Annotated in this window: 87 protein-coding genes (1 of these 87 running past the window's edge); 48 read left to right on the top strand and 39 right to left on the bottom strand. The window is 71.1% G+C overall.

Annotated features, from left to right (window positions below; all coding sequences use genetic code 11):
• Positions 1 to 170: 170 nt before the first annotated feature.
• Both AB0K35_RS27070 and AB0K35_RS27065 read right to left on the bottom strand, forming a co-directional pair.
• On the bottom strand, positions 171 to 359 hold the full coding sequence (locus AB0K35_RS27070) for a DUF397 domain-containing protein (RefSeq protein ID WP_238671539.1): 189 nt from the start codon (positions 357 to 359) through the stop codon (positions 171 to 173).
• The gene (locus AB0K35_RS27065) at positions 350 to 1,117 is read right to left on the bottom strand and encodes a DUF5753 domain-containing protein (RefSeq protein ID WP_238671538.1); all 768 of its coding nucleotides are present in this window, start codon (positions 1,115 to 1,117) and stop codon (positions 350 to 352) included. Before AB0K35_RS27065 ends, AB0K35_RS27070 begins: the two co-directional genes overlap by 10 nt.
• A gap of 114 nt (positions 1,118 to 1,231) precedes the next feature.
• On the opposite strand from AB0K35_RS27065, the gene AB0K35_RS27060 reads away from it, so the two are divergent.
• The gene (locus AB0K35_RS27060) at positions 1,232 to 1,675 is read left to right on the top strand and encodes a hypothetical protein (RefSeq protein WP_238671537.1); all 444 of its coding nucleotides are present in this window, start codon (positions 1,232 to 1,234) and stop codon (positions 1,673 to 1,675) included.
• A gap of 262 nt (positions 1,676 to 1,937) precedes the next feature.
• Here AB0K35_RS27060 and AB0K35_RS27055 read toward each other — a convergent pair whose 3' ends face one another.
• Positions 1,938 to 4,790: an aconitate hydratase gene (locus AB0K35_RS27055; RefSeq protein WP_238671536.1), complete on the bottom strand. Its 2,853-nt coding sequence runs from the start codon at positions 4,788 to 4,790 to the stop codon at positions 1,938 to 1,940.
• Between the two features lie 213 nt (positions 4,791 to 5,003).
• On the opposite strand from AB0K35_RS27055, the gene AB0K35_RS27050 reads away from it, so the two are divergent.
• Complete coding sequence (locus AB0K35_RS27050; RefSeq protein WP_363888619.1) at positions 5,004 to 5,813, top strand: VTT domain-containing protein; 810 nt, start codon at positions 5,004 to 5,006, stop codon at positions 5,811 to 5,813.
• Between the two features lie 75 nt (positions 5,814 to 5,888).
• Here the strand turns inward: AB0K35_RS27050 and AB0K35_RS27045 are convergent, their stop codons facing one another.
• Both AB0K35_RS27045 and AB0K35_RS27040 read right to left on the bottom strand, forming a co-directional pair.
• The gene (locus tag AB0K35_RS27045; RefSeq protein ID WP_363888617.1) at positions 5,889 to 6,548 is read right to left on the bottom strand and encodes a C39 family peptidase; all 660 of its coding nucleotides are present in this window, start codon (positions 6,546 to 6,548) and stop codon (positions 5,889 to 5,891) included.
• Between the two features lie 1,458 nt (positions 6,549 to 8,006).
• Entirely contained in the window at positions 8,007 to 8,195 is a 189-nt protein-coding gene (locus AB0K35_RS27040) for a hypothetical protein (RefSeq protein WP_238671532.1), read from the bottom strand.
• A gap of 19 nt (positions 8,196 to 8,214) precedes the next feature.
• Between AB0K35_RS27040 and AB0K35_RS27035 the strand changes: the two genes are divergently transcribed.
• From AB0K35_RS27035 to pulA, 5 genes are all read left to right on the top strand, one after another.
• Positions 8,215 to 8,985 carry a hypothetical protein gene (locus AB0K35_RS27035; RefSeq protein WP_363888614.1) on the top strand — a complete coding sequence of 257 codons (771 nt, stop codon included), beginning with the start codon at positions 8,215 to 8,217 and terminating at the stop codon, positions 8,983 to 8,985.
• Between the two features lie 37 nt (positions 8,986 to 9,022).
• Positions 9,023 to 9,412 (top strand): hypothetical protein, encoded by a 390-nt coding sequence (locus AB0K35_RS27030; protein ID WP_238672700.1) that lies wholly within the window; start codon positions 9,023 to 9,025, stop codon positions 9,410 to 9,412.
• Positions 9,413 to 9,510: 98 nt separating this feature from the next.
• Positions 9,511 to 10,185: a hypothetical protein gene (locus AB0K35_RS27025; RefSeq protein ID WP_363888612.1), complete on the top strand. Its 675-nt coding sequence runs from the start codon at positions 9,511 to 9,513 to the stop codon at positions 10,183 to 10,185.
• 186 nt (positions 10,186 to 10,371) lie between these two features.
• Positions 10,372 to 11,067: a cellulose binding domain-containing protein gene (locus AB0K35_RS27020; protein ID WP_363888610.1), complete on the top strand. Its 696-nt coding sequence runs from the start codon at positions 10,372 to 10,374 to the stop codon at positions 11,065 to 11,067.
• 110 nt (positions 11,068 to 11,177) lie between these two features.
• A complete protein-coding gene (pulA, locus tag AB0K35_RS27015) occupies positions 11,178 to 16,703 on the top strand; it encodes a pullulanase-type alpha-1,6-glucosidase (RefSeq protein WP_363888607.1) in 5,526 nt (1,841 codons plus the stop codon).
• Between the two features lie 107 nt (positions 16,704 to 16,810).
• On the opposite strand, the gene AB0K35_RS27010 is transcribed toward pulA, so the two are convergent.
• The 3 genes from AB0K35_RS27010 to AB0K35_RS27000 all read right to left on the bottom strand — a co-directional run bounded on the left by AB0K35_RS27010 (position 16,811) and on the right by AB0K35_RS27000 (position 22,629).
• Positions 16,811 to 18,469, bottom strand: coding sequence for a hypothetical protein (locus tag AB0K35_RS27010; RefSeq protein WP_238672696.1), 1,659 nt, complete (start codon positions 18,467 to 18,469; stop codon positions 16,811 to 16,813).
• A 291-nt stretch (positions 18,470 to 18,760) separates the two neighbouring features.
• Positions 18,761 to 20,656, bottom strand: a complete 1,896-nt coding sequence (locus AB0K35_RS27005; protein ID WP_363888604.1) for a hypothetical protein — start codon at positions 20,654 to 20,656, stop codon at positions 18,761 to 18,763.
• Positions 20,657 to 21,147: 491 nt separating this feature from the next.
• Positions 21,148 to 22,629: an aminopeptidase P family protein gene (locus AB0K35_RS27000; protein ID WP_238672694.1), complete on the bottom strand. Its 1,482-nt coding sequence runs from the start codon at positions 22,627 to 22,629 to the stop codon at positions 21,148 to 21,150.
• A 132-nt stretch (positions 22,630 to 22,761) separates the two neighbouring features.
• On the opposite strand from AB0K35_RS27000, the gene asnB reads away from it, so the two are divergent.
• A complete protein-coding gene (gene asnB, locus AB0K35_RS26995; protein ID WP_238672693.1) occupies positions 22,762 to 24,723 on the top strand; it encodes an asparagine synthase (glutamine-hydrolyzing) in 1,962 nt (653 codons plus the stop codon).
• 91 nt (positions 24,724 to 24,814) lie between these two features.
• Here asnB and AB0K35_RS26990 read toward each other — a convergent pair whose 3' ends face one another.
• Positions 24,815 to 25,912, bottom strand: a complete 1,098-nt coding sequence (locus tag AB0K35_RS26990; RefSeq protein ID WP_238672718.1) for a lytic polysaccharide monooxygenase — start codon at positions 25,910 to 25,912, stop codon at positions 24,815 to 24,817.
• A 351-nt stretch (positions 25,913 to 26,263) separates the two neighbouring features.
• Between AB0K35_RS26990 and AB0K35_RS26985 the strand changes: the two genes are divergently transcribed.
• The 3 genes from AB0K35_RS26985 to AB0K35_RS26975 all read left to right on the top strand — a co-directional run bounded on the left by AB0K35_RS26985 (position 26,264) and on the right by AB0K35_RS26975 (position 30,558).
• The gene (locus tag AB0K35_RS26985; RefSeq protein ID WP_363888601.1) at positions 26,264 to 27,433 is read left to right on the top strand and encodes an XdhC family protein; all 1,170 of its coding nucleotides are present in this window, start codon (positions 26,264 to 26,266) and stop codon (positions 27,431 to 27,433) included.
• A gap of 114 nt (positions 27,434 to 27,547) precedes the next feature.
• On the top strand, positions 27,548 to 28,483 hold the full coding sequence (locus AB0K35_RS26980; RefSeq protein WP_363888599.1) for a carbohydrate kinase: 936 nt from the start codon (positions 27,548 to 27,550) through the stop codon (positions 28,481 to 28,483).
• A 263-nt stretch (positions 28,484 to 28,746) separates the two neighbouring features.
• Positions 28,747 to 30,558 carry an RICIN domain-containing protein gene (locus AB0K35_RS26975; RefSeq protein ID WP_238672690.1) on the top strand — a complete coding sequence of 604 codons (1,812 nt, stop codon included), beginning with the start codon at positions 28,747 to 28,749 and terminating at the stop codon, positions 30,556 to 30,558.
• Between the two features lie 5 nt (positions 30,559 to 30,563).
• On the opposite strand, the gene AB0K35_RS26970 is transcribed toward AB0K35_RS26975, so the two are convergent.
• Both AB0K35_RS26970 and AB0K35_RS26965 read right to left on the bottom strand, forming a co-directional pair.
• Entirely contained in the window at positions 30,564 to 31,394 is an 831-nt protein-coding gene (locus AB0K35_RS26970) for an MBL fold metallo-hydrolase (RefSeq protein WP_238672689.1), read from the bottom strand.
• Positions 31,391 to 31,795 carry a hotdog domain-containing protein gene (locus tag AB0K35_RS26965; RefSeq protein WP_238672688.1) on the bottom strand — a complete coding sequence of 135 codons (405 nt, stop codon included), beginning with the start codon at positions 31,793 to 31,795 and terminating at the stop codon, positions 31,391 to 31,393. Before AB0K35_RS26965 ends, AB0K35_RS26970 begins: the two co-directional genes overlap by 4 nt.
• 126 nt (positions 31,796 to 31,921) lie before the next feature.
• On the opposite strand from AB0K35_RS26965, the gene AB0K35_RS26960 reads away from it, so the two are divergent.
• Positions 31,922 to 32,998: a phosphatase PAP2 family protein gene (locus tag AB0K35_RS26960; protein WP_238672687.1), complete on the top strand. Its 1,077-nt coding sequence runs from the start codon at positions 31,922 to 31,924 to the stop codon at positions 32,996 to 32,998.
• Positions 32,999 to 33,037: 39 nt separating this feature from the next.
• Here the strand turns inward: AB0K35_RS26960 and AB0K35_RS26955 are convergent, their stop codons facing one another.
• The 5 genes from AB0K35_RS26955 to AB0K35_RS26935 all read right to left on the bottom strand — a co-directional run bounded on the left by AB0K35_RS26955 (position 33,038) and on the right by AB0K35_RS26935 (position 36,958).
• On the bottom strand, positions 33,038 to 34,000 hold the full coding sequence (locus AB0K35_RS26955) for a hypothetical protein (RefSeq protein WP_363888594.1): 963 nt from the start codon (positions 33,998 to 34,000) through the stop codon (positions 33,038 to 33,040).
• Positions 34,001 to 34,008: 8 nt separating this feature from the next.
• Entirely contained in the window at positions 34,009 to 34,356 is a 348-nt protein-coding gene (locus tag AB0K35_RS26950) for a PadR family transcriptional regulator (RefSeq protein ID WP_357361447.1), read from the bottom strand.
• 55 nt (positions 34,357 to 34,411) lie between these two features.
• On the bottom strand, positions 34,412 to 35,908 hold the full coding sequence (locus tag AB0K35_RS26945; RefSeq protein ID WP_363888593.1) for a PH domain-containing protein: 1,497 nt from the start codon (positions 35,906 to 35,908) through the stop codon (positions 34,412 to 34,414).
• A gap of 43 nt (positions 35,909 to 35,951) precedes the next feature.
• Positions 35,952 to 36,485, bottom strand: a complete 534-nt coding sequence (locus tag AB0K35_RS26940) for a PH domain-containing protein (protein ID WP_238672716.1) — start codon at positions 36,483 to 36,485, stop codon at positions 35,952 to 35,954.
• 242 nt (positions 36,486 to 36,727) lie between these two features.
• The gene (locus AB0K35_RS26935) at positions 36,728 to 36,958 is read right to left on the bottom strand and encodes a hypothetical protein (RefSeq protein ID WP_363888591.1); all 231 of its coding nucleotides are present in this window, start codon (positions 36,956 to 36,958) and stop codon (positions 36,728 to 36,730) included.
• 241 nt (positions 36,959 to 37,199) lie between these two features.
• On the opposite strand from AB0K35_RS26935, the gene AB0K35_RS26930 reads away from it, so the two are divergent.
• Genes AB0K35_RS26930 through AB0K35_RS26920 form a run of 3 tightly spaced genes read left to right on the top strand, consistent with a single transcriptional unit; the run spans position 37,200 to position 40,224 of the window.
• The gene (locus AB0K35_RS26930) at positions 37,200 to 38,297 is read left to right on the top strand and encodes a MoxR family ATPase (protein ID WP_238672683.1); all 1,098 of its coding nucleotides are present in this window, start codon (positions 37,200 to 37,202) and stop codon (positions 38,295 to 38,297) included.
• Complete coding sequence (locus tag AB0K35_RS26925; protein ID WP_112603426.1) at positions 38,276 to 39,277, top strand: DUF58 domain-containing protein; 1,002 nt, start codon at positions 38,276 to 38,278, stop codon at positions 39,275 to 39,277. Before AB0K35_RS26930 ends, AB0K35_RS26925 begins: the two co-directional genes overlap by 22 nt.
• Entirely contained in the window at positions 39,274 to 40,224 is a 951-nt protein-coding gene (locus AB0K35_RS26920) for a VWA domain-containing protein (RefSeq protein WP_238672682.1), read from the top strand. Before AB0K35_RS26925 ends, AB0K35_RS26920 begins: the two co-directional genes overlap by 4 nt.
• 90 nt (positions 40,225 to 40,314) lie before the next feature.
• Here the strand turns inward: AB0K35_RS26920 and AB0K35_RS26915 are convergent, their stop codons facing one another.
• The 5 genes from AB0K35_RS26915 to AB0K35_RS26895 form a co-directional block, all read right to left on the bottom strand.
• Positions 40,315 to 40,524, bottom strand: coding sequence for a hypothetical protein (locus AB0K35_RS26915; protein WP_238672681.1), 210 nt, complete (start codon positions 40,522 to 40,524; stop codon positions 40,315 to 40,317).
• Between the two features lie 68 nt (positions 40,525 to 40,592).
• Positions 40,593 to 41,858, bottom strand: a complete 1,266-nt coding sequence (locus tag AB0K35_RS26910; RefSeq protein ID WP_363888589.1) for an acyltransferase — start codon at positions 41,856 to 41,858, stop codon at positions 40,593 to 40,595.
• On the bottom strand, positions 41,855 to 42,754 hold the full coding sequence (locus AB0K35_RS26905; protein ID WP_238672679.1) for an alpha/beta hydrolase: 900 nt from the start codon (positions 42,752 to 42,754) through the stop codon (positions 41,855 to 41,857). The genes AB0K35_RS26910 and AB0K35_RS26905 overlap by 4 nt, the downstream gene beginning before the upstream one ends.
• Before the next feature lie 99 nt (positions 42,755 to 42,853).
• Complete coding sequence (locus tag AB0K35_RS26900) at positions 42,854 to 43,516, bottom strand: response regulator transcription factor (protein ID WP_091403852.1); 663 nt, start codon at positions 43,514 to 43,516, stop codon at positions 42,854 to 42,856.
• A complete protein-coding gene (locus tag AB0K35_RS26895) occupies positions 43,513 to 44,742 on the bottom strand; it encodes a histidine kinase (protein ID WP_363888587.1) in 1,230 nt (409 codons plus the stop codon). Before AB0K35_RS26895 ends, AB0K35_RS26900 begins: the two co-directional genes overlap by 4 nt.
• Before the next feature lie 155 nt (positions 44,743 to 44,897).
• On the opposite strand from AB0K35_RS26895, the gene fabG reads away from it, so the two are divergent.
• The 4 genes from fabG to AB0K35_RS26875 all read left to right on the top strand — a co-directional run bounded on the left by fabG (position 44,898) and on the right by AB0K35_RS26875 (position 48,372).
• Positions 44,898 to 45,653, top strand: a complete 756-nt coding sequence (gene fabG / locus AB0K35_RS26890; protein WP_357361453.1) for a 3-oxoacyl-ACP reductase FabG — start codon at positions 44,898 to 44,900, stop codon at positions 45,651 to 45,653.
• A gap of 27 nt (positions 45,654 to 45,680) precedes the next feature.
• Entirely contained in the window at positions 45,681 to 46,448 is a 768-nt protein-coding gene (gene fabI / locus AB0K35_RS26885) for an enoyl-ACP reductase FabI (RefSeq protein WP_238672674.1), read from the top strand.
• A gap of 100 nt (positions 46,449 to 46,548) precedes the next feature.
• Positions 46,549 to 47,577, top strand: coding sequence for a ferrochelatase (locus tag AB0K35_RS26880; RefSeq protein ID WP_238672672.1), 1,029 nt, complete (start codon positions 46,549 to 46,551; stop codon positions 47,575 to 47,577).
• 15 nt (positions 47,578 to 47,592) lie between these two features.
• Complete coding sequence (locus AB0K35_RS26875; protein ID WP_091403868.1) at positions 47,593 to 48,372, top strand: HAD-IIA family hydrolase; 780 nt, start codon at positions 47,593 to 47,595, stop codon at positions 48,370 to 48,372.
• A gap of 205 nt (positions 48,373 to 48,577) precedes the next feature.
• Here AB0K35_RS26875 and AB0K35_RS26870 read toward each other — a convergent pair whose 3' ends face one another.
• Complete coding sequence (locus AB0K35_RS26870) at positions 48,578 to 49,372, bottom strand: hypothetical protein (protein ID WP_363888583.1); 795 nt, start codon at positions 49,370 to 49,372, stop codon at positions 48,578 to 48,580.
• A gap of 378 nt (positions 49,373 to 49,750) precedes the next feature.
• Between AB0K35_RS26870 and AB0K35_RS26865 the strand changes: the two genes are divergently transcribed.
• Positions 49,751 to 50,563 carry a DUF3097 domain-containing protein gene (locus AB0K35_RS26865; RefSeq protein WP_238672670.1) on the top strand — a complete coding sequence of 271 codons (813 nt, stop codon included), beginning with the start codon at positions 49,751 to 49,753 and terminating at the stop codon, positions 50,561 to 50,563.
• Positions 50,564 to 50,596: 33 nt separating this feature from the next.
• Here AB0K35_RS26865 and AB0K35_RS26860 read toward each other — a convergent pair whose 3' ends face one another.
• Positions 50,597 to 51,898 carry a serine hydrolase domain-containing protein gene (locus AB0K35_RS26860; protein WP_363888580.1) on the bottom strand — a complete coding sequence of 434 codons (1,302 nt, stop codon included), beginning with the start codon at positions 51,896 to 51,898 and terminating at the stop codon, positions 50,597 to 50,599.
• Between the two features lie 121 nt (positions 51,899 to 52,019).
• On the opposite strand from AB0K35_RS26860, the gene AB0K35_RS26855 reads away from it, so the two are divergent.
• The 4 genes from AB0K35_RS26855 to AB0K35_RS26840 all read left to right on the top strand — a co-directional run bounded on the left by AB0K35_RS26855 (position 52,020) and on the right by AB0K35_RS26840 (position 57,018).
• Positions 52,020 to 52,493: an NfeD family protein gene (locus AB0K35_RS26855; protein ID WP_363888578.1), complete on the top strand. Its 474-nt coding sequence runs from the start codon at positions 52,020 to 52,022 to the stop codon at positions 52,491 to 52,493.
• A gap of 5 nt (positions 52,494 to 52,498) precedes the next feature.
• Positions 52,499 to 53,605: an SPFH domain-containing protein gene (locus tag AB0K35_RS26850; RefSeq protein WP_238672666.1), complete on the top strand. Its 1,107-nt coding sequence runs from the start codon at positions 52,499 to 52,501 to the stop codon at positions 53,603 to 53,605.
• Between the two features lie 133 nt (positions 53,606 to 53,738).
• Positions 53,739 to 54,506, top strand: a complete 768-nt coding sequence (locus AB0K35_RS26845) for a hypothetical protein (protein WP_238672664.1) — start codon at positions 53,739 to 53,741, stop codon at positions 54,504 to 54,506.
• Positions 54,507 to 54,816: 310 nt separating this feature from the next.
• A complete protein-coding gene (locus AB0K35_RS26840) occupies positions 54,817 to 57,018 on the top strand; it encodes a transglycosylase domain-containing protein (RefSeq protein ID WP_363888574.1) in 2,202 nt (733 codons plus the stop codon).
• 127 nt (positions 57,019 to 57,145) lie between these two features.
• Here the strand turns inward: AB0K35_RS26840 and AB0K35_RS26835 are convergent, their stop codons facing one another.
• A complete protein-coding gene (locus tag AB0K35_RS26835; RefSeq protein WP_238672662.1) occupies positions 57,146 to 58,234 on the bottom strand; it encodes a HAMP domain-containing sensor histidine kinase in 1,089 nt (362 codons plus the stop codon).
• A complete protein-coding gene (locus AB0K35_RS26830; RefSeq protein ID WP_196925558.1) occupies positions 58,234 to 58,896 on the bottom strand; it encodes a response regulator transcription factor in 663 nt (220 codons plus the stop codon). The genes AB0K35_RS26835 and AB0K35_RS26830 overlap by 1 nt, the downstream gene beginning before the upstream one ends.
• A gap of 121 nt (positions 58,897 to 59,017) precedes the next feature.
• Between AB0K35_RS26830 and AB0K35_RS26825 the strand changes: the two genes are divergently transcribed.
• Genes AB0K35_RS26825 through AB0K35_RS26815 form a run of 3 tightly spaced genes read left to right on the top strand, consistent with a single transcriptional unit; the run spans position 59,018 to position 61,943 of the window.
• Positions 59,018 to 59,905 (top strand): ABC transporter ATP-binding protein, encoded by an 888-nt coding sequence (locus AB0K35_RS26825; RefSeq protein ID WP_363888571.1) that lies wholly within the window; start codon positions 59,018 to 59,020, stop codon positions 59,903 to 59,905.
• On the top strand, positions 59,902 to 60,891 hold the full coding sequence (locus AB0K35_RS26820; protein ID WP_196925560.1) for a transporter: 990 nt from the start codon (positions 59,902 to 59,904) through the stop codon (positions 60,889 to 60,891). The genes AB0K35_RS26825 and AB0K35_RS26820 overlap by 4 nt, the downstream gene beginning before the upstream one ends.
• A 26-nt stretch (positions 60,892 to 60,917) precedes the next feature.
• Complete coding sequence (locus AB0K35_RS26815) at positions 60,918 to 61,943, top strand: hypothetical protein (protein WP_238672660.1); 1,026 nt, start codon at positions 60,918 to 60,920, stop codon at positions 61,941 to 61,943.
• A gap of 103 nt (positions 61,944 to 62,046) precedes the next feature.
• On the opposite strand, the gene AB0K35_RS26810 is transcribed toward AB0K35_RS26815, so the two are convergent.
• Entirely contained in the window at positions 62,047 to 62,175 is a 129-nt protein-coding gene (locus tag AB0K35_RS26810; RefSeq protein ID WP_274526660.1) for a hypothetical protein, read from the bottom strand.
• 318 nt (positions 62,176 to 62,493) lie between these two features.
• The gene (locus AB0K35_RS26805; protein ID WP_363888567.1) at positions 62,494 to 63,720 is read right to left on the bottom strand and encodes a serine hydrolase domain-containing protein; all 1,227 of its coding nucleotides are present in this window, start codon (positions 63,718 to 63,720) and stop codon (positions 62,494 to 62,496) included.
• Between the two features lie 142 nt (positions 63,721 to 63,862).
• Between AB0K35_RS26805 and AB0K35_RS26800 the strand changes: the two genes are divergently transcribed.
• Together AB0K35_RS26800 and AB0K35_RS26795 are read left to right on the top strand one after the other, a co-directional pair.
• Positions 63,863 to 65,161 carry a histidine kinase gene (locus AB0K35_RS26800; protein ID WP_238672657.1) on the top strand — a complete coding sequence of 433 codons (1,299 nt, stop codon included), beginning with the start codon at positions 63,863 to 63,865 and terminating at the stop codon, positions 65,159 to 65,161.
• Complete coding sequence (locus AB0K35_RS26795) at positions 65,158 to 65,823, top strand: response regulator transcription factor (RefSeq protein WP_196925564.1); 666 nt, start codon at positions 65,158 to 65,160, stop codon at positions 65,821 to 65,823. Before AB0K35_RS26800 ends, AB0K35_RS26795 begins: the two co-directional genes overlap by 4 nt.
• A gap of 355 nt (positions 65,824 to 66,178) precedes the next feature.
• On the opposite strand, the gene AB0K35_RS26790 is transcribed toward AB0K35_RS26795, so the two are convergent.
• A complete protein-coding gene (locus tag AB0K35_RS26790) occupies positions 66,179 to 68,026 on the bottom strand; it encodes a thiamine pyrophosphate-requiring protein (RefSeq protein ID WP_363888564.1) in 1,848 nt (615 codons plus the stop codon).
• A 26-nt stretch (positions 68,027 to 68,052) separates the two neighbouring features.
• Between AB0K35_RS26790 and AB0K35_RS26785 the strand changes: the two genes are divergently transcribed.
• From AB0K35_RS26785 to AB0K35_RS26775, 3 genes are read left to right on the top strand one after another with little or no spacing between them, the layout of a single operon-like run.
• Entirely contained in the window at positions 68,053 to 68,967 is a 915-nt protein-coding gene (locus AB0K35_RS26785) for an RNA methyltransferase (RefSeq protein WP_363888562.1), read from the top strand.
• Between the two features lie 47 nt (positions 68,968 to 69,014).
• Positions 69,015 to 70,466, top strand: coding sequence for an argininosuccinate synthase (argG, locus tag AB0K35_RS26780; RefSeq protein ID WP_238672652.1), 1,452 nt, complete (start codon positions 69,015 to 69,017; stop codon positions 70,464 to 70,466).
• A gap of 47 nt (positions 70,467 to 70,513) precedes the next feature.
• The gene (locus AB0K35_RS26775; protein WP_238672650.1) at positions 70,514 to 72,394 is read left to right on the top strand and encodes a PucR family transcriptional regulator ligand-binding domain-containing protein; all 1,881 of its coding nucleotides are present in this window, start codon (positions 70,514 to 70,516) and stop codon (positions 72,392 to 72,394) included.
• Between the two features lie 411 nt (positions 72,395 to 72,805).
• Here AB0K35_RS26775 and AB0K35_RS26770 read toward each other — a convergent pair whose 3' ends face one another.
• The gene (locus AB0K35_RS26770; RefSeq protein WP_363888557.1) at positions 72,806 to 74,155 is read right to left on the bottom strand and encodes a hypothetical protein; all 1,350 of its coding nucleotides are present in this window, start codon (positions 74,153 to 74,155) and stop codon (positions 72,806 to 72,808) included.
• Positions 74,156 to 74,237: 82 nt separating this feature from the next.
• Here AB0K35_RS26770 and murD point away from each other — a divergent pair, with 82 nt between their 5' ends.
• Positions 74,238 to 75,584, top strand: a complete 1,347-nt coding sequence (gene murD, locus AB0K35_RS26765) for a UDP-N-acetylmuramoyl-L-alanine--D-glutamate ligase (RefSeq protein WP_363888554.1) — start codon at positions 74,238 to 74,240, stop codon at positions 75,582 to 75,584.
• Between the two features lie 4 nt (positions 75,585 to 75,588).
• On the opposite strand, the gene AB0K35_RS26760 is transcribed toward murD, so the two are convergent.
• Entirely contained in the window at positions 75,589 to 76,557 is a 969-nt protein-coding gene (locus tag AB0K35_RS26760) for a hypothetical protein (RefSeq protein WP_238672646.1), read from the bottom strand.
• A gap of 86 nt (positions 76,558 to 76,643) precedes the next feature.
• On the opposite strand from AB0K35_RS26760, the gene AB0K35_RS26755 reads away from it, so the two are divergent.
• Entirely contained in the window at positions 76,644 to 77,513 is an 870-nt protein-coding gene (locus AB0K35_RS26755; RefSeq protein WP_238672644.1) for a hypothetical protein, read from the top strand.
• A gap of 31 nt (positions 77,514 to 77,544) precedes the next feature.
• Positions 77,545 to 78,357 carry a hypothetical protein gene (locus AB0K35_RS26750; RefSeq protein WP_363888550.1) on the top strand — a complete coding sequence of 271 codons (813 nt, stop codon included), beginning with the start codon at positions 77,545 to 77,547 and terminating at the stop codon, positions 78,355 to 78,357.
• Here AB0K35_RS26750 and AB0K35_RS26745 read toward each other — a convergent pair.
• Positions 78,341 to 79,237, bottom strand: a complete 897-nt coding sequence (locus AB0K35_RS26745) for a glutamate cyclase domain-containing protein (RefSeq protein WP_363888548.1) — start codon at positions 79,235 to 79,237, stop codon at positions 78,341 to 78,343. The genes AB0K35_RS26750 and AB0K35_RS26745 overlap by 17 nt on opposite strands.
• A 239-nt stretch (positions 79,238 to 79,476) precedes the next feature.
• On the opposite strand from AB0K35_RS26745, the gene AB0K35_RS26740 reads away from it, so the two are divergent.
• From AB0K35_RS26740 to AB0K35_RS26720, 5 genes are all read left to right on the top strand, one after another.
• On the top strand, positions 79,477 to 80,775 hold the full coding sequence (locus AB0K35_RS26740; protein ID WP_357361465.1) for an aspartate aminotransferase family protein: 1,299 nt from the start codon (positions 79,477 to 79,479) through the stop codon (positions 80,773 to 80,775).
• Positions 80,772 to 82,259 (top strand): CoA-acylating methylmalonate-semialdehyde dehydrogenase, encoded by a 1,488-nt coding sequence (locus AB0K35_RS26735; RefSeq protein WP_363888545.1) that lies wholly within the window; start codon positions 80,772 to 80,774, stop codon positions 82,257 to 82,259. The genes AB0K35_RS26740 and AB0K35_RS26735 overlap by 4 nt, the downstream gene beginning before the upstream one ends.
• Before the next feature lie 274 nt (positions 82,260 to 82,533).
• On the top strand, positions 82,534 to 83,949 hold the full coding sequence (ngcE, locus tag AB0K35_RS26730; RefSeq protein WP_363888543.1) for an N-acetylglucosamine/diacetylchitobiose ABC transporter substrate-binding protein: 1,416 nt from the start codon (positions 82,534 to 82,536) through the stop codon (positions 83,947 to 83,949).
• Positions 83,950 to 84,013: 64 nt separating this feature from the next.
• Positions 84,014 to 84,922 (top strand): sugar ABC transporter permease, encoded by a 909-nt coding sequence (locus AB0K35_RS26725; RefSeq protein ID WP_238672637.1) that lies wholly within the window; start codon positions 84,014 to 84,016, stop codon positions 84,920 to 84,922.
• On the top strand, positions 84,919 to 85,818 hold the full coding sequence (locus tag AB0K35_RS26720) for a carbohydrate ABC transporter permease (protein ID WP_363888540.1): 900 nt from the start codon (positions 84,919 to 84,921) through the stop codon (positions 85,816 to 85,818). The genes AB0K35_RS26725 and AB0K35_RS26720 overlap by 4 nt, the downstream gene beginning before the upstream one ends.
• Before the next feature lie 209 nt (positions 85,819 to 86,027).
• On the opposite strand, the gene AB0K35_RS26715 is transcribed toward AB0K35_RS26720, so the two are convergent.
• Together AB0K35_RS26715 and AB0K35_RS26710 are read right to left on the bottom strand one after the other, a co-directional pair.
• Entirely contained in the window at positions 86,028 to 86,651 is a 624-nt protein-coding gene (locus AB0K35_RS26715) for an SDR family oxidoreductase (protein WP_363888538.1), read from the bottom strand.
• Between the two features lie 223 nt (positions 86,652 to 86,874).
• Positions 86,875 to 87,861 (bottom strand): BadF/BadG/BcrA/BcrD ATPase family protein, encoded by a 987-nt coding sequence (locus AB0K35_RS26710; RefSeq protein WP_363888535.1) that lies wholly within the window; start codon positions 87,859 to 87,861, stop codon positions 86,875 to 86,877.
• Positions 87,862 to 88,067: 206 nt separating this feature from the next.
• On the opposite strand from AB0K35_RS26710, the gene AB0K35_RS26705 reads away from it, so the two are divergent.
• The 5 genes from AB0K35_RS26705 to AB0K35_RS26685 are packed head-to-tail and all read left to right on the top strand — an operon-like array spanning position 88,068 to position 93,086.
• Positions 88,068 to 89,021: a MurR/RpiR family transcriptional regulator gene (locus AB0K35_RS26705; RefSeq protein ID WP_238672633.1), complete on the top strand. Its 954-nt coding sequence runs from the start codon at positions 88,068 to 88,070 to the stop codon at positions 89,019 to 89,021.
• Positions 89,018 to 89,767, top strand: a complete 750-nt coding sequence (locus AB0K35_RS26700) for an SIS domain-containing protein (RefSeq protein ID WP_091403970.1) — start codon at positions 89,018 to 89,020, stop codon at positions 89,765 to 89,767. The genes AB0K35_RS26705 and AB0K35_RS26700 overlap by 4 nt, the downstream gene beginning before the upstream one ends.
• Before the next feature lie 26 nt (positions 89,768 to 89,793).
• Positions 89,794 to 91,230, top strand: a complete 1,437-nt coding sequence (gene ngcE, locus AB0K35_RS26695; protein WP_238672632.1) for an N-acetylglucosamine/diacetylchitobiose ABC transporter substrate-binding protein — start codon at positions 89,794 to 89,796, stop codon at positions 91,228 to 91,230.
• Positions 91,231 to 91,248: 18 nt separating this feature from the next.
• Positions 91,249 to 92,157: a sugar ABC transporter permease gene (locus tag AB0K35_RS26690; RefSeq protein ID WP_238672630.1), complete on the top strand. Its 909-nt coding sequence runs from the start codon at positions 91,249 to 91,251 to the stop codon at positions 92,155 to 92,157.
• The gene (locus tag AB0K35_RS26685) at positions 92,157 to 93,086 is read left to right on the top strand and encodes a carbohydrate ABC transporter permease (RefSeq protein ID WP_238672628.1); all 930 of its coding nucleotides are present in this window, start codon (positions 92,157 to 92,159) and stop codon (positions 93,084 to 93,086) included. Before AB0K35_RS26690 ends, AB0K35_RS26685 begins: the two co-directional genes overlap by 1 nt.
• Positions 93,087 to 93,092: 6 nt before the next feature.
• Here the strand turns inward: AB0K35_RS26685 and AB0K35_RS26680 are convergent, their stop codons facing one another.
• Together AB0K35_RS26680 and AB0K35_RS26675 are read right to left on the bottom strand one after the other, a co-directional pair.
• The gene (locus AB0K35_RS26680; protein WP_363888645.1) at positions 93,093 to 94,784 is read right to left on the bottom strand and encodes an ABC transporter ATP-binding protein; all 1,692 of its coding nucleotides are present in this window, start codon (positions 94,782 to 94,784) and stop codon (positions 93,093 to 93,095) included.
• A 50-nt stretch (positions 94,785 to 94,834) separates the two neighbouring features.
• Positions 94,835 to 96,541: an ABC transporter ATP-binding protein gene (locus AB0K35_RS26675; protein WP_363888643.1), complete on the bottom strand. Its 1,707-nt coding sequence runs from the start codon at positions 96,539 to 96,541 to the stop codon at positions 94,835 to 94,837.
• Between the two features lie 120 nt (positions 96,542 to 96,661).
• On the opposite strand from AB0K35_RS26675, the gene AB0K35_RS26670 reads away from it, so the two are divergent.
• Together AB0K35_RS26670 and AB0K35_RS26665 are read left to right on the top strand one after the other, a co-directional pair.
• Positions 96,662 to 98,371, top strand: a complete 1,710-nt coding sequence (locus tag AB0K35_RS26670) for a bifunctional 3'-5' exonuclease/DNA polymerase (RefSeq protein WP_363888640.1) — start codon at positions 96,662 to 96,664, stop codon at positions 98,369 to 98,371.
• A gap of 267 nt (positions 98,372 to 98,638) precedes the next feature.
• Positions 98,639 to 99,232, top strand: coding sequence for an NTP transferase domain-containing protein (locus tag AB0K35_RS26665; RefSeq protein WP_112583306.1), 594 nt, complete (start codon positions 98,639 to 98,641; stop codon positions 99,230 to 99,232).
• Between the two features lie 88 nt (positions 99,233 to 99,320).
• On the opposite strand, the gene AB0K35_RS26660 is transcribed toward AB0K35_RS26665, so the two are convergent.
• Positions 99,321 to 100,382, bottom strand: coding sequence for a LacI family DNA-binding transcriptional regulator (locus AB0K35_RS26660; protein WP_363888529.1), 1,062 nt, complete (start codon positions 100,380 to 100,382; stop codon positions 99,321 to 99,323).
• A 16-nt stretch (positions 100,383 to 100,398) separates the two neighbouring features.
• On the opposite strand from AB0K35_RS26660, the gene AB0K35_RS26655 reads away from it, so the two are divergent.
• Positions 100,399 to 101,583 (top strand): MFS transporter, encoded by a 1,185-nt coding sequence (locus AB0K35_RS26655; protein WP_238672625.1) that lies wholly within the window; start codon positions 100,399 to 100,401, stop codon positions 101,581 to 101,583.
• Positions 101,584 to 101,693: 110 nt separating this feature from the next.
• Here the strand turns inward: AB0K35_RS26655 and AB0K35_RS26650 are convergent, their stop codons facing one another.
• The 3 genes in view from AB0K35_RS26650 to AB0K35_RS26640 are tightly spaced (each overlapping or abutting the next) and all read right to left on the bottom strand, a layout consistent with a single transcriptional unit that may run on beyond the window.
• A complete protein-coding gene (locus AB0K35_RS26650) occupies positions 101,694 to 103,103 on the bottom strand; it encodes a GH1 family beta-glucosidase (RefSeq protein ID WP_238672623.1) in 1,410 nt (469 codons plus the stop codon).
• The gene (gene yicI, locus AB0K35_RS26645; protein WP_363888525.1) at positions 103,100 to 105,331 is read right to left on the bottom strand and encodes an alpha-xylosidase; all 2,232 of its coding nucleotides are present in this window, start codon (positions 105,329 to 105,331) and stop codon (positions 103,100 to 103,102) included. The genes AB0K35_RS26650 and yicI overlap by 4 nt, the downstream gene beginning before the upstream one ends.
• A protein-coding gene (locus AB0K35_RS26640) for a carbohydrate ABC transporter permease (protein ID WP_112603369.1) crosses the window boundary here: on the bottom strand, positions 105,328 to 105,753 show its 3' end. 462 nt of this gene lie beyond the right edge of the window; 426 of the gene's 888 nt are visible here — the last part of the coding sequence; the start codon falls outside the window, past its right edge — the gene reads right to left on this strand; its stop codon occupies positions 105,328 to 105,330. The genes yicI and AB0K35_RS26640 overlap by 4 nt, the downstream gene beginning before the upstream one ends.

Raw genomic sequence — 105,753 nt, 5'->3', positions numbered from 1 at the left:
CCAATCTGCTCCCGCTCCAGCGGACTCAACCTCGACGCCACAACCACCCCAACGACAAACACCGAAGAGTGTTGCAACCACCGGTTGAGCCCGCCCAGTTAACGGAAACTGTCCAAGATCTCAGCTTTCGAGGGTGACGCGGCTGGGTCATGCCGGGACCTCGCAGAGGTTCAGCCGCGCTTGGCCAACACCAGGAACCGGGCCCAGGCCGTCGGGTCGAAGGCGAGCGTCGGACCGGCCGGATCCTTGGAGTCGCGTACGCCGATGACGCCGGGGAGGTTGGCGGCCACCTCGACACAGTCGCCGCCGTTGTTGCCACTCCTGCTGCTCTTGCGCCACCGAGCGCCGGTCAGATCCATGATGCTGCCGCTTCTCTGATGAGTTTGAGGGACTGCGCACGGGACAGTGCTCCGTCGCGAATGCGTTCCCACCGTCGATCCAGGGTAGCAACGTCGGCTGCCTTGTCGATGAGCTGCGCCTGCGCCTGGCTGTCGACGTGCGCGACCCGCGCCCCGTCCGGCATCTCGGCCACTGTGAACGGCCCACCCAGGCCCGGGTACATGCCGACGTCGGCGGGCACGACGAAGAGCGACACGTTCGGCAGCGCGGCCTGCTCGGCAAGCCGCTCGCACTGCTCCCGCATCATGGCCCGGTCACCGTCGAGGGTGCGCCGGAGGATTGCCTCGTCGAGGACCGCGACGAGCAGCGGCGGACGCTCCCGCCGCAGGACGGACTGCCGGCTCAGCCGCGCCTCGGCGAGATCGTCGGCCTCGGCCGGCGTCAGCGCCTCGCCGCCCAGCGTCGCCAGCGCGTACGCCTTGGTCTGAAGAAGCCCCGGTATCCACGCGAGCTGGAACGATCGCAGTGACAGCGCCTCACGCTCGATCTCGGCCCAGGGGCGGAACCAGGCCGGCGTCCGGCGCTTGAGCGCTTCCGGCCACAGCTCGTCGACGTTTCGTCCGAGCAGCTCGGCGACCCGGGCGCGATGACGCGTCTGCGGAATTCGTCCCGTGCTCGCCCACTTCGCCGCCGTCTTCGGATCGACACCGATCTGAGCAGCGAGACTGTCCGCAGTGTGGCCCTTCTCGACCATGGCCGCCTGCACGGCTCGATTCATCTCAGGCCCCTCCAGAACGTTCCAGACGTCAGAAGGAGATACTTCTACGCGGTGTGATCGCTTGGCAACCCTCGGCAGGGTGCTGTGTAGACAGCGTCGAAGAGGGAGCACCGGATGCCCGAGGACAGGTCCTGCAACCGCCCACATCAGCCGGACAATCGACCGGCTCGGCCCTCCTCACCCCGGATGGTCAACACCGGCCCGACCGGGCCACCACACCCTCCGTACCGTGGCCCCGGTCGCGCACCGGACGTCGTACCCGAATCACGCTGGCGGCCCCGGTGCGGCCCGCCGGTCGCGCACACCGCCGACGGCCCGCTCTGGACGTGCGACGCCTGCGGTCGGGACTGGCCCTGCCCGACGCTGCGAGCGACCCCGACGGACGCCGCCCGCCGCGCGACCCTGATCCCCGAGTTCTCCCGGATCACCCGCCGGGCGATCCGCGACCTGCGTGGTCAGCCGGGTGGCCCCGATCCGGTCGCCATCGTCCGCCGTTTCCTGTGGTTCCTGCCGCTCACCGACGAGGAGGCCCGCGCTGTCGCGTTGCGGCTGCGCTGAGCGAGAGCCCCGCGGGGTTCCTGAGCTGGCCGTACCACTTGTTTGCCCTTTGCTCTGCTTCAACGGAAGCAACGGCAGAGGACTGTCAGTGTTGCGCCGAGTGAAGCAGAGCAAAGGGCCCGAAACAGCAAGTCGGGGCACGGGAACGATCTGCGCTCCACTCGCTCGGTCTGTTGGCTTGAGAGCGAGCGTCCGCCGGCAGAGACGTGGAAGGGCCGCTCCCCGCAAGCGCGGGAAGCGGCCCTTCCAGGCGTTCGGTACGTCAGTTGGCGATCATGCGGCGCAGCACGTACTGCAGGATGCCGCCGTGCCGGTAGTAGTCCGCCTCACCGGGGGTGTCGATCCGCACCACGGCGTCGAACTCCACGCCGGTGTCGGTGCTGACCTGCACAGTGCGGGGGACCTCACCGTCGTTCAGGGCGGTCACCCCGGTGATGGTGAACGTCTCCGTGCCGGTCAGGCCGAGCGACTCGGCGGTGACGTCCACCGGGAACTGGAGCGGCAGCACGCCCATCCCGATCAGGTTGGAGCGGTGGATCCGCTCGTACGACTCGGCGATGACCGCCCGGACGCCCAGCAGCATGGTGCCCTTGGCCGCCCAGTCCCGCGACGAGCCCGAGCCGTACTCCTTGCCGGCCAGCACGACCAGCGGGATGCCGGCCTCCTGGTAGGCGACGGAGGCGTCGAAGATCGAGGTCTGCTCGCCGGTGAGGTGGTTGACGGTGAAGCCGCCCTCCACCCCCGGGACCAACTGGTTGCGCAGCCGGATGTTGGCGAAGGTGCCCCGGATCATCACCTCGTGGTTACCCCGGCGGGAACCGTACGAGTTGAACTCGTGGCGCGGCACGCCATGCTCGGCCAGGTACGTGCCGGCCGGGGAGTCCGCCTTGATCGCGCCGGCCGGCGAGATGTGGTCGGTGGTCACCGAGTCACCCAGCTTGGCCAGCACCCGGGCAGCGGAGATGTCGACGACCGGGCTCGGCTCCTGCTGCATGCCCTCGAAGTACGGGGGCTTGCGCACGTAGGTGGAGTCGTTCTCCCAGGCGAAGGTGTCGCCGGTCGGGGTCGGCAGCGACTGCCACCGCTCGTCGCCGGCGAAGACATCGGCGTACGCGGCGCTGAACCCGGTGGCGCCGATCGCCTGGGCGATGACGTCCTGGATCTCGGCGCTGTTCGGCCAGATCTCGCGCAGGTAGACCGGGTTGCCCTCGGAGTCCTCACCGATCGGCTCGTTGGCCAGGTCGATGTCCATGGTGCCGGCCAGGGCGTAGGCGACCACCAGCGGCGGCGACGCCAGGTAGTTCATCTTGACGTCCGGGTTGATCCGGCCCTCGAAGTTCCGGTTGCCGGAGAGCACCGAAACCACCGACAGGTCGTGCTCGTTGACCGCGGCCGACACCTCCTCGGGCAGCGGGCCCGAGTTGCCGATGCAGGTGGTGCAGCCGTAGCCGACCAGGTTGAAGCCGAGCTTGTCCAGGTACGGCGTGAGGCCGGCCCGCTCGTAGTAGTCCATGACGACCTTCGACCCGGGCGCCAGTGTGGTCTTCACCCACGGCTTGCGGGTCAGGCCCTTCTCCACAGCGTTGCGGGCCAGCAGCGCGGCACCGATCATCACCTGCGGGTTGGACGTGTTGGTGCAGGAGGTGATCGCGGCGATCACCACGGCACCGTGGTCCAGCTCGTACTCGACGCCGTCCGCGCCGGTGACCCGGACCGGGTTGCTGGCCCGGCCACCCGCGCCGACAGCAGCGGTCTCCAGGTCACGCGGCTCGTCGGCCGGGTCGCTGAACTCGTTGGCCGGCGGGTCGCTGGCCGGGAACGACTCGGCACTGGCCTCGTCGGCCGGGCCGTTCGCGCCACGCGGCAGCTCCTCGCGAGGAACACCCGGCTTGAGGTCGCGCTCGCCGACGGAGTCGTCGGCCACGTAGTCGGTCAACGCGGAGCGGAACAGCGTCTTCGCAGCACCCAGCGGCACCCGGTCCTGCGGGCGCTTCGGGCCGGCGAGCGACGGCTCGATGGAGCCGAGGTCCAGCTCCAGGCGCTCGGAGTAGTCCGGCTCGGCATCCGGGTCGTGCCAGAGGCCCTGCTCCTTGGCGTACGCCTCGACGAGCGCGACCTGCGCCGCGTCACGGCCGGTCAGCTCCAGGTAGCGAATCGTCTCCGCGTCGATCGGGAAGATCGCCACGGTGGAGCCGTACTCCGGGGACATGTTGCCGATGGTGGCCCGGTTGGCCAGCGGCACGGCACCAACGCCGGGGCCGTAGAACTCGACGAACTTGCCGACCACACCGTGCTTGCGCAGCATCTCGGTGATGGTCAGCACCAGGTCGGTGGCGGTGGTGCCGGCCGGCATCTCACCGGAAAGCTTGAAGCCCACCACCCGGGGGATCAGCATGCTGACCGGCTGGCCGAGCATCGCGGCCTCGGCCTCGATGCCGCCGACGCCCCAGCCCAGCACGCCCAGGCCGTTGACCATCGTGGTGTGCGAGTCGGTGCCGACCACCGTGTCCGGGTACGCCTGGCCGCCCCGCTCCATGATGGTGCGGGCCAGGTACTCGATGTTGACCTGGTGCACGATGCCGGTGCCCGGCGGGACGACCTTGAACTCGTTGAACGCGGTCTGACCCCAGCGCAGGAACTGGTAGCGCTCCTTGTTGCGCTCGTACTCCAGCTCGACGTTGCGGGCGAACGCGTCCTCGCGCCCGAACAGGTCGGCGATGACGGAGTGATCGATGACCAACTCGGCCGGGGCGAGGGGGTTGACCTTGCTGGCGTCGCCGCCCAGGTCACGTACTGCCTCGCGCATCGTGGCCAGGTCGACCACGCAGGGCACGCCGGTGAAGTCCTGCATCAGGACCCGCGCCGGGGTGAACTGGATCTCCACGCTCGGGGCGGCGGTGGAGTCCCACCCGCCGAGCTGGCGGATGTGGTCGGCGGTGATGTTCGCGCCGTCCTCGGTCCGCAGCAGGTTCTCCAGCAGGATCTTCAGGCTGTACGGCAACCGGGCGTGGCCGTCCACCTTGTCGATCTTGAAAATCTCGTAGCTCGCGTCTCCGACGCGTAGCTGGGTCTTCGCACCGAAGGTGTCGAGGCTCGCCACGTCGTACTCCTTCACACCAGCGACCGTGAGTAGTCCTGAGCAGTCTGTCGCACCGGTCGGGGTGCCGCCGAGGTTAGGTGACACTTACCGCCGATTCCGCTTCCAACAAAACCGTACGTCCGTCTTGCTATCTGCGCAACCTGGCGTCACGGGTTGGGTGGCCAACGACCGCGCCGCGTCGTCGCGGTCGGCGGGGTAGGGTCGGGGCCGATTCGGAAGGGGTGCCGAGTGATCGACGTTCAGCACTGGCTCTCGGCGCTGCCTCCGGGCGTGATCTACCTGATCGTCGCCGGCGTGATCGGCGTGGAAAGCATGGGCGTCCCGCTGCCCGGCGAAATCGTCCTGGTCAGCTCCGCCCTGCTCGCCGCCACCGGAGTGGTGGAGCCGGAGTGGGTGGCCAGCGCGGCGGCGTTCGGCGCCATCGTCGGCGACTCCGTCGGGTACGCCATCGGCCGACGCGGCGGCCGTCCGCTGCTCGCCCGGCTGGGCAGACGGTTCCCCAAACACCTGGGCCCGGCGCAACTCGCCCGCGCCGAACAGAGCTTCGCGCGGCACGGCGTCTGGGCGGTCTTCTTCGGCCGATTCGTGGCACTGCTGAGGATCCTGGCCGGGCCGCTCGCCGGGGCGCTGCACGTGCCGTACCGCCGCTTCCTGGTGGCCAACGCAGCCGGCGGGTTGGTCTGGGCCTTCGGCACGACGTACCTGCTCTACTCCGTTGGCCGGGCGGCCGAACACTGGCTGAAGGACATCTCCTGGGTGGGCCTGGTCCTCGCGGTCCTCGCCGGGCTCGGCAGCACCTGGTGGCTGCGCCGACGCGCCCACCGCGTCGAGTCGGCCGACGGTGCCTCCAGCGCGGCTGCGGTCGAGGTGGCTTCCCCGTCTGCCGTGGTGGCGTCCGGCGGTCAGTCTGTTGCGGTGGCCACCGGCGGTCAGTCTGTCGCGGTGGCTTCGGGCGGTCAGTCTGTTGCGGTGGCTTCGGGCGATCAGTCCGCTGCGGTGACCCCCGGCGTTGGGCCGATCCGCGCTGGCGAGCACTGACCTGGACATGCTGAAGGGCCGGGCCCTGTGGGGGTCCGGCCCTTCGGCGTGTGTGGGTGTGTGGGTGTGTGGGTGTCAGCTGGTGGCGTAGCCGCGGGTGGCGATCCAGTCGGCGAGGTGTTCGACGCTGATCTGGTAGGCGGCCTGGTTGGGGTCGGCGGAGTCGGCGATGGTGACGGTGGTGCCGTTGTCGTGGTAGCCGACGACGCTGATGTAGTGCCCGCCCTCGTAGGAGTGGCTCACACCGTCGGTGTCGGTGCTGGTGCCGGCGATGTTGGCGACCACGGCCCTACCGTCGTCAACGGTCTTGACGATGTCGGCGCGCAGCGTGTCGGTCTGCTTGGCGTCAGCGTCGGGGGTGCTGATCTCCACCGACCGGTAGGCGTCGTTCTTACCGGTTTCCTTGTTCAGGACGGGGGTGATGTCGTTGATGGAGTTGGTGCCGGCCTCGGTGGTGCCCATTTCCTTGGCCATGTCGTCGACGTTGATGTTCTTGCCCTGCACACTCAGGGCGTTTCGGGTGGCGGCGGGGCCGCAGTAGTAGAAGTTCGGCTGGGCTTCGTAGCGCACGCCCAGTTCCCGCTCACCGTGACCCTTGCGGTCGGTCTGCGTCTGCGTGGTGGCCTTGGCGGTGGGTGCGGCGAAGGCGGTGGTGACGGGGCCGGCGATGGCGCCTGCGGTGAAGGCGAGGCCGGCGGCGGTCAGAGTGGTCTTACGGATCAGATCGGTACGCATGATGGCGTGCTCCTCTGCATCGGGGGTGTGCCCGCACCACCTCGGGGGGTGGGTGGTGGTGCGGGGAAAGTTCGAGGGGGTTCTGCCCGGCGACCCGCAACGAGGGGTCGGCGTCGGGACAGGGTGTAACCGTTCGCGGTGGCAGGTCATTGCGCTTCCCGCGGGGTTGGCCGTTGTGGTGCTCGGCCGTGCGGGGGATGTAACCGGGGCGGCCTGGCGGGTGTTCCCCGCGGCTGCCATGCCCGGCGGTTGTGGTGCTCGGCTGCGCGGGGGATGTAACCGGGCCGGCCTGCGGAGTGTTCCCGGCAGGCTGTCTCCGACGGGAGGGCCCGGCGGGGTCGGCGCACCATGACCCGGACTGTTGCGGTGGTCTGCCAGGTGTAACGACCCCGCCCGGCCCACGATTCCGCCACGGGGGTGCCCCCGGCCACCCGACACCAACCGTCAAACCCGACAAACCACCCACCCTGTCGGCCCGGCGAACCCCGACACGGCGCCCACACGACGTGATCCACTCGGGTTTACGGAAAACGCGGTGTCCGGCTGCCGGGGATGCCCCGACTTCATGAAACGCGAGTGGATCACACCCGTCTGCACCGTTCGCGCGCCCCGGACGGGCCCGACCCAGAGGCACGGCGTCGGGCGGCCTGCCCGATTTGTCATGGCTGCGTCCTTCGGTCGGCGGCTCACCCGGCTCCCCGTCCGATGGGACACCGTTCAGGCGTCCCGGCGGCGCAGTTGCCATGCAGCGAGCCCGAGCACGATCACTGTGTAGAGGCAGAACAAGGCGAACCCGGTCCATGGGCCGAGTGCGAGGGGGTCCTGGTGGACAGAGCTGACGGCTGCGCCGGCCGGCGTCGGCAGATACCGGTACGCCGAGGAGATTCTGGGGGTCGTCGCCGCGGCCCACGACGAGGCCACCGCCGCGCTGGCCGAACTGCGTGACTTCGTTCGCGGCGGGAACGGGACGAGCAGCGGGTACGTCAGCGCGTAGCCACGGCGGCGGGACGCGCAGCCAGTCGGCAGCCGACAGGCCGCCGCCGGAGAAGAACCACAGCACCATCCGCTCGGGGTCGACCCGCGGATCGGCGCGGACCTGCTCGACCATCGCGGCGATGTCGTCGGCTGCGACCGGCAGCGCCGACAGGTCGGACACCTGGTAGCTGACCAGCGCGGTGACCACTCCGCTCGCGGCGAGCAGCGCACCGTAGCCGCGGTATAGCAACCAGTCGCGGGGATCGGCCGCGTCGGGTGGCAGGGAGCGCCGTGCACCACCACGACGGCGGGCGCGGGACCGGTGTGGGTGGGCAGGTGCAGGTCGACGTTGCCGTGTCGTTCGACCGGCGCGGCCGAGATGGACAGGACGAAGGGCCGTTGTGCGACGGCCGTTGTCCTGGCCTGATCGTACCGATCATCGACCTGCCGGCTGCCCCGCCATGATCTACAGAGGACTACGGGTCAGGTCGGGTCGCCGGGTTTCGCGGCATCGCTGGCCTGGGCATGCCGCTCCAGCAGCCGCTGCCGGATCTCCTCTGGGGTGTACGCGCGCCGACGCCGTTCGGCCCGCGCGATGACCACACCGGAGGCCGCGACGCCGGCGAGCCCGGCCAGCCCGAGAACCTTCCACCACCGCATTCGTTGCCGCATCGGCCTAGGCTAGACCCTCATGAGCATCAGCCTGGATGAGGCCGTCGAGTTGACCCGCACCGGTGACGTGTGGGTGTTCCGAGGTCGCAGCGTGCCGGACCGGGCGATCCAGTTCACCACCAACAGCCCGGTGAACCACGTCGGGATGGCGGTGGTGCTGGACGACATGCCCCCGCTGATGTGGCACGCGGAGTTGGGCAGGTCGTTGCCGGACCTGTGGTCGGGCAGCCACCAACGCGGTGTCCAGCTGCACGACCTGCGGGACGCAGTCTGCGTCTGGGCCAACCGGTACGGCCAACGGGCCTGGCTGCGGCAGCTCGACCCGCCAGCCGACGCGGAGATGGAGCGGGCTGTGCTGCGGACGATCGCGCGGTTGGACGGCACGCCGTTCCCGTCGACCGCCCAGTTGGCGTGGCGCTGGGTGCGGGGTCGGGTGCCGGCGCTGCCGCGCCCGGACCGGCTTCCCGCGCTGCCGCACCTCGGCCGGCTGTCGGCGCTGTCACGCCTCGGCCAGCCGACACCCCACCCCAACCCGGCTGACCGCGCGAACCCGGCTGACCGTGCGAACCCGGCCGATCGTGCCCGGTCGGCGGGGGAGCGGGACCGGGCGCTGGAGACGGCGTACTGCGCCGAGGTGGTGGCGGTGACCTATGAGGCAATGGGGTTGCTGCCGGCGGGTCGGCGTCCGAACTGGTATGACCCGGGGCGGTTCTGGAGCGGGGACGACCTGGGTCTGGCCGCCGACGCCCGGTTGGGTTCCGAGATCGAGGTGCGGGTACCGCCGCGCTGAGGTTTGACCTGGGCGGTGACCGGCAATTGCTGTGACCGTGAACGCCTCCACGGATCTTGCCACGTTGGCCGACTTCTTCGACCGGTACGGCGTGGCGTTGACCTCAGGTGACCTGCCGGCCATCGCCGGCTGCTACGCCCTGCCGGGGCTGGTGGTGGCCGACACCTACAGCTTCTCGTTCACGTCCGCCGCGGCGGTGGCCCTGTCCTTCGTGGGCGCCGCACCCGACTACCAGGACCGGGAGTTGGTAGCGGCCCACGCCCGGATAGAGGACGTGCAGCCGGTGTCCGCGCTGTTGACGATGGTGGCGGTGGAGTGGGAGTTCCTGGACAGTCGGGGGCAGGCGGTGCCGGGGGAACGGTACCGCTACCTGTTGCGTATCTCGGATGACGGACCACTGATCTGCACTGTCGTCCGGACGGGCTGACCGACGGGGGCCGGTCGGCCCGATCCGTACCCGCCTGGTTTCCGGTCCGTGCGGCGCTGGCTACGCTGTCGCGTCGGTGGGGGACGAGGGGAGACCTGATGGCGGTGCGGCCGGACGGTGCGGCAGATTCGCGTGCGGCGCGGGTGTTGGTGTCGGTTCCGTGGATCGTGGTGCTGCTCGGTGTGTGCGCGCTGGTGGTGCTCCTGGTGATCGCGCTGTTGTCGTTTCGGACCAGGGAGCGGGACGCGCCGCCGCAGGCAGCGCCTCCGGCGTTCCTGCCGACCATGCCGGCCGCCGCGTCGGCCACCGGTGGGCCGACTCCGGCCGCTGTGGAGCGGCGCTCGGTGTCGCCGCGACCGTCACGCAGCAGTCGGACGCCGTCACCGCGAGCCTCCGTCACCGGCTCGCCGACTCCGGGGCGGACGAGCGTCCTGTTGGCGCCGTCGGCGGACCAGACGGTCAGCGCCAGGTACGAGGTCGGTTCGAACGGCTGGGACGGGGACGCGGCGGTGCTGGCGATCGCCAACGAGTCGAGTCGGTCGGCGGACTGGCAGGTGGAGTTGGTGTTCGACGACGACACCTGGACTCTGCGAGTGGGTGATGACTCGGGCGTCTCGGTGCAGGGCAGCGGGCACGGAAAGTTCGTGTTGCGCGGCACCCGTTCGCTGGACGCGGGTGACTCCCGGAGGCTGCGGCTGCGCGTCGGCTGGGGTGACTCGGGGCAGCGACCGGTCAAGTGCACGATCAACGGGGCCGACTGCCGGATCGGCTGAGCCAGCGCCGCCGCACCCCAGCGCCGCCGCACCCCAGCGCCGCCGCACCCCAGCGCCGCCGCACCGCCGCGCCGCCGCACCGCCGCACCGCCGCACCGCCGCACCGCCGCACCGCCGCACCGCCAAGGCTTTCCGGGCCGGGCCGCCGATCGCTACGCTGCGCGGACGGTCCGCTGAAGGAGGTACATGTCCGGCATGCGCCGTGTTCCGCGCCCGCCACACGGTCCGGTGGCGATCGCCACGTCGCCCTGGATCGTGGTCGGCGCCGGTGTCGTCGTGATGGTGGTCCTGCTCATCGTGGCCCTGGGCGCGTACCGGGGACGTAGCCCCGCGCCGGACGGCGTGCAACCGCCGGCACTGCCGGTGCCGTCTGCGGTGGTGGTGGCTCCGAGCGTGCCCACCTCGGTGCCGTCTCCGGCGCCGGTGCTGCCGGGGATATCCGGCCGTGCGAGCGGGTTGCCGCCGGGCGCCTCAGCAGGGTCCGGTTCACCAACGGCCGATCCGACGGCCGGTCCGATCGGAAAGCCCTCGGCGACGCGGTCGCCGAGCCGGGCCGCGCCGGGGCAGCCGGCGATGACCGGGCGGTACCGGGTGGTGCAGAGCTTCGACGGGGGTTTCATCGGCGAGGTGGCGATGGTCAACACGTCCACCCGGAGCCGTGGTTGGACGGTGCGGTTGGAGTTCGCCGGTGGGCGGCTGGTGACCGCCTGGTTGGAGGGCGTACCACAGGGGACGGTCCGCCAGTCCGACGACGGCTTCACCTACGTCAGCGGCGTCGACGTGTCGCCGGGCGGTTCGGTGTCGTTGCGGTTCCACATCGAGCGGGCGTCGCAGACGCCCCGCGCGTGCACGGTGGACGGGGTCCGCTGTAACGGGCTCTGAGCGGCGCTTCCGCAAGGATGCTGCTTTGTTGCGACCATGTTTGCAAGGTATTGCAGAATGTTTCGGCAAGGGTTAGCGTGCGGCCAATCAGCGACCAGAGGAAGGCGTCGATGAAACCCCCGCCGATACCGCGCACCGCCCTGCTGGCCCTTGCCTCCCTGCTCACCGTCACGCTCGTCGGCGCTCCGGTCGCCGTGCACCCCGCCGCCGCAGGCCCCCGGCCGACCGACGGCGCCCCACTCACGCTTGCCGGCGCGACCCAGTGGCGTGACGAACCCACCGCCGAGGCGCTGCTGAAGGCTGGCGGCAACTCCGCCCGAGCCGAGCAGTTCTACTTCGTCCTGCCGGACCGGTTCGCCAACGGAGACCCCCGCAACGACCGGGGCGGCCTCACCGGCGACCGGCTGCGGACCGGCCTCGACCCGACCGACAAGGGCTTCTACCACGGCGGCGACCTCGCTGGCGTCATCGACAAGTTGGACTACATCCAGGGGATGGGCACCACCGCCATCTGGCTCGCGCCGATCTTCAAGAACCGGCCCGTGCAGGGCGCTGGCGACGACATCTCGGCCGGCTACCACGGCTACTGGATCACCGACTTCACCCAGGTGGACCCGCACTTCGGCACGATGGAAGAGATGAAGCGGCTGGTCAGGCTCGCCCACCAGCGCGGCATCAAGATCTACCTCGACGTGATCGTCAACCACACCGCTGACGTCATCAAGTACGCCGAGGACAAGTACGCGTACGTGGACAAGGCGACCTCGCCGTACACCGACGCGCAGGGCCGGGCCTTCGAGGACCGCAACCACGCCGACGGCAGCCGGGCGTTCCCGCCGGTCAACAAGGAGTCCTTCCCGTACACGCCGACGTTCGCCGAACCGAAGGACGCGAGCGTCAAGGTCCCGGCCTGGCTGAACGACGCCACCATGTACCACAACCGGGGTGACTCCACGTTCGCCGGCGAGAACAGTGAATACGGCGACTTCTTCGGTCTCGACGACCTGTGGACGGAGCGTCCCGAGGTGGTCCGGGGCCTGACCAAGGCGTACGGGGACTGGATCGGCGCGACCGGCGTCGACGGCTTCCGGTTGGACACCGTGAAGCACGTCAACATGGACTTCTGGCCGCAGTTCAGCCAGGGCATCGAGCGGGCCGCGGAGAAGGCCGGCAAGAAGGACTTCTTCATGTTCGGCGAGGTGTACAGCGCCGATCCGGAGATCAGCTCCAGCTACGTCCGCCAGGGTGGCCTTCCGGCCACCCTCGACTTCGCCTTCCAGGAGGCCGCGCGGGGCTTCACCGCCGGTGCCGGCTCCGCGAAGGCGCTCGCCGACGTGTACGCCCGCGACGACCTCTACGCGGCCCGGGACACCGACGCGGGCCGGTTGACCACCTTCCTCGGCAACCATGACATGGGCCGGATCGGATCGTTCATCGCCGGTGGTGGCAGCGACCCGGCCAGCCACCTGCGTCGTGACCAGCTCGCGCACCAGTTGATGTTCCTGACCCGGGGCCAGCCGGTGGTCTACTCCGGCGACGAGCAGGGCTTCACCGGCCCGGGCGGGGACAAGGACGCCCGCCAGGACATGTTCGCGTCGAAGGTTCCCGACTACCTCGACGACGACCTGCTCGGCACCGACCGCACCCACGCCGCCGACCAGTTCGACCCGACCCACCCGCTGTACCGGACCATCGCCGACCTGGGCCGGCTGCGCCAGGCCCACCCGGCGTTGCGCGACGGCGTGCAGGTCACCAGGTACGCGGCCGACGGTCCGGGCGTCTTCGCCGCCTCCCGGATCGCCCCCGCAGACCGCACCGAGTACGTGGTGGCAGTGAACAACGCCGACACCGCGCAGACTGTCACGGTGGACACCTGGTCGGCCGGCGCCACCTTCACCGGCATCTACGGCGGCGCCGGCACCGGACCGGCCTCCGGCGCATGTTGTGCCGCAGCGCGGGCCGGGGACGACGGTGAACTGACCCTCACCGTGCCGCCGCTGTCGGCTGCGGTGTACCGGGCCGGTCAACCCATCGCACCGGCGGCCGACAAGCCGACGATCACCATCACCAGCCCGGTTCCGGACGCGCCGGTCGCCACCAGGGCGGCGGTCACCGCCCGGGTGACAGGCGATCCCCTGGCCACAGTCACCGTCGCGGCCCGGGTGGCCGGCGGGCGGTGGACGCTGCTGGGCAGCGCCGACCACGCCCCGTACACGGTGCAGCACGACCTGACCGGCCTGGCCGGCGGCACCCGGGTCGAGTACAAGGCGGTGGTCCGCGATGGCCGGGGCCGTACCGCCACCGCCAGGTCCACAGCCGTCGTGGGGACCCCGCCGCAGGGCAGCTCGCGGGAGTGGGCGGTGGTGCACTACCAACGCCCGGCCGGAGGGTACGACGACTGGGGGCTGTACGCCTGGGGGGACATCGACCCGGCGTACGTCACCGAGTGGCCGAAGGGGCAGCCGTTCGCCGGGGAGGACTCCTACGGCCGGTTCGCCTGGGTGAAACTCAAGCCGGGCGCGACGTCGGTCAACTTCCTGGTTGTCGACAAGGCTGGTACGAAGGACGTCGCCCAGGACCGCAGCATCGACGTCACCCGGACCGGGGAGATCTGGCTCAAGCAGGGCGACCCGGCGATCTACCCGAGCAGGCAGGCGGCCGCCGGTGAACCGGAGCCGCCGGTCGAGGAGGGCACCGCGGTGCTCCACTATCGGCGGGCCGACGGCAACTACGACGGTTGGGGCCTGCACCTGTGGGACGGCGCGGCCAACCCGACCGAGTGGTCCGCCCCGCTGCGGCCGAGCGCCGTCGACGCGTTCGGGGCGGTGTTCCGGGTGCCGCTGGCGGCCGGCGCCACCGGCCTGAACTACATCATCCACAACGGCGACACCAAGGACCTGCCCGACGACCAGCGGCTCGACTTCGCCAGCGCCGGTCGGGAGGTGTGGCTGCTCGCCGCCACGCCGGGCCGCCTGCTGCCGTCGACGGCCACCACCGCCAGCGGAGACACCGACATCAGCAAGCAGAAGGCGCACTGGATCGACAGGTCCACAGTGGCCTGGCAGACCCCGCCGACCGACGGTAGGACGTACGCGCTGGTCACCGCACCCACCGGCGGGGTCAGCGTGGTCGACGGCGAGCTGACCGGCACGTACACCACGTTGCCGCTACGGGCGCAGCGCAACGGGCTCACCGAGGCCCAACGCGACAGGTTCCCGCACCTGTGGTCGTACCGTAGCTTCGCCCTGGACCGGGCGGACCTGGCCAAGGTCCCGGCGGCGCTGCGGGGGCAACTGCTGGTCACCGAACGCGACGCCGAGGGTGCGCTGCTCGCCGCGACCGGCGTGCAGATCCCCGGCGTGCTCGACGACGTGTACTCCCGGGCGACCGACGCGACCCTCGGGCCCACCTTCGCGGGCCGGACGCCGAGCCTCGCGCTGTGGGCGCCGACCGCCCACAGCGTGCGCCTGCAACTGTTCGACTCGCCCACCGCCGCACCCAGGACGGTGCCGATGCGCCGCGACGACCGCACCGGCGTCTGGTCGGTGCGCGGCGACCACACCTGGACCGGCAGGTTCTACCGGTACGAGGTGCGGGCGTGGCAGCCGGCGGCGCAGCGGATGGTCACCGCGTCGGTGACCGACCCGTACGCGGTGGCCCTCGCCGCGGACTCCACGCACAGCCAACTGGTCGACCTGAACGACCCGGCGCTGGCCCCGACTGGCTGGCGCACGCTGCGCAAACCGGCGCCGGTGCCGGCCGCGAAGGCGCAGATCACCGAGCTGTCGGTGCGGGACTTCTCCATCGCCGACGACACAGTGCCGACCGAGCGGCGGGGGACCTTCCTCGCGTTCACCGACCCGAAGACCGCCGGCATGACCCACCTGCGGGCGCTCGGCGACGCCGGGGTCACCCACCTGCACCTGCTGCCGGCGTTCGACTTCGCGACGATCCCCGAGAAGCGGGCCGACCAGCGCGAGCCGGCCTGCGACCTGACGGCGCTGCCGCCGGACTCCGCCGAGCAGCAGAAGTGCGTGGCGGCGGTCGCCGAAACCGACGGCTACAACTGGGGGTACGACCCGCTGCACTACACGGTGCCCGAGGGTGGCTACGCCGTCGACCCGGTCGGCGCGGCGCGGACCACCGAGTTCCGGCGGATGGTCGCCGGGGTGAACGACGCCGGGCTGCGGGTGGTCATGGACGTGGTCTACAACCACACGTCGGCTGCCGGCACCGACGCGAAGTCGGTGCTCGACCAGATCGTGCCCGGCTACTACCACCGGCTGCTGGAGGACGGCAGTGTGGCCAACTCCACCTGCTGCGCCAACACCGCCCCCGAGCACGCCATGATGGGCAAGCTGGTGGTCGACTCGCTGGTCACCTGGGCCCGGCAGTACAAGGTGGACGGTTTCCGCTTCGACCTGATGGGTCACCACCCGAAGGCGAACATCCTCGCCGTCCGGGCGGCACTGGACCGGCTCACCGTCGCCCACGACGGCGTGGACGGCAGGGCGATCATGCTCTACGGCGAGGGCTGGAACTTCGGCGAGGTCGCCAACGACGCCCGTTTCGTCCAGGCCACCCAGGCCAACATGGCCGGCACCGGCATCGGCACCTTCAACGACCGGCTGCGCGACGCGGTGCGTGGCGGCGGGCCGTTCGACGCCAACCCCCGGGTGCAGGGTTTCGCCTCCGGGCTCTACACCGACCCGAACGGCGACGCGGCCAACGGGTCACCGGCCGAGCAGAAGGCCCGGCTGCTGCACGCCCACGACCTGATCAAGGTGGGGCTCACCGGCAACCTGCGCGGCTACCGGTTCACCGACACCGCCGGGCGTGAGGTCACCGGGGCGCAGGTGGACTACAACGGCTCCCCGGCCGGCTACACCGCCGCGCCGGGGGAGGCCGTCACCTACGCCGACGCGCACGACAACGAGATCCTGTACGACTCGTTGGCGTACAAGCTCCCGCAGGCCACGACGGCGGCGGACCGCTCACGGATGCAGGTGCTGGCGCTCGGCACAGTTGTGCTGGGACAGGGCACCGGGTTCGTCACCGCCGGCACCGAACGGCTGCGGTCGAAGTCGTTGGACCGCAACTCGTACAACTCCGGTGACTGGTTCAACCAGATCCGGTGGGGCTGCGAGCGGGGCAACGGGTTCGGTGCCGGACTGCCGCCCGCACCCGACAACGAGGACAAGTGGTCGTACGCGAAGCCGCTGCTGGCCGACCCGACGCTGGTGCCGGACTGCGCGGCGATCAACACCACCGACGCCAGGTACGCCGAGTTGCTGCGCATCCGGGCGTCGTCGCCGGTGTTCGGGCTGGCCACCGCCGAGCAGGTGCAGCGGAGGGTGGCATTCCCGCTGTCCGGCGCGCAGGAGACACCGGGGGTGCTGACCATGACCCTGGACGCCGGTGGGCTGGGCGGGCCGTGGAAGTCGCTGACCGTCGTCTTCAACAGCACCCCGTCGGCGGCCGACCAGACGGTGACCGGACTGCGCGGAGCGGACGTGGCACTGCACCCGGTGCTTGTCGACTCGGCCGACCCGGTGCTGCGTACCGCCTCGTTCGACAGGGCGGCCGGCACGTTCACCGTCCCGGCGCGCAGCGTGGCGGTCTTCGTCCAGAAGTGACGCGAACCGGCCCCCTTCCGCGTCTCGCGGAAGGGGGCCGGTCCGTTGTGCTGGCGCTACGCCGTCGTCACCCGAGGGTGCTGAGTCGTCGTCACCCGGGTGAGCGATCAGGCGAAGCAGTTCTCGATGGTGCCGCCCGGGATGGCCAGGCAGTTGGTCGGACGGTTCGCGGTGATGGCGGACTTGTCGTCCACGTTCACGTCTCCGAAGAAGCTGAAGACACCGCCCGGCTCGAAGGTGGAGAAGTTGTGGGCGACGTTCGTCTTCGACAGGTTGACCTCGCCGAAGATGTTGAAGATGCCGCCGCCGACCCCGATCGGGCCGATAGCCCGGTTGCCGACAACCTCGCTGTCGCGCAGCGTGGTGACGCTGAAGGCGTTGAAGAGCCCGCCGCCGAAGAAGCCGGCGGTGTTGTCCTTGATGCTGCTCTTCTCGAACGTGACCGCGCTGTCGAAGGCGATGGCTACACCGCCACCGACACCTGCGGTGCTGTTCTTCTCGACCGTGGCGTTGTGCAGGTTCAGCTGGCTGTCCGCAGCGGCGATACCGCCACCGGCGAGAACCGCGGTGTTCGAGACGAACTTGGTCTCGTACGCCGTGGTGTTGCCCTCGATGTCGAGGTAGCCACCGCCGAAGCCGAGCGTCTCGTTGTCGGTGATCTCGGCCTTCTTGAGCTCGACCGTACCGCCGTCGACGTCGTCGGCGAAGATCCGCGCGGCGCCGTTGGAGATACCGCCACCACCGATGATGGCCGTGTTGTCCTTGATCTTCGACTCCTCGACCTTGAGCAGGCCGGCGTTGAAGACGCCGCCACCGAAGAAGAAGGCGGTGTTACGGGTGACGGTGCTGTGCCAGATCTTCGTGGTGCCGAAGTTGGCCACACCACCACCGTTGCCGCCCGACTGGTTCAGGACGACCTCGGACTCCAGGATCTCGGCGGTGCCACCCGGCTGAACCAGGATGCCGGCGCCGTCGGTGGACTCCGGGTATTCGACGAGCGGCGTCACGACGCCCCCCTGAGCGGTCGGCGCGGCCTTGGCCGTGACCTTCGGTGCCGCCGTCAGGCCCGCCTTCGGGTTGGCCTGCCGGGAGGCGAGCGCCTGGTTCAGCGGAACGCCTGCCTTGACCTGCGCAGCGATCGCCTCGGAGTCCGAGTAGGACGCCCAGACGGCCGCCGGCTCGACGCCGTTGTACCGTTCGAGGGTCTGGCCACCCTTGATGGTCAGGCCCTTGATGGTGAGGTGACCGCCGGCGCCGACGTTGAGGATGCGGAAGTAGTCCGCGGTGGCTTCCCGAGAGATCGTGGTGTGCTCGCCCTTGAGCGTGATCCGCTCGGTGATCACCGGCAGGCCGTTGCCCTCGTAGTCGTTGCGGCTCAGGTTGTAGGTGCAGCCCTTGGCCAGCTCCAGCACACCGCCGTGCTTGTTGTTGGCGAACACGATCGCCTGAATCAGCTTGTCGGTGTCGCAGGGCACCTCCTTCCCGCGCTCGTGGTCCTTGTCCCGGTCCTTGTCCTTGTCCCGGTCCTTGTTGCGGTCCTCGTCCTTGTCCCAGTCGCGCGCCTCGTCACCCCGCTGGTCGCCGTCCTTGCTGACCTGCGCGGTGTTCCAGTTCAAGCCGACCGCTCCGGCGCTGCCCGCGACGCCAACCGCCGCGAGACTGATCACGCCCGTCAAACCGGCCACGCCACTGGCGAGCCAGAGCTTGCGGCGGCTCTTGGCCGTCGCCCGCCCGGAGGCTTCGTTGTTCGTTAGGTAGTTGGACATCGGAGCTCTCTGCCCTCTCCTCGTACCAGACAGGGTCGCCGCCGTCAGACGGGCGTCCCCTGCTACAAATCGGTTGTAGCTCCCAAAACCACCGTATGAGAAGGTTCCTCGCCTCGCGGGCTTATCCGAGAGAAGCCCACATTCGGTTCATGTTGCCCCCACCGGGGTCCGGACCGACACACCGCCACCCAAGCCGGCCTGCAAGCGCCTGACCTGCCCAAATGGGTACGCCCCTCCGAGCCGGTCACGGCTCGAAGGGGCGCGCCCTCTATGTGTTTCGGCCCCACCCGATCAGGCGAAGCAGTCCAAAACGTTGAAGCAGTTGGTCGGGCGGTTGGCAGTGACCGCGGACTCGTCGTCCAGCGTCACGGTGCCGCCGAGGCTGTTGAAGATGCCCCCCGGCTCAAGGGTGGAGAAGTTGTGCGCCACCTTCGTCCGGTAGAGCGTCACCTCGCCGCCCTCGGTGTTGAGGATGCCGCCGCCACGGGCGAACGGACCGACGGCCCGGTTGCCCGACACCTCGCTGTCGCGCAGCGTGGTGACGCTCACCTCGTTGAAGAGGCCGGCGCCGGAGAAGCCCGCCGTGTTGTCGTTGATCCTGCTGTTCTCGATGGTCGCAACGCTGTCGAAGGCGGCCACACCGCCACCCGAGCGAGCGGCGCTGTTCCTGACCACCGTGGCGTCCTTGAGGGTGAGCTGGCTGTCGGCCACCGCGACCCCACCACCGTCGAGCACCGCGGTGTTGTCACTGACCGTCGTCTGGTGCAACGTCGTGGTGCCCTCGACGTCCAGGACGCCGCCGCCGAAGCCGAGCGTCTCGTTGTCGGTGATCTCGCTCTTGTAGACCCAGACCGAGCCGCCGTCGACGTCCTCGGTGAAGATGTCGGCAGCGCCGTTGGAGATGCCGCCGCCGCCGATGATCCCGGTGTTGTCGGTGATCTTCGACTCGTCGACCTGGAGTACGCCGGCGTTGAAGATGCCGCCGCCGAAGAAGAAGGCGGTGTTGTGCGCCACAGTCGTCTTGCTGAGCCTGGCGCTGCCGAAGTTGGCCAACCCGCCGCCGTTGCCGCCGGACTGGTTGTAGAGCAGCTCGCTGTCCAGGATCTCCGCGCGGCCACCGGGCTGCACCAGCACCCCGGCCCCGTCGGTGAACCCGGGCTGCTCGACCAGCGGCACCACCGCCGTACCGGCCCCCACCGGCTTCGCCGCAGCGGCTACCGGCTTGGCCGGGGCGGCCTTGCTGGCAGTCGGGGCGGCCTTGGTTGCTGCCGCTGCGGGCTTGGCTGGCGCTGCTTTCGCCGCCGGCTTGGCGTCGGCCTTGGCGGTGGCCTTCGCGGGCGCTGCCTTGGCAGTGGCCTTCGCGGGCGCTGCCTTCGTGGCCGGCTTGCCGGCGGTTGCTGCCGGCTTCGCTGCCGCTGGCTTGGCGCCCGGCGCGGCCGTGGTCGTCGGCTTCCCGGCGGGCGTCGCTGCTGCCGCCGGCTCGGCCACCGTCGAGCGGACCTGGGCCGAGTACGGCGCCCAGACCGTCGTCGGGTCGAAGGCCATCGGGGGCTGAAGGGTCTGGCCACCCCTGATGCTCAGGCCCTTGAGAGTGAGGTGCCCGCCAGCGCCGACGTTGAGGATGCGGAAGTAGTCGGCTGTGGCCTCGCGGCCGATGGTGGTGTGCTCACCCTTGAGGGTGATGCGCTCGGTGATCACCGGGAGGCCGTTGCCGTCCTGGTTGCGGGTCAGGGTGTAGGTGCAGCCCCTGGCCAGCTCCAGTACGCCGCCGTCCTCGTTGTTGGCGAACGTGATCGCCTGGATCAGCTTGTCGGAGTCGCACGGGACCTGCCTGGTCCGGTCCTTCTCGTCGTCCTTGCCGTCCTTGCGCTCCTTGCCATCCTTGCCGGACTGGTCGTCGAAGCCGCTCCAGTCGCCGCTCCACTCGTCGTCCTGACCGCCGTCGTCCTTGGCGCCGCCCTTGTCCGCGCCGCCGTCGTCGTTGACGTTCTGCCGGTTGGTCGACGGCTGCGCATCGGACACCTGGTCGGCCTTTGGCTTGTCGTTTCGAGCGGCGACGCCGCCGAGGGCCGCCAGCCCGACCACGCCGGTCAGCCCGGCCACGCCGGCGACCCAGAGCGCCCGCCTTCGCCGTGTCGGCGGAGCTGCCGAGGCCCCGCCGTCGGTACTCGTTACGTCGTTGGACATCAGAGCCTTCCGCCCTTTCCTGCTACCAGACGGGATCGCACCGCCCGAGGCGCCACGACCAGCTACAAATGGGTTGTAGCCTCTGATCCTCACCGTATGAGAACCATCTTCGCGATGCGGACGTATCCGAGATAACCACGCATTGGGCGCAGGTCGGGTGAGGGCGGCCAACCGGTCCGGGGTCGGCGGAAAGGACCCGAGCGCGCACACCGACCGTTGCTGGCGCTCGGCTTTCTTGAAAACGCGGCATCCGAGCGGCCGGGACAGCGCGACTTCAAGGAAGCCGAGTGGATCACGGCCGAAGCCCCTGGCCGCCAGCCCTCAAGAAGGGGCAGGCGGCCAAGGGCTGGCGGCGAAGGGGCGAGGGGCGGTCAGGCCAGGGGCGGTCGGGCCAGGAGTGGACGGCCAGGGGCTGGCGGCGAGGGGCGGTCAGGCCAGGGGCGGTCAGGCGAGGGGCGGGCTTGATCCGCCAGCCTCGGCCGCCAGCAGGCTCAGCTGGGCAGGCGGGGGCCGGCTTCGCGCTGCTCGGCCAGCCAGGTCTCCACCTCGTCGGAGGTGCGGGGCAGCCCGGCCGACAGGTTGACCGCGCCGGTCGCGGTGACCAGCACGTCGTCCTCGATCCGAATGCCCATACCGCGCAGCTCGGCGGGGACCAGCTCGTCCTCCGGCTGGAAGTACAGACCGGGCTCGACGGTGAGCACGTAGCCCTCGCCCAGCGCGCCGTCGCGGTAGGTCTCCTTGCGGGCGTTGGAGCAGTCGTGCACGTCGATGCCGAGCATGTGGCCGAAGCCGTGCAGCGTCCACCGCCGGTAGACCGTCGACTTCTCGTCCATCGCCTCGTCCACGCTCACCGGCAGCAGACCCAGCTCGGACAGGCCCTCGGCGAGCACCCGCATGCAGGTCAGGTGGACGTCCTTGAACTTCACCCCGGGGCGGATCGCCTCGATGCCGGCCTGCTGCGAGGCGTACACGATGTCGTAGACCTGGCGCTGTAGCGCGGTGAACCGGCCGCTCACCGGCAGCACCCGGGTGACGTCGGCGGTGTAGAGGTTGCGGCCCTCGACACCCATGTCCATCAGCAGCAGGTCACCCGGTCGGGTGGCGCCGTGGTTGTGCACCCAGTGCAGGATCGTGGCGTGCTCGCCGGCACCGACGATCGAGCTGTACCCGACGTCGTTGCCGTCGTGGCGGGCCCGCAGCGCGAAGACGCCCTCCAGCAGCCGCTCGGAGACCGCCCGGTCGGCCGGCAGGATCCGGGCGACGTCCTCGAAGCCGCGGACGGTGGCGTCGATCGCGTCCTGGAGTTGGCCGATCTCCCACTCGTCCTTGACCAGCTTCATCTCCGAGATGGCGATGGCCAGCTCACGGTCGCGGGCCGGCTGGCCCTCCGTGCGGGGCCCGTCGTAGGGCCGGACGGCCGCGTCCACCTGGGCGTCGAAACCGCGCAGCACCCGGGTACGCCCCGGAGCCAGGTCGGCGAGTGTCGCCTCCAGGCCGGTCAGGTCGGCGGTGGGCAGGCCCAGCTCGGTCGACTTCTCGCCGAGGGTGTGCCGCCGGCCCACCCACAGCTCGCCGTTGCGGCTGCGGAAGAACTCGTCGGTCTCCCGGGAGGATCGGGGCCGCATGTACAGCGTCGCGTCGTGCCCCGAGCCGTTCGGGCGCAGCACCAGGACGCTGTCGGCGTCGTGGTCGCCGGTCAGGTAGGCGAAGTCGCTGCCCGGCCGGAACGGGTAGTCGGTGTCGTTGGCCCGGACCTTCTCGGTGCCGGTGGGGATCACCAGCGTCTCGCCGGGGAAGGCCGCCGAGAGCGCTGCCCGTCGCTTGGCGTAGTTGGGCGTCTCCGGGCGGGGCGTCACGGGGAGCGCGGTGTCGCTCCAGCCCTGCCGCATGAAGGACAGGAACGCCTCCGGGAAGTCCGGATCGTGCGATTCCGTACCGTCCGTCGGCGTACCGTCGGTCTGTCCCTCGGTCATTGCGCCGCTCCCTCCGCTTCGTTGCTGGTCCCGACGGTACCGCGCGTCCGGTTGGCGGTAACGCCCCCTGGGAGTCGGGTGGATCGACGGACGGCTGCAAGGGCCGACAGCGCGCGTGGAAAGATGGCCACCATGTGCGGACTTCTGGCCTTCTTCAGCGCGAACGGCAACGCCGCCGCGCATCGCGACCACATCGCCGGAGCGTTGGAATGCCTGCACCACCGCGGCCCCGACGAGACAGGGGTCGAGGTGGTCGGCGACGCCTCCGGCCGGTACGCGGACGGCGTGTTCGCCCACAAGCGGCTGGCCATCATCGACGTCGCGTCGAGCCACGAGCCACTGCCCTACGCGAACGGCCGTTACCTGCTGACCTTCAACGGCGAGATTTACAACTACATCGAGCTGCGCGAGGAGTTGATCAGAAACTTCGGTGCCCAGTTCGCCACCGCCGGTGACGGCGAGGTGATCGTCGCGGGCTACCACTTCTGGGGTGAGCAGGTGCTCACCCGGCTGCGGGGCATGTTCGCCTTCGTCATCTGGGACCGGCAGGAACGTCGGGCGTTCGGTGCCCGCGACTATTTCGGCATCAAGCCGATGCACTACCTGGAGACCGCCGACGGCCTCTACCTGGCCTCGGAGAAGAAGGCGCTGCTGCCGTTCGCGCACAGCAACTACCAGGGCGACGCTGGCGTCGACACGGCGAACCTGAGTCACTACCTGACCCTGCAGTACGTCCCCGAGCCCGGCACCCTGCACAAGGGCATCAGCCGGATCGGCTCCGGGGAGTACCTGAACTGGACCCCGGGCGGCCGGATCGACGTACGCCGGTGGTACCGGCCGGTGTTCCGGCCGGCGCCGGTCGACGACGAGCAGAGGCTCTACCACGAGATCCGCGAGACGCTGCGGGAGAGCGTGCGCATGCACATGCGCTCCGACGTGCCGGTCGGCTCGTTCCTGTCCAGTGGCATCGACTCCACAGCGGTGGTGGCGCTGGCGCGGGAGTTCAACCCGAACATCCTCACCTTCACCGTCGGCTACGACGTGCCGGGTTACTCGGAGATCGACGTCGCGCAGGATTCGGCCCGGCACCTCGACGTCACGACGATCCCCACCAAGATCGGTCCGCAGGACATGATCGACGCGCTGCCGAAGATCGTCTGGCACCTTGACGACCCGGTGGCCGACCCGGCGCTGGTACCGCTCTACTTCGTGGCGAAGAAGGCCGCCGAGCACGTCACGGTGGTGCTCTCCGGTGAGGGCGCGGACGAGTTCTTCGGCGGTTACACGATCTACCGGGAGCCGCTGTCGCTGGGCACCGTCAACGGTCTGCCCGGCGGTGTGCAGAAGGGGCTGCGCGCGGTCTCCAAGGCGATCCCGCAGGGGGTCAAGGGCAAGAGCTTCCTGGAGCGCGGCACCACCCCGATCGAGGAGCGTTACTACGGCAACGCCCGGATGTTCACCGAGGAGGAGAAGCAGCACCTGATGCGCCGCTACGACCCCTCGGTGCGCTACACGGACGTCACCGCCCCGATCTACGCCGAGTGCACGGAGCTCGACGACGTCACCAAGATGCAGTACGTCGACCTCTACACCTGGCTGCGCGGCGACATCCTGGTCAAGGCCGACCGGATCTCGATGTCGCACTCGCTGGAGGTGCGGGTGCCGTTCCTCGACCGTGAGGTCTTCGACGTCGCGGCGAAGATCCCGGTCGACCTGAAGTTGCCGCCGCGCTCCGACGCCACCAAGTACGCGATGCGTCAGGCGTTGCAGGGTGTCGTGCCGCCGGCCATCGTCAACCGCAAGAAGTTGGGCTTCCCGACCCCCACCCGGGTGTGGCTGCGCGGCGAGATGTACGAGTGGGCCCGGCACGTGCTCAGCACCTCGGGCGCGGGTGACCTGCTCGACCTGTCGTACGCGCTGCGGCTGCTCGACGAGCACAAGCGGGAGGAGGCCGACCACTCCCGCAAGGTGTGGACGGTGCTGATCTTCTGCATCTGGCACGCGATCTTCGTGGCCAAGACCCTCGACCCGGGCATCCAGCGCAACCAGTCCGCCCTGCTCACGAAGCCGGTGGTCGGCTCCATGGTCCGCTGACCCCCGGCCCCACTATGTTGATCAAGAGGTTTGCGTCATCCGGAGCGATTCCGGTGACGCAAACCTCTTGATCATTTCACTGTGGTGGTGGTTAGCGGCGGGCGCACGTGACTGTGGGGAGCCCGTTCGTGCCTGTGGAGCTGGCCAGGAAGCCGAACGTGGTGGTGCCCTCCGGTGCGACTGTGCCGTTGTAGGCGACGTTCGTCGCCGTCACCGTCGAGCCGGACGATGTCTGGGTGGCACCCCAGATCTGACTGATCGACTGTCCGTTGGGCCAGGCCCAACTCGCCGTCCAACCGGCGAACGGCGTACTGCCGTGGTTCATGATCGTGACCTCGCCCTGGAAGCCACCCTGCCAGGCGCTGCTCACCTTGTAGGTGGCCATGCAGTCACCGCCCGACGGCGGTGGGGTGGTCGGGTCGGTCGGCGGGTCCGTCGGGTCGGTCGGCGGATCCGTCGGGTCGGTCGGCGGGTCGGTCGGGTCGGTCGGCGTGCCACCCGGACCCACGCCGGTGACCTGGCCGCTGCCGCCGTCGAAGGTCACGTCGGAGCAGCCGAAGAAGTTCTCCTGCGAATCCGAGCGGACCCAGCGGGAGTAGATGATGTGCCGGCCACTCTTACCCGACGGCAGGTTGCCGCTGAAGTAGTAGTGCCCGTCGTTGCTGCCGACCGAGCCGCGCTGCGGCGGGTTGGTCACCGTCAGGAACGGCTCCTCCAGGTCACTCCAGGCCAGGGCCCGGGTCGGGCTCCAGCTGTTCTTGGTGACGTAGAAGTAGAACGTGCCCGGGTGGTGCGCCCAGTTGCTGTACTTGAAGTCCAACCGCGCCCCGGAGGTCAGGTGGGTCAGCGGCCAGTCGGTGCGGGGCAGGTCGTAGCCGCGGAAACCGGTGTTGCCGCCGCTGCACAGTTGCCCGTCCGGGATGAAGCCGGTGGTCCGGCCGCCAGCGTCGGAGCGCAGCACGCTGAACCAGTTGTACAGCGAGTTCGCCCCGCTCTGCGCCACGGCGGCGGAGCACGCGGGGTTGTTCGGCTTGATCTCACCGGTCTGGCTGCGGCCGTCCTGCCAGCACAGGTAGGTGCGGCTGCCCGGCGTCATCGCCGCGCCGTGCGCGGCGGCCGGCTGAGGAGTGGACGCCAGGGCGACAGCGCCCAGCGCGAGAGTCATGGCCGCGGTGAGCAAGGCGGCCATACGGGAACGGTTCACGGGTTCTCCTGACTCGCGAGGGGCGCTTGTCCGAGCCGCCCCGCCGCAATCGGGTGGGATGTGGCGTGATCGCCCCGCTGTCGTGAGCGGTGCGACGATCACGGCGACGTGCCCCGGCGGAAAACAGCCGGTGGACGTGCGCCGTCGACGGTCCTGTCCTGGACCGGTGCCCTCGCGTCTAACCAACCCGGCAACCGGCGGCGCCGCAGCCCTCGCACCGCCCGGTACGCGTCATCCCACCACGCCACGGCGGCCGAGCGCAATAGTCGTTCCTCGATGCATGAGAAGTCCCGTCGGTCGCCGCTGGACGCCATATCCTGCGTACGGGGAGCGGGAATGGAGAGGCGGCAGCCGGTGCCGGACGTGTTCGACGAGGTGCACCGCCGGTGCCGCGACGGCGAGCCGGTCGCGCTGGCCACGGTGGTGGCCACCTGGCACTCCGCCCCGCAGCCACCCGGCGCCGCCATGGTGGTCGCGACCGACGGCACGGTCATCGGCAGCGTCTCCGGCGGCTGCGTCGAAGCCGATCTCTACGAACGCGCCCGCCTGGTGCTCGACACCGGCCAACCCGAGCTGTGCCGCTACGGGATCAGCGACGACGACGCGTACACAGTGGGCCTGACCTGCGGCGGCATCCTCGACGTGTTTGTGGAGCGCGTCGACACGAGCGCCCTGCCGGTGCTGGAGGCGGTCGCCGCCGCCCGCCGAAGCGGCCACCCGGCGGCGATCGTCACCTGCGTGGCCGCCGACGCCGGCAGTTCTCCGGGCGGCGGATCGACCGACCCGGCCCGGCGGCTCGGCCGGCGGCTGGTGCTGACCGGCCAGGGGTCCGTCGGCTCGCTCGGTGACGACCGCCTCGACGACGCGGCCAGCGCCGACGCCCTCGGGCTGCTCGCCGCCGGACGCAGCGGAATGCTCCGGTACGGGTACCACGGGCAACGCCGGGGCGGCGGCATCAGCCTCTTCGTGACCGCGTACGCCAACCCGCCCCGGATGATCGTCTTCGGTGCGATCGACTTCGCCGCCGCGGTGGCCCGGATCGGCGCGTTCCTCGGCTACCGGGTCACCGTCTGCGACGCCCGGCCGGTCTTCGCCACCGCGCGGCGCTTTCCCGAAGCGGACGAGGTGGTGGTGCAGTGGCCGCACCGCTACCTGCGTACCGAGTTGGCGGCCGATCGGCTCGACGAGCGGACAGTGCTGTGCGTGCTCACCCACGACCCCAAGTTCGACGTGCCGTTGCTGGAGCTGGCGCTGCGCCACCCGCTGGCGTACGTCGGCGCGATGGGCTCACGGCGCACCCACTACGAGCGGCACAAGCTGCTGAGTGAGGCGGGGCTCAGCCCGGCGCAGCTCGCCCGGCTCGCCTCCCCGATCGGGTTGGACCTCGGTGGTCGTACCCCGGAGGAGACCGCAGTGAGTGTGGCCGCGCAGATCGTCGCGGCCCGGTGGGGCGGCACCGGCCGCCCCCTCGCGGCTGTCGACGGGCCGATCCACCGGCCGGGGTAGCGCGCACGTCGGTGCACGGCCTTCGGCGCCCATCGGGCCGTGCGTTGTGCCAGCCTGGTGCCACGGAGATCGGCTCGGCGAGCGGCAGCCGGTGGCGACGACGAGAGGATCGGCATGGGGTACGCGGTGGTGCTCGGCGAAGCGCTCGTCGACCTGCTCGACAGCGAAATCGACGGGGAACGGGTCTATCGGCAGGCCATCGGCGGCGGGCCACTCAACGTCGCCGTCGGCGTGGCCCGACTCGGCGGTGCGGCACAGTTCGTCGGCTCGCTCGGTGACGACGCGCTGGGCGGCAGGATCCGCGACTTCCTCACCGCGGCCGACGTCGGGGTGGCCGGTGCGATCACGGTCCCGGCACCGACCACGCTCGCGGTGGTCACGTACGCCGGACCGGAGCCGGACTTCCGTTTCTACGGCGAGCCGGCCTCCTACGGACTGCTCGGCCCCGACGATCTGGACCTGGCGCTGCTGGAGGGCGCCGACGTGCTCTACTGCGGCTCGATCGTGCTGCTCCAACCCGACACGCTGGCCGCCGCCCGCCGTGCCTGGTCGCTCGCCGCCGGCCTGCGGGTCTTCGACCCGAACGTACGTCCCCGGCTGCTGAACGGGCCAGCCGCGCTGGAAGGGCTGCGCGAGATGGTCGCCGAGTTCGCCGCCGGCGCGCACCTGGTCAAGCTGAGCGCCGCCGACGCGGTGCTGCTCTATCCCGGTGAGCCGGTCGAGGGGGTGGCGGCGTACCTGCGTGAGTTGGGGGCGGCCACTGTGGTGGTGACGCTCGGCGCGGCCGGTGCGGTGCTGGCCGCCGCCGAAGCCGACCCGGTCCGGGTGCCGGCCCCCACTGTCGACGCCATCGACGCCACCGGCGCGGGTGACTCCGTGATGGCCGCGCTGATCGCCGACCTGCTCGTCGACGGCGAACCGGAGAGCCCGTCAGGCTGGGTCGATCGGGTCGCCTTCGCGCTGCGGGTTGCCGGCCTGGTCTGCGAATCCCCGGGCGGCGCCACCGCCATGCCCACCCGCACCGCCGTCCAAAACCGCTTCAACCCCTAACCCCGCCCCACCCCACCCCGCCCCACCCCGCCCCCGCGCCGCCCCGCCCCCGCGCCGATCTTGCACTTTCGGTCGAGGTTTTGTCCGCTTTGCTCGGCTTTAACCCCACACAAAGTGCAAGATCGCGGCGGGGGTGGGGCGGGGTGGGGTGGGGAGTGGGCGTGGGGGAGGGGGTTGACCTCGGGAATTTGTGAGCGTTAACATCGACGATGCGCGATGGAAACGTGGGCGTCGTCGGGGAGGTTCTGATGCGGGTGGTTTTGGTGCCTCTGTTGTTTCGCCGCGTCGCGGCCCTGCTGGTCATGCTGCTCGTGGCTGCCGGGATGGTCGTCGCCGACCCGCCCGAGCGGGCGAAGGCGTGGGACAACGGGGTGGCCGACACCCCGCCGATGGGGTGGAACAGCTACGACTCGTTCAACTGGAGTGTCACCGAGGCCGACGTCCGGGCCAACGCCGACTACATGGGCACCAACCTGCGGCAGTTCGGCTGGGAGTACGTGGTGATCGACTGGGCCTGGTACTACCCCGGTCGGCACAACAACAGCCCCAACCAGGACGCGAACCTGCAACCCCGGCTTCGGATGGACGCCAACGGACGGCTGCTGCCGGACACCACCCGGTTCCCCTCAGCCGCCGGTGAGAACGGGTTCAAGCCGCTCGCCGACTACGTCCACGCGCAGGGGCTGAAGTTCGGCGTCCACCTGATGCGGGGCATTCCCCGCCAGGCGGTCGCCGACAACGTTCCGATCCTCGGGACCACCTGCCGCGCCAACCAGATCAACAACACCACCACAGCGGCCTGGCTCAACCTGATGTGGGGCCTGAACATGTCCAACCCCTGCGCGCAGACCTACCTGGACTCGATGTTCCAGTTGCTGGCGTCCTGGGGGGTCGACTACGTGAAGGTGGACGACATCGCCGCCCCGACGTACCGGCAGTCGGAGGTCGAGGGGTACCGACTGGCCATCCAGCGCAGTGGCCGTCCGATGGTGTTGAGCCTGTCACCCGGCCCGACCTCGTTGGCCAGCGGCGCACACGTCCAGGCCAACGCGCACATGTGGCGGATCGTCAACGATCTGTGGGACAACTGGTCGTCAGTGGACGCGCTCTTCGACCAACTGCGCAACTGGACCCCGTACCGCACCACCGGCGCCTGGCCCGACGCCGACATGATCCCGATCGGCCGGCTCTCCAAGTACGGGCCGGTTGGCTCGCCGCGATACTCCAATCTGACAGCCGACGAGCAGCGCACCCTGATGTCACTCTGGGCGATCAACCGGGCGCCGTTGATGTGGGGCGGCAACCTGGTCGAGAACCGCGCTGCGGAGCTGGCGCTGATGACCAATGCCGCGGTTCTGGGAGTCAACCAGAACAGCACGAACAACCGTCAGCTCTACGGTGGCAGCCGGCAGGTGTGGGTCGCCGACGTGCCGGGCAGCACCGATCGGTACGTCGCCCTGTTCAACCGGGACAGCAGCGCGGCGCAGGTGTCGGTGAACCTCGCCGACCTCGGGATCGGGTCGGCCGCAGTGACCGACCTGTGGTCCGGCGCGGCCCTCGGCACGGTGACCGGCACCCTCACCCGGTCGCTACCGGCCCACGGAGCCGGGCTGTACCGGCTGACCCCGGACACCACGGTGCCGGTGCCGACCACGTACACCCTCACCGCGCGACACAGCGGCAAGCTGCTGGACGTCTACAACAACGCGACCACCGACGGTGCGGAGATCGTGCAGTGGGCCGCGAACGGTCAGCCGAACCAGCGGTGGCGCTTCCAGGACGCGGGTGGCGGTTACCAGGCGGTGGTCAGCGTGCACAGCGGCAAGTGCCTCGACGTTTCCGGCGGCGCGACAGCTACCGCCGACGGGGTCCGCGTGATCCAGTGGAGCTGCAACGGCGGCACCAACCAGCAGTGGCGCGTGCAGGATCTCGGCTCGGGGTACGTGCAGCTCGTCGCCCGGCACAGCGGCAAGTGCCTGGAAGTGCTCAACGCCGCCACCACCGACGGTGCCCGCCTCGCCCAGTGGACGTGTGGCACCGGCACCCACCAGCAGTGGCGACGTGCCTCGGCGTAGGCGGGTCAGGCGTCGCCGTTCAGCTGGAGGTAGCCCCGGTGGGCGGCGACCAGGGCCGGGCGGGCCCCGAAAGGGGCCTCGGCCGCCACCCGCTCCGGCGGGGCGCTGCCGGTGTGCGCGGCCCGGATCAGCCAGGCCAGTTCCGCCAGCTCCGCGTGCTGCGCCCGGACGAAGTCGACGTCCACCGGGTCGCCGTGGCCCGGGATCACCACAGTGCGCGCGGTGGTGAATCGCAGCAGGTCCGCGACCGCGTCCGGCCACTGCAACGGGTACGAGTCCTCGAAGGCGGGCGGGCCACTCTGCTCCACCAGGTCCCCGGCCACCAACACGTCGGCGTCCGGCACGTGCACCACAAGGTCGGCCTCGGTGTGCCCCCGCCCCGGGTGACGTAGCAGCACCCGTCGACCGCCGAGGTCGAGGACCGTCTCGACGTGCACTGTGTGCGTGGGGGCGAACAGCGGGGTGTCGGCCAGTTCGGCGGCGAGCGCCGGGTGCTCCGTGCGCAACTCCTCGTACGCCTCCCGGCGTAGCCGCTCCGGCTCCTCGCGCAGGGCGGTGGCGGCCAGTTCGTGCGCGTACACCGGGCGGGGTGGGTCGCCGGCCAGGACGGCGTTGCCGAAGCAGTGGTCGTAGTGGTGGTGGGTGTTGACAAGCGTCAACGGACGGTCGGTGACCGCCCGGACTGCCTCGGCCAGCTCGGTGGCCTGGGCGGCCGAGGAGAGCGTGTCCACCAGTAGCGCCTCGTCGTCGCCGACGACCAGCGTGACGTTGACCCGCAGCAGCGGTTCGGCCAGCACGTGCACCCGGTCGGCGACCTCGACGAAAGCGGCGTTCACGACGTCCGCCCGGCCCGTTCGACGAAGCGTCCCCGGTCGACCAGGATGCGGTCCACCCGGCCCCGGGCCACCGTCTGGTCGCCGTCACTGACAGTGACCTCGAACGACAGTCGGCGACCGTCGACGGTCGCCAGCAGCGCCTGCGCGCGAACCGTCCGGCCGACCACTGTCGGTGCCAGGTGCTCCAACTCGACACGGGTGCCCACTGTCGTCGAACCCTGTGGCATCCCGGTTGCCGTCGCCGCGACGGTGGCCGCCTCGGCCAGCGCCAGCACCCGGGGAGTGCCCAGCACCGGTACGTCCCCGGAACCGACCGCCTGGGCGGTGTCCGCGTCGGTGACCGTCAACTCGACCTGGGCGGTCAGACCCGGCGCGAAGGCCGGCTCGGGCTGCTCCTGCATGCTCGTCAGCCTAGGTGCTCGCCGGACGCGTCGAGCACGCGCCCGACGATCCGGGCGCGACCACCCCGACGTGCAACGGGTGGTCCCCGTCGGTCGATGCCGTACCCGTCGTTAACCTTGACCCCGATGGCCGTCGTGACTGACCCCCAGCCCCCCGCCCGGACCGACCCGCCCGCGTCCCCGGACGGGGGTCGTCGGCGCGTCGTCGCGATGACCGTCTGGGCGGTCGCCTTCGTCGCCGCGTGGCTGGCCATCGGGCTGCCCACCGACCCGGCGTACGCCTTCGTCTGGATCTGGCTCGCGACCATCGCCTGGAACAGCGAACGGCCGTGGCGTAGCCACCTGCGCTTCGCCCGGGACTGGGTGCCGGTGGTGCTGCTGTTCGTGATCTACAACCTCTCGCGCGGGTTCGCCGACAACGGGGCCACGCCGCACGCGATGGAGCTGATCGTCGCCGACCGGTTCATGTTCGGCTGGGCCACCGGCGGTGAGGTGCCCACCGTCTGGTTGCAGCAGCACCTCTACCACCCGCAGGTGCACTGGTGGGATGTCGCAGCGAGCTGGGTGTACTTCTCCCACTTCGTGGTGGCGCTGGCCGCCGCCGCGGTGCTCTGGCTGCGCGACCGGCGCCGCTGGGCCGCGTACATGCGGCGCTGGGGCTTCCTCTGCGCGGCCGGTCTGGTCACCTACTTCATCTACCCGGCCGCGCCGCCCTGGTGGGCGGCGCAGAACGGCCTGCTCACCGAGGTCGCCCGGATCTCGACCCGGGGTTGGAAGGCGTTCGGCATGCACGGGGCCGGCAACGTCCTCAACGCCGGTCAGATCGCCTCCAACCCGGTCGCCGCGATGCCCTCGCTGCACACCGCGTGGGCGTTGTTCGTGGTGCTGTTCTTCCTGACCGCCACCCGTCGTCGCTGGTGGCCGCTGCTGCTCGCGTACCCGCTGGCGATGACCTTCACCCTGGTCTACTCGGGTGAGCACTACGTGATCGACGTGTTGGTCGGCTGGGCCTACGTGGGGCTGACCTTCCTGGTGGTCGGTCTGGCGGAGCGCGGCTGGGCGGCCTGGCGGGCCCGCCACCCGAGCGCCAAGGCGGCACTGCCCAGGGAGCAGCCCACCGACCCTCCGCCCGGCGAGCCCGAGCCGCCCGCTCCACGGGAACCGGACACCACCACTCACCCCGCGATCCCCGCCGACCGTTAGGTCCCATCAGGGTCGGTCGTTCCGAGCCGAAGCTGGTGTTCAGGGCAGCACTGGTTCATCGGGTGGCAGAGCTCGCGCCTCGGGCTTGAGGCGACGGGTGAGGCGACTGATGCCGGCCACGGTGGCGGCGATCACCATGATGAGGATCGCCAGTGGCAGCGGTTGACCGTCGAAGTGCCGCATCGCCGTGTTGGAGAGCAACGGGTCGGGGATGAGCCATCCGGCGACGAAGCCGGTGAGCCCGACGCCGACGATGACGGCGGGCCGGTGGCGGCGGAGCGCGAAGGCGGCTCCGACAGCGACTGTGGCGGCGGTGAGGACCCCGATGACCGTCGGCACGGCGTCGGGAACGTAGACGCCGTGGCGTCCCCACTCTCCGGTGCCCTTCCAGGCGAGGATCCCGAGCGGGACGAGGGCCCACCAGAACGGGCGCGGCCGGGGCGCGGCCCACCGCTCGCGGGCGGCGACCGCGAGCAGGGCGAGGGTCAGGGCCGGTGGGGCGTACGCGAAGAGTTGTTGGCCGGGGTTGATTCCCAGGCCGGCGCCGCCGAGCACGTCGATGACGAACCAACCTACGGTGACCGTCAGGAATATCGCCTGCAGGGTGAGGGCGGTCCGGGTCGCGCCGCACAGCCAGGCGATCAGTGGCGCGAGGGGCAGCAGGCCGAGAGCGGCCAGCTGCGGCCAGCCGGCGATGATGGCCGACATGTCGGTGGCGAGGACGGCGCCGGTGAACAGGTCCACTGTGTGACCGGCGGGCTGGGTGCCGGCGGCGACGAGCAGGGCGGTGAGCCCGGTGGTCAGGGCCGTGGTGGTGACGGGCGTGGTGAGTCGCAGCCGGATCGCCAGGGCGACGATGTTCAGTGTCTCGTGCCAGCTGGGGTGTCGGCGGCCGTCGTCGAGGTCGAGCAGCAGTCCGAGCAGTTCCTCGCCGCGGGCGCTGCGGTGCGTGGCTGGCAGCAGCCGCAGCAGCCGCCGATATCGTCGTTCCAGGGGGCTCATGTCCGGGCTCATCCGATGGTCCCGAGGCGCGGGGCGTTGCGGGCGGCGCGCTTGTTGAGGCGTTCCTCGGCGAGCCGGACCGCTGTGGCCATCCGCTGGCTCTCAGCGCGGATGGCGTCTGCCCCGGCGTCGGTCAATGTGTAGAAACGACGCAGCCGGCCCTTCTCCACCTCGTCGTGGTCGGGGGCGATGAGCCCCTGGGTGACGAGGCGGTCGAGGGCCCCGTAGAGGGTGCCGGCGCGTAGCCGGATCCTGCCGCTGGTCATCTCGTCGACCTCTGTCACCAACGCGTAGCCGTGGCGGGGTTGGTCGGCGAGGGCGGAGAGGATCAGGAACGTCTGCTCACTGATGTCCATGGTCTATATATATCGTGCGGCGATATATATAGCAACGGGGTGGGCCGTGGCGGGGTCAGAGTTGGGTGCGGGCCTGGTGTGCTCTCGCGGTCAGGTCCGCAGCCAGGGCCCAGGCCTCGGCCAGGTCGCGGTCCTGGGCTGTGGCGCCGGAGCCGCCCGCGGTGTCGGCGTGGACGGTGGCCAACCCGAGACGGCGCTGGATGGGCCCCTGGACCACTCGCACGCTCTGGATCCGGGCGTACGGCACGATCACCAACTGCCTGGTGAGCCGCCCGGACCGGGTGGCGAACACCCGCTCGAACAGCCCCGCGCCAAACGCGGTGCGGCCCAGCGGGTGCAGCCAACGGGTCCGCCGCGGCGGCGAGCTCAGGTTGAGCGCGTCGAGGCGTACCCCGGGAAGCACCTCGGCGACGATCATCGTCGCCGTCGGCAGGTCGCCGACCGGCAGCAGCCGGTCGGGCCGGTTGCGGTCGTCGGCCTCCGCGACGGAGTAACCGGCCACCTCCAGCCGCAGCCGCAGCCAGCCCTTCATCCGCCACAGCAACGGCCAGGTGGCCCGCACGGTCTGCACCCGCTCCAGCGGCACGGTCTGCGCCCGCGTCTCCAGCAGGCCGTTGTGCACCCGCAGCGTGCCGCCGTCGCGGGCCAGCCGGAAGTTCCAGTCGTCGAGAACCCGGCGGATCGGCTGCAGCAGGACACCCGCCATCGCGGTCAGTGTGCTCGCCACCGCGACGAACGACCACGAACCGGCGGTGAGGAACTGCACCACGACGAAGGCCACACCGAACGGGAGCAGGAACGCCTGCGGGGTGAGCAGTTGGCTGATCAGCAGGTTCTGGTTGCGTACCGCGTGCAGTGGCCGGCCCGGCCCGGCCGTCGGTGGCGCCGTCGCACCCGGGGCCACCGGGGCCGTCGCGTCGCCGGGCGCGGGCCGCTGCGCCACCCGCCCGGCCAGCGCCAGCAGACGCTCGCGCAGCACCGCCGCGTCGGCGACGCCGAGGTACGCCAGTGGCGCCTCGGTCTTGCCTCCGCCGACCACTTCCAGGCGCAGCTCGGCCAGGCCGGTGAGCTGGGCGAGCAGCGGCCGGACCACCTCCACGGCCTGCAACCGTTCCAACGGGATGGCCCGGGTACGCCGCCAGAGCAGACCCTCGTACACCCGTAGTTCCCGGCCGACGACGTGGTAGCCGGTGTTGTACCAGCTGATCACCGACAGCACTGTCGCGCCGAGCGCCAGCACCGCCACCATGGCGGCGAACCAGCCGAAGCCCACCCGGGACAGCGTCGACCAGGACAGCCCGGCGATCACCACGACCAGGGACTTGGCGCCGTGCAGCACCGGGCTGAGCGGGTGCAGTCGCTGCCGGGGCTCGCCCTCGCCGCCGACCGGTGGTGCCGGCCACGGCGCGGGCATGCCGGGCGGCACCGGCCCATGAGGTGACGAGCCGGGCGGCACCGGCCCAGGCGATGTCGCGCCATCGGGCAGCACCGGCCCCGGTGGCGTCGGGCCGGTGGGTGGCACGGTGCTCGGCTCGGGGGACCCGTCGCTCATCGGCGTGGCCCTCGGCGCGGTCGGCGGCCGCCCACGCGGGTGTTCACAGCCCCTCCGCCCGGTCCTCGCCGAGCGCGGTGAGTCGATCGCGCAGCCGCGACGCCTCCGCCGGACGCAGCCCGGGCACCCGGGCGTCGCTCGCCGCCGCCGCGGTGTGCAACTGCACAGTGGCCAGGTCGAAGGCGCGCTCCAACGGCCCGGCGCTCACGTCGACGAACTGCATCCGCGAGTAGGGCACGATGGAGAGCCGGCGGACCAGCAGCCCGTGCCTCACCAGCAGGTCGTTCTCCCGCTCGGCGTACCCCCAGGCCCGGACCGCGCGGACGATCGCGACGGCCCGCCACGCACCGAGCACCAGCACGACGGCCACGGCGAGCCCGAACAACCAGTGACCGCTGAACGCCCAGCCGACCCCTGTCACCGCCAGCCCGATGGCCACCACGATCGCCAGCCGGATCAGCTCCACCCAGATCAGGTCGGTGGAGATCGGCTGCCAGTTGACAGTGTCCGGCCAGGGCTCCAGCGGACCCCGACCACCCGGCGCGGCCGTCAGCAGCGCGCCGGGCTCGGGTGGCAGGAGACCCGGGGGCGGCAGGTCGGGCGCGCGCTGATCGGCGGCGGGTGCCGGCCGGTGACCGGGCGGCAGCGCGCCCGGTGGCAGCGGGGCGGGCGTCGAGGCGTCCGGCGCGGTGGGCTCCGGGCCGAGCGTGCCGGGTGCCGGGAACGCGCCGGGCGGCGGGTCGACGCCGGGTGGTGCGGTGGCCGGGGTGGGCGGCCAGGACGGGGAGGTGGGGCCGGGGGAAGCCGGAGGGTCGCCGCTCACAGGTCGAGCGTAGGCGATCCGGGCACCGGAGTGACGGCACGCAGGAAGCCTCGAGCGTCGAGGAAGTCACCGAGGCTGCCCCGGTGCTCGGCGCAGGCCAACCAGGTCTTGCGCCGATCGGCGTCGTGCAGACGGGGATTGTTCCACTCCAGCGCCCAGACGGCGGTGGACCGGCAGCCCCGGGCCGAACAGACCAGGGCCTCATCGGCGGGGGAGGGGATGCTCATCCCGGCCAGTCTAGGGCGGCGGGACGGAGAAGTTGAGCGCCGGGCGACCACGGGGGGAGCCGCCCGGCGACGGGGTGAATCGTACACGCGGTGGGCCGGTCCGTGCACACCCTCGATGTGCGATTCGGCCGCTGGGGACGGCGCGGCCAAAATCGGCTTCTCCCCACCTCGACACTCAGCAAGGCGTGCGAGTCTTGATACCGCACGAGCCGCGACGACCGACAAACGCTGTGGAGGACCGGTGGCCCAGCCGACCATGCCCGACGCCCCGACGCCGAACGGAGCGGCACCCGCCCCGGTGACCACACCCGCGCAGGACGCCACCCTGCTGGAGAAGGGCCTGTTCGAGATCAAACGTGTGATCGTCGGGCAGGACCGGATGGTGGAGCGGATGTTCGTCGCGTTGCTCGCCCGCGGTCACTGCCTGCTCGAAGGCGTGCCCGGGGTGGCCAAGACCCTGGCTGTGGAGACCCTCGCCAAGGTCGTCGGTGGGTCCTTCGCCCGGGTCCAGTTCACCCCGGACCTGGTGCCCGCCGACATCATGGGCACCCGGATCTACCGGCAGTCGAGCGAGAAGTTCGACGTCGAGTTGGGCCCGGTCTTCGTCAACTTCCTGCTCGCCGACGAGATCAACCGGGCGCCGGCGAAGGTGCAGTCCGCGCTGTTGGAGGTCATGAGTGAGCGGCAGGTGTCCATCGGTGGGGAGAGCCACCGGGTGCCGGACCCGTTCCTGGTGATGGCCACCCAGAACCCGATCGAGCAGGAGGGCGTCTACCCGCTGCCGGAGGCGCAGCGGGACCGGTTCCTCATGAAGATCGTGGTGGGCTACCCGACCGACGCGGAGGAACGGGAGATCGTCTACCGGATGGGCGTGGCCGCGCCCGAGCCGACAGCGGTGTTCGACACCCCGGAGCTGATCGCCCTGCAACGTAAGGCGGACCAGGTCTTCGTCCACAACGCCCTTGTCGACTACGCGGTCCGGTTGGTGCTGGCCACCCGGGCCCCGGCCGAGCACGGCATGCCCGACGTCGCGCAACTGATCCAGTACGGGGCCAGCCCGCGCGCCTCGCTCGGTCTGGTCCGGGCCACCCGCGCCCTGGCGCTGCTGCGCGGGCGTGACTACGCGCTGCCACAGGACGTGCAGGACATCGCGCCGGACATCCTGCGGCACCGGTTGGTGCTCAGCTACGACGCGCTCGCCGACGACGTACCCGCCGACCACATCGTGCAGCGGGTGATGTCGACGATCCCGCTCCCCGCTGTCGCTCCCCGGCAGCAGGCCACCCCGCCGACGATCGCGCCGCCGCCGGGCGCTGGCTGGCCCGGGCAGCGCCCGTGACCTCACCCACCCCTCGTCCGGCACCCCTCGCCGACCGTAGCGAGGCCGTGCTGTCCCGGCTTCAGCTGCTGGTCACCCGCAAGCTCGACGGTCTGCTCCAGGGCGACTACGCCGGCCTGCTGCCCGGACCGGGCAGTGAGGCGGGAGAGTCCCGGGAGTACCGCCCCGGCGACGACGTGCGCCGGATGGACTGGCCGGTCACGGCCCGGACCACCACACCGCACGTGCGACGTACGGTCGCCGACCGGGAACTGGAGACCTGGCTCGCGCTCGACCTCTCCGCCAGCCTGGACTTCGGGACCGGGCAGTGGCTCAAACGGGAGGTGGTGGTGGCCGCCGCGGCCGCCATCACCCACCTGACAGTGCGCGGGGGTAACCGGATCGGCGCCGTGATCGGCACCGGTGGCGGGGTGTCCGCCCCGGCCCGACGCTGGCGCGGCGGACCACCGCCGGCCGGGCCCGGGGTGCTCACCCGGCTGCCGGCGCGCTCCGGACGCAAGGAGGCGCAGGGCCTGCTGCGTGCCGTCGCCGGCACCGCCATCCAACCCGGCCGCGGTGATCTCGGCGCCCTGATCGAGATGCTCAACCGTCCGCCGCGCCGTCGCGGTGTGGCAGTGGTGGTCTCGGACTTCCTCGCGCCGGCCGAACAGTGGGCGCGGCCGATGCGCAAGCTGCGCGTCCGCCACGACGTGCTGGCGATCGAGGTGGTCGACCCGCGTGAGCTGGAACTGCCCGACGTGGGCGTGTTGCCGGTGGTCGACCCGGAGAGCGGCGAACTGCACGAGGTGCAGACCGCCGACCCGCGGTTGCGGCAGCGCTACGCCGAGGCGGCCACCGCCCAACGGGCCACGATCGCCGCCGCCCTGCGCGGCGCCGGCGCGGCCCACCTGCGTCTGCGTACCGACCGAGACTGGCTGCTGGACATGGTGCGATTCGTGGCCGCGCAGCGGCACGCGCGTACCCGGGGGACGACACGATGATCCGTTTTCTGCAACCGTGGTGGCTGCTGGCTGTGCTGCCGGTCTTCGCCCTCGCCGCGTTCTACGTCTGGCGGCAGTTGCACCGCCGGGCGTACGCGATGCGGTTCACCAATGTGGACCTGCTGCGTACTGTCGCGCCGAAGGGCCTGGGCTGGCGTCGGCACGTCCCGGCGACCGCGTTCCTGCTCTGTCTGCTGGTGCTGGCCACCGCGCTGGCCCGTCCCGCTGTGGACACCAAGGAGCCGCTGGAGCGGGCCACTGTGATGCTCGCCATCGACGTGTCGTTGTCGATGCAGGCCGACGACGTGGCGCCGAACCGGCTGGAGGCGGCCCAGGAGGCGGCCAAGCAGTTCGTCAGTGAGCTGCCGGAGAGCTACAACCTGGGCCTCGTGTCGTTCGCCAAGGCGGCCAACGTGCTGGTGCCGCCGGGCAAGGACCGGGACGCGGTGACCAGCGCCATCGACGGGCTGGTGCTGGCCGAGGCGACAGCCACCGGCGAGGCGGTGTTCACCTGTCTGGAGGCGATCCGATCGGTGCCGACCGACGGCGCGGAGGGCATCCCGCCGGCACGGATCGTGCTGCTCTCCGACGGCTTCCGGACCTCCGGTCGGGCGGTGGAGGAGGCGGCGGCGGCGGCGCAGGCCGCGAACGTTCCGGTCTCCACCATCGCCTTCGGCACCGACACCGGCCAGGTCGACATCGGCGGGCAGTTGCAGCGGGTGCCGGTGGACCGGATGGCCCTTGCCGAGCTGGCCGAGACCACCGAGGGTTACTTCTACGAGGCGGCCTCGGTGAGCGAGCTGAAGCAGGTCTATCAGGACATGGGCAGCTCGATCGGGTTCCGCACCGAGCCGCGTGAGGTGACCCAGTGGTACGCCGGGGTGGCGTTGCTGCTGGCGCTCTGCGCGGGCGCGTTCAGTCTGCTCTGGTCGTCGCGGATGTTGTAGCCGGTGCGCCGGCGGCGGTCAGGGACCGCCGCCGGCACCAGCACGGGGCAGCGCCGGCCAGCGGTCAGCGACACTGCCGATCCGGAGCGGTCAGTGACCGCCACCGGCGAGCACGAAGACGATGGCCACCCAGACGGCGGCGAGGGTGAAGCCCAGCGGGGCGACGTAACGGCTCATGACGGCTCCGGGTGGCGGCTGGACGGTCCGCGTGCGGGGGCGGACCGCAGGGGGTGGGGACGCGCACACGAAGTCGTGACCGGGCGGCTCCCGGCGACCGCCCGGGATCGGGCGGCGCGGCACACTCACCTCGGCGGTTGCCGACGTGGTGGGGAGCGGAGCGGGGTCAGCTCACCGGACTGAGTCGTGGCTCAGCGGGGCTGACCATCGGCCCGGCCACGACTGGGAGGATCGCTATCTCGCACAGCGATCACCTCCTGCAAGTCGGGCGGGCCGGAACGTCGATGATCGTACACCTGCGGTACCGACGGAACGCACTCGGCCGACCGGCCGGCGGCCCCTCCACCGCCCGGTTGGCGACGCCGCTCGCCACCAGCGCGTACGCCTCGGTGGCGCGATCTCGGCCGCCCCACCCGCACCACAGTGACCAGCACCACGGCGAGCAACGGCAGCCAGCAGCAGCGCGCCAGCACCCACCCCGGGCCGTCCGGGGCGGTGTGCAGACCGGGCACCGCCAGCCCGCCGCGCGCGGTGAGCGCGGTCACCGCCACCAGTACCGGCTGGTGCCACAGGTAGATCCGGACCGCGGACCGGTTCACCTCAGTCACCGCCCGGCCCGGCAGCGGCCGGGTCAGCAGCCGGTGCAGCGCCGGCCGGGCCAACAGCCCCAGCCCGACCTGGGTCACCGCCAGCGCCACGACCAGCAGCGACGGCGGGTTCAGGTTGGACACCCCGGCCCCGGGCACGCCGACAGCGCTCACCGGGTAGCCCAGCGCCAGCAGCGCCGCCAGCGCGACCGCCCCACCGGCCGCCAACGTGCCGCCCGCCCGCCGGCCGTCCAGCCGCCCGTCGGCGTGCGCCACACCCAGCAGGTACGGCACCGACCAGGCCGCCAGCACGGTGACCGGGGGCAGGTCGGTGCCGGCCGGCAGCAGCCGGACGGCCAGGTCGACAGCAGCCACCACGGCAACCGCCGGTGCCCCGCACCGAGCCACCCCCCACCGGCGTACGGCGACGCGCAGCGGGCCGGTCATCGCGACCAGGATCACCAGCGGTAGCAGGAACCACAGCGGGCTGACCGCCAGCCGCAGCGCGACGGCGAGCGTGTCGTCCGAGGTGCCGACCACGGTGGCGGCGAGCAGCACCGCGGCACCCACACCGAGCAGCGCCACAGTGGGCAGCAGCAGCCGGCGCAGCCGCCCCGCCAGCCAACCACCCGCGCCGCCCGGGTAGCGGGCAAGCGACCGGGTCGAGCCGAACCCGGCGGTGAAGAAGAACAGCCCGAGCGTCTGCAACACCCAGGTCGCCGGGGCCAGGTCGGGCAGGGCGGTCAGCGGACTGGCCTGGTGCAGCCCGCCGTCGCCGCCAAGCACCAGACCGGTGACCAGCCAGTGCCCGAGCACCACCCCGCCGATGGCGTACGCCCGCAGGGCGTCGACGGCACGGTCCCGGCTCACCGGGCGTCCCCGATCCGGTCGACGTCGCCCAGCACTACCGCCGCCACCGCGCCCAGCGCGGCGCTGCCCGACGCGAGGTAGCCGTCGTGCCCCGCCACCCCACCCACCGGCAGGGGTCGGGCACCGAACGCCGGGTCGCCGGGTCGCCGGCCGAAACCCAGGCCGGGCAGGCGCACCGGCGGTACCCGACGGATCCAGTCGGTCGGCGCCTCGGCCGCCCAGAACCGCCGCCCGCCGGGCAGGTCGTCGGCGCGCTGCACCCCAGCGCCCACACCGCCGAGGCTGACCACGTCGGTGACCTGGGCCGGGGCGTCCGCCGCCGCCAGCGCCACCACCAGCGCCCCGTAGCTGTGCCCGACCAGCGTGATCGTCGCCGCCGGACGCCGCCCGGCCAGTTCCCGCAGCAGTGCGGCCAACCCGGCCGCGCCGCGCCGCGCGCTGACGCCACCGGCGGCGGTCAACACCCCGTCGGGCGGGTCGTAGCCGAGCCAGGCCAGCACCGCTACCCGCGCCGTCGGGTCGGTCGCCCGCAGCTCCCGGTAGAGCTGCCCGGCCTGCACCGCCGGCGCCCGCCGGGCCACCCCGCCCAACCCGGTGTCGAAGTCGGCGAGGGTGCTGCCGACCCCCGGCACCAGCACCGCGATCCGGTCCGCGTCGGCGAGGTCGCCGAACACCTCGACCGCGCGACCGTCACCGCGCTCGTCGAACAGCAGGAACCGGCGTCCGTCGGCAGCCCAGTCCGCGTACGGAGGGCCGGCCGCGCGCATCGCCGCCGCCGTCACCGGGTACGCCTCGACGAACCCCACCGCCGTGGCCGGCTCGGGTCGGGTCGGCAGGACCAGGTTCACACCGAGCAGCGCGGCCATCGCCACCCCGCTGGCACCTCGTCGTCGCATCACGTTCTCCCTCCGGAATGTCGTCCGAAGGGAGAGTGCGCCCAGGGGCGGGGCCCGGTCGTCGTCCCGCAGAGCCGTTCCCGGGCTGGCTCCACAGGGCTACTCGCCGGCGGCCACCAGACCCGTCTCGTACGCCAGCACCACTGCCTGGGCCCGGTCGCGCAGCCCCAGCTTGGCCAGGATCCGCCCGACGTGCGTCTTCACCGTCTGCTCGGCCACCACCAGGTCACCCGCGATCTCCGCGTTGTTGCGGCCCCGGGCGATCAACCGCAGCACCTCGGTCTCGCGGGGCGTGAGCCCGGCCAGGTCGGTGGGGCGGGGGCGGCGGCGGTCCGGGCGGGCCGCGAACTCGGCGATCAACCGGCGGGTCACCCCCGGGGCGAGCAGCGCGTCGCCGGCCGCCACCACCCGCACCGCCTGCACCAGGTCGGCCGCCGGGGCGTCCTTGAGCAGGAACCCGCTGGCCCCGGCGCGCAGCGCCTCGTACACGTAGTCGTCAAGGTCGAAGGTGGTGAGGATGAGCACCCGGGGTCGCTGCGTCGACCGGTCACCGAGCAGCTTGCGGGTGGCCTCCAGCCCGTCCATGACCGGCATCCGCACGTCCATCAGCACCACGTCCGGGTCGAGGTGGCGGGCGGCGGCCACCGCCTGCGCGCCGTCGGCGGCGTCCCCCACGACCAGCAGGTCCGGTTGGGCAGCGAGCAGCGCGCCGAAACCCTGCCGGACCATCGCCTGGTCGTCGGCGATCAGCACCCGGATCATCGGTCCCCGCCCTCCACGTCGTACGGCAACTCGGCCGCCACCGCGTAACCCCCGTCGGGCAGCGGCCCGGCGGTGAACGTACCGCCCAGCGAGGTGGCCCGCTCCCGCATGCCGGTCAGCCCGTGCCCGGAGCCGCCGTCGGCTGTCGGTCGGGCGTCGGCCGGGGAGTTTTCGACGCGTACCCCCAGACCGGACCGGCCGACGCGGACGGTGACCCGCACTGCGGCGCCGGCCGCGTGGCGGGCCGCGTTGGCCAGGCCCTCCTGCACGATGCGGTACGCGGCCAGCCCGACCGGCGCGGGCACCCGGTCGTTGTCCACCGGCTCGGCGTCCAGTGTCACCGGCAGCCCGGCCCGGCGTGCCGCGTCCACCATCGCGCCCAGGTCGGTGAGGTCCGGCTGCGGTGCGGTCTGCGGTCCGGTCGTCTCGCTGCGCAACACCCCCAACAGCCGCCGCATGTCGGTCAGCGCGTCACGGGCCGACGCGGCGATGGCGACGAACTCCGCGGCTGCCGGGGCCGGCACGTCCGTCAGCCGGTACGGGGCGGTCTCCGCCTGCACCGCGATCAACGACATGTGGTGGGCCACCACGTCGTGCAGCTCCCGGGCGATCCGGGTGCGTTCCTCCAGCACCGCGCGGCGCTCCTGCTCCCGTTCGCTCAGCTCGGCCTGCGCCGCCAGCGCGTGCCGGGACAGTCGGTTGCGGCGGATCAGGTCGCCCACGATCGCCAGCGCGCCGAGCAGCAGCAGGACGGGGACCCGGTTGTCGGGATGGACCAGGGTGAGCACCGGCACCGTGCTGATCGCCACCACCCAGGCCAGCACCGGCCGGTCGACCCGTGCGAAGACCACCGCCACCACAGCGATCGACCCGAGCGCCAGCGGCGGGGTCCACGGCCAGGCCTGGTCGGCCGGGGCGTTGAAGGTGCAGACCAGCAGGGCCAGCACCGTCAGCCGCCAGGCCAGCAGCGGACGCCGGGGCAGCGCCAGCAGCGGCGCCACCGTCATCGCCGCGAACAGGAGCGCGATCGGCGGCGGCAGGCCCCAGTCGCTCTCCACGGTCAACGTGATCAGGAAGAGGCCGAGCGCGGCGAGCAGACCGACCGGCGCTGCGTAGCGGGCCGGCCCGGGCCAACGGGCCAGCAACGGCCGTTCGGGCCGGGCGTCCGGGCCGAGCACTGTCTGCCGCAGAGCCCGCAGGGCCACCACGATCGGATGCCGGTTCACCACCCGGAGGCTACGGGCCGACCCCGCCACGAGGCGTGCCACCAGGGGTTGATCCCCGTGTCGTACCCCAGTGTGACGCGACTCCCGTTAGCGCTTACCTGCCGGTAACGCCTAGGCTCCGACGCGTCCGTGCTGACCATTCGCAAGGGGGAACAGTGGCCCGTACCGTGCTGGTGACCGGGGGCAACCGGGGAATCGGCCTGGCCATCGCGCAGGCCTTCGCCAAGCAGGGCGACCGGGTGGCGGTCACCCACCGGGGTGGGGGAGTGCCCGGCGCCGGTGCAGCCGAGCCGGGGTTGGGCGCAGGCGGAGCCGGCCATCAGGGCAGCCTGTTCGGCGTCCGCGCCGACGTCACCGACGCCGCCTCGATCGACGCCGCGTTCGCCGCCGTCGAGGCCGAGCTGGGGCCGGTCGAGGTGCTGGTCGCCAACGCCGGCATGACCGCCGACACGCTGCTGCTGCGGATGACCGAGGAGCAGTTCACCGACGTGGTGGACACCAACCTCACCGGCGCGTTCCGGGTCGCGAAGCGGGCCTCCGGCAAGATGCTCCGCGCCAAGTGGGGCCGCATGATCTTCATCTCCTCGGTGGTCGGCCTCGCCGGCGGCGCCGGGCAGGTCAACTACGCCGCCAGCAAGGCCGGCCTCGTCGGCGTCGCCCGCTCGATCACCCGGGAGCTGGGCAGCCGCAACATCACCGCGAACGTGGTGGCACCCGGCTTCATCGACACCGACATGACCGCCGGCCTCTCCGGCGACCGCAAGGCGGAGATCCTCAAGTCCATCCCGGCCGGCCGCATGGCCAGCCCGGACGAGGTCGCCGCCGTGGTCACCTGGCTGGCCTCCGACAGCGCCGGGTACGTCTCCGGCGCCGTCATCCCGGTCGACGGCGGCCTCGGCATGGGCCACTAACCCTTTTGACTACGGAGGAAATCAGCGATGTCCGGACTGCTCGCCGGTAAGCGACTGCTCGTCACCGGTGTCATCACCGACGCCTCGATCGCCTTCTCGGTGGCGAAGCTCGCTCAGGAGAACGGCGCGCAGGTCGTGCTCACCGGCTACGGCCGGCTCTCCCTGGTCGAGCGGATCGCCAAGCGGCTGCCCGAGCCGGCGCCGGTCATCGAGGTGGACGTCACCAACACCGAACACCTGGCCGGCCTCGCCGACCGGGTCCGCGAACACGTCGACGGCCTCGACGGTGTCGTGCACTCGATCGGCTTCGCCCCGCAGAGCTGCCTCGGCGGCGGTTTCCTCGACGCGCCCTGGGAGGACGTGGCGACCGCCCTGCACGTGTCCACCTTCTCGTACAAGTCCCTGGCGATGGCGGCGCTGCCGCTGATGTCGCCCGGCGGCGCGGTCGTCGGCCTGACCTTCGACGCGACGAAGGCGTGGCCGGTCTACGACTGGATGGGCGTGGCCAAGGCCGGCCTGGAGTCCGCGTCCCGCTACCTGGCGCTGCACCTGGGCAAGCAGGGCATCCGCAGCAACCTGGTCGCCGCCGGGCCGCTGCGCACCATCGCCGCGAAGTCGATCCCCGGCTTCGACCAGTTCGAGGAAGCCTGGGCTCAGCGCGCCCCGCTGGGCTGGAGCCTCACCGACCAGGAGCCCGCCGCGCGGGCCTGCCTGGCGCTGCTCTCCGACTGGTTCCCGGCCACCACCGGCGAGATCGTCCACGTCGACGGCGGCTACCACGCCATCGGTTCCTGACGCCGCACCGTGACGCTCCCTGGTCACCGTCCGCGTGATCTACGCGTCCGGACCAGGGGGCGTCGCCGGGACGTCCCGGCCGAGGGGCGAGAATGACCCCATGTCGTACGACGCGCTGGTGCTGGTGTCCTTCGGCGGGCCCGAACGGCCCGAGGACGTGATGCCGTTTCTGCAGAACGTGACCCGGGGTCGGGGTGTGCCCCCCGAACGACTGGTCGAGGTCGCCGAGCACTACCAGCACTTCGGTGGGGTGTCCCCGATCAACCAGCAGTGCCGGGACCTGCTGTCCGCCGTCCGCGCCGACTTCGCCGCGCACGGTCTCGACCTGCCCATCTACTGGGGCAACCGCAACTGGGACCCGATGCTCGCCGACACCGTGACCCAGATGCGCGACGACGGGATCACCCGGGCGTTGGCCTTCGTCACCAGCGCCTACGGCGGCTACTCGTCCTGCCGGCAGTACCAGGAGGACATCGCCGCCGCCCGTGCCGCCGTCGGCCCGGACGCCCCGGTGATCGAGAAGCTGCGTCAGTTCTGGGACCACCCCGGCTTCGTCGAGCCGCACGTCGACGCGGTCCGGGCGGCGCTGGACCAGCTCGACCCGGCGAAGCGGGACACCACCCGGCTGGTCTTCACCGCCCACTCCATCCCCAACTCGATGGCTGCCAACGCCGGGCCGCACGGCGGCCGGTACGAGGCGCAGCTACACGAGACCGCCCGGCTCGTCGCCGCTGCCGCCGCACCCGACCTGGGGTACGACCTGGTCTGGCAGAGCCGCTCCGGCCCGCCGCAGGTGCCGTGGCTGGAACCGGACATCAACGACCACCTGGCCGCCCTCGCGCACGGCGGCACCACCGGCGTGGTGGTCAGCCCGATCGGGTTCGTCTCCGATCACCTGGAGGTCGTGTGGGACCTGGACACCGAAGCGCTGGAGACGGCGAAGCAGCTCGGCCTGGACTTCGTCCGGGCCGGTACGCCGGGCACCGACCCGCGTTTCGTGACCATGGTGCGTGAGCTGGTCACCGAGCGGACCGACCCGGACGGCGCGCAGCTGCGCCGCCGCCTGGGCGAGCTGCCCATGTGGGACACCTGCCCCACCGTCTGTTGCGTGCCGACCCGTCGCCCCTGACCTCTGAGGATCATCATGCATGACCGTAAGCCCGTGCAGAGTTGGCTGACCGACATGGACGGCGTGCTGGTGCACGAGGGCCAGCCGGTGCCCGGCGCGCCGGAGTTCATCAACCGGATGCGCGCCTCCGGCAAGCCGTTCCTGGTGCTGACCAACAACTCGATCTACACCCCGCGGGACCTGACGGCCCGGCTCAGCCGGATGGGGCTGGACGTGCCGGAGGAGTCGATCTGGTCCTCAGCCCTGGCCACCGGCCAGTTCCTCGCCGACCAGCGACCGGGTGGCACCGCGTACGTCATCGGTGAGGCGGGGCTGACCACGGCGCTGCACGCCGTCGGCTACGTGCTGACCGACTTCGCCCCCGACTACGTGGTGCTCGGCGAGACCCGCACGTACAGCTTCGAGGCGATCACCAAGGCCGTCCGCCTGATCAACGACGGCGCCCGGTTCATCTGCACCAACCCCGACGTGACCGGCCCGTCCGTGGAAGGCGCGCTACCCGCCGCCGGCTCGGTCGCCGCCATGATCTCCAAGGCGACCGGGGTCGAGCCGTACTTCGTGGGCAAACCCAACCCGATGATGATGCGCTCGGCGCTGAACACCATCAACGCGCACTCGGAGAGCACCGCGATGATCGGTGACCGGATGGACACCGACATCCTGTGCGGCCTGGAGGCTGGGCTGGAGACCATCCTGGTGCTCACCGGGATCAGCAGCCGCACCGAGGCGGAGCGCTACCCGTACCGCCCGTCGCGGATCATCAACTCGGTCGCGGACCTGCTCGACGAGATCTGACCAGCCCCGGTCCTCCTCGCCCGCGCGGTGCGCTAGCGCTGATGATCGTGCTTGAACCAGGATTTAGTGGTGACCCTGCGGCGGGAGGCCACTACATCCTGGATCGAGCACGATCATGGGTGTGGTGGGGCGGCGCAGGCGCGCGTCGCGGTTGGTCGTCGCGGTCCGGGCGGCGGTGTTGCGGTGCTCGTGGCGGCGGTGCTGGTCAGGGGCGCAGGGGAGCGTTGCAGGCGGCCACCAGCGCCTGCCGGCAGGCAGCGGTCAGGGGGCGAAGTGCCGCGTCCCGTTGCTGCGCCTCGTAGTTGTTGATCGCACCGCCCGGGGCGGCGTGCCCTGCCAACGCCAGCACCCGGTCGAGCACCGCGGCCCTGGCGAAGAGCCGGCGGGCCCGCGGGTCGAAGCCCGGTGGGAGGTCGGTGGTGCCGTCCGGGCGGCGGAGCGCAGCCAGCGCACCGGCCAGCTCGGGCCGCCACTGGGCGACGTCGAGGCGGGTCAGGACGGCTGTCGTCTCGGCCAGCGCGGCGGCCAACTCGGCCTCCGCCTCGGCGGCGCCAGGCAACGAGAGTGACGCGGCGTGGGCGTTGGCCGGCAGCGGGTAGACCCGCCAGAGCACCGTCTCGAAGCAGTCTCCGGAGCCGGAGGTGTGCAGCCGCACCTGGGGGATCAGCCCGAGCCCACCGGCGACCACCGCCTCACCCGTGACCAGCGCCGCACCGGCGAAGTCCCCGGGGCCGGGCAGACCCCTCGGGTCGCCCGGCGCGGGCAGCACCAGGCGGATCTCGTCCGGGGAGAACTTGGCCAGGGTGGGCAGCGCGGCACCCAGCGGGACGTCGGTCCAGGTGCCCGGGGCGTCCGCAACGAGGTGTTCCTCGTCGCCGGCGATGGCGTCGGCGACCTCGTCGTAGGGCACCAACCCGGCGCGCCACGCGCGCACCCAGGCAACGAACCGGCTGGACCGGCGCGGCGCGAGAGTGGCCGCGCCCGTTGCGGGGGTGGACATGCCGAAAGGGTACGTGGTCGCGACCGGCCCTGTCTCGGCTGCCGCTCCGGTCGCCCGGCCTGCCCCCAACTGCCCTGTTCGCCCCATCGTGCCTGACCTGCGTCCACCCGCCGCCACCGCCGCCCACCCTCCCCGCCGCCCACCCGCCGCCCCACCCCGCCGCCCACCCGCCGCCCACCCCGCCGCCCACCCGCCGCCCCTCCCGCCGCTCAGGTCGATCATGGAGTTGTGGTGGGGGACAAGTCCCGATTGCGAGTGTTTTGTGAGGCACCAAAAGTCCATGATCGGCGGAGGGGATGGGGCAGCGGGGGCGGCTGTGGGCGTGGCGCGGTGTGTCGGGGAGCGAGGTGAGTGCGGGCTGGGTTTAGCGTGATCGACATGGCGGGGCGATACGGCGAGGACGTGTTGGCGGGCGACTGGCGACGGCGCAAGGTCACCCCCGAGGTGGACGCCGAACCGGATCTCGTGGTCGAGGATGCCGACTCCGGGTTCTGCGGAGCGGTGGTGGGCTTCGAGGCCGGAGCTGTGGTGTTGGAGGACCGGCACGGTAGGCGGCGCAACTTCCCGCTGCTGCCGGCGGCGTTCCTGCTCGACGGCCGTCCGGTGACGCTGCGCCGCCCGACCCGCGCCGCGGTGCCGGCGGCCCGTCGGCGGACCGCGTCCGGCTCGGTCGCCGTGGACAACGTCCGGGCCCAGGTGGCGAAGGCCAGCCGAATCTGGGTGGAGGGCATCCACGACGCCGCGCTGGTCGAGCGGATCTGGGGCGACGACCTACGGATCGAGGGCGTGGTGGTCGAGCCGTTGGACGGCATCGACGCCCTCGACGCCGAGGTACGCGACTTCGGCCCCGGCCCGACCCGACGACTCGGCGTGCTCGTCGACCACCTGGTGTCGGGCAGCAAGGAGAGCCGGATCGTCGCCCGGGTGAACTCGCCGCACGTGCTGGTGACCGGGCACCCCTACGTGGACGTGTGGCAGGCGGTCAAGCCGGCCGCGTTGGGCATCGCGGCCTGGCCTGTGGTGCCGCCGGGGCGGCCGTGGAAGGAGGGTGTCTGCGCGGCCCTCGGGGTGGCCGAGCCGGCCGACATGTGGCGGCACATCCTGTCCCGGGTGAACAGCTTCGCCGACGTGGAGACCCCTCTGATCAACGCCATGGAACGCCTCATCGACTTCGTCACCGAGCCGGCCTGACCGCCTGGTCCGCCGAATCCGCCCAGCGGCGGTTCAGGGCACCTCGTCCGGGCTGCGGGTGAAGACGAACGTGGCGATGTCGACAGCCCGCGCCAGTCCGTTGTCGTCGCGCAGCACCGACAGGATCTCGCCGTTCTCCGGGCCGGAACGTCCCCGCCAGCGGTCCGTCCCCTCGGCGGTGAACCGGCTCACCCGCTCACCGCGTACGTGGGCCAGCAGGTCACCAGCGTCCCAGCTCAGGTCCAGCGGAGTGCCCATCCACCACCAGCGGCCGGTCAGCTCGGCCAACTCGGCAGCCGGCGCGGCGGTGGCCGGTCGCCACGGCTGCGTGAACGCCGGTTCGGCGTCCAGCACCGTGGTGAGCAGCTGGCGGCCGAGCCCGGTGATCGGGAAGCCGTACGAGTTGGCGAAGCCGACCACTGCGGTGCGGCTGGCCCGGTGCACCACGAGGGCGGCCACGTACCCGGGCATCGAGCCGCCGTGCCCGACGTACACGCGCTCGCCGTCACGGTAGAGCTCCAGTCCCAGGCCGTGCCCGCCGGTCCAGGAGTCGAGATCGCTGATCACCACGGGGGCGCACATCTCGGTCAGCGTCTCGCTGGCCAGCACCGACGGGTCGGGGTCGGCCAGGAACGCGGCCCAGCGCCCCAGGTCCTCGATCGTCGACCAGAGCTGCCCGGCGGGGGCCATGGCACCGGTGTCGGTACGGGGTTCCTCGCGCAACGTGCCGTGCCAGGGGTGGACGACGTAGCCGCGGGCGTACGGCTCGGTGGCCGCGTAGGTGGTGCGGCGCAGGCCCAGCGGGGTGAGGATCCGTTCGTCGAGCAGGTCGGCCCACGGTTTCCCGGTGAGCCGTTCGAGCAACCCGCCGAGTAGCCCGTACGCCAGGTTGGAGTAGTGGTACGCGCGGTGTGGCGGATAAGCGATCTTGTCGGCGTCGACCTCGGCGAGCAGTGTGGTGAGGTCGACGCCCGCCGCCCGCTCCCACCAGTCGCCCTCGGGTTCGCGTTGGATGCCGCTGGCGTGGCCGAGCAGTTGGCGCACTGTGAGCGCGCCTACACCGGTGCCCGGCAGGTGCTGCTCCAGCCGGTCGTCCAGGGCCAGTCGGCCGGCGTCGCGCAACTGCATGATCAGGGTGGCGGTCATCGTCTTGCTGATCGAGCCCACCCGGTACTGCAGGTCGACATCCGGGCGGGGGTGTTCGCCGGCGACGGCCACATGCGCCAGCGTTCCGTCGCGGACCACGCCCAGCACCAGCGACGGGGTGTGACCGTCGGCCTGTGCCTGGGCGACCCGGGTGTCGATCTGTCGGGCGGTCTCGGGGAGCAGGGTCAACGGAATCTCCTCGGGTCGGGCCGCCGATTCGTGGTGTCTTCGACGGGCCGGAAAGGGTCTCGCCGAGCCTACTGATCTTCACGGGTGGGCTGCTCGTGCATTCGCGTGTCACGATCGGGGGGTGGACGCCGTGGTGTGGATCGTTTTGGGTGTGCTGCTGGCCGTCGCCGAGATCTTTACGACGACGCTATTTCTGATCATGTTCGGGGCCGGTGCGTTCGCCGCCGCCGGTGCTGCCGCCCTGGGCGCGCCGGTCGCCGTGCAGGCGCTGGTCTTCGCTGTGGTGTCGGCGTTGAGCCTGGTGGTGGTGCGGCCGGTTATCCGGCGGCACAGCCGCTCCGCGCTGGAGAGTGGCGAGCAGCCGTTCGGCGTGGAGGCGATCGAGGGCTCCGCGGCGCTGGTGCTGGAACGGGTGGACGCCGAGCAGGGTCTCGTCAAGATTGACGGTGAGTTGTGGAGCGCCCGGTCGTACGACACGACACAGGTCTACGACCCCGGTCAACGGGTTCGGGTGATAAAGGTCCGGGGCGCGACAGCCCTGGTGTGGCAGGACGATGTTTCTTCCGCCGGCGAGCTGCCGGAATCGAGAGGGTGAACGGGATGACCTTAATCGGGGTGGTGGTGATCGCGGTGGCGTTGATCGCCGTGATAACGCTGGCCAAGGCTGTGCGGATCGTGCCGCAGCAGCGCCAGGACGTGGTGGAACGGCTCGGCAAGTACAAGCGCACCCTCAGCCCCGGCCTCAACCTGCTGGTGCCGTTCATCGACGCGGTCCGTACCAAGGTCGACATGCGGGAGCAGGTGGTCAGCTTCCCGCCGCAGCCGGTGATCACCTCGGACAACCTGGTGGTCTCGATCGACACTGTCCTCTACTTCAAGGTGGTCGACTCGGTCCGGGCGACCTACGAGATCTCCAGCTTCCTCCAGGCCATCGAGCAGTTGACCGTCACCACGTTGCGTAACGTGATCGGTTCGCTCGATCTGGAGCGGGCGCTGACCAGCCGGGACGAGATCAACCGGCACCTCTCGGGTGTGCTGGACGAGACCACCGGCCGCTGGGGCATCAAGGTGACCCGGGTCGAGATCAAGGCGATCGAGCCGCCGGCCAGCATCCGCGACTCGATGGAGAAGCAGATGCGCGCCGAGCGGGACCGCCGCGCGGCGATCCTGACCGCCGAGGGGCACAAGCAGTCGGTGATCCTCACCGCCGAGGGTGACAAGCAGTCGGCGGTGCTGCGCGCCGACGGTGACCGCCAGGCCCGGATCCTGCAGGCCGAGGGTCAGGCGAAGGCGATCCGTACGGTCTTCGACGCGATCCACCAGGCCAACCCGAGCCAGAAGGTGCTCGCCTACCAGTACCTGCAGGCTCTGCCGCAGATCGCCCAGGGCAGCGCCAACAAGGTCTGGATCGTCCCGGCCGAGCTGACCAAGGCCCTGGAGGGGATGGGTGGCGCGCTCGGTGGGCTGAGCCAGATGGTCGGGGACCTGCCCGCACCGGAGGCCGCGGACCAGGCGAGCCAGGTCGAGCGCGAGGCCGCCGAGGCGGCGCAGGCCGCGGCGGACGCGGCCCAGCAGATCCACGACGAGGTACGCGTCGCCGAGGCGCAGGCCACCGGCGGCAAGGGGCGGCAGGGGCTGCCCGCACCGGAGCCGGTGTCGCCGACCAGCCTCGTCGAGGACCCGGCCGACCAGCGTGAGCGCGGCTGATCACGGCTTAATACGAGAAAGACTCATGGGGCGCTCCGACGCCTGCCACGATCGGTCCTAGGACGGGTGGTGACCAGGCAATCGGGGCGCCCCGGCGCGTCGGTGCACCGCTCGACGACGAGCGAGGTGACGCATGAAGGATCCGGCGAATCGGATGTGGTCCTCGGCCCCGGTGCCCGGCGCACATGACCCGGTCGCCCCGCTGGGCTCCCGGCGCAGCGGTGGCGGGTTCGGCGTACTGCCCTTCGTCGGTGAGCCGACCCCGGGCGCCCCCGCCACGAACGCCAGTTGGGCCTGGTCGGTGCGCCGGTTCGCGCGGGCGGCGGTCTGGCTGCTGCCCGCGTACGCCATCCTCTACGGCGCGGTGGCGATGGCCAGCGACGGAGGGGTGGGCAACGACCCCTATCCGGCCAACGGCCGGGCGGTGTACCTGATCGGCTGGGTGGCCGCGGTCTGGCTCGGTCTGCTCGCGCTGCTGGCCCTCACCGGGCTGCTGGCCGCGACCCGCAGCCGCCGGGCGGCCGCCGCCGGGCTGCTGGTCAGCATCGCCGGCACCGTGCTGATGCTGCCGTTCGCCGGGTTCGAGGAGCAGACGCCGGTCTTCGGCACCACCGCGCGGTCGCTGGTCCTGCTCGGCGCCACGTTCTACAGCGCGGGCTGGTTCCTCACCGGGTGGGCGGTGGCTCGCTCGGGCACCTTCAGCCTCGGCGACGGCGTCATGTTGATCATCGCTGCGCCGCTGCTCGGCCTCGGCGGTGCCCTGATCGGCTCCTTGCAGACCTTCGGCGCGATCTTCGTGCTGATCGCCGGCATCGGCATCGGCTACCGCTCCGGCCGCCTGATGCCCCGTGAAACCGCCAGAGACGCCGCCACCGCCAGCCTGAGTACCCCAAACCCCTAACCCACCCACCCACCCCACCCCACCCCTCCCCACCCACCCCACCCGGCCTCAGGCCCGCCCCTCGCCCGTTGATCATGAAGTTATTGCGCTCGGCCACGGCGTGTCGTGGCAATAACTTCATGATCAACGCGGGCCAATCGCCGGGGCCGGCCTTCGGTCGACTCTGAACCTTTTGGCGAGCCCGTGATCACTGGGGTGGGGGCTGCCGGAGGGGGTGGGGTGGGAGTTGGCTGGTGGGTGGGCGTGAAGTTGCTGACAATCGCGGGGTGGGGGTGGTCGGTTGGCGCTTTTTGTGGCAATCCTGGGTTGCATGGCCGCCCCCCGCTCGCCGCTGTCGCGGCTGTTCACAGTGCTGCTCGCCGGCGTGTTGGCCGGGCTCGTCCTGGCAGTCGCCGCCCTGCCGGGCAACCTGCTGCTCGGGCTCACGGCCCGCTCCGCGCTCGGGTCGTACGCCGCGTTGCCGGCCTCGCTGAAGACCCCGGCCACGCCGCAGCGTTCGTACCTCTACGCCAACGACGGCAAGACGCTGATCACCACGTTCTACGACGTGAACCGCACCGACGTCCCCCTGTCGGAGATCGCTCCGGTCATGCGGCAGGCGATCGTGGCGGCAGAGGACCGGCGCTTCTACGACCACGGTGGCGCGGACCTGCGCGGCCTGGCCCGGGCGTTGGTGGCCAACGTCAAGGGTGGCGGCACCGAGCAGGGCGGCTCGACGCTGACCATGCAGTACGTCCGTAACGTGCTCAAGACCGATCCCACCCGCACCGCCGAGGAACGCGCCGCCGCCACCGATCCCACGGTGGGCCGCAAGATCCAGGAGATCCGGTACGCGAGTGCGCTCGACAAGAGCCTCGGCAAGGACGAGATCCTCGACAGGTACCTGAACATCGCCTACTTCGGCTCCGGGGCGTACGGGATCGCGGCGGCCAGCCAGCGGTACTTCGGCAAGCCTCCGGCGCAGTTGACCCTCGCCGAGTCGGCCCTGCTGGCCGGTCTGGTGCAGTCCCCGGACGCGTACAGCCCGATCAGCGGCGACAAGGACGAGGCGCTGGCCCGCCGGTCGTACGTGCTGGACTCGATGGTCGCCACCAACGCGATCACCGCCGCGCAGGCCGCCCAGGCCAAGGCCGAGCCGCTGGCCCTGCACCCCACCGCCCAGCCCAACGGCTGCACCGCCGTCTCCCAGGGGCACGACGACTGGGGCTACTTCTGCGACTACCTGCGCCAGTGGTGGCTGACCCAGCCGGCCTTCGGGGCCACCGTCGCGGAGCGCGAGCAGGCACTGCGGTCGGGCGGCTACACGGTGGTCACCTCGCTGGACCCGAAGATCCAGGCCACCGCGCAGCAGCAGGCCACCAAGGTCTACTCCTACGACAACAAGCGCGCCCTGCCCATCGCGGCGGTCCAGCCGGGCACCGGGCGGGTGTTGGCGATGGCCGTCAACAGGCACTACAGCCTCGCCGACAACCCGGCCGGGCAGGCGAACTACCCGAACACCGTCAACCCGCTGATCTCCGGCGGAGCCAGCGTCGACGGGTACCAGGCGGGTTCCACGTTCAAGCTGTTCACCATGCTCGCCGCGCTGGAGTCGGGCCGTACCCTCTCCACCGGTTTCGACGCGCCCGCCAAGCTGCCCACCCGGTACGCCGCCGAGGGGCCGGGCAGCTGTGACGGCCACTGGTGCCCGGCGAACGCCAACCCGGACTGGATGGACGGGTACCGGATGATGTGGGACGGCTTCGGCCGCTCCGTGAACACCTACTTCGTCTGGCTGGCCGAGCAGGTCGGCCAGGACAAGGTGGTCGAGATGGCGCAGCGGCTCGGCATCACGTTCCGCGCCGACTCGGACGCCGCCTTCGCCAAGAACAACGCCGCGAACTGGGGTTCGTTCACCCTGGGCGTGGCGGCCACCACCCCGCTGGACCTGGCCAACGCGTACGCCACGGTGGCCGCCGACGGCACCTACTGCACGCCGGTGCCGGTGGTTTCGGTGACCGGCGCGGACGGCACGAAGGTGCCGGTGGGGCAGCCCTCCTGCAAGCGGGTGCTCGACGCCGACGTCGCCCGTGCCGCGACCGACGCGGCCCGTTGCCCGGTGGGTCAGCAGTCGGCGTTCGGGCAGTGCAACGGTGGCACCGCCACCGGTGTGAACGACATCCTCGACGGCCGACCGGTGGCTGGTAAGACGGGTAGCTCGGAGCAGAACTCCACCGAGACGTTCGTCGGCTTCACCTCGCAGGTCGCGGTGGCCGGTATCGCCGCCAACCCGGACGACCCGGCCGACTCGGTGGGCTCGGCGGTGCAGACCAAGGTGATCGACGCGGTCGCCCGGGTCATCGCCACCGCAGTGAAGGGCCAACCGGAGAAGGCGTTCGCCGCACCGAGCCACGAGCTGGCCGGCGACCCGCACCGCCCGGTGGAGCGCCCGACGGTCCCGAACCGTCGGCAGGACCCCACCACCGACGACCCCCGCTCGGCCCTCCAACGCTGGCTCGACCGCCGAGGCTGACCATCCCCCCCACCCCCCCCGCACGCCGATCCGCCCCGCCCTTTGACAGTGTCCGGGTAATGCCGATGAGCGCCCACCTGATCTTGCTCGGCTCGCACCGACCAGGTGCGTGCCGGCTGACCGCAGCTCATTCATCCGAGAACCTGATCTCGATGTCGAGACCACCGGAGGTCCGGGTCCGGGCGTCGAGGGTCGCCCCGTGCGCCTTGGCGATCGTGCGGACGATGGCCAGACCGAGTCCGTGCCCGTGTCCGTCTGGGTGCCTGGTCCGGCGGTTGCCGACCTGCCGGAACGGCTGGAACAGCGCGTCGAGTTCACCGGGCGGCACCACCGGGCCGGAGTTGCTGACCCGGATGGCGCTGCCGGTCGCGGTGGTCATCGTGCTGATCTCCACCCACCCGCCCGGCGCGTTGTGCCGCACGGCGTTGTCGACCAGGTTGACAATCAGGCGCTCGATCAGGTCGGGGTCGCCGGTTGCCGGTGCCTGTTCGAGGGAGGTGTGTATCCGGATTCCCCGCCTTGCGGCGTCCTGATGGCAGGCGGCGGTTACCTCGGCGGCGGTGTCGGCGACGTCGAGTGGGGTGTGCAGTTGGAGGCCCTGTTCGCCGTGCGCCAGGGTGAGCAGCGCCTCGATGAGGCGTTCCTGTTGGTCGCTGAGCGTGAGGACCTCGTGGCACGCTGACCGTAGCGTCTCGGTGGTGGCGTCGGGGTCGGCGAGCGCCACCTGGAGCACCGTCCGTTCGGCGGTGAGCGGGGTACGCAGTTCGTGCGAGGCGTTGGCGACGAAGTGCCGCTGCGACTCGAACGCGGCCTGCAGCCGCTGGAACAGGTCGTCGAGCGTCTCGGCCAGGTCGGTGAATTCGTCGTGGAGTCCGGTTCGGCCGAGCCGGCGGTGCAGGTCGCTGGCGGAGATCTCCCGGGCGGTGGCGGTGATGGTGCGCAGCGGCCGCAAGAACCGGCCGGCGACGAACCAGCCGAGCAGGAGGGAGACCACCACCATGCCGGCTATGGCCCACGCCGATGTGGTGAACTGTCGGTCCAGGCGACCGCCGTCGTTCGTAACGACGGCCGGGTCCGCGATCAGGCCCGCCGGGGTGGCCTGCCTGTTGCCGAGCAGCGGGATCGCGAGCAGCACGACGCCTGAGATCAGGAAGGGCACGGCGTAGAGCAGCGTGAGCTGAGCATGCAGGCTCCGACGGGGGATCCGGACGCGCATCACGGTTCGCCGATCCGGTAGCCGCCCTCGCGAACGGTGTGGATGATGGCGGGGTCGCCCAGTTTGGTCCGCAGGCGGCGGATGGTGGTCTTCACCGCCGTGGTGAACGGGTCCGCCGCCTCGTCCCAGACCCGTTCGAGTAGATCCTCCGCCGATACGAGCCGGCCGTCTGCGGCGAGCAGGCATTCCAGGACGGCGAATTCCTTCGGGCTCAGCTCCAGCCGGCGTCCTTCGCGGGTCGCGACCCGCCGGCCCGGGTCGAGCGTGAGTTCCCGGTACTCCAGGATGGGCGGCATGGCCGGACCCGCCCGCCGGCCGAGCGCCCGCACCCGCGCGACCAGCTCCGCGAAGTCGAACGGTTTGGCGAGGTAGTCGTCGGCGCCGAGGTCCAGGCCGTCGACCCGCTGTTTCACCGTCGAGGCGGCAGTAAGCATCAGTACCCGGGTCGCCGAGTGCTTTTCCACGATCCGGCGGCACACCTCGTCGCCCGGCACGCCCGGTAGGTCGCGGTCGAGCACCACCACGTCGTAGCGGGTCACGGCCAGGTGATCGAGGGCCGCGTTGCCGTCGAGGACCACGTCTACCGCCATGCCCTCACGACGCAACCCGACACCCACCGTACGGGCCAGCACCTCGAAATCCTCGACCACCAGTACGCGCATGATCCCCACCCTGCCACTGCGTGGGTGTCAGAACGGTGTCACCCGGCGGCACCGTGATGACACCGGCGTCTGCGTAGAACTGAAACCTGCACACCGCGTGAGCAGGACGGAAGGGTTACGGATGGATATCGTTCTCGAAACTGAACAGCTCGGAAAGAGGTACGGCAAGGCCTGGGCGTTGCAGGACTGCTCGCTGCGCCTGCCGGCCGGGAGGGTGGCCGCCCTGGTCGGCCCCAACGGAGCGGGCAAGAGCACCCTGTTGCACTTGGCGGTCGGTCTGCTGCGGCCGGACGCCGGCACCGTACGGGTCTTCGGCCGGATGCCGTACGACAACGTCGCCGTCCTGTCCGAGGTCGGCTTCGTGGCCCAGGACACCCCGCTGTACCGGGACTTCACGGCGGACGAGCTGTTCACCATGGGAGCCAAGCTGAACCGGCGCTTCGATACGGCACTAGCGCACCGCCGGCTGGCGCAGATCGGCGTCCCGCGCGACAAGCCGGTCGGCAAGTTGTCCGGCGGTCAGCGGGCCCAGGTTGCCCTCGCCCTGGCGATGGCCAAGCGCCCACGGCTGCTACTGCTCGACGAACCGGTCGCCAGCATCGACCCGCTGGCCCGGCGCGAGTTCCTCCAGACGCTGATGGGCGTCGTCGCCGAGACAGGCACCACGGTGCTGCTGTCCTCGCACATCCTGGCGGACCTCGAACGCACCTGCGACCACCTCATCGTGTTGCATGCCTCACAGGTGAAGCTCACCGGCGACGTCAGTGCCCTGCTCGCCGAACACCGGCAGCTCGTCGGCCCTCGAGACGACCGCCCGCTGCCCGCCGGGATCGCGCAGGTGATACGGGCCGAGCACACCGACCGGCAGTCCACGCTGCTGGTCCGCACGAACGCAACGCTGCGCGATTCGGCATGGGAGGCGTACGACGTCACTTTGGAGGACCTCATCCTCGCCTACCTCGGCGATGGCACCTCTCAGCCGAACACCGAATGGGAGGTGCCGGCATGATTTGGCTCGCCTGGCGGCAACACCGCAAGCAGGCACTGTTCACCGCGATCGGCCTCGCGTTGCTCGCCGTGTTCATGGTCCCCACCGGTCTGGCCATGCGGCACACCTTTGCCGACCTGGGCCTGGACGACTGCGTCAGCGCGCTGGGTACCGCCTCGATGATCCCGGCCGACGCCGACACCTGCGGCAAGGCGTCCGTCCAGTTCAACGGCCAGTACGGCGTGATGACCATGATCGGTGTGCTCTTCCTCGTCCTGCCGCTGCTGGTCGGGCTGTTCTGGGGTGCGCCGCTTGTCGCCCGCGAGATCGAGCAGAGCACCCACCGCGTGGTCTGGACCCAGGGCGTCAGCCGGGGACATTGGGCCCTGGTCAAGTTCGGGGTCGCCGGCGCGGTCGCGCTCGTCGCCTCGGTGGTTTATGGGTTGGGCGTCTCGTGGTGGCTGACCCCGATGAGTCAGGCCGGGCAGCACGGCCGCTTCAACGTCTTCTTCTTCGACATGCAGGGCACTGCCCCGATCGGCTACACGATCTTCGCGGTCGCGCTCGGCATCTTCGCCGGCACCATCTGGCCCAAGGTGCTGCCGGCGATGTCCGCCACGCTCTTCGGGTTCCTCGGGTTGCGCATCGTCCTGACGACACTCGCCCGGCCGCACTACCTGCCCGCCCGCGTGGTGACATTCCCCCTGCAGGACGCCGTCGAGCAGACCAACCCGGCCGCCGGCGACTGGATCCTGTCCTACGGTATCCGCGACGCCTCCGGCAAGATGGTCACGGCCAACGCGCAGATCGCCTGCGCCCCCGAGGCTGCCGGACCGGGAGGCGCGTGCGGCGCCGACCTCGGCATCACCTCGGGCGCCTACAACTGGCAGCTCTACCAACCCGGAACCCGGTTCTGGCTGTTCCAGGGCATCGAGACCGGCATCTTCGTCGCCGTCGCCGCCCTGCTGCTCTACCTCGCAGTCCGCCGCGTCCGCCGCCTCGCGTGACCACGAAGCCGTCCATAGGAGGCCTCATGCGCAAGCTCACCTACATCGCCGCCGCGGCCCTGGCGGCCGGTGCCGCCCTGCTGGTCGCCATGCCGTCCGAGTCATCACCGGGCGCCGCCTCCGGCGCCCGCCCCCAGGATGCCCAGGAGGCCATCCTCGCCGCGTTCGACCGCTACGACGTAGTGGCCGGAGCCAGTCCGAACGACATCTTCCTCGACCTGATCCGCAATCCCGCCTTCCCGAGCAAGGCCGACGTCATCGCCGTCGAGTGCGGTAATTCGCTCTACCAGCCACTTCTGGACCGCTACATCGCGGGCGAGGACGTGCCGCTGGGCGACGTACGCCAGGTGTGGCGCAACACCACCCAGCCGAGCTGCGGCTTCTCGGTCTTCTACGAGCGGCTCTTCCCGCTCGTGCGCGAGGTCAACAGGGGTTTGCCGCCGGCGGAGAAACTGCGCGTGGTGGCCTGTGATCCGCCCATCGACTGGAGCAAGGTGACCAGCCCTGAAGGCCTCGCGCCCTTCGAGGAACGGGACCGCACCATCGCCGCGCTGATGAAAAGTGAGGTGCTCTCCAAAGACCGCAAGGCACTTATGCTCTTCGGGATCAGCCACCTGCTGCACGGCGCCGGCAGCGCGGTCGCGATGTACGAGCAAGAGTTCCCTGGCGTCACGTACACCGTCGCCCCGCACTTCGGCTTCCAGAAGGACAACAAGAAGCTGGAAAAGCGGATGGCCGGCTGGCCGGTGCCGTCGGTCGTCCCGTTCGCAGGAACCTGGCTGGGCCAACTCGACGCGTCCTACTTCGAGTCCCGGCCCGGGCAGCCGCCCGCGGCCAACGGCTACCCCGGCGCAGACGCCTACCTCTACACCGGCCCCCGAGCGCTCATCCTGCGGCAACAGATCGCCGCCTCCACCGTCCTGGACACGAAGTACATCACGGAACTCCGGCGACGAGCCACCGCCGTAGCGGATCCCCCCGGCGGCCTCATGCACCCAGAAACGTTCTTCCGACGCGAACTCGAGTCAGGCGCATTGGAATTCGGGACCTGACACACCGGGGCGAGGAGATGGGACTCCGACGCGTTGCCCAGTGTCGCGTGTCGGAGTTCTTGTGACGGTGGGTTTCGGTGAGGATCTGGTCGGCGGTCTTGGTTCAGAGGAACGGTTCGCAGCGCTGGTTGTAGGCGTCGATGAAGGTGCGGATGGCACCGAGCAGGTCGAGCACGGCCGGGTGGACGGAGGCGAGGTCGGTGACTACGTCGCTCGGGATGACCTTGAGCATCCGGTGGGCAATTGTGGAGGACCGTCGAGCTACCGCGGAGCTGGAGCAACCGATCGAGGATCGGTCCCTCCGGCTGCTTACCGACGAAGAACGCCGCGATGTCACCTACCACCGTCCGGGCCGGCTTGGTGACCTGCTGTTCAACTGGTTCGTCTGACCTGGTCGTGAACACTTCGCGGCAGACTGTGTGTTGCTCCGGGCCGGAGGCCCTCCGTCTGCGGGCCATCGGGGTGCTCGTCGGCTGGCATAGAACTTCCGCTGTGGCCCCGGTTCTGCGCCGGGGCCACAGCTCTTGGCTGGCTGGGCCAGAGAAGTCGCCTAGTGACGGGGATGGGGCCGGTGTTCTCCGGCCCCGGTGATCAGCAGTCGAGCCTGGGTGTCGATGGGTGTGGTGCTGCCGGCCTCGTAGTTGCAGAGGTTCGCGTAGACGTACCCGTTGGCGGGGTACCACTCCAGGGCGGTCGAGATGCCCATGGTGGTGCCGCCCTTGTGGCCGAGGCCCCAGTGGTCGTTGACCAGAACCGCGCTGAGGCCGTAGCACTCGAACAGGGACTGCGCGGGTAGGCCGGGCTTGGGCGGCAGCGGCGGCGCCGGGAACTTGGGGGTGGTCGCCAGCCAGGTGTACGCGGTGTCGAGCAACTTGCCGCCGGTCAGCGCGCTGACGAACGCGGTCAGGTCGGGGGTTGTGGAGAAGGCGCCGCTGGCCCCGTGGCCGATGTACGTGTCGAGCAGGTGGTTGTCGACGCGCGCGCCGCCGGACGGCGGCGGGGCGTACGGGTGGGCGATGCGGCGGTTGGTGTCCCACTGATCGCGGTTGTAGAAGTCGGAGCTGATCATCCCGGCCGGCCGGAAGATGTGCTTGCGGACGTAGTCGTAGAAGCTCTGGCCGGAGACGGCGGCGACGATGTAGGCCAGGGTGATGTAGCCGTTGTTGCTGTATGTGTAGCCGGTGCCGGGCGGAAACAGCAACGGTGCCGCCTGGACGAGCTTCAACAGCTCGCGGGTCACCTCTGCCTCGCTGGTCCAGGACCTGAGGACGTCGCCGCTATCGCGTGCCACGTCTGCCAGGCCCGAGGTGTGCGTCAGCAGTTGATGCACGGTCACCGTGCCGCCGATTGCCGCAGGGAAGCCGGTCAGGTAGGCGCTCAGCTTCTCGTGGTAGGCGACCTTGCCCTGCTGTACGAGCTGGCCGATCGCGATACCGGTGAAGATCTTGGTGATCGAGCCGAGCGCGAAGATGGTGTCCGGCCGGTTGGGGATGGACTGTTCCTTGTCGGCCATGCCGTACGTGCGCGACAGCACCGGGCGACCGTTGTGCAGCAACAGCAACGTGCCGGAGTACCGGTCGGTGGCGGCGGACTGGGCGATGAGCTGATCCAGCGCTCCGCCGGGCCGCAGGTCCGCCGGGACGGGATCGGACCCGCGGTGGTCGGATTCGGCACCGGCGTGGGCGGAGGCGGGTACCGCCAGCAGCCCGCCGGTGGCCAGCGGCACTGCTCCGAGCAGGCCCAGCACGGAGCGTCGAGAGGGTCGCAGTGTGGTCATGCCACCAGCCTCCGGTCCCGGGTGCGCTACCCGCATCCGGCCGGAGTCGTCATCGCGTTCTGTCGCGGGAGGGATGTGCGCCACGCCCGGGTCCGTCGTACGACAGACGCGGCGGCCCGGCGGCGGACCGTAGGCTTGCCCGGTGGCAGGACAGGTCCTCACCGCGGCACGCCGGTTGGCCGGTCGGGCGGCGCTACGCGACGCCTCGCTCGCGGCCGGCCTGCTCGCCGCGGTCGCGCTGCTGGGCCCCCCGCACCAGCGCGCCGTGGTGCTCTGGTGGATCGCGACCGGCGTCGCCGTGATCGCGGTGGGGCTGCGCAACCGCTGGCCGCTCGCGATGCTGGTGGTCAGCACGGTATGCGTCGCGGCACACGTGGCGCAGGGCTCGCTCATCGGCGGGTCCGACGCCGCCGTGCTGATCCTCGTGTACACGGTCGCCGCCCGCCGATCGCCGGCGACGTCCCTGGCCACGCTCGCCGGCGTCCTGCTGGTCCTGCTCTGCTGGAACGGATACTTCGCCCTGCGCGGACGGTCGGCACCGGGCATTCCATCGATGGCCTTCCAGGTCAACAACGTCGAACAGGGCGCGGGCCCGGCGTTCGAACGTACCGAGTTGATCACCGGCGACAACACCGGCGGGGCGGCCCGGTGGAGTGGCCCGGCCGTGCTGGGCGGCGCGCTGGTCGCGGCGTGGGCGATCGGCTCCGGCAGCCGCAGCCGCCGCGCCTACCTCGACCAGCTCGCCGCCCGGGCACGGGACCTGCAGCGCGAACAGGACCAGCGGGCCGCCCTCGCCATGGCCGCCGAGCGCGACCGGATCAGCCGGGAGCTGCACGACGTCGTCGCGCACGGCCTGTCCCTCATCGTGATCCAGGCGCAGGGCGGCGTGGCGGCCCTGGACGACCAGCCGGCTGAGACCCGGGTCGCGCTCGATGCGATCGTGCGCACCGGCCGCGCGTCCCTCACCGACATGCGCCGGGTCCTCGACGCACTGGGCGAGGGCGAGGACGCGTGGCACCCGCCACCCGGACTGGCGCAGCTGCCCACCCTGGTCGACCAGGTACGCCGTGCCGGCACCGAGGTACGGCTGCGCATCGATGGCGTGGCCGCGCCGCTGCCCGCGCCGCTGGACCTGTCGGCGTACCGCATCGTGCAGGAAGCGCTGACCAACGTGATGAAGCACGCCGACGCGGGTTCGTCCGCTGACATCGTTCTGTGCTACCGGGAGACCGAGCTCGACATCGAGATCCGCAACGGTACCGTCGGAGGCGGGGCCGATGGCGGCGGCAAAGGAGGTGGCGTGGTGGTGGCCGACGGCAACGGCCTGTCCGGCATGCGGGAACGGGTCCACCTCTTGGGGGGACGGTTCACCGCCGGCCCCCGGCCCGACGGCGGGTTCCAGGTGTGGGCCAACCTGCCGATCGGAAACAGGCGAGCATGATCCGAGTGCTGCTCGCCGACGACCAGGCACTGGTCCGTACCGGATTCCGGCTGATCCTGACGCAGGCGCCCGACATGGCGGTGGTCGGCGAGGCCGCCGACGGGGAGCAGGCCGCCGCCATGGCGCGCGAGCTGCGGCCGGACGTCGTGCTGATGGACGTCCGGATGCCATCCGTCGACGGGGTCGAGGCCACCCGCCTGATCCGGGCCGGCGGGGCGGGCCCGACCCGGGTCCTGATCCTGACCACCTTCGACCTCGACGAGTACGTCTACGCCGCGCTGCGGGCCGGCGCCAGCGGCTTCCTCCTCAAGGACACCCTCGCCGCCGACCTGCTCTCCGCGATCCGCGTCGTGGCCACCGGCGACGCGGTAGTGGCGCCCAGCGCGACCCGCCGGCTGCTCGAACGATACGTACCGGCGGGAGCACCGCAGGCCGCCGTCACCGACCCCGGTGTGCTGACCGAGCGGGAACGCGAGGTGCTCACGCGCGTCGCCCGGGGCCTGTCCAACGTCGAGATCGCCGACCGGCTCCACCTGTCCGAGGGCACCGTGAAGACCCATGTCAGTCGCGTGCTGGCCAAGCTCAACCTGCGCGACCGGGTCCAGGCCGTGGTGTACGCGTACGAATCCGGCGTCGTCCGCGCGGGAGCCGCCGACCATTGAGCGGCCAGCGGTCCTGGAGCGCACGTTCGACCAGCTCGCCGAGGCGATCCGCGCCGAATAGCCGTCCAGCCCAGGCCCGTGGGCTCCAGCGACCATGAGGTGGGGCCGCCTATGGCCGTCAGAATCAAGCGGCTGTTGAGGTAGGCGGTCCAGTCGGCTTGTGCATAGCTGCTCCAGGCGCTGGCGGTCTTGTAGGTGCGCCCGAAGAGGTCGGCTTCAACCGATGCAAACACTGGCGCGGCCTCGCCACCCGTTACGACAAGCTCGGCTTTCACTTCCAGGCCACCCTTGACCTGGTCGAAACCCTTGACCGGCTACGCGCCGTCCCCGACCACCAAGATCTACGAGACAGAACCTAGCGGTCTCGGCGGCGGGGGCGGTAGCTGGCCACTGTGGCGGGGATGCCGCGGCGGATGATTCCGGCCCAGTCGGTGTCGCCGCGTAGCACCGCGGCGGCGGTCTTGCGGGCCTGCTCGACTGTGAAGTGCGGTGGCAGCATCAGCTCCGCCGGGTCGACCAGGGCGTTGATCACCACCGGTCGGTCGGCGGTGAGCGCCCGGTCCCAGACGTCCCGTACCTGATCCGGTGAGTCGATCAACTCGCCGTGCAGCCCGAGCACCTCCGCCCACTGGTGGTAGGCGATGTCCGGCAACTGCTGGCTGTCCGGGAACATCGGTGTCCCCTCGGTGGAGCGCTGTTCCCAGCTGACGAACGCCAGATCCCGGTTGTTGAGCACCAGCACCACGAAGCGCGGGTCGGCCCAGCTGCGCCAGTACTTCGCCACGGTGATCAGCTCGTTGACGCCGTTCATCTGCATGGCGCCGTCGCCGATCAACGCGACCAGCGGCCGGTCCGGGTGGGCGAACTTGGCGCTCAGCGCGTACGGCATGGCGCCGCCCATGGACAGCAGCGTGCCGGAGAGGCTGGCCAGCATGCTGGGGCGTACCTGGATGTGTCGGGCGTACCAGGCGGTGGTGGTGCCGCAGTCGACAGCGAGCAGCACGTCGTCGGGCAGCCGTTCGCTCAGCGTGTGGAACAGCAACTGCGGGTTGACCGGGTCGGCGGTCTGCTCGGCCAGGTCGTGTTGCACCCGACGCCACGCCGAGGTGGCCTCGGTGACCTCCGCCCGCCAGGCGGTCGGCCCGGGGCCGGGGCCCAGCTCGTTCAGCAACGCCCGCAGGGTGGGGCGGGCGTCGCCGGTCAGGTTCACCTCGGTCGGGTAGCGCAGCCCGAGCTGGGTGCCGTCCAGGTCGATCTGCACCGCGCGGGCCTGCCCGGGCGGCGGGTAGAACTCCGAGTACGGCATGTTGCTGCCCACGATCAGCAGCCTGTCGCAGCCGCTCATCAACTGCCAGCTCGGTCGTGTGCCGAGCAGTCCGATCGCGCCGGTCACCCACGGCTCGCGGTGGTCGACGGCGGTGAAGCCGAGCAGCGCGGTGGCCACGCCGGCCCCGAGCCGATCAGCGATCTCGCGGACCTCGTCGCGCGCGCCGAGGGCGCCCTGGCCGACCAGCATGGCCACCCGCTGCCCGCCGCGCAGGACCTCGGCCGCCCGGCGTACGTCGGCCTCCGGTGGCACTGTCGGTGTGCTGCTCGGCGCGTTGCTGGTCTGGTAGTAGCCGTGCGCGTGCGGCGGGTTCGGTACGGCCGGCTCGTCCTGGATGTCCAGGGGCAGGACCAGGGCGGTGACGGTACGCCGGGCCAACGCCGTCCGGCACGCCCTGTCGACCAGGTGGCGGACCTGCGCCGGATTGTCGAGCTGGGCCAGGAACGCCGCGGCCACGTCCTTGTAGAGGGCGAGCAGGTCCACCTCCTGGTAGTAGCCGCCGCCCTCGGCGGTGGTCGCTGTGTGCCCGACCAGGGCGATCACCGGTTGGTGGTCGAGCTTCGCGTCGTACAGGCCGTTGAGCAGGTGGATCGCGCCCGGCCCGCTGGTGACCAGGGCGCAGCCCAGCGGCCCGCCGCCGTACTTGACGTGCGCGGAGGCGGCGAACCCGGCGGTCTCCTCGTGGCGGACCTGGATGAACTGGGCCCGCCCGTTGGTGCGTTGCAGGGCGGAGGTCATGCCGTTGATGCCGTCGCCGGGGTAGCCGAAGTAGCGGTGCACACCCCAGCTGAACAGCCGCGACACGATGTGGTCGGCGACGGTCGGACGCCGGGGCAGAGCGCCCGCCTCGTCCGGCGTGGTGTCGTCTGCGCTCACCTGGCTGGTCCTTCCCGTCGCGTCCGATGCTATGCCGGCCATTCCCCTTCTTATTCGGACAAAACACATCGTCGAGCGGGCGTCGGAGCGCGCTGCCCGGCGTCCGGCAGAATCGTCCGGTGCCCGTACACCAGATCACCGACCCTGACGACGACCGGATCGCCGACTACCGGGCGCTCACCGACGTCGAGCTGCGCACCCGCTGGGAACCACCGCACGGCCTGTTCATCGCCGAGGGGGAGCTGGTGCTGCGCCGGGCGTTGCGCGCGGGCTATCCGGCCCGGTCGTACCTGGTCGACGCCAAGCGGGTCGACCAGCTCGCCGACCTGGACACCGGCGACGCCCCGGTGTACGCCGCGACCCAGGACGTGCTGCAACGGGCCACCGGCTTTCACGTACACCGGGGGGTGCTGGCGTCGTTCCACCGCCGGCCGCTGCCGACGGCGGCCGAGGTGCTCGCCACCGCGCGCCGGGTCGTCGTCCTGGAGGACGTGAACAACCACACCAACCTGGGCGCGATCTTCCGGGGGGCCGCCGCGCTCGGTGTCGACGCGGTGCTGCTCTCGCCGACCTGCGCCGACCCGCTCTACCGGCGCAGTGTCCGGGTCAGCATGGGTGAGGTCTTCGCGATGCCGTACGCGAAGCTCGACCGCTGGCCCGCCGGCCTGGACCAGGTACGGGAGGCCGGCTTCACGGTGCTCGCGATGACGCCCGCGCCGGACGCCGTACCGATGCAGCGGTTGACCCCGGCGCAGCGGGAGCGAGCGGCGCTGCTGCTCGGCGCCGAGGGGCCCGGCCTCACCGCGGCGGCCCAGGCCGCCAGCGACGTGCGGGTGGTCCTGCCGATGCGGCGCGGGGTGGATTCGTTGAACGTGGCCGCCGCGGCGGCGGTGGCGTTCTGGGAGCTGGGACGCGACGACATGCCGTCCGGCGGCGAGTAGACCGCATCAGCTTGCATGGCCATGCGTTCTATTGCATAATTTTCCCCGTGTCCAAGGTTCTCACCTCCCTGCCCACCGGCGAACGTGTCGGCATCGCCTTCTCCGGCGGCCTCGACACCTCGGTCGCTGTCGCGTGGATGCGCGACAAGGGCGCCATTCCCTGCGCCTACACCGCCGACATCGGCCAGTACGACGAGCCCGACATCGCCTCGGTGCCCGGTCGTGCGCTCAGCTACGGCGCCGAGCTTGGCCGCCTGGTCGACTGCCGCGCCGCCCTGGTCGAGGAGGGCCTGGCCGCGCTGACCTGCGGCGCCTTCCACATCCGCACCGGCGGACGGGCGTACTTCAACACCACCCCGCTGGGCCGTGCCGTGACCGGCACCCTGCTGGTCCGCGCGATGGTCGCCGACGACGTCCAGATCTGGGGCGACGGCTCGACCTTCAAGGGCAACGACATCGAGCGGTTCTACCGCTACGGCCTGCTGGCCAACCCGATGCTGCGCATCTACAAGCCGTGGCTCGACACCGCCTTCGTCACCGAGCTGGGTGGGCGTAAGGAGATGTCCGAGTGGCTGCTCGAACGCGGCCTGCCCTACCGGGACAGCACCGAGAAGGCGTACTCGACCGACGCCAACATCTGGGGCGCCACGCACGAGGCGAAGACCCTGGAACACCTCGACACCGGCATCGAGACTGTCAACCCGATCATGGGCGTCCGGTTCTGGGACCCGTCGGTGGAGATCCCGACCGAGGACGTCACCATCGGCTTCGACCAGGGTCGCCCGGTCACCATCAACGGCAAGGAGTTCGGCAGCGCCGTCGACCTGGTGCTGGAGGCCAACGCCATCGGCGGCCGGCACGGCCTGGGCATGTCCGACCAGATCGAGAACCGGATCATCGAGGCCAAGAGCCGGGGCATCTACGAGGCGCCCGGTATGGCTCTGCTGCACTACGCGTACGAGCGGCTGGTCAACGCCATCCACAACGAGGACACCCTGGCCAACTACCACAACGAGGGTCGCCGCCTCGGTCGGCTGATGTACGAGGGCCGCTGGCTGGACCCGCAGGCGCTGATGCTGCGCGAGTCGTTGCAGCGGTGGGTAGGCACGGCGGTCACCGGCGAGGTGACGTTGCGGCTGCGCCGGGGCGAGGACTACTCGATCCTGGACACCACCGGCCCGTCGTTCAGCTACCACCCCGACAAGCTGTCGATGGAGCGTACCGAGGACTCGGCCTTCGGCCCGTCGGACCGGATCGGCCAGCTCACCATGCGCAACCTGGACATCGCCGACTCGCGGTCGAAGCTGGAGCAGTACGCCTCCCTCGGCCTCGTCGGCGGCGGGAACCCCCAGCGGATGATCGGCGCCGCGCAGGCCGCCTCGACCGGGTTGATCGGCGCGATGCCCGAGGGCGGCGCGGAAGCCATCGCCTCCCGGGGCGTCGCCTCGGCTGAGGACGAGGCGCTCGACCGCGCCGCTATGGAGTTCGGCGTCGACTGACCCCTCGCGCCGGTGGCAAGTCGAGTTCCGGCGTCACGGACGGTAGCGTGTCGGCCGTGTTCCCTACCGTCCGTGAGGTCCTCGCCCTGGACCCGGTCCGCCACGGCGCGCCCCGCGTGGTCGCCGGCGACGAAGGGCTGGACCGACCCGTCCGGTGGGTGCACGTCGCCGAGGTGCCGGACATCGCCACCCTGCTCGGCGGTGGCGAACTGGTGCTCACCACCGGCATCGGTCTGCCCGCTGACGACGCCGGGTTGCGCGCGTTCATCGGTGACCTCGCCGACGTCGGAGTCTCCGGGCTCGTCGTCGAGCTGGGCCGCCGGTACGTCAGCGGGGTGCCCCGGGTGATGGCCGCCGCCGCCGAGCGGCGAGGGTTGCCCCTGGTGGAACTGCGCCGGGCCACCCCGTTCGTCCGGATCACCGAGGCGGTGCACGCGCTGATCGTCGACGCGCAGCTCACCGAACTGCGCGCCACCGAGGAGATCCACCAGCGGTTCAACGACCTGTCGGTGGAGGGCGCCGACGCCGCCGAGGTGATCCGACAGGCCGCCGAGCTGTCCGGTTGCCCAGTGGTGCTGGAGAACCTGTCCCGGCAGGTGCTCGGGTACGACCCGGCGGGCGAGAGCGCCGAGTTGCTGCTGGACGGCTGGGAGCAGCACTCCCGGCGGATCCGCCCGGCCGGGCGGACCGCGTACGACCCGGACAGCGGCTGGCTGGTGACCACCGTCGGTGCCCGGGGGCAGGACTGGGGTCGGCTGCTGCTCCGCTGGCCGGCCAGCGGCGACGTGCCCGGCGCCCAGGCCGTCGAACCGACAGCGGGCTCGCCCACCCGGCTCACCATCCTGATCGAGCGGGCCGCGTCCACCCTCGCGCTCGGCCGGCTGATCCGCCGCGACGCCGAGGGCCTGGAGCGGCAGATCCACCGCACCCTGCTCACCGCGCTGCTCGACCACTCCCGCCCGGTCGACGAGGTGGGGCTGCGGGCAAAGGCGCTCGGCGTGGTGCTCGACCGGCGGCACCTGGTCGGCGTGATGGTCCGGCACCGCGCCGACGACCCCGCCGGGGAGGTCGGCCCCGAGGCCAGCCAGGCCCGGCTACGCGATCTCTCCGAGGCGGTCGGCCAGGCCCTGCGGGAGGCGAAACTGACCGCGCTCACCAGCGCCGTCGACGACAACTCGGTGGGCGCGCTCCTGGCCCTGCCGGACCCGGCCGCCGAGGACCGCGCGCTGTCCGCGTTCGCCAGCGCCCTTCGTCAGGTACGCCTCGACGCCGGCACCGGCCGACCGGCACCCGGTGTCGAACCGGCGCGGGCCGCCTCCGGCGTCGACGTGTCCCGCTCCGCAGCCGACGCTTCCCGTGCGGCGGTCGGCGTCGATCCGGCCCGCACGGGCTTCGGCGTGGATCCGACCCGCGCGTCGTTCGGTGTCGAGGCCGCTCGGTCGGGGGTCGGTGTCGACCCGTTCCGGGGAGCTGGCCAGGGTGGCGTGATCGTGGCCGCCGGCTCCGGAGTGGGCACACTGCGGGAAGCCCGACGGTCGCTGGTCGAGGCGCGGCAGATCGCCGAGGCGGCCCGGCGGGACCGGCGTGACCTGCCGATCTTCCGGCTGCCGCACGTCGGTCTGGCCGGGCTGCTGCACCTGCTGCGCGACGAGCCCCGCCTACAGACGTTCGTGGAGCGCGAACTCGGCGCGCTGCTGGAGTACGACGCCCGGCACCCCCGGGAACGGCTGCTCGACACCCTGCGCGCCTACCTGGAGCAGGGGCGCAACAAGTCCGCCGGCGCCGCCGCCGCCCACCTGTCCCGGCCGGCCTTCTACGAACGCCTGGCCCGCATCGCCCGCATCCTCGACGTGGACCTGGACTCGGTAGAGGCCAGCCTCTCCCTACACGTGGCCCTACTGGCCCTGGAAGCAGTCCGCACCCCCTAACCCCCGGGCCGGACTCCACCCCGCCCCACCCCCGCCCCCGCCTCACCCCCGCCCGCGTCGATCAAGGAGTTGTGGTGGGGGGCAAACGTCGCAAAAACGTCTATTGCGCCCACTACAACGCCATGATCGACGCGGGCGGGGTCGGCCTGGCGTAGGGGTGGGCATAGGGGGCCGGGACGCTATCGAGTTGATGTCGTAAACGAATCGCTCGGCTTGGTTCGGCTCGGTTCGGCTCGGCTCGGCGCGGCGCGGCGCGGCGCGGCGCGGCTGGGCGCGGCTCGGCGCGGGTCAATCGTGCCCTGATTCGTTTACGACATCAGCTCCAAAGGAGCAGGGGCACACTCCCCGAGGCGAGGCGAGGCGAGGCGGGGCGAGGCGAGGCGAGGCGGGGAAAGTGGGTCCGCTTCCGAGTCAGGTGAGTGTGGCCAGGGCTTTTGCGTAGGTGGGGGGGATGTGGTTGGGGCCGCCGGGGGTGAAGACGTCCGAGCTGGCCACTGCCGACCAGGCGGTCTCCGGGACGGCGTCGACAAGGGCCTGGATCACCGGGGCGTCGCGCCACTGGTCCTGCTCGGCGAGCAGGCCGAGAGCCACCACCGACTCCTCGACCTCGCCCACGCACTCGAACGGCTTGTGCCCGTCCACGCCCAGCAACTCGCGGTAGCCGGGGATCTGCGACTCGTCGGCCAGCAGGTCACCGCCGAAGATGCCCACCACCCGCTCCCGCGGCATGAACGGTGCCATCGCCAGGAAGACGAAGCGGCACTTCGGGCAGTCGCGGCACCAGCGCTCACTCGCGTCGCGCAGCTTGAACGCCTGGTTGCAGCTGGTCACCACGTCGTCGTACCGGGTGAACTCGGCGAACAGCCGGGCGATGTGCAGCTCGGACAGCGAACGCAGCAGGGAGAAGTACGGGTCGGTCAGGCCGGCGTGCTCGGCCAGCGACGCCCGCAGCAACCCCTCCGCCTCGACGCCCTTGGACCACTGGTGGTTGATCTCGTGGCCGTTCCAGACCAGGTTCGGGTCGGACGCCGAACGCTCGTTGGACATCACCACCGGGCCCAGCCCGTGCAGGACGGCGGTGGCCACCGCGATCAGGGAGTTGATGGCGGTGACCGGGATGTGCCCGTTCAGCGCGCCGGCTGCGTTCAGGTCGAACAGGACCGGGTCGATGCGCCGCCGGGCGGCCAGCGGAACCAGCCCGGACGCCTCGTTGACGGCGACGATCACGTGGTTCGGGTTGACCGAGAACGGCACCGGGTCCAGCTCGGCGCGGCGCAGCGCCTCCAGGCTGACGATCGAGTCCTTGCCGCCGCCGACCGCCGACAGCGGGCGACGGTCCGAGTCGTCGTACACCCGGGGAGACTCCGGCGTCCCGGCCGGCACCTCCGGGCGCAGCTCGAGCACGTGCGGCAGTTGGTTGCGGTACGCGTACTCCGCGAGGCCCTTCGTGTAGACGGCCGTGACGTAGTCGACGGTGGCCGCGCCCAGCGGCGTCGGCAGCAGGAGTCGGGGCGGCGCGGCGGCCTTGTAGTAGCTGACCCCGGCGACGAGGTGCAGCACCTCCAGCACCCGGTTGAGGGTCGCCACCGTCTCGTCGGAGGGCGGCTCCGCCGGCAGCGGAAGCGTGATCACCTCGGTGAACCGTTGCTCACCGGCCGGGCCGGTCAGGGCGTAGTCGAACAACACCTCGCCGGTGGCGAAGTCGATCGAGTAGGACGGGAAGGTGAAGGCGTCCATCCGCCGGAGCTGCTCGTTGGGCACACGCCATACTAGGCCCTGGTTCGTCCGGCCGTGTCCGGACCGGGCCCTGCCAGCCGCCGCCGTGACCCCCGAGGAGAGCCCCGTGCGCCTTTCTGACCTGCGCGGACGTACCGTTGCCGTCTGGGGCACCGGTCGGGAGGGCCGGGCCGCTGTGACCGCCATCGCCGCGCACGGGCCGGCCGAGCTGGTCGCTGTCGACGACAGCGCGAACTTCCTGTCGCTGCCCTGGGACGGTCCACTGGCCGAGGCGGCGCCGCTGGTCACCGGCGAGGCGGGCTTCGAACGGCTGGCCGCCGCGGACGTCGTGGTCCGCTCTCCGGGCGTGCCGCAGACCCACCCGTGGCTGATCGAGCTGCGCCGCCGCGGGATCCTGGTGACCCAGGGCACCGCGTTGTGGATGGCCGACCACGCCGCGCGCACCGTCGGGGTCACCGGCAGCAAGGGCAAGAGCACCACCTCCAGCCTGATCAGTCATCTGCTCACCGCGATGGGCCGGCCGAACGTCTTCGGCGGCAACATCGGGGTGCCGACCCTGGACCTGCCGGAGGCGGAGCTGTACGTGCTGGAGCTGTCCAGCTACCAGTGCAGCGACCTCACCGACTCGCCCCGGGTGGCGGTGGTCACCGCGCTCTTCCCCGAGCACCTGGACGCGCACGGTGGGGAACGGGAGTACTACCGGGACAAGCTCAACCTGCTCGCCCACGACCCGCAGACGATCGTGGTCAACGGCGGCGACCCCCGGCTCGCCGCCGAGTTGGGTGAGCTGCCGGCGGTCCGCGCCGGTCGCCCCGACACCACCCACGTCGCCACCGGCGCCGACGGCACACAGTGGTTCCACTTCGGTGACCAGCCGCTCTTCCCGCGAGCGGTGCTGCCGCTGGTCGGCCGGCACAACGAGGGCAACCTCTGCGTCGCGCTCGCCGTGCTCGACGCGCTCGGCGTGGACGTGGTGGCGAACAAGGACCACCTGGCCGTCGCGGTCGCCGAGTTCCAGGGGTTGGCGCACCGGCTCACCGAGATCATCGACCCGTCCGGGCTGACGTTCGTCGACGACACGCTGGCCACCAGCCCGTACGCGGCAATGCACGCCATCGACGCGTACGACGGGCGGCCGTTGACGGTGATCGTCGGGGGCAACGACAGGGGTCTGGACTACACGCCGTTGGCGGAGCACCTGGCCGAGCGGGAGCTGACAGTGATCGGGATTCCGGACAGCGGCACCCGCATCGTCGAGGTGCTCGCCGGCCTGCCGAAGGTGCGTACCGAACTGGTCGACGACCTGGTGGACGCGGTCCGGCTGTCCCGCGAGGTGACCCCGGCCGGCGGGGTGGTTCTGCTGTCCCCGGCCGCGCCCAGCTACGGCCGGTTCCGCAACTTCGAGCACCGCTCCGAGGTCTTCGCCCAGGCCGTCGCCGACACCGCCCGCTGAGCTGTCAGCGCTGGTGTAGCCCGGCGTGCAGGGCACGCATCGAGCGGACCGCCGAGCGGATCTCCTGGAGGTAGCGCCCCGGCGTGAGCGTCTGCTCGGGCAGCACCGCGAGGTCGGCCAACGTCGGGTCCACCCCGACCGTGTCGATGGCGCACCCGTACGGCACGGCCAGCGTGCGTAGCGCGTCGCAGTGCTGGAACGGCACGTAGATCGGCGCGGTGACCATCAGGACCTTGTCGCCCGGCGCGAGCCGGACGTGGCCGGCCCAGAACCGCTGGGTGTCGGCGGTGTGGGCCCGCCGCTGGTCCGGTTCGCTGGACGGCGCGGCCAGCACCCGGACCGGCGGCAGCCCGTCCGGTCGGTAGGTCCGCGACGACCAGGAGTGGTGCGGGTGGCCGGCGTCGACGCCGTCCTGCTCCGCCGGGGTGGCCACCTCGAACACCCGGCGGACGGCCGTGTCCAGCACGTCCACCTCGGTCTCGTCGGCCGGCAGGCCCGCCTCGGCGAGGGTGCGGCGTTCCCAGTCCGACAGTGGCCGGAAGCTGCCCAGGACGGCGACCTCGCCGCTGACCGGCAGGCCGGCGCGGAGCAGGTGCGCGGCGTAGCCGACGCGGCGTACGCAGGCGTGCGCCAGGCCGCCGAGCACCACCAGGTGGGCGTACGCCGACCGGGCCGGCGGCACCGGGTGGATCAGCCCGAGCGCGGCGGCCGCGTCGAGCACCAGTGTCGCGGTGGCCGGGTCGAGGTCGGGCTCCCGGGCGTCGGGTCGTTCCCGGCCGCCCCGGAAGTCCCAGTGGCGGGCGGAGAAGTCGTCGAGGAAGCGGAGCACGTCGGTGAGGTCACCGTCGGGCCAGGTGCCGCCGAAGTGGGCGACCAGGCCGCGGAGCGGGGTGGAGCAGACCCAGGTTCGGACTTCCGCCGTGATCCGCTCGTCGTCCGTTCCGCTCGACGCCGCCGCGTCCGCTCTGTGCACAGCCGGATGCTACCGGCCCGCTGCGGCGGGGCCTCTGGTTGTGGTCGCTGTCTAGGCTGGCGGGAACGGCTGATTGGGGGATCTCGATGACCCGTGACGTGGCCCGTCAGCGGTTGCGGGAGGGCGGCTCCACCGCCGGCTTCGTCCGGCTGGTGGCGCACACCGATCCGGTGGCGTTGGTCGGCATCACGCTGTCGATCACCCTCAGCATCGTGCTCGACCTCAGCAACGCCGCCTCCGGGGTGGAGTCGCTGTTGGCCGGCCTGATGGGCATCACCATCTCGCTGTTGGTCGACTCGCTGGCCCGCGCGGAGCGCCGTTTCCACCTGCGCACGCTGTTGGACGGTCCGCCCTGGCTGGTCCGCACCACCACGGAGCTGGCCGGGGCCATGCGGTCGGCTGCCGAGCAGCACGCGGGCACCCGGGTCGCGGTGGAGGCGCAGCGCCGCTACGAGCAGTTCCGGTTGGAGGCCGAGCAGCTCGCGGACGGTCGGATCATCCGGCGCGGTGACGAGGACGAGGATCTGGTCGGCGCGACCCGCGCCTGCGTACGTCGGCTGGACGGGTTGACCAACGTGATGCCCCGGGTGAGCGGCGAGTTGAGCTGGTGGCGCAGTGAGATCGGCCGCCGCTACTGGGAGGCCAACGTGGAGGCCCTGCAACGGGGTGTCCAGATAACCCGGGTCTTCGTCTACGCCACGCTGACCGACGATCTGTCCGCCCTGGTGGAGAAGCAGCGCGCGGCCGGGGCGCGGGTGGGTCTGCTGCCCCTCGGGGTGGTGAGCCCGCATCTGCACGTGAACTTGACACTCTGGGACGGGTCGAGCTGTTGGGAGGCCCACATGACCGCGCATGGCGAGATCGGCGAGAATCAGTTCTCGGTCAACCGGACGGATGTCGCTCGGCTCACCCGCGTGTTCGACAGCTGCGCGAACGCCGCGACCTTCCAGGACTGACGGCCCCCAGCGGGGCGGGAACGGGTGAGCCATGACGTGGAGCGCGGTCCTGCTGGTGACGGCCGTGGTCTGGGCGGTCAGCGTGATCCGCTCCGTCCGGCTCCGCGCGTTGGTCTACAGCCTGCCGCTGCCGATGACGCTCGCCCTGGTGACCACCGAGTACCGGGTGGACGGCGCGCAGGTGCTCGGCGTGCTCGGGCTCAACCTCTTCTTCGTCACAGTGGCGGTCACCCACCAGCTGTGGCGTTGGCCGATCCTGCTCGCCGACGTCGCGGGGATCGCCGTCTACGTGGCGCTGAGCGCCGGCCTGTTGGCCGTCGACATCCCGTTCGAGGTGGCCCTCGCCGTCACGCTGGTGCTCTGGCTGGCGGCGATCCTGTGGCTGCGCCGTCGCGCCCGCCGACATGGCGCTTCCGCCGACGAGGCGGTCGCCGTCGCGGAGACCCGCCCGGACGGGCTGCCGGTGTTGCTCAAGCTGGTGGTGATCTTCGTTGGGGCGGTCCTCACCGCGCTGCTCGGCGCGGTGCTGCGCGGCATGGTGGTGACGTTCCCGTACTCGGGGGTGCTGGTCGCCGTCGAGGCCCGCCGGCAGTTGGCGGAGTTCAGTCGGCACTTCGCCCGCAACAGCCTCGCGCTGGTCGGCTTCCTCACCGCGTACCACTACCTTCAGGACGTCTCGTCGGCTGCGGCGCTCGGCGCCGGCTGGGCGGCCTTCGCTGTGGTCGCCGCCGCCCTGCACCTGCCGTTGCGCCCCCGCCAGGTCGCGCACGCCCGAGCGGCGAGCCGCCCGCCGAGGGCACTGCGGCCGGCGACCGAGCCACAGACGCCTACCGGCCTGCCCTGACCAGCTCGGCGATCCGGGTGAGCGGTTCGGCGTACGCGGGCCAGTCGAGGCCGTCGACGCTGAGCGTGGGGCGGCGGCGGACGCCGTCCACCGCGCCCGCGCGCACCATCGCGGTCAGCAGGTCGTACGACCAGGCGGGTTCCAGCAGTGTCCGAAGCTCGGGCACCTCCGGGCGCAGCAGCGACAGCGCGCCGACGAGGGCGGCGGCGGCCCAGTTGGAAGTGCCGCCGACGAGCAGCGCGTCAGCGCCCACCACGCACCGGATCCGCTCGCCCGAGGCGACCACCCGTCCGATCAGGTCCGCCGGTAGGCGGCCCATGCCGAGTTCGTTGCCGCCGTCGCCGATGCCGATGCGGTACGCCGACCCGCAGGTGTAGAGCCGGTCGAGGGGTGCGGTGTGCGCGCCGATGTCCTCGCCGCGCATGTTGCGGGGCCGTCCGTCCACCCCGGGTCCGACCCGTTCGCAGGCGATGAGGTGGGTCAGCCGGCCGTACTCGGGGCGGAGGACTGCGGCCCACTCTTCGTACCCCCGTAGCGGCGCGACGTCGACCGGCAGGCCCGGCGCGGCGGCGGCGACGGCCGCCTCGACCACCGGGGCGCAGGGCTCGTCGGTGACGAGCCGGCACCGGCCACCGAGCAGGCGCAGCGCGGCGGCGATCTGGACCGCGCCGAGCGGGCCGTCGGTCTCCGCGGCGGGTGGCTCGGCGCCGGGGATGAAGAACCCGGTGAACACCGCGGCGTCGGGCGCCCCGGCGGTGGCGAGCGACCGGGCGGCGGCCAGCAGTCCACCCGCCGCGGGCGCTGCCAGCGCCTCGCTGCCCCGGCCCACCTCGCGGGCGGCGACGCGCTCCAGCTCGGCGATCGTCTCTTCGATGCGCACCGCGTGCCTCCCCGGCGACAGTGGACCTACCCACTGTAGCGGTGGGCGGCCATGCTGCGGATCGAGTGGAAGTATGCCGTCAACGCTGCTGAAATCGGCGGTCAATAATGACCATAGCTGTGGAAAGCGTTGACGTGCTGTCAGGTCGGGGCACCCATGCGCTACAGGCTGACAGTTGTTCGCATCGGCCGGCGGTGGGAGCGTGCGATATCCATGAACGCCGCTGAAGGGTTGCCACGATGACCGACGACCTGCTGGCCCGGCACCGGGCCGTGCTCCCGTCCTGGATGCCGTTGTACTACGCCGAGCCACTCGAACTGGTCTCCGGCTCGGGTCGCCGGGTCACCGACGCGCAGGGGCGCAGCTACCTGGACTTCTTCGGCGGCGTGCTGACCAACATGATCGGGTACGACATTCCGGAGATCCGGGAGGCCGTCGAGCGGCAGCTCGCCACCGGCATCGTGCACACCTCGACGCTCTACCTGATCCGTCAACAGGTGGAGCTGGCCGAGAAGATCGCCCAGCGCTCCGGCATCCCGGACGCCCGGGTGTTCTTCACCAACTCCGGCACCGAGGCGAACGAGGCGGCGCTGCTGGTCGCCACCAATCACCGCCGCTCGCACCAGATCCTGGCCGTGCGCAACAGTTACCACGGCCGGTCGTACGCGGCGATGGGCGTCACCGGCAACCGCAACTGGTCGGCCAGCGGCCTCAACCCGCTCCAGGTGGCCTGGCTGCACTCCGGTGACCGGCTGCGCGGCCTGCTGGCCCGGCTCGGCGCCGACGAGCAGGTCGACGCGGCGGTGGAGGACCTGCGCGAGGTGCTGGCCACCCAGACCGCCGGTGACGTGGCCGCGCTGATCGCCGAGCCGATCCAGGGCGTGGGTGGTTTCGTACACCCGCCGGACGGGCTCTTCGCCGGCTGGAAGAAGGTCCTCGACGAGCACGGCATCCTGTTCATCGCCGACGAGGTGCAGACCGGCTGGGGGCGTACCGGGGAGCACTTCTGGGGTTACCAGGCGCACGGCGTCACCCCCGACCTGCTCACCTTCGCCAAGGGCATCGGCAACGGTTTCGCACTGGCCGGGGTGGTCGGCCGGGCCGAGGTGCTGGAGTCGGTGCCGGCCATCAGCTTCTCCACCTTCGGCGGCAACCCGATCTCCACGGCGGCCGGCAACGCGGTGCTCGACTATCTGATCGCGCACGACCTCCAGGCGAACGCGGCCCGCGTCGGCGCGATCCTCGCCGACGGCCTGCGGTCCGCAGTGGGCGGTCTCGACTGCGTCGCCGAGGTACGCGGCAAGGGGCTGATGCTCGGCGTCGAGTTCGTCCGTCCGGGCGGCGGTGAGCCGGATCCGGCGCTGACCAACCTGGTTTTCGAAGCCGCCCGAAACGGTGGCCTGCTGACCGGCAAGGGCGGGCTCTACGGCAACGTGCTGCGGATGGGTCCACCGTTGACGTTGACCGAGGAGGAGGCCCGTGAGGGCCTGGCGATCCTCGTCGACGCGATCCGTTCGGCTGCGGGGGTGGCGGCATGAGCATCGGTCACTTCATCGACGGCAAGCGGGTCGAAGGCACCTCCGAGCGGCGCGGCGACGTGTTCGACCCGGCGACCGGTCGGCGTACCACAGTTGTCGAGCTGGCCTCGTCGGCGGACGTCGACGTGGCGGTGCAGGCCGGCGCCCGCGCGGCGCGGGCCTGGCGGGACGCGTCGCTGGCCCGGCGGTCCGCTGTGCTGTTCGCCTTCCGGGAGTTGGTGCACGCCCGGCGGGACCGGCTCGCCGAGGTGATCACCGCCGAGCACGGCAAGGTGCTCGCCGATGCCGCCGGCGAGGTGCAGCGCGGCCTGGAGGTCATTGAGTACGCGTGTGGCCTGCCGTCGGCGTTGCGCGGCGCGTTCAGCGAGAACGTGTCCACCGAGGTCGACTCGTACACGATCCGGCAGCCGCTCGGCGTGGTCGCGGTGATCTCCCCGTTCAACTTCCCGGTGATGGTGCCGCTGTGGTTCGTGCCGGTGGCGGTGGCCTGCGGCAACGCGGTGGTGCTCAAGCCGAGCGAGAAGGACCCGAGCGCGGCGCTGCTGCTGGCCGAGTGGTTCGCCGAGGCGGGCCTGCCCGACGGGGTGCTCAACGTGGTCAACGGCGACAAGGAGGCGGTCGACGCGTTGCTGGAGCACCCGGAGGTGCGGGCGGTGTCGTTCGTCGGCTCCACGCCGATCGCCCGGTACGTCTACCAACGCGCAACGGCAGCCGGCAAGCGGGTGCAGGCGCTCGGTGGGGCGAAGAACCACATGGTGGTGCTCCCGGACGCCGATCTGGACCTGGCGGCCGACGCGGCGGTGAACGCCGGGTTCGGCTCGGCGGGGGAGCGGTGCATGGCCATCTCGGTGCTGGTGGCGGTGGAGCCGGTGGCGGACGCGCTGGTCGAGCGGATCGCCGCGCGGGTGACCGGTCTGCGCACCGGCGACGGCCGACGGGGCTGCGACATGGGCCCGTTGGTGACCGCCGCGCACGCGGCGACTGTGCGCTCCTACGTGGACGCGGGTGTCGCCGCCGGCGCGGTGCCGGTGGTGGATGGGCGGGACGTGACGCCGGACGGCGACCCGGACGGTTTCTGGCTCGGCCCGACGCTGTTCGACAGGGTGACCCCTGACATGTCGATTTACACCGACGAGATCTTCGGGCCGGTGCTGAGCGTGGTCCGGGTCGGCTCGTACGACGAGGCGGTGGACCTTGTCAACGCCAGCCCGTACGGCAACGGCACGGCGATCTTCACGAACGACGGTGGGGCGGCCCGGCGCTACCAGCACGAGGTGGAGGTGGGCATGGTCGGGATCAACGTGCCCATTCCGGTGCCGATGGCGTACCACTCGTTCGGCGGCTGGAAGTCGTCACTCTTCGGTGACCTGCACGCGCACGGTGAGGACGGGGTGCGCTTCTTCACCCGGGGCAAGGTCGTCACCAGCCGCTGGTTGGATCCGCGCCACGGCGGGGTCAACCTCGGGTTCCCCACCCAGACCTGACGCACGCCGCCGACAACACCAGGCCGGCCCGCCGCGAGGTGGGCCGGCCTTCGTCGGCGTACCCCCGGATTCTCGGGGTGCGACGGCCCGGCGGCGTCGGTCCCTGCGGCTGGTGGTGATAACGGTTCGACAGTCAGGACTTGAAGTCCGAGCCCGGCTGTCGTAGAAATTCTTCAGCAACAGAGCATGAACTGAAGAGAACTACCGCCCCTCGCGCGGCGGACGCCTCCCCCCACAGACCGGCGATCCGCCCGACCCGACCCGAGGAGAACCCATGAACAGGCGTGACATCCTGCGGCGCAGCGCCGCCGCCGGCCTCCTGGCCACCCCCGCCGCCGGTCTGCTGTCCGGCTGCGCCACCGGCGGTGGCGGTGACAAGAACGACGCGGAGATCTACCGGGGCACCAAGAGCGCGCAGAACCCGCTCGGCGTGAAGGAGGACGCCCCCCTCGAAGTGGTGATCTTCGGCGGTGGGTTCGGAGAGGAGTACGCCAAGGCCCACGAGGCCATGTACACCGAGAAGTACCCGAAGGCGAAGATCAAGCACTCCTCCACCCAGGAGATCAGCAAGACCCTCCAGCCGCGCTTCGTCGACGGCTCCCCGCCGGACGTGGTCAACAACTCCGGCACCGGCCAGATCGACTTCAACGGCCTGGTCAGCCAGAACGCCCTCGCCGACCTCGGTGAGCTGCTCGCCGCCCCGAGCCTCGACGCGCCCGGCAAGACCGTCAAGGACACCCTGCTGCCCGGTGCTGTCGAGATCGGCTCCTACGACGGCAAGTTCCTGGTGCTCAACTACACCTACACCGCCTACGGCATCTGGTACTCCAACAAGCTGTTCACCGAACGCAAGTGGGAGTACGCGAAGACCTGGGAGGAGCACATCGCGCTCTGCAAGCAGATCAAGGCCGCCGGCATCGCCCCCTGGACGTACGCCGGCCTGCACCCGCGCTACATGAGCTGGCCGCTGATCTCCACCGCGATCAAGTTCGGCGGCCCGTCGGTGGCCCTCGCGCTCGACAACCTGGAGCCGAACGCCTGGAAGTCCGACTCGATGAAGGCCGCGGCCGACGCCTGGCACCAGATCGTCAAGGACAAGTACATCCTGGAAGGCTCGCCCGGCCTGGACCACAAGCAGTCGCAGACCGCCTGGTGCCAGGGCAAGGCCGCATTCATCTCCTGCGGCTCCTGGCTGGAGAGCGAGCAGAAGGACGTCACCCCGGCCGGATTCAACATGACCATCGCGCCGACGCCGAGCCTGGGCAGCGGCGACAAGCTGCCGTTCGAGGCGATCCGCGGCACGGCCGGTGAACCGTTCCTGGTGCCGGCCAAGGCCCGCAACGTCGCCGGCGGTCTGGAGTACTTCCGGACCATGCTGTCCAAGAAGGGCGCCCAGGACTTCACCAGGAAGGTCGCCAGCCTCACCGTCGTCGCCGGCGCCAGCGAGGGAGTCGAGCTGCCGTACGGGCTGAACACAGTGGTCAAGGCCCTCGACGCGTCCGGCGCCAACGGCTTCAACTGGGTCTACAACAACTACTACCGCAAGTTGGAGCGCAACCTCGTCGACGCCGCGTGCGGCGAGTTCTTCAGCGGCCGGATCGGCCCCGCCGAGTTCCTCGAACAGTGCCAGAAGGGCGCCGACTCGATCGCCCAGGACAGCTCGATCAAGAAGTACAAGCGAGCGGCCTGACCGCCCGGCCGGTGGGGGAGAGATCCACCCCCACCGGCCGTCCCCCCTCGGAGAGGTCCCTCTCGTGAAACATGGCAAGTGGCCGCTGATCGTCACGTTCCTGGTGCCACCGGTGTTGCTGTACGTGTTCTTCGTCGTCTCGCCGTACTTCCAGGCGTTCCAGATCTCCACCACCGACTGGCTCGGCTACTCGGCCGACGCCAACCCGGTCGGACTGGCCAACTTCAAGACCCTCTGGCACGACGACTACGTGTGGAACGCGTTGAAGAACAACGCGATCCTGCTGGGACTGGTGCCGGTGCTGACCATCGTGCTCGGGCTCTTCTTCGCCACCATGCTCGCCATGGGTGGGCGCAAGGGCAGTGCCGGCGTCACCGGCGTACGCGGCGGCGCGCTCTACCGCACCGTCTACTTCTTCCCGCAGGTGCTCTCCGTGGTGATCATCGCGTTGCTGTGGAAGGAGGTGTACCACCCCAACAAGGGGCTGCTCACCACCGCTCTGCACGGCCTCGGCCTGCCCGCTCCGACCTGGCTCGGCGACCCGGCGACCGCCTTCTGGTGCGTGCTCGCGGTGATGGTGTGGAGCAACGTCGGCTTCTACGTGGTGCTGTTCGGCGCGGCGATGTCGGCAGTGCCGAAGGAGATCTACGAGGCCGTCCTGCTCGACGGCGCGTCCCGGTTCACCACCCTGCGCCGGGTCACCCTGCCGCTGCTCTGGGACACCGTCCAGGTCGCCTGGGTCTATCTGGCCATCTTCGCCCTGGACGGGTTCATCCTCGTGCAGCTGATGACCAACGGCGGGCCGAACTTCTCCACCGACGTGATCGGCGTACGCATGTACGACACCGCCTTCGGCAGCGAGACCAAGTTCGGCTACGCCTCGGCCATCGGCGTGGTGATGTTCTTCCTGACCCTCTCGGTGGCGGTGCTGTCGCTGCGCATCGGCCGGCGCGAACGGATCGAGTACTCGTGACCACTCTGGATCAGCCCACAGCGACCGCCCCGAACCCGGTCACCAGCGGGGACCGCCCGGTGCGCCGCGAACTCGGCGTGGCCAACGCCCTCTCGCACGGCTTCCTGCTGCTCTGGGGCCTGCTCACCGTGCTGCCACTGCTGTGGATGTTCATCAGCTCGTTCAAGACCAACGGTGAGATCCTCGCCGACCCCTGGGGGCTCCCCGGCGCGCTGCACCTGGACAACTGGGCGCGGGCCTGGACCGGCGCGCACATCGGTAGGTACTTCCTCAACAGCCTGGTGGTGGTGACCGGCTCGGTCAGCCTCACCATGCTGATGGGTGCCACCGCCGCGTACGTCTTCGCCCGCTACGAGTTCCGCGGCCGCCAGGTCGTCTACTACCTGTTCGTCGGCGGCCTGATGTTCCCGGTGTTCCTCGCCCTGGTGCCGCTCTTCTTCGTGGTCCGCAACGCCGGTCTCTTCAACACCTGGCTCGGGCTGATCCTCGTGTACGCGGCCTACTCGCTGCCGTTCACCGTGTTCTTCCTGACCGCCTTCTTCCGGACCCTGCCGACCTCGGTGGCGGAAGCCGCGCTTGTCGACGGCTGCGGTCACTTCCGGCTCTTCTTCCGGGTGATGCTGCCCATGGCCCGTCCGGGAATGATCAGTGTGGCGATCTTCAACTTCCTCACCCACTGGAACCAGTTCCTGTTGCCGCAGGTGCTGTTGCAGGGCGACGAGTCCAAGTGGATGCTGGCGCAGGGTCTGTTCGCGCTGTCGGTCAGCCAGGGGTACGCCGGCGACTACGCTCGTCTGTTCGCCGGGCTGAGCATCGCGGTGCTCCCGGTGCTTGCCGTCTATGTGGCCTTCCAACGTCAGGTGCAGGCGGGCCTCACCGCAGGGCAGCTCAAGTAGGGTCGGTCAGTGCCTCCCGGTCATCGGGGCGGCTTCCCCGCGTACCCCGGGCGACTGTGGCGGCACCGGCATCGATCTCCAGGCAGCTCGGGTCTGACCGATCCTGATCAGTCGGAACCGCTCGACGTGTGCGCTGCCCGACGTGCGTCGGGCCCTGGAGATCCGGTCGACGCCGGCTCGGCGCGCCGACGCGCCGAGCCGGCCGGTCCTCAGATCGCGAGAGCCCCGCCATCCACCGGGAGGAGTACACCGTGGATGTGTGAGGCGTCCTCACTGGCAAGGAAGATCACGGCAGCGGCGGTGTCCTGCACGTTGCCCGTACGCCTGTCCGGGTTGCTCTCGGCGAGCTTCTCCAGAAGGGGGCGGAGGTCTTCGTTGCCCTCCGTGATGGTCGGTCCGGGGGCGACGGTGTTCACCCGCACACCGTCGGCGGCCAACTCCGCAGCCCACGACCTCGTCAGCGAGTGCAGGCCCGCCTTGCTGGCGCCGTACAGCGAAGTGAACTTGATTCCGTCCACGCCGCCGATCGAGCCGATGTTGATCACGGAGCCGCCACCGCGCTCCACCATGCCGGGCACCAGGGCCGCCGTCAGAAGGAACGGGGCCTTGACGTTGACCTCGAGCGCCTTGTCGATCTGTTCCTCGGTCGACTCCGTCATGGGGTGAGGCGGCACGAGAAAGGCCGCGTTGTTGACCAGGATGTCGATCGGCCGCCCCGCCAGGGTCGTCGCCTCGTGTGCGAGGCGGCGGATCTCGACGCCGCCCGCCGAGAGGTCCGCCTCGATGAAGTGGGCGATGCCGCCGCCCAGCCGCTCATGGCCGGGGCAGGCCACGCGGATACGCGGCCGCCTGCCGCCGTGAGCGCGCTCGTCTCGGGTGCCGCGCGTCGGTGATCGTGCTGGAACCTGGAAAGAGTCCCCTCGTCGCGACCGGAGGGCACTACAACCTGGATCGGGCGCGATCATGCGCGGCGCGCGGTGTGCGGCGCGCGGGGGGCGGGGCGGGGTGGCGCGGCGCGCGGGGCGGGGGTGCTGCGGGCGCGTTGCGCCGGGGGTGTCAGGGGGTGGGGAAGAGGCGGGCGTGCAGGGCGGCCGGGTCGGTCACCTCGGGTAGGCCGCGGGCGGCCAGCCAGGCTGCGGCGGCGGCCCCGTCTCCGGCGGTACGCAGTGGCGCGTCCGGCCAGTGTCGCGCGATCTCGGCCCGGACGGCGGCGGCCAGCGGGGTGTCAGCGGTGAGCAGGCCACCGCCGAGCACGATCGGTGTCACGGCCCCGGCGGGGCGGATCCGGCTCACGCTCTCGGTGAGGTGTGTGGCGGCTTCGCTGATCAGCGAGGCGGCGACCGGGTCGCCGTGGGTGGCGGCGTCGACGACCAGCGGCGCGAGCCGGGCCAGTTCGACGGGGGGCCGACGAGTCACGGTCTGGATGGTGGCGTCGACGGTGTCCCGGGGGCGGGCGGCGATGTCGGCGCTGCCCAGAATCTCGGTGAGCACTGTCGTGGTCAGCGCGCCGAGCCCACTGCCGGCGTCGAGGTCGGCGAGCAGTCGACGTACGGCTTCCCGGCCGAGCCAGAAGCCCGAGCCGGCGTCGCCGAGCAGCCAGCCGTGGCCGTCGGCGATCCGGTCGAGTCGCAGCTCGTGGACCTGGGCGGTGATCGCCCCGGTGCCGGCGATGAGGATGGTTCCGTCCGCGGCGGCGGTGCCTGAGGCGTACGCGACCAGGGCGTCGCCGTGCACCTCGTACGGGCAGCGCAGGCCGGCGTCGTGCCAGGCCTGGTCGAAGGCGTCCCGCCCGGCGGGGTCGGCGAGCAGCCGGCCGGCTCCGGCGAGCCCGATGGTGCCGGCGGCCGCCCGGGTCGGGTCGACGTCGGCGAGCGCGCCGCGGAGCGCGGTCAGCAGTTCGGCGGCGGCGCGTTCGGCGCCGTGGCTGGTGGGGTTGCCGCCGCCGGCGCGGCCGGTGCCGAGGCGTTGCCCGGTGAGGGTGAGGACGGTCGCCCGGGTGGACGTACCGCCGATATCGAGACCCACCACGACGGTGTCGGACATCGGCACGAGTCTCCTTGCGCGGAACGGCGATCTGGCTTGTTCATGCTGGTCGGCGGGGTCGTGCGGGGCAAGTTGTGGCGGGACTGGCGGGCTGTGCACCAGGTAACAGTTTGAAAACTTCGCCCACAGTCTTGACACAGGGGGTCGTTCAGTAAGAACTTTTACCACTAACAGTTAACAGTCTTTTCGGAAAGCTGAGGCGTCTCATGGTTGATCACGAGGTGGACACCGTCGCGGGGACCGCGGTGGTCGACGCCAACGTGATCGACCGGCGGACCTCGGCCTCCGACGGGGTGTTGGCCCGGGTACGCAACGGGCTCGGCGAGTTGACCGGCGCCCTGCGTCGGGTCGCCGAGCACGTGCTCAGCGACCCGGAGGCCGCCGCCCGGTCGACAATCGTCGAGCTGGCCGAGCGCAGTGGCACCTCACCGGCGACCATCACCCGCTTCTGCCGGGCGATGGGCTTCGAGGGGTACGCCGACCTGCGGCTGGGCATCGCCTCCGAGACCGGCCGGGCCCGCTCGGCCGGTTGGACGGTCGACATCGGACGGGAGATCCAGCCGAGCGACCCGCTCGCCCGGGTGCTCGACCAGATCATGGCCGCCGACACCCGGGCCATGCACGACACCGCCACACTGCTCGACCTCACCGAGGTGGAACGGGCCGCTGTGGCGATCGCCGGCGCCAGCAGGGTGAACATCTTCGGTGCCAGTGGCAGCGCCCTGGTCGGTGAGGAGATGCAGTTCAGCCTGCACCGCATCGGTGTGGCCGCGTGGGCGTGGAACGACGTGCACGAAGGGCTGGCCAGCGCCGCGTTGCTGCGATCGGGGGACGTGGCGCTCGGCATCTCGCACACCGGGCAGACCCGGGAGACGATCGAGATGCTCGCCGAGGCGGGCAGCCGGGGCGCCACCACGCTCGCGCTCACCGGCTTCCCCCGCTCCCCGTTGGCCGAGCTGGCCGACATCGTGCTGCTCACGGCCAGCCAGGCGACCACCTTCCGACCGGACGCGCTCTCCGCCCGGCACCCCCAACTGGTGGTGCTCGACCTGCTCTACATCGCCGTCGCCCAACGCACGCACGACCGCGCGCACGCGGCCTTCCGGCGGACAGCGCAGGCAGTCGACGGGCACAAGGCGGCGAAGGGAGCCCTCTCATGATCAGCGCCCAGGGGTACGCGGACGCCGTCCGCCCGGTGCTCGACCGCCTGCTCGACTCGGAGGCCGACGGGATCACCCGGGCCGCCGACCTGATCGCCGACAGCCTGCGCGACGGCGGCGTGCTCCAGGCGTTCGGCGCCGGGCACTCGGAGGCGTTCGCCGCCGAGCTGGTCGCCCGGGCCGGCGGGTTGGTCCCCACCAACAGGCTCTCGGTCCGGGACCTGGTGATGCACGGTGACGCCCCGCGTGACGTGCTCGCCGACCCCAAGCTGGAACGTGATCCCTCCATCGCCCACCAGATCTACGCGCTCGCGGCGCCCCAGCCGCGCGACGTGTTCGTCGTGGCGTCCCAATCCGGCATCAACGGCTCGGTGGTCGAGCTGGCGGCGCTGGTCACCGAGCGCGGTCACCCGTTGATCGCGGTCACCTCGGTCGAGCACACCGCGCGGGTCGCCCCACGGCACCCGTCCGGGCACCGGCTCGCCGACCTCGCCGACGTCGTGCTGGACAACGGCGCGCCGTACGGCGATGCACTGCTGCCGCTCGAGGGCGGCGGCGCGGTCTGTGCGGTCTCCTCGGTCACCACGGCGCTGCTGGCGCAGTTGCTGACCGCGGAGGTGGTACGACGGTTCCACCAGGCCGGGGAGGTACCCCCTATCTACCTCTCCGCCAACGTCCCCGGCGGGGACGAGCACAACCTCGCCCTCGAGTCGCGGTACGCCGGACGTCTCCGGCGTACCGCATGACCCGAATTTCACAAGGAGAGACGACGATGTCGATTACCCCCGAACACCCGGCCGCACTCGACCGTCGCACGGTGCTGCGTCGCGCCGCCGCCGTGGGCATGCTCGCCACTCCGGCCATCGGCCTGCTCGGCGCCTGCGCCACCAGCGGCAGCGACGGTGACAACGAGCAGGTCGCCGGCGGCACCAAGAGCGAGAAGAACCCGCTGGGCGTCAAGGAGGACGCCGCGATCGAGGTGGTCATCTTCAACGGTGGCTACGGCGAGAAGTACGCCACCGACGTGCACGAGCCGCTGTACAAGAAGGCGTTCCCCAAGGCCGAGGTCAAGCACCAGGCCACCCAGGCCGTCTCCACTGTGCTCCAGCCGCGGTTCGCCTCCGGTAACCCGCCGGAGTTCGTGAACAACTCGGGCGAGAAGCTGATGGACTTCGGGGCGCTCGTGGCCGACGGTCAGCTCCAGGACCTCACCGAGCTGTGGGACGCACCGTCTGTCGACGACCCGAGCAAGAAGGTCCGCGACACGGTGGTGCCGGGCACCATCGAGGCCGGTTCGTTCAACGGCAAGCCGTTCGTCCTGTACTACGTCTCCACCGTCTTCGGCATCTGGTACTCGGGCAAGCTGTTCAAGGACAACGGCTGGGCGCCGGCGAAGGACTGGAACGAGTTCATGGCCCTGCTCACGAACATCAAGGCCAAGGGCATCACCCCGTACGGCTACGCCGGGGCGAACGCTGCGTACTACCAGTGGAACGTGATCCTCACCCACGCCGCCAAGATCGGTGGCACCGACGTGCTGAAGAACATCGACAACCTGGAGGACGGTGCCTGGAAGCAGGACGCCGTCAAGCAGGCTGCCGCGGCGTGGGCCGAGGTCGGCGCGAAGTTCAGCGACAAGAGCTTCGAGGGGCTCAAGCACACCGACGTGCAGCTGCGGCAGAACCAGTACAAGGTGGCCATGTACCCCAGCGGTGACTGGCTGGAGGGCGAGCAGAAGAAGGACACGCCGGCCGGCTTCGACTACCAGCTCATGCCGGTGCCGAGCCTGTCCGCCTCGGACAAGCTGCCGGCCACCGCGCTGCGCGCCACCGCCGGTGAGGGCTACTTTGTCTCGGCGAAGAGCAAGAACCCCAAGGGCGGGCTGGAGTACATGCGCCAGATGCTGTCGAAGGAGGGGGCGAAGGGCTTCACCGAGGTGGTCAAGGCCCCGACCGTGGTCACCGCCGGCTCGGAGGGCTTCGCCTTCCCGCCCGGTGTGGCCAGCTCCCAGGCCGCGCTCAAGGCGGCCGGTCAGGACGTGTTCAACCTGTACTTCGACGGTTGGTACAAGGAGCTCGACACGGAGGCGCGTACCGCCACCAACGAGCTGATGTTCGGCCGGATCAACGCCGACGCCTTCGTGGAGCGGATCCAGAAGCGCGCCGACGCCATCAAGAAGGACAGCTCCGTCACCAAGTTCAAGCGCTGATCGATCGGAGCTAGGGTCATGCGGCACGGCAAGTATCCATTCGTGATCGGGTTCCTGTTCGCCCCGGTCGCGCTGTACGTGACATTCGTGATCTGGCCGTACGCGCAGGCGTTCCAGATCTCGATGACCAACTGGCGAGGGCTGTCGGCCCCGCAGTGGGTGGGCTTCGACAACTACCGGAGGTTGCTCGACGACGGGGCCTTCTGGAAAGCGGTCCAGCACCACGGCGTACTGCTGCTTGCCCTGCCGCTGATCACCATTGCCATCGCCCTGTTCTTCGCCTTCCTGCTCAACGTGGGCGGCAAGAGCAGCGGCGGGCAACGCCAGGGGGTCTGGGGGGCGAAGTTCTACCGGGTGGTGTTCTTCTTCCCCCAGGTCCTGGCGGTGGCCATCATCGCTGTGTTGTTCCAGATGGTGTACCGGCCGAACGAGTCCGGCCTGATCAACGGCGTGTTGATGAAGTTCGGCATCGAGCCGGTCCTCTTCCTCATCAAGCCGAACCTGGCCCTCTGGTCGATCATCGCGGTGCTGGTGTGGCAGGCGGTCGGCTTCTACGTGGTGCTCTTCTCGGCCGGGATGGCCTCCATCCCCGGTGAGATCTACGAGGCCGCCGAGATGGACGGGGCGACGAAGGTGACCCTGTTCTTCCGGGTCACCCTGCCGCTGCTGTGGGACACCCTCCAGGTGGCCTGGGTGTACCTCGGGATCGCGGCGTTCGACGCGTTCGCCATCGTCGCGGTGCTCTCGGTGGACGGTGGCGGCCCGGACGGCGCCACCACGGTTCTCGCCATGGAGATCTACCGCAACGCGTTCGTCTACTCGAAGTACGGCTACGCCTCGGCGATGGGCGTGGCGCTGTTCTTCCTCACCCTCACGTTCGCGGCGCTGACGCTGCGGCTCACCAAGCGGGAAAGCGTGGAGTACTGATGAATCCGCAGTCGACGCTGCCGCCGACGCCGGCGGCGCTGCCGCCGAAGACCGGTGACCCGTCCGCCCCCACCGGGTCGGGGCCGAAGGGCCCCCGCTCGGAGGTACGGTTCTTCGCCAGCCTGGGGCACGTCGCGCTCGCCGTGTGGGCGGTGATCGTGATCGTGCCGATCCTCTGGACCTTCCTCGCCGCGTTCAAGAACACCAGCGAGATCTTCAGCAGCCCGTGGACGCTGCCGGCCGAGCTGCGCTGGGAGAACTTCGGGCGGGCCTGGACCAAGGCGCACGTCGGGCGGTACTTCCTCAACAGCGTGATCGTGGTGTCGTGCAGCACGTTCCTCACCATGCTGCTCGGTTCGATGGCCGCGTACGTGCTGGCCCGCTACAAGTTCTGGGGGAACCGGGCGGTCTACTTCCTGTTCGTCTCGGGGTTGGCCTTCCCGGTCTTCCTGGCGCTGGTGCCGCTCTTCTTCGTGGTGAAGAACCTCGGTCTGTTGGACACCCACACCGGCGTGGTGCTGGTCTACACCGCGTACTCGTTGCCGTTCACAGTGTTCTTCCTGGCCGCGTTCTTCAAGACGCTGCCGTCGTCGGTGGCCGAGGCGGGGATGATCGACGGCTGCGGGCACAGCCGACTGTTCTTCCAGGTGATGATGCCGATGGCGAAGCCGGGTCTGATCAGCGTCGCGATCTTCAACATCATCGGTCAGTGGGCGCAGTACCAACTCCCGTTGGTGTTGCTCTCCAACGCCAAGGACAAGTGGGTGCTCACCCAGGGCATCGCCGACATCTCGGTCAACGCCGGTTACGAGGCGGACTGGTCCGGGTTGTTCGCCGCGCTGACCATCGCCATCCTCCCGATGATCATCGTGTATGCGGTGTTCCAGCGTCAGATCCAGGCCGGCCTCACCTCCGGCGCGGTGAAGTAGGACGCCTCAGCGCTCGTCGACGCGGGTGTGCCAGGAGCGCCACAGGGCCGCGTACGCTCCGCCGGCCGCGACAAGCTCGTCGTGGCTGCCGATCTCGGTGATCCGACCGTCGGCGAGCACGGCCACCCGGTCGGCGTCGTGCGCGGTGTTGAGCCGGTGCGCGATCGCGATGACGGTCCGCCCGACCAGCACGGCGGCCAGCGCGCGTTCGGTGCGGCGGGCGGTGGACGGATCGAGCGCGGCGGTCGCCTCGTCCAGTATCAGCGTGTGCGGGTCGGCGAGCACCAACCGGGCCAGCGCGAGCTGTTGGGCCTCGGCCGCACCGAGTTGACGGGCCCCGTCGCCGAGCTGGGTGTCCAGGTCGTCGGGTAGCCCGGCAAACCAGTCGGCGCCCACCGTGAGCAGCGCGGCGCGCATCTGCTCGTCGGAGGCGTCGGGCGCGGCGAAGGAGAGGTTGTCGCGTACCGAGCCGATGAAGACGTGGTGCTCCTGGGTGACCAGGGCGATCCGGCGGCGACGCTCGGCCGGGTCGAGGTCGGTGACCGGGCAGCCGCCGATGCTGACGACGCCCTGGCGCGGCGCGTCGATCCCGGCCAGCAGACGGGCCAGTGTGGACTTGCCAGCGCCGGACGGGCCGACGACGGCCAGCCGCTCACCGGGCTGCACCTCCAGGTCGATGCCGTGCAGCACGTCCGTCCCGTCGGAGTAGGAGAACCGGGCGCCTCGAACGACGAGCCGCTCGCCCCGTGACGAGGCGGTCGTGCCGGCTGCTTCGGGCGGGACCAGACCCACGCCGAGCAGCCGCGCGTACGACGCGAACCCGCGTTGCGCCTGTTCGGTCCACTGCAACAGCCGGTCCAACGGGTCGATCGCCTGTTGCAGGTAGAGCGCGCCGGCGACCACCGCGCCCAGCGACACCATGTCCCGGGAGAGCAGGTAGCCCCCGACGAGCAGGACCATGGCGACCGGCAGCGGATAGCTGGCCTCGACGACTGAGAAGAACACGGTACGCAGCGCGAGGGTCGCCCGACGGGCCTGCCACACCGCTGTGACGCGGGTGGTGCCGTGCCGGATCCGGTCGTCGGCCAGCCGCAGCGCCTCCACGGTGCGCGCGCCCTCGGCGGTGGTGGTCAGCGTCTCGGTCAGCTCGGCCGCCGCCGCGCCCTCGGTGAGGTACGCGGAGCTGGCCCGGCGCAGGTACCAGCGGGTCACCCCCACGATTGACGGGAGCCCGGCCAGCGCGGCCAACCCGAGCAGCGGGTGCAGCAGGAAGATGGCCCCGAACAGCAACGTCAACTGCACCGTGGCGATGACGATGGTGGGCACCACGTCCCGGACCGTGGTGCCGACCGTCGACACGTCGACCGAGCTGCGGGTGGCCAGGTCCCCGGAGCCGGCACGCTCGACGACCGAGACGGGTAGCCCGAGAGTCCGGGAGACGAACTCCTCGCGCAGCTCGGCGACGGCCCGTTCGCCGAAGCGGTGGCCGGCGTACTGGGCGTACCGGGAGAGCAGGGCGCTGACCAGGACGCAGCCGGCGATGGCCAGTGCCAGTCGGTCCACGGTGGCCACGTCCGCGCCCGCGGTGACCCGGTCGACGATGGTGCCCAGCAGCCACGGCGGGGCGAGCCCGGCGACCGCGGCGGCACTGTGCAGCGCCAGCACGACCCAGACGGCGCGCCGGTGCCGGCTGATCATGTCCCGCAGGGCCCGGCGTACGGTGCCGCGGTCGGCGACGGGCAGCCGGCTCACCGGTACGCCTCCTCGCTGCCGCGGGCCACCAGGTGCCGGTAGGCCGGGTCGTCGTCGAGCAGGTCGGCGTGGCTGCCGGTGGCGGTGATCCGGCCGGCGCTCAGCAGCGCGACCAGGTCGGCCCGGCCGAGCAGCAGCGGCGACGTGGCGATCACCACTGTGGTCTGCCCGGCCCGCGCAACCTGCAGCCGCTCGGCGATCCGCGCCTCGGTGTGCGCGTCCACCGCCGACGTCGGGTCGACGAGGATCAGCACCTCCGGTTCGATGCTCAACGCCCGGGCCAGGCGCACCCGTTGACGTTGACCGCCGGAGAGCGTCCGGGCTCGGGCGTCGATCGGAGTGTCCAGCCCGGCGGGCAGGGCGTCGACGACGTCCTGCGCCGAGGCGGTCCGCACTGCCGCGCCGATCCGTTCGTCGTCGCCGTCGGCCCCGGCGCACAGGATGTCGCGCAGCGTGCCGGCGAAGAGGTAGGAGTCGTGGTCGGCGACGAGGATCCGCGCGCGGACCTCGTCCAGGGCGACCTCGCGCAGCGGCACGGCCCCCCAGGTGACGTCACTGGCGACGTACCGGCCGAGCCGGTCGGCCAGTGCGACGGCCGCCGCCGGATCATCTGCCGCCACCCCGGTCAGTTGGCCGGCGCGCACGGTCAGGCCGCTAACCGGGTCGTGCAGGTCGGCCGGGCGGTCCGGCCCGGCCCGGTCGTCGGGCTGGCGTGCCTCGGGCACGGCGCCCGGCCACCGGCGGCCCGGGCCACCGACGTCGTCCGGCGTCACGTTGAGCAGGTCGGCGATCCGTCGGGCGGCGACCCGACCGCGGATGAGCTGGTAACTGCCCTCCAGCAGAAACCAGACCGGCACGATCAGGGTCGCCACGTAGCCGTAGACGGCGACCAACTCGCCGATCGTGACGTCACCGGTCACCGCCATCCGGGCCGTCAGCCACACCACCGCCGCCAGGAACAACCCGGGGATGGCGACCGTCGCCGCGTCGATCCAGCTGTTGACAGCGCCGACCCGGTAGCCCTCGGCGCGTAGCTCCTGGGACCGGGCCGCGTACCGTCGGGCGAACAGGTCCCGGCCGCCCACCCCGGCGAGCACCCGCAGCCCGGCCACGATGTCACCGGATCGGGCGGTGAGCGCGCCCTGTTGCCGGCGGTAGACCGACTCGACCTGCTCCAGGCGGCGCAGCAGCGGCCCCACGATCAGACCGACGACCGGCACCCCCACCAGCACGCAGAGCGCGAGCATCGGGGAGATCGACCAGAGCACCACCGCTATCACCCCGTACGCGACGACAGCGCCGACGCCCGGCCCGGTCAGCGTCAGCACCTGCGCCGTCCAGTCGATGTCGGAGCCGCCGATGGTGGACACCTCACCCGCCCCGACCCGGCGGGGCAGCACCGCGCCGATGCGGGACAGGTGGCGCAGCAGGACCTCCGCCGAGCGGGCCTTGGCGTCCTCCCGGATGAAGGTCATCGTGCGGTGCCGCATGATGCCCAGGTACGACAGGGCCACGCCAGCGACGACGATCGCCGTGACCCAGAGCGCCAGGGCCCGGGTGTCGCGTTCGCGCAGCCCGTCGTCGACGGCGCGGGCGATCAGGTAGGGCCGGGCCGAGAGCCCGATCATCCAGGCCGTGCCGATCAGGCTGCCGCGCAGCACCCGCCAGGGTTGGCGGCGGACGAGCCACCACAGGTAGCGCATCGGACCGCGGGCGTCGGGGGTGCCAGGATCGGGATGCGGGATCTGCGGAGGCACCCGATCACGTTACCGACCGGCAGTGACACCCCACCGACCCGATCTTGGTGAGGTGCGCCTCCGTTTCTGTCGGACGGGGGAGGCAGAATCACGTTCGTGCTGGTGGCGGTGGTGTCCGACGAGCGGGGTGGGGGAGTGCTGTGCCCGCTGGACGCCACCGGCCGGCCGACCGGCCCGCCCGAGGTGGTCACCGATCTCGTCGCCGCGGTCGCCGCCCGCGAGGCCGCCGAGCACCCGCGCTGGGTCTGGGCGACCGCCACGGCGCTCTACCCGGCGCTGCTGCGCGCCGGCGTCCGGGTCGATCGGTGTCACGACGTGGAGTTGACCGAGGCGTTGCTGCTCGGGCACGTGGGCCGCTGGGGTGAGCCCCGCTCGCTGGCCGCCGCCTGGGCCCGGCTGACCGGCGCGGCGGTGCCGCCCGACCCGCCGGCGCGCGCCGCCGCACCGCCCGGGCACGGGCAGGGCGCGCTCTTCGACACGGTGCCCGGTCCGCCGGGCCCGGGCATCGAGGCACTGACCCAGGTGTACGCCAACCAGCTCACCCGCGTCGCCGCGACCGAGCACCCCGGCCGGTTCCGGTTGCTGGTGGCCGCGGAGTCGGCCGGCGCGCTGATCGCGGCGGAGATGGGCGTCGTCGGGCTGCCCTGGCGTGCCGACGTGCACAACGAGATCCTGCACGAGCTGCTCGGCGAGGCGTCCCCGGTCGGTGGTCCGCCACGCCGACTCGCCGAGTTGGCCGGCCGGATCGCCGACGCGCTCGGCGTACGCGGCCTGCACACCGACTCCCCGGCGGAGCTGCTGAAGGCGTTCGCCCGGGTCGGGGTGGAGCTGCCAAACACCCGGGCGTGGGTGCTGCGCGGGGTGGACCATCCGGCGGTGCCGCTGGTGCTGGAATACAAGGAGCTCTACCGGATCTGGACGGCGCACGGCTGGTCCTGGCTCGATCAGTGGGCGCGGGGCGGCCGGTTCCAACCGGAGTACGTGCCGGCTGGTGTCGTCTCGGGCCGGTGGGCCACCCGGGGTGGTGGAGCGTTGCAGATCCCCAAGGTGATCCGGCGGGCGGTGGTGGCCGATCCGGGCTGGCGGTTGGTGGTCGCCGACGCCGGGCAGTTGGAACCACGGGTGCTGGCCGCGGTCTCCGGCGACGTGCGGTTGGCGGCGGCGGGCGGTGCCGGCGACCTCTACGCGGCCCTGGCCCGGGACTCGTTCGGCGGTGACCGGGCCAAGGCCAAGGTGGCCCTGCTCGGCGCGATGTACGGGCAGACCGGCGGGGCTGCGGTGCCCGCGTTGGCGGTGCTGAAGCGCAGCTACCCGACGGCGTTCGGTTACGTCGAGGCGGCGGCGCGTACCGGTGAGACGGGTGGGCTGGTGCGGTCGTGGCTGGGGCGGACGTGTCCGCCCGGCTCGGCCGGGTTCGGTGATCTCGACGACGAGCCCGCCGATCCGGAGGGGGCGGGTGATCCGCACAGTCCGCGGGCGCGGGCCGCCCGGTCCCGGGGGCGCTTCACCCGTAACTTCGTCATCCAGGCCACGGCGGCGGAGTGGGCCTCCACGTTGCTGGCCACGTTGCGGACGGAGCTGTCCGGCACCGACGCCGAGCTGGTCTTCTTCCAGCACGACGAGGTGGTCGTGCACGCGCCGGCGGATCAGGCCGACGCGGTCGCCGAGGCTGTCAACCGGTCCGGGGAGCGCGCCTCCGCGTTGCTCTTCGGTGCGACGCCGGTCCGGTTTCCGCTAGATCTGTCCATCGTCGACTGTTACGCCGACGCCGCCTGACCCCTGCTCTTGCCATGATCAAGTGATGAAAAGTAGGTTCCAGGAGCTCTCCTGACCTACTTTTCATCACTTGATCAACGCCTCTCGGCAGGGGGCGGCGACGGTGCGGGGGCGCTGCCACGGTCCGGTGTATAACGGTTGTGCTATTTCTCCTTTTCGCCCCGCCACCCCCGACTGGCCGTCCTCGTTGCAGTGTCCGTAGGAGGGGACGGATCGGACACGGTCCGTCCCGTGCTGGAGGGGGCGCAGCTGAACCGGATCGCAGGAATGATCATCGCCGCAGGCGGGGGACGACGGATCGGTGGTCCCGAGGCGCTGCTGCACCAGGGTGACAAGCCCCTGGTGAATCAGATGATCGACACGATGACCGAGGCGGGTTGCGAGCAGATCGTGGTCGTCCTGGGCGCTGCCGCCGAGCAGGTCCAGGAAGCCGCCGACCTGGGCAAGGCGACCGTTGTGATCAACAAGGCGTGGGGCACCGGAGTCGGCTCGTCCATCCGGGCCGGCCTGGCCGCCATGGACGACGAGGGGATCGAGGCGGTGGTGGTGGTCCCGGTCGACATGCCGGGCCTTACCGCCACGGCGGTCAGCCGGGTGACCGCGCTGCCGTACCCGGACGTGCTGGTCTGCGCCACCTACGACGGTTTGCGCGGCTACCCGATGTTGTTCGGCCGCCGGCACTGGCCCGGCATCGCCACGCTGGCCAGTGCCGACGTGGGCGCCCGGCCGTACCTGTTGGCGCACAAGGACCAGATCGTCGACATCGCCTGCGACTCGGTCGCCGACGGCAGCCGGATCGACACCCCCGAACTGATGGAGCTCTACGGCCTCACCGTCCCGCCGCAACGGGTCGGCGTCTAGCCCGCCCACATGTTGCGGCCCGCGCCGCCCGGACAGCCGGAACTCCGGAACGGCTGGTCGGCTTCCAGTGAATGTCGCGGTGCCGGCGTCAGTGTGGACGGCGGGTGGTCAACCGTTCCACGACGTGCCACCAGTGTCGCGTCGAAGCGTCGGTGGACTCCCCGAGCGCTATGCGCGCGCAGTGTGCGCCCTGGTCGCGCAGGGACTGGGCCAAAGTGGTCAGTCCGGCGTCGGCGGCGGCGTCCGCGTCGTCCCAGCCGGTCAGAGTCAGGTCGTCGGGAATGCGCAGGCCGGCTCGTGCAGCGGCCCGCAGGGCCCCGAGGGCGAGTTCGTCACTCATCGCGGCGATGGCGTCCGGTGGCTCGGCGCCCTGTAGCAGCTCAAGAGCGAAGGCTTCCCCTTCGGCGCTGTGGTTCACCGGGCAGACAGCCAGTCGCAGCTGGGTGGCCGGGTGGCCCGCGCGCGTCCAGGCGTCACGAAATCCCTCCCACCGCTGGCGGGTGACCGGGAACTTCGCATCGACCACGTCGCTGCCGGTGAGCAGTTGGCGGGTGCGTCCCCGGTCAAGCGGAAAGCTGAGCACGATCGGGCGGCGGGCTGTGACGAACGCAGCCTGCCCGATGGCGGCGGCGGCGTCCCGGTCATCGATGCCGACCACCGGCATTCCCCGCCCGTGCGGCCCGGCGTGGACAACTGCGGGCAGCCCGGTGCCGGCGACGGCGTCCAGGACCGGATCGTCGTCGCTGGTGGTCCAGACGACGAACCCATCCACGGCTGCCTGCGCGACACGTTGGGCGTCGGTGGGCGCACCGGTGATCGGGACCAGGGTGAGTCCGACGCCCTCGGCGGCGCACACGTCGGAGACTCCGGCGAGGAAGCGCGCCGCCTGCGGATCGTCGAAGGCGTAGCTCAACCGCTCACCGAGCACGACGCCGAGCGTGCCGACCCGCCCACGGCGCAACCCGCGGGCGGCCGGGTGTGGCCCGGGATAGCCCAGCTTCTGCGCCGCCGCGCGCACCTTCGCCGCAGCCTCGGCGGAAACCCTTCCAGGCTGGGAGTAGGTGTAGGAAACCGTCATCGGTGAGACGCCGGCAGCGCTCGCCACCTGTCGCAGCGTCGGCCGCTTGGGGTTGTCGGCAGGGCGTTTCATGGCACAGACTCTATCTGTGTATCGATACACAACGCAGCAGCAGACCGAGACCGGGACGTTCGTACGGGATTCGCCGACTGTGCTTTCGTACGCCGCCCTGGCCTGTTGGACGTTCTGGCTGTACGCCTTCGGACCGGCACTGACCCTCCTGCGGGAGGAGTGGGGATTTTCCTACACACTGCTCGGCGTGTACGAGCTGCTCCTGGCGGCGGGCGCGGCCCTCGCCGCAGTTGGGTTCGTGTGGGCGGCTCGCCGTCTGGCGAGGGGTGTGCTGTTGTGGTGCTCGGCCCCCGCCACGGTCATCGGTGCAGGTCTGTTCACCCTCGGCGGGGGCGTACCGGCCACCCTGCTCGGCGCCGTGGTGCTCGGTCTGGCCGGGACCACGATGCTCACCGTGGTTCAGGCGGTTCTGTCCGACCGACACGGTGATCGGCGGGACCGAGCGTTGACCGAGGCCAACGTCGGTGCGGGCGCGTCCGCGGTGTTCGCTCCGCTGATCCTCGGCCTGCTGGCGGCCAGCGCGGTGGGCTGGCGCGCCACGTTCGCGTTGCCGGCCGCCGTCCTCCTGGTGCTGTACCTGCGCTACCGCCGCCAACCGCTACCGGCGGTGCCTCAACCCGCCACCGCGGCGGGAGCCGGAGGCTTGCCGGTGGCCTGCTGGCTGTTCGCCGTGCTGACCGCGGTCAGTTCGGCGATCGAGTTCTGTCTGGTGTACTTCGGCCCTCAGTTGCTCATCCACGCCGGCATGTCCGCCGCCGCCGCCAGCACCGCGCTGAGCAGCAATTACCTCGGTATCCTGATCGGTCGCCTGCTCGGCGCGCGGCTCACCCGCCGCCCCGGCCGCAGCGTCGCGCTGTTGTACGCCTCATTGGCGATCACCGGCCCCAGTTTCGTTCTGTTCTGGCTGACTGACCAGCCGGTTCTTGCCGTCCTCGGGCTGTTCCTGTGCGGGGTGGGCATCGCGAACCTCTATCCGCTCTCGCTCGCGCTCACCCTCGGCGCGGCCGGCGGACACGAGGACCGGGCCAACGCCCGCTCGCAACTGATCCTCGGCGTGGTCGCCGGCGTCTCCCCTTTCCTGCTCGGCAACCTGGCGGACCAGTACGGGCTGGTTACCGCCTTCGCCCTCGAGCCGGTACTGATCGGCGTCTGCCTTGTGCTGCTGTGGGGCGGGCTTCGTGCCCGCCGCACCAACGCCTGAGACGGACGCCGTTCCCGGTGGCAAGCCGGGCGGCGGAGTGCAGGTCAGGGTGCCGAAACGGCGACGCCGCCACCAGCCCTCGGCGGGCGGTGACGGCGACGCGCGAACGGTCAGTCCTGCGCCTGGTCCAGCTCGCCGGTGGCGGCGAGGCGCTGGTACCAGTGGGCGCTGTCCTTCCAGGTGCGTACCTGGGTGTCGTAGTCGACCCGGATGATGCCAAAGCGACGGTCGTAGCCGTAGCCCCACTCGAAGTTGTCCAGCAACGACCAGACGAAGTAGCCGCGCACATCAGCGCCCTGCGCGCGGGCGTCGGCCATCGCGCCGATGTGCCGACGCAGGTAGTCGATCCGCCGGTCGTCGTGGATCCGGCCGTCGGCCGACACCACATCGTCGAACGCCGCGCCGTTCTCGGTGATCATCATGGGCTGGCTGGGGTACTCACGCTGGAGGCGCAGCAGCAGCTCGGTCAGCGCCGGCGGGTCGATGTTCCAACCCATCGCCGTGTACGGGCCGGGCTGCGGCAGGAAGTCGACGTTCTCCGCAGCCACCCACGGCGTCGAGGTCGACGCGCCGTGCCCGTCGGCGTCGGAGCGCGCCGACACCCCGTCCCACGCCCGGACCAGGGTGCTGGAGTAGTAGTTGACCCCGAGCACGTCCAGCGGCACCGCGATCAGCTTCTCGTCACCCTCGCGGACGAACGACCAGTCGGTGACCGAGGCGGTGTCGGCCAGCAGGTCGGCCGGGTACTTCCCGTCCAGCATCGGGCCGAGGAACGCCCGGTTCGCCAACGCGTCGATCCGCCGGACCGCGTCCTGGTCGGCGGCCGAGTCGGACGCGCCCCGGATGACGTGCAGGTTCAGCGTCACCGACAGCTCGGCGGACGGGGCCAGCTCCCGGACCACCCGACCGGCCAGGCCGTGCGCGAGGTTGAGGTGGTGCACCGCGGCCAGCGCCGCCGCCGGCTCGGTCCGCCCCGGCGCGTGCACGCCGGAGGCGTAGCCCAGGTACGCGGAGCACCACGGCTCGTTGAGCGTCGTCCAGGTGTGCACCCGGTCGCCCAGCGCACCGACGATGCCCGCCGCGTACTCCTGGAAGCGCAACGCGGTCTCCCGCGACGCCCAACCACCGGCGTCCTCCAACTCCTGCGGCAGGTCCCAGTGGTACATGGTGGCCACCGGGCGGACACCCCGCTCCAGCAGCCCGTCCACCAGCCGCGAGTAGAAGTCGATGCCGGCCTGGTTGAACCGGCCCGAGCCGCCCGGCTGCACCCGGGGCCAGGAGATGGAGAACCGGTACGCGCCGAGCCCCAGGTCGGCGATGTGCCCGAGGTCGTCGGCCCACCGGTGGTAGTGGTCGGCGGCCACGTCGCCGGTGTCACCGTTGAGGGTCCGACCCGGTGTGTGGCTGTAGGTGTCCCAGATGGACGCTCCGCGCCCGTCCTCGGTCGCCGCGCCCTCGATCTGGTACGCGGCAGTCGCCGACCCCCAGACGAAGCTCTCCGGGAAGTGGTGTTGCGTCATCGTTCCGTCCCCTGGATCTCGCAGATGTAGCCCGTCGAGGTGCCGGCGACCAGTTCGGCGCTGGCTGTCCCGCCCTCGTAGCGCACGTCGAACTCGGCGCCCGGCCCGTTGCCGGGTGACGGTACCCGTACCCGGGTCCGCTGCCCCTCGGTCGGTGCGTACACCCGCAGCCGCACATCGTCGGCCCACTCGTAGTCCGGTCGGTCGGTGCGCGAGCCGAACGGGATGACAGCGCCCGGTCGGGCCAGCACCGGCAGGCTGTCGAAGCCGTGCTTCTCGGTCAACCACGCCGGGCCGGTGACCTGCGCGCCGGTGACCAGGTGCGTCCACGTGCCGGCGGGTACGTAGTACGTGACGTCGCCGTCGGCGCTGAGCACCGGGGCGACCAGCACATCCGGGCCGAGCATGTACTGCCGGTCCAGGTGGGCCGTCGCCGGGTCGTCCGGGAACTCCAGGAACATCGGCCGCATCACCGGCGTACCGTCGCGGTGTGCCTCCTGGGCGGCGGCCGCCAGGTACGGCATCAGGCCGAGCTTGAGGTGGGTGAAGTGCCGCAGCACGTCCACGGCCTCCTCGTCGTACGCCCACGGCACCCGGTACGAGCCGGACCCGTGCAGTCGGGAGTGCGAGGAGAGCAGCCCGAAGGCGACCCACCGCTTGAACACCGCCGGGTCGGGAGTGCCCTCGAAGCCGCCGATGTCGTGGCTCCAGTAGCCGAAGCCGGACGCCGCCAGGGACAACCCGCCGCGCAGCGACTCGGCCATCGCGACGAACGTCGACTCGCAGTCGCCGCCCCAGTGCACCGGGAACTGCTGCCCGCCGACGGTGGCCGAGCGGGCGAACAGCACCGCCTCGCCCTCGCCGCGCTCGGTCTCCAGCAGCTCGAAGACCGCCTTGTTGTAGAGGTACGAGTAGTAGTTGTGCATCCGCTGCGGGTCCGAGCCGTCGTGCCACACCACGTCGGTCGGGATGCGCTCGCCGAAGTCGGTCTTGAAGCAGTCGACGCCCATGTCCAGCAGGGCCTTGAGCTTGCCGGTGAACCAGCGGACCGCGTCCGGGTTGGTGAAGTCGACAAGCGCCATGCCGGCCTGCCACTTGTCCCACTGCCAGACCGAACCGTCCGGGTTGCGCACCAGGTAACCGGCCTCGCGGCCCTCCTCGAAGAGGTACGAGCGCTGCGCGATGTACGGGTTGATCCAGACGCACACCTTCAGGTCGCGCTCGTGCAACCGGCGCAACATCCCCTCCGGGTCGGGGAAGGTCGCCGGGTCCCAGACGAAGTCGACCCAGTGGAACTGACGCATCCAGAAGCAGTCGAAGTGGAACACCGACAGCGGCAGCCCGCGCTCGGCCATCCCGTCGACGAACTCGGTCACCGTCTTCTCGTCGTACGAGGTGGTGAACGAGGTGGACAGCCAGAGGCCGTACGACCAGGCGGGGATCCGGGCCGGACGGCCGGTGAGTGCGCTGTACCGGCGCAGCACGTCCTTCGGGTGGGGCCCGTCGATGACGTAGTAGGTGAGCGACTGACCCTCGACGCTGAACTGCGTCTGGGTGACCACCTCGGAGCCCACCTCGAACGACACGTGCTCCGGGTGGTCCACGAAGACTCCGTAGCCGGCGCTGCTCAGGTAGAACGGCACGTTCTTGTACGCCTGCTCGCTGGCGGTGCCCCCGTCGGCGTTCCAGATGTCGACGGTCTGCCCGTTCTTGACGAACGGGCCGAAGCGCTCGCCCAACCCGTACACCGTCTCGCCGACACCGAGGGCGAGCCGTTCGTGCACGTGCCGGCGGCCCTCGGCGTCGGTGACGACGCCGATGCTGCGTGCGGTGGACGCGGTGAAAAGCCGGTCGCCGTGCAGGAAGTCGACCCGCCACCCGTCGATGAGCGCGACCCGCGCGGTCAACTCGCCGGTGGTCAGCGTCGCGCTGAGCCCTGTGACGTCGACGGTGACCGGGTGCGTCTCGTCGGTGCTCAGCCCGAAGTGCGGCTCGCGGGGCAGCCCTCCGGTGTGGTGGGCGATGGTCACTCCGATGACGCCGGGGGCGGGGGAGAAGAACCGGACGGTGACCAGGGGGCGGTTGAGGGTGTCGCCGCGGCCGGTGATCTGACCGGTCGGCGCGAAGACGGTGAAGCCGCGTTCGTCCGGCTCAACCGACTCCACGACGCCGGGGCGCAGGACACTGACGCCGGGTCGCAGCTGCCAGTACCCGTCGGTGAACTTCACTTCTCGGCTCCTGCCGTGATGCCGCGCGCCAGAGTGCGCTGGAAGATGAGGAAGAAGAGGATGGCCGGCACCAGGCTGATCAGCGCGCCGGCGTTTGTGGTCGGAGCGTCCATCAGCCGGTCGCCCTGCAACGACGCGAGGGCGACCGGAATGGTCTGCGTCTGGTTGTCGATCAGCATGACCAGCGGGATGAGGAACTCGTTCCACGTCCAGATGAAGAAGAAGATGAGCAGCACCGCGAGGGTGGGCCGCAGGTTGGGGAAGACCACCCGCCACAGCACGGTCCACTTGCCGGCGCCGTCCAGCGCGGCGGCCTCCAGCAGCGAGCGCGGGAACGTGCCCATCACCGAGGCGAGCAGGTACGTGCCGAACGCGCTCTGGATCACGGTGAAGATGATGATCACCGAGAGCTGGGTGTTGTA

The organism is Micromonospora sp. NPDC053740 (assembly GCF_040677775.1).
GTDB classification, from domain to species: Bacteria; Actinomycetota; Actinomycetes; order Mycobacteriales; family Micromonosporaceae; genus Micromonospora; species Micromonospora alfalfae.
Note: the sequence above shows the minus strand (reverse complement) of the source record. Positions and strands in the feature narration are given on the sequence as shown.

Excerpts from the sequence above, each read along its gene's own strand:
- AB0K35_RS27035 (WP_363888614.1), top strand. The coding sequence starts at position 8,215 with ATGAGCATCAGCCTGGATGAGGCCGTCGAGTTGACCCGCACCGGTGAC.
- AB0K35_RS26820 (WP_196925560.1), top strand. The coding sequence starts at position 59,902 with ATGATTTGGCTCGCCTGGCGGCAACACCGCAAGCAGGCACTGTTCACC.
- AB0K35_RS26870 (WP_363888583.1), bottom strand. The coding sequence starts at position 49,372 with ATGTCCACCCCCGCAACGGGCGCGGCCACTCTCGCGCCGCGCCGGTCC.
- AB0K35_RS26680 (WP_363888645.1), bottom strand. The coding sequence starts at position 94,784 with ATGATCAGCCGGCACCGGCGCGCCGTCTGGGTCGTGCTGGCGCTGCAC.
- AB0K35_RS27020 (WP_363888610.1), top strand. The coding sequence starts at position 10,372 with ATGTCCGGCATGCGCCGTGTTCCGCGCCCGCCACACGGTCCGGTGGCG.
- AB0K35_RS26735 (WP_363888545.1), top strand. The coding sequence starts at position 80,772 with ATGAGCATCGGTCACTTCATCGACGGCAAGCGGGTCGAAGGCACCTCC.
- AB0K35_RS26960 (WP_238672687.1), top strand. The coding sequence starts at position 31,922 with ATGGCCGTCGTGACTGACCCCCAGCCCCCCGCCCGGACCGACCCGCCC.
- AB0K35_RS26955 (WP_363888594.1), bottom strand. The coding sequence starts at position 34,000 with ATGAGCCCCCTGGAACGACGATATCGGCGGCTGCTGCGGCTGCTGCCA.
- ngcE (WP_363888543.1), top strand. The coding sequence starts at position 82,534 with ATGAACAGGCGTGACATCCTGCGGCGCAGCGCCGCCGCCGGCCTCCTG.
- AB0K35_RS26650 (WP_238672623.1), bottom strand. The coding sequence starts at position 103,103 with ATGACGCAACACCACTTCCCGGAGAGCTTCGTCTGGGGGTCGGCGACT.
- AB0K35_RS27065 (WP_238671538.1), bottom strand. The coding sequence starts at position 1,117 with ATGAATCGAGCCGTGCAGGCGGCCATGGTCGAGAAGGGCCACACTGCG.
- AB0K35_RS26905 (WP_238672679.1), bottom strand. The coding sequence starts at position 42,754 with ATGCGACGACGAGGTGCCAGCGGGGTGGCGATGGCCGCGCTGCTCGGT.
- AB0K35_RS26750 (WP_363888550.1), top strand. The coding sequence starts at position 77,545 with ATGACGTGGAGCGCGGTCCTGCTGGTGACGGCCGTGGTCTGGGCGGTC.
- AB0K35_RS26950 (WP_357361447.1), bottom strand. The coding sequence starts at position 34,356 with ATGGACATCAGTGAGCAGACGTTCCTGATCCTCTCCGCCCTCGCCGAC.
- AB0K35_RS26985 (WP_363888601.1), top strand. The coding sequence starts at position 26,264 with ATGGAGAGGCGGCAGCCGGTGCCGGACGTGTTCGACGAGGTGCACCGC.
- AB0K35_RS26920 (WP_238672682.1), top strand. The coding sequence starts at position 39,274 with ATGATCCGTTTTCTGCAACCGTGGTGGCTGCTGGCTGTGCTGCCGGTC.
- AB0K35_RS26785 (WP_363888562.1), top strand. The coding sequence starts at position 68,053 with ATGCTATGCCGGCCATTCCCCTTCTTATTCGGACAAAACACATCGTCG.
- AB0K35_RS26965 (WP_238672688.1), bottom strand. The coding sequence starts at position 31,795 with ATGCAGGAGCAGCCCGAGCCGGCCTTCGCGCCGGGTCTGACCGCCCAG.
- AB0K35_RS26945 (WP_363888593.1), bottom strand. The coding sequence starts at position 35,908 with ATGAGCGACGGGTCCCCCGAGCCGAGCACCGTGCCACCCACCGGCCCG.
- AB0K35_RS26685 (WP_238672628.1), top strand. The coding sequence starts at position 92,157 with ATGAATCCGCAGTCGACGCTGCCGCCGACGCCGGCGGCGCTGCCGCCG.
- AB0K35_RS27060 (WP_238671537.1), top strand. The coding sequence starts at position 1,232 with ATGCCCGAGGACAGGTCCTGCAACCGCCCACATCAGCCGGACAATCGA.
- AB0K35_RS26675 (WP_363888643.1), bottom strand. The coding sequence starts at position 96,541 with ATGCGCTACCTGTGGTGGCTCGTCCGCCGCCAACCCTGGCGGGTGCTG.
- AB0K35_RS27045 (WP_363888617.1), bottom strand. The coding sequence starts at position 6,548 with ATGCGTACCGATCTGATCCGTAAGACCACTCTGACCGCCGCCGGCCTC.
- AB0K35_RS26660 (WP_363888529.1), bottom strand. The coding sequence starts at position 100,382 with ATGAAACGCCCTGCCGACAACCCCAAGCGGCCGACGCTGCGACAGGTG.
- AB0K35_RS26830 (WP_196925558.1), bottom strand. The coding sequence starts at position 58,896 with ATGCGCGTACTGGTGGTCGAGGATTTCGAGGTGCTGGCCCGTACGGTG.
- AB0K35_RS27010 (WP_238672696.1), bottom strand. The coding sequence starts at position 18,469 with ATGTCCAACTACCTAACGAACAACGAAGCCTCCGGGCGGGCGACGGCC.
- fabI (WP_238672674.1), top strand. The coding sequence starts at position 45,681 with ATGTCCGGACTGCTCGCCGGTAAGCGACTGCTCGTCACCGGTGTCATC.
- AB0K35_RS26795 (WP_196925564.1), top strand. The coding sequence starts at position 65,158 with ATGATCCGAGTGCTGCTCGCCGACGACCAGGCACTGGTCCGTACCGGA.
- AB0K35_RS26755 (WP_238672644.1), top strand. The coding sequence starts at position 76,644 with ATGACCCGTGACGTGGCCCGTCAGCGGTTGCGGGAGGGCGGCTCCACC.
- AB0K35_RS27040 (WP_238671532.1), bottom strand. The coding sequence starts at position 8,195 with ATGCGGCAACGAATGCGGTGGTGGAAGGTTCTCGGGCTGGCCGGGCTC.
- AB0K35_RS26880 (WP_238672672.1), top strand. The coding sequence starts at position 46,549 with ATGTCGTACGACGCGCTGGTGCTGGTGTCCTTCGGCGGGCCCGAACGG.
- AB0K35_RS26840 (WP_363888574.1), top strand. The coding sequence starts at position 54,817 with ATGGCCGCCCCCCGCTCGCCGCTGTCGCGGCTGTTCACAGTGCTGCTC.
- AB0K35_RS26980 (WP_363888599.1), top strand. The coding sequence starts at position 27,548 with ATGGGGTACGCGGTGGTGCTCGGCGAAGCGCTCGTCGACCTGCTCGAC.
- pulA (WP_363888607.1), top strand. The coding sequence starts at position 11,178 with ATGAAACCCCCGCCGATACCGCGCACCGCCCTGCTGGCCCTTGCCTCC.
- AB0K35_RS26740 (WP_357361465.1), top strand. The coding sequence starts at position 79,477 with ATGACCGACGACCTGCTGGCCCGGCACCGGGCCGTGCTCCCGTCCTGG.
- AB0K35_RS26815 (WP_238672660.1), top strand. The coding sequence starts at position 60,918 with ATGCGCAAGCTCACCTACATCGCCGCCGCGGCCCTGGCGGCCGGTGCC.
- AB0K35_RS26805 (WP_363888567.1), bottom strand. The coding sequence starts at position 63,720 with ATGACCACACTGCGACCCTCTCGACGCTCCGTGCTGGGCCTGCTCGGA.
- asnB (WP_238672693.1), top strand. The coding sequence starts at position 22,762 with ATGTGCGGACTTCTGGCCTTCTTCAGCGCGAACGGCAACGCCGCCGCG.
- AB0K35_RS26935 (WP_363888591.1), bottom strand. The coding sequence starts at position 36,958 with ATGAGCATCCCCTCCCCCGCCGATGAGGCCCTGGTCTGTTCGGCCCGG.
- AB0K35_RS26825 (WP_363888571.1), top strand. The coding sequence starts at position 59,018 with ATGGATATCGTTCTCGAAACTGAACAGCTCGGAAAGAGGTACGGCAAG.
- AB0K35_RS26810 (WP_274526660.1), bottom strand. The coding sequence starts at position 62,175 with ATGCTCAAGGTCATCCCGAGCGACGTAGTCACCGACCTCGCCTCCGTC.
- AB0K35_RS26690 (WP_238672630.1), top strand. The coding sequence starts at position 91,249 with ATGCGGCACGGCAAGTATCCATTCGTGATCGGGTTCCTGTTCGCCCCG.
- AB0K35_RS26990 (WP_238672718.1), bottom strand. The coding sequence starts at position 25,912 with ATGGCCGCCTTGCTCACCGCGGCCATGACTCTCGCGCTGGGCGCTGTC.
- AB0K35_RS26845 (WP_238672664.1), top strand. The coding sequence starts at position 53,739 with ATGAAGGATCCGGCGAATCGGATGTGGTCCTCGGCCCCGGTGCCCGGC.
- AB0K35_RS26900 (WP_091403852.1), bottom strand. The coding sequence starts at position 43,516 with ATGATCCGGGTGCTGATCGCCGACGACCAGGCGATGGTCCGGCAGGGT.
- AB0K35_RS26700 (WP_091403970.1), top strand. The coding sequence starts at position 89,018 with ATGATCAGCGCCCAGGGGTACGCGGACGCCGTCCGCCCGGTGCTCGAC.
- AB0K35_RS27005 (WP_363888604.1), bottom strand. The coding sequence starts at position 20,656 with ATGTCCAACGACGTAACGAGTACCGACGGCGGGGCCTCGGCAGCTCCG.
- AB0K35_RS26835 (WP_238672662.1), bottom strand. The coding sequence starts at position 58,234 with ATGCGCGTCCGGATCCCCCGTCGGAGCCTGCATGCTCAGCTCACGCTG.
- ngcE (WP_238672632.1), top strand. The coding sequence starts at position 89,794 with ATGTCGATTACCCCCGAACACCCGGCCGCACTCGACCGTCGCACGGTG.
- AB0K35_RS26850 (WP_238672666.1), top strand. The coding sequence starts at position 52,499 with ATGACCTTAATCGGGGTGGTGGTGATCGCGGTGGCGTTGATCGCCGTG.
- AB0K35_RS26865 (WP_238672670.1), top strand. The coding sequence starts at position 49,751 with ATGGCGGGGCGATACGGCGAGGACGTGTTGGCGGGCGACTGGCGACGG.
- AB0K35_RS26705 (WP_238672633.1), top strand. The coding sequence starts at position 88,068 with ATGGTTGATCACGAGGTGGACACCGTCGCGGGGACCGCGGTGGTCGAC.
- AB0K35_RS27000 (WP_238672694.1), bottom strand. The coding sequence starts at position 22,629 with ATGACCGAGGGACAGACCGACGGTACGCCGACGGACGGTACGGAATCG.
- AB0K35_RS27070 (WP_238671539.1), bottom strand. The coding sequence starts at position 359 with ATGGATCTGACCGGCGCTCGGTGGCGCAAGAGCAGCAGGAGTGGCAAC.
- AB0K35_RS26710 (WP_363888535.1), bottom strand. The coding sequence starts at position 87,861 with ATGTCCGACACCGTCGTGGTGGGTCTCGATATCGGCGGTACGTCCACC.
- AB0K35_RS27025 (WP_363888612.1), top strand. The coding sequence starts at position 9,511 with ATGGCGGTGCGGCCGGACGGTGCGGCAGATTCGCGTGCGGCGCGGGTG.
- AB0K35_RS26665 (WP_112583306.1), top strand. The coding sequence starts at position 98,639 with ATGATCATCGCCGCAGGCGGGGGACGACGGATCGGTGGTCCCGAGGCG.
- AB0K35_RS26875 (WP_091403868.1), top strand. The coding sequence starts at position 47,593 with ATGCATGACCGTAAGCCCGTGCAGAGTTGGCTGACCGACATGGACGGC.